Consider the following 115,343-nt stretch of genomic DNA (forward strand, 5'->3'; position numbering starts at 1 on the left):
TCGTATTATAAATATGTGTATTCGCAAATGGGGAGATACATTGCAAATTTCAAAAGTAGCATGTTTCTCCATTTTACCTTTATTTTTCTTAATTTCTTCTGTCCTCTCTTTTGCAGCACAACCAGCAACAAACTATGTTTCACGTATAGAAGAAAGAGCGGCAGATCAATATGCTTTAAATATGACGAAGGACGGGAAATCTGGTGTGAAAACTTTTCAATATTTATCAAAAACAAGTTTAAGCCAAGTAAATCCGCCTGCGTTAGTAAAATTTTTCTTATACACGCACCCACCAATTTTTGAAAGAATTCATACGTTTGAACAATATGAGAAACAAAGCAAAAAGGAGTAGCATGATAGCTACTTCTTTTTTTATAGGGATATAAGTTTGATATTGGGAATATTTATCATTGCTTTTTATTGCGATTTTGTAAATAATAAGCTATAAAATTCTAAAAATCTATATATAAAGGAATAAAGGTGGGAAAATGTATTTTTTACAAAATTTAAAAGTGAAATATAAATTATTAGCGCTTATTTCATTAGCAGTTTTAGGTATGGTAATTATGAGCAGTGTAGCAATTAGTTCTATTAATAAGATTAAGCACGATACAGAAGTTGTAGTAGATGATTATCAAAATTCTGCAATTTTATTAGAAGGAATGCTTCGTAAACAAAATTCACTAGAATATAATCTACTAGAATTAATTACGGTATCACAAAATGAAGTGGCAAATAAAGAGGGAATAATTAATAATATTGAAAAGGATCTTAAAAAATATGATTCTTTATTAAAAGAATATGATGATGGCGTTAATTTAAGTAAGCAAGAGGATGAACTATTTCAGAAGATGAAGAAATCTTTGCCAAGTTATAAAGATACATATAAAAAATTATTTGAAAAGGCGAAGGCAACAAATGAGCCACAAATGGTAAATGAATTTCAGAAGGAATTAAAGCCGAAGGGAATAGAGTTAGCTGGTTATGCAGTGGATCTAGAATCGTATGTTTCAAATTTAGCTGACCAAGTATTTAAAGATTCTCAAAAAATGATTGATCGTTCCGTTATTACCTTTATCATTCTTGTAGTAGTTACTACAATCGTTATATGTATAGTAAGTTATATTATTAGCAAGCTTATAGTTGCTCCTTTACAAACGGTTAGTCGTATGATGGAAAGAGCGAAAGAAGGAGATTTAACCGTACATGGTGATTATACTGCTAAAGATGAATTAGGTGTATTAGTAAGTAATTTTAACGAGATGATTGCAGGGCTAAGAACAAATATGCAAGAAGTAGAGAATAATATTCAGCTTTTATTTCAACATGCAGACGGAGTAGTATCTGCATCAGAAGTATCTAGTAGTGCAGCGAAGAAAATCACTATGGATATTGAAGAAGTTGCAAATGGTGCAGAAAGTCAAATGCAAGCAATGGAACAAACTGCGGGTGCGATGGAAGAGTTGACACAAGGAATGCAGAGTATAGTCAATACATCATCCTCTGTAAATGAATTATCTGCTCAATCAGCATTAGATGCAGAGAATGGTAACAAATTAATGAAACAAATGATTCAACAGATGGATACAATTCAAAATTCGGTACATAGCGGTGTGAAACAAGTAGAGACTATGAAAGAACAATCAGAAGAAATTGTTAAAATCATTGATGTAATGCAAGGTATTACCTCCCAGATTAACTTATTAGCATTAAACGCCGCAATTGAGGCTGCACGTGCTGGTGAAAGTGGTAGAGGATTTGCAATTGTGGCAGATGAAGTGCGGAAATTAGCAGAACAATCTAGTGATTCTGCAAAACAAATTGAGAATCTTATTACTCAAGTTATGGGAACAACGAACCATACGGTACATATGATGGGGAAAGTAGATAATGAGGTACAGGCAGGTACACAAGTAGTAATGCATACAGAAAAAGTATTTGGAACAATTACAGAAAAAGTACAGCAAGTATCTGAGCAAATTCAAACGGTATCTATGTCTACAGATGAAATTGCAGCGAGTAGTGAGGAAATCTCGGCTTCTGCAGAAGACATGGCTCAAATTTCTCAAAGATCATCTGACCGAACTGATAGGGTAAAAGAGTCTATTCAACAGCAAGAAAAATCTGTTCAAGAGATTTCGATTTCAATTGAACATATGCATAACGCAGCAGGAAAACTAAAACAAATAGTTGCCCAATTTACTCTTCAAAAGTAGTAGCATATTTGAGTGTTAATAAAGATAAAAAAATCATCCTCTTTTAAGAAAAAAGGATGATTTTTTTATCTCGTTATTTGCTGGGCAGTAAGACCCCCACCTCAAAATTCAGCGAAAAATGCTACCCCTGAAATATAAACCATGAATATAGTAGCCTATCTTCTTTAGGTGCCAATAAAGGGAAGTTGTAAAGTGAAAAGGAGTTTATAAAGAGATTGTAGAATGTTTTAGTATATAACACCTTAGATGTGACAACTTCCTTTTTGAAAAAGAAAGAAGGGAGTATAAAGCAGAAAGATAGTGGAAATATTTCTTCTAGAAGATTTACATTTTATCTTACATTCACCAAAAAATAATACTCCTGAAACAATGAAGTTCATTTTATTTGAATGAAATAGGGAGAGAGGACAATGAAGAAAAAAATATTGGGTGTAATGATGATTGCGACAATGGCAGGAGGTATATTTGCAGGGACGAATGTGACGCCTGTAAAAGCGGAAGAGTATCCACAAATGATTGTGTTTGAAGATGTTCCATACGGATTTTGGGCATATGATGCTATTATGGACTTAGCATATCATAAAATTATATTAGGGTATGGAAACGGGAAGTATGGTGTTGGCGATCTTATAACACGTGAACAAGTAGCTGGGACTATTTACAGAACACTTGAGATAAAAGAAGAAGGGCCAGTAGCGAATCCATATAAAGATGTTTCTGATAGTACAACAACTTTTAAAAAGGAAATTTTGGCGTTAACAAAACGTGGTGTTTTTTCAGGGGATGGCCAAGGGAATTTTAGGCCGAAAGCACCAATCTCTAGAGCGGAAATGGCTGTCATTTTAAAACGAGCATTTCATTTTGAAACGAAACAAAAACATACATTTAAAGATATTCCAAAAGGCCACTGGGCAGAAGATGCAATTAGTGCGTTACAATCTAATAATGTTGTGAGAGGAACTGGGAATGACATGTATGAATTAAATCGCCCTGTACCTAGAGAACAATATGCTCAGTTTATTAATAATGCGATTATTAATTATCATTTGAAAGAGGATTGGAAGTAGAGTGAAATATGAAAGCACAAATAGAAATATTTGTGCTTTTTGTTTGTTTAAAAAGAATTATTATTCGAATTTATGTATTTTTATGGTTATACACAAGCTTTATAATCAACCCGATGAAAAAGACATGATGTGTAATATGATTCACAAAACCGTCACGAAATGTGTCGAAAAATATATTGTCACTATACCATTTATTCTGTATATTTTTAAAAAAATATATACATATTGGGGAGATAATTTGATGAGCAAAAAATTATTAAAAACAGCTACAGCATTAACAATTATGGGTGGGGTGTTATTCTCAGCAGAGAGTAACAGTGTAAAAGCGGAAAGTGCACCGTTGCAAAAAACAAATACAATTGTATTTAAAGATGTACCACAAGGACATTGGGCATATGAGGCAATTCATGAATTAGCGGAACAAGAAATTATTTTGGGATATGGCGATGGAATATTCGGTTTTGGGGATAATGTAACACGTGAGCAAGTTGCAGCTTTAATTTACCGTGTGTTTGATATGGAAGAACAAGATGAATATGAAAACCCATATGGAGATATTGATGAAAATTCAACAAGCTTTATCGAGGAGATATTGGCTTTAACGGAAATGGGAATTTTCCAGGGAGACGAGAATGGAAACTTTAGACCGAAGGCGACGTTAACGCGTGCGGAAATGGCACAAGTTCTTACGAATGCTTTTGACTTACAGGCAAAGGGATCTCATAACTTTAATGATGTTTCAACAAATTCATGGGCAACGAATGCAATTAGTGCAGTACAAACAAATGGTATTACAATGGGAATCGGAGAAGGTAAATTCGGTCCGTCTATGAAGGTAACGAGAGAACAATACGCACAGTTTTTACATAGAGCAATATTGCATGATATGGAACAAGGGCAGTAATAAAGTTTAACTAGTCAAAGTGAAATTTAAAAATAATACAAAAAGGTCGTTGTTGTATAACAGCGGCCTTTTTTGTATGAAATAAAGCGCGAAAGAATGGCGTTTTGAAAAAAAAATGAAATGAATTTTCAAAAAAAACTTCCTTTTCTGAAGATTTGTTATATAATATAAAACATGAAATCAAATCTGTTATAAAACAGTTTAAGAAGGGGATGCTAATATGTCGACGCAAACTTCACGGGTTACACTCGTTGGAGAAATGTTACCAGCGTACAACGAAATATTGACACCTGAGGTGCTTAGTTTTTTGAAGGAACTACATGAGAATTTTAATGAGCGCCGCATAGAACTTTTACAAAAACGTGTAGAAAAACAAAAGAGAATTGATGCAGGGGAGTTTCCGAAGTTTCTAGAAGAAACAAAACACATACGTGAAGCGGATTGGACAATTGCCAAGCTGCCAAAAGACTTAGAGGATCGCCGCGTAGAGATTACTGGACCGGTAGATAGAAAGATGGTCATTAACGCTTTAAATTCAGGAGCGCATCTTTTTATGGCGGATTTTGAAGATTCGAATGCACCAACTTGGGAAAACGCAGTTGAAGGGCAAATCAATTTACGAGATGCAGTAAAGGGAACGATTTCACATGAAAATGATAAAGGGAAAGAATATAGATTAAATGAGAAAACAGCTGTACTCATTGTACGTCCAAGAGGATGGCATTTAGAGGAAAAGCATATGCAAGTTGATGGGAAAAATATGTCGGGTAGTTTAGTAGATTTCGGCTTGTATTTTTTCCATAATGCGAAAGCTCTTTTAGCAAAAGGGAGCGGCCCATACTTTTACTTACCGAAAATGGAAAGTTATTTAGAAGCGAGATTATGGAATGATGTATTCGTATTTGCTCAAAAATATATCGGCATTCCAAACGGAACGATTAAAGCAACTGTGTTACTAGAAACGATTCACGCTTCGTTTGAAATGGATGAAATTTTATATGAGCTAAAAGATCATTCTGCTGGCTTAAATTGCGGAAGATGGGATTATATTTTTAGCTTTTTAAAGAGTTTCCGTAATCATAATAAATTCTTACTACCAGATAGAGCACAAGTCACGATGACGGCGCCATTTATGCGTTCGTATTCTTTGAAAGTAATTCAAACATGTCACCGCCGTAATGCACCAGCAATTGGAGGAATGGCGGCACAAATTCCGATTAAAAATAATCCAGAAGCAAATGAAGCAGCTTTTGAAAAAGTGCGTGCTGATAAGGAACGCGAAGCTTTAGACGGTCATGACGGGACTTGGGTTGCCCACCCTGGACTTGTACCGGTTGCAATGGAAGTGTTTAATCACATTATGAAAACACCAAATCAAATTTTTAGAAAACGTGAAGAAATATGTGTAACAGAAAACGATTTACTAGAGGTACCGGTGGGAACGATTACAGAAGAGGGCCTTCGCATGAATATTAGCGTAGGTATTCAATATATTGCATCTTGGTTAAGCGGACGGGAAGCAGCACCCATTTATAACTTAATGGAAGATGCGGCAACAGCTGAAATTTCAAGAGCACAAGTATGGCAATGGATTCGTCATGAAGGTGGAAAACTAAATGATGGTCGTAATATTACGCTTGAATTAATGGAAGAGCTAAAAGAAGAAGAATTAGCAAAAATAGAAAGAGAGATTGGTAAGGAAGCCTTTAAGAAAGGGAGATTCCAAGAGGCGACAACGTTGTTTACAGATCTCGTTCGAAATGATGAATTCGTACCATTTTTAACATTACCGGGTTATGAAATTTTATAAAAAATGAAAAGGGGATGGAACAAATGAAAAACGAAAGAATCGAGAAGTTACAAGAAAGCTGGGAATTAGATGAGCGTTGGAAAGGGATCACACGTCCATATTCGGCAGAAGATGTAATTCGCCTGCGCGGGTCAATTGATATTGAACATACGTTAGCGCGTCGCGGTGCTGAGAAGCTTTGGACATCGCTTCATACAGAAGACTATATTAACGCACTTGGCGCATTAACAGGAAACCAAGCGATGCAACAAGTAAAAGCTGGGTTAAAAGCGATTTACTTAAGTGGTTGGCAAGTAGCAGCTGATGCAAACCTTTCTGGACATATGTATCCAGACCAAAGTTTATATCCAGCGAACAGCGTACCTGCTGTAGTAAAACGAATTAATCAAACGCTTCAACGTGCGGATCAAATTCAGCATATGGAAGGAAGCGATGATACAGACTATTTCGTACCGATTGTAGCAGATGCAGAAGCTGGATTTGGTGGGCAATTAAATGTATTCGAACTGATGAAAGGTATGATTGAAGCAGGTGCATCAGGTGTGCATTTTGAAGATCAATTATCTTCAGAGAAAAAATGTGGCCATTTAGGTGGAAAAGTACTACTACCAACGCAAACAGCAGTACGCAATTTAATTTCTGCACGCCTTGCAGCAGATGTAATGGGAGTGCCGACAATTATCGTTGCAAGAACAGATGCGGATGCAGCTGATTTAATTACGAGCGATATCGATCCTGTTGATAAAGCATTTATTACAGGAGAAAGAACACCAGAAGGGTTTTACCGTACGAATGCAGGTCTTGATCAAGCAATTGCGCGCGGTTTAGCGTATGCACCGTACGCAGACCTCGTTTGGTGTGAAACGTCAGAACCAAATTTAGAAGATGCAAAACGATTTGCGGACGCAATTCATAAGGAGCATCCAGGGAAGCTACTTGCATATAACTGCTCACCTTCATTCAACTGGAAACAAAAACTAGATGAAAAAACAATTGCAAGCTTCCAAAAGGAAATCGCATCTTACGGTTACAAGTTCCAATTCGTAACACTTGCTGGATTCCATTCATTAAATTACGGTATGTTTGAACTAGCACGTGGCTATAAAGAGCGCGGCATGGCAGCATACTCTGAACTACAACAAGCAGAATTCGCAGCTGAAAAACATGGCTACTCTGCAACACGTCATCAACGCGAAGTAGGAACAGGTTACTTTGATGAAGTAGCACAAGTGATTACGGGCGGAACTTCATCAACGACAGCGTTAAAAGGATCTACGGAAGAAGCACAGTTTACGAAATAAAAGGAAGGGGCACCTTTTTGAAGGGTGCCCCTTGTTATTTTCTAAACGATTCGAAAAGAGAGAGTGAGTTGTCGGCAAAAAACGATACTTCCTTTTCTTTATTACTAAATCAACTCCACTCAGCTCTATGATCGCGAATAAACTTCATATCTTTCTCGTAATGCTCTAGATGTCCTTCATCAATCATTCTTTGGAAATTCAAGTCGCCTTCTTGTGCTTTTCGTTTCATATATGTACATAACCCTTCTAATCGAAGCAACACCATTCCTAAGTAATCTTCATCCATATTTTTACCATAGGACTGAACGAACAATTTGACTCTCTCTTTAATACGATCTGCATGTTGCGGTGAATCATAATGAACGGCTTCACCGGATTCTGTATAATATACTCTACTTAAAGGCACACAAGTATAAAGTGTATAAGCGATATCCCATAGTCTTGGGCCAGGAGCAGCAACATCGAAATCAATAATCCCTACTGGCTTCTCATTATTAAAAATAATGTTATATATGGCAAAATCATTGTGACATAAAACCTCAATGTTATTTGGCGTGTGATCCATCGGTTTCCAATCATTTAATAACGGAAAATCACTTACAGCATCATGGTAAAGGCGGAGCATCTTTGCTATTTCTTTTAATACATTATTAGATCGCATATATTCTTTTAAAGGATAATTGCCAGCTTCTCCTTCAATAAAGGATAAAATCTCTCTATCCTTTTCATCTACACCTAAAAACTTTGGAGCATAATGAAATTCTTTGTTTTCTAAATGTTGCAATAACTTATGAATCTTTTCATTGCCTGGCTTTAACTCTCGCCGAACAGTATTTTCAGAACGATATACGCTTGAGACGTTTCCCCCTGTTAGCCTTTCTTCTTTAGCGTAGTTTGACATGTGAAAATTCCCCCTGTGATTAAAAAATCCAATTCCAAATAGTAAATAGACCAACAACGGCAGAAAAGAGAAGGGAAGCAAGCAATGCTAGACAGCCAAAAGGAACTAGCTTATCTTGCCATGTTTCTTTATACTCATAAATTAACTCCTCTGCTACTTTCTTCTGCACTGAAGATAAAGGTTGATCTTTATACAAACCTTTTATATGGTTAGAATCGCCTTTAAACTTTAAAGCACGTGCAATATGATGAGGATTATTTCCCATTGATTTTTCAAATAATAAACATGATTCATGCATAATGTCTGTTTTATGCTCCTCTAGATACCAGTAACGTCCAGCCATTTCTGGATATTGTAATGTATAATAAATATCTCCGAGTTGTTTTCGAAGATGTAATTCATTTGGGTATGTAAAGATGAGGCCATGCAATCTATCCCTTGCTTTTCCAAGATTATTATTTTCAATATCCTCTTCAATTCTTTTTAATGTTTTTCTAGGAATTTTATTGGTCATAAACTCCTCCTTATTTAGAATAGAGATAATTATATTTTATAAGAAATACTAAAAATTAGAAATTCTATTTTCGAAAAAGATTGTACATTTTATTTTAATGTGCTATGATGATGTCAGTTGAATAGTTAAATTAAGCAATCCATATGTTATCAAGTGCTGGAAACGAACGAGAAAAAGTATGTGAGAACTAGTTTATGTTTCGTATTTGATAATGTGTGGATTCTTTTTTTAGACAGGAAGACTAAAAAATTAAAAATTTGTATTTTCTTAGGAGGAAATAATCATGGCAGTAACAGGACAAGTAAAATGGTTTAACAACGAAAAAGGCTTCGGTTTCATCGAAGTTCCAGGCGAAAACGACGTATTCGTACACTTCTCTGCAATCGAAACTGAAGGTTTCAAATCTCTAGAAGAAGGCCAAAAAGTTAGCTTCGAAATCGAAGAAGGTAACCGTGGACCTCAAGCTAAAAACGTAATCAAACTATAATTTTATAGTTGATGATGGAAAAAAGGATGGCTAATGCCATCCTTTTTTTGTTGTGGGGAAAGTTTTTTCAGAGCCTGTTTTTATATCTAAATCTCTTTTTCTATGTTACAACGGGTGAAAAATTATCTGGAATGCGTATTAGTTTCTGTAGAAGAATTAGTTCAGCAAGAGTATTTGCTGCGTATGATAGTAAATAACTATAAATTTGTATTCTCTATTGAAATAGGGGAATCTTTTCCAGATAGACCTTGAGTAACATCTTTTTTGTTAGCATTGTTGTTGGAATTTTGTACGTTTTGAGATGATGTTTCTAACAGTTGTTCTTGTTCCTTACTAGGGGTATTCAGAGCATCTGAGGGGATGCTATTAACCTGCTGGCTTAATAGATTTTCTTTGTCCATAGTATACAGCTCCTTTTTGGAATTCGATAAAAAGCAATGTAATTATAAATAGCTACTTATATATATTGTGTTTTTGAATGACATTATATACAAAACTTATATTACAAAGTTAACTAATTAACGAATTGTTAGTGATGGATAAAGATGTACAAATTTGAAGTGTTTAATAAAAATTAAAAGCGGGTAACAAGTACCAATACTCTTTCTCATGTTTTATATAAGGACCATATTACAAATCAAAAAAGATGTAGAGAACCTTGGGAGAAAATATAGTTGTTTTTTAGGGAGAAGAATAAATAAAATGATACTACAAATGTAAAAAGGCATTCCATAAAGGAAGGCCTTTTATTGTTCTTGTCCTGATTCTTTCTTCTCACGTTTTTTACATTCTGGACATTTTGATTTACGAAACGGTTTAGCAAAGAATAGCAGAATGAAAAATAAACCGAATATAATACTAGCTGAGTTTTTCACGATAATGACGCTACTATTTTTCATTTGAATCGATGGTTGGATCTCTTTTTCTTCCATAATGGCCCTCCATATATTGGATTTACATTTTAATTATAGCAAAGTTAATTGTTTTCATGATGTGAAAATAGGAAGGGATAATAAATATTTATAGGTAGTATAAATGCTGTTTTTATAACTTTAAAATTAAATCATTACTATATCGTGATTTTTTTATTTAACAAATGTTTGATAAATGATAAAAAATTGTAAAAAAGCGGAACTTGTAAGCTATTTCCTTTTCATAGATGCTAAAATTATATATGCAGCTGCTAATATAAATGGAAAAAAGGAGATAATGGAGTATGGAAAGTAAAGTGGAACGCTATGTCGAAAATTATGTTGTAACGAAAAATACGATGGCCTTACTTCCTGTCGTTCTAAGTGAAAAGAAAATTGTTACGCGAGTCGTTGAAATGAATGATTCTTTTTTCGTATTTCAAAAACCTCTAGATATTATAGAAAGAAGTTGCCGCAAGCATGGCTCTAGTTTCTTAGGCAGAAAAGAAGGAACGAAAGAGTTAACTCATATTACACATAAAGCACCGATTGCGATTAGTCCAGCAGATCAACTTTATTTTTTCCCTACCTATTCTTACTCTAGAAAAGAGTGCGCTTGGTTGTCTCATTTTTATATTGAAAGTAATAAAGAATTAAAAGATGGAAATCTTATTATTAGATTTATAAATGGCTTTGCTGTGAAATTAGAAATATCAAAAACTAGTTTTGAAAATCAACAAAATCGTACAGCAAAATTACGTACTGAATATGAAGATCGTAGGAAAAAACAAGGGAGTCCTTGTTTTAAAGAGGTTGATAAAAAAGAGGAATCAACATTAAGACCCGCTTATGAGAGTGTGTATTTTGTGAAGGAAGGCGAAGTGTGAAAGGATGGGGGAATCCCCATTCTTTTTTGTTTATCCTGTTATTTGTGGGCAGTAAGACCCCCGCCTCAAAATTCAGCGAAAGCAAAGAAGTTAAGCGGGGGATCAACAAAATCCCCACTGATTAAAGTTTCACTTTATCAGTCTTTGTAGGTAAGGCGATATATTAGAAAAACCGAGTTGTAATTGTTATATTTAGAAAATCACCATTGTAATTTCATTTACTGAAAAAATCAAAAAAACAATCTAAATAACAAAACGAATGACACGTCCTGTCGAATATTGATAGATTATCATAGCTAAATAATGAAGGAATTCTTATGAAAGATATGGAAACTTTAATAAATACATCTCCATATGTCGTATCTACCATTTCCTCTTTCATATAAGCAATGATACAGTAGGGATAGTATTTAGAGTAAAGGGGTAAAGTGTAGAATGGATTTTCAGACAATCAAAGAGTATTTTTCACCAGAAAATATGGATCATATTGTTGAGAGTTATAAAGCGTTCGGACCACTTCTTGGTATTGGTTTACCGATGATAGAGGCGTTGATTCCAGCATTACCGCTTATCGTATTTGTACTGGCGAATGCTGTTGCATTTGGCTTTTGGCTCGGTTTTCTTTATTCATGGCTTGGATCAGTAATGGGTGCATTACTTGTCTTTTTCATCATCCGCCATTTTGGTCGCAGTCGTTTCTTTTCGTTTGTAAATAAGCATGAGAGAGTACGAAAAGCAATGGGGTGGATTGAAAGGAAAGGATTCGCACCGATTTTTGTTATATTTTGTTTTCCGTTTACACCGTCAGCGCTCATAAATGTTGTCGCTGGTTTATCCCGAATTAGTGTAAAACAGTTTGGTCTAGCGTTAGCATTCGGAAAACTTGTGATGATTTTTATTTTAACGTATATCGGTCATGATTTAATGTCATTTATTCATAATCCGGTGAAATCAGTTATTGTAGCGATTGGTATTTTTATTTTATGGTATGTCGGTAAGAAAATCGAAGTAAAGTTAGAACTACATTAAGAATAGTCTTCTTTGTAAAGGAAAGCTTCAGTATTAAAGGATAAGGGGAGAAGCAGATGAAGAAAACTTTGAAAAAAGAAGGCATGGAGTGGATACGAACAATTTTAATTGGTGTATTATTAGCTGTATTTTTTCGAACGTTTTTCTTTTCAACGTATGTTGTAGAGGGGAAGTCAATGATGCCGACATTGCAAGATGGCAATATGCTAGTTGTAAATAAGGTGAGTTATCAAGTTGGGGACTTGAACAGATTTGACGTTGTGGTATTTCATGCGAATAAAAAAGAGGACTATGTAAAGCGGATTATCGGTTTACCTGGAGATCATATTGAATATAAGCAGGATAAGTTATATATAAACGGTCAATTTATTGATGAGCCGTATTTAGAGAAGTATAAGAAAGAGATAAACGGAAGGCAACTAACAGGCGACTTTACATTAGAAGAGTTAACGAAAGAAAAACTGGTGCCACCTGGGTTTATTTTTGTAGTAGGTGATAACCGGCTCGGGAGCTGGGATAGTAGACACTTTGGCTTTGTAAAAGCTGATACAGTCGTCGGTAAAGTTGATTTGCGATATTGGCCAATTCAAGAGGTGCAAACGAATTTTTCAAAAGGTTGATATAATAGATAGAAGTATAGAAAAAGGCAAACAACTCAGTTTGTCTTTTTTCGTGTCCTATAATACAATTATAGTAGCAAACTAACGTTCGTTATGTAAGTGAAAGGTGGGGTTACATGTCACTTCGATTTGTGATTGGTAGAGCGGGAAGTGGAAAAAGTACACTTTGTTTACGCGAAGTGCAAGAAGAGTTAAAACAACGCCCGAGAGGGAAAACAATATTATATCTTGTGCCAGAACAGATGACATTCCAGACGCAGCAGGCGTTAATTGGAAGTGAGGATGTAAGAGGTTCTATTCGGGCACAAGTTTTTAGTTTTTCACGATTAGCGTGGAAGGTACTGCAAGAAGTTGGCGGAGCGAGTCGTCTTCATATTGATGAAGCTGGTGTACATATGTTACTCCGTAAAATTGTAGAGTCTCGTAAAGATGGATTATCGGTGTTCCAAAAAGCAGCGGAGCAAAACGGTTTCTTTGAACATCTTGGCAGTATGATTGCAGAGTTTAAACGTTACAATGTAACGCCATCTAACGTATATGAAATGTGGCAACAATTAGATGCGCATAGTAGCAGTGCCGAACAAAAGTTACTAGCGAATAAAGTGTATGATTTACAGCTATTATACGATGATTTTGAACGTGCTTTAATTGGAAAATACTTAGATTCAGAAGACTACCTGCAATTGCTAGTGGAAAAGCTTCCGCAGTCTGAATATGTAAATGGTGCGGAAATTTATATAGATGGATTTCATTCATTCTCCCCGCAAGAGTTAGAGATTGTAAGACAGCTTATGATTTGCGGAGCGAGAGTTACGATCACGTTAACGATAGATGAAAAAACGTTAGCGCAGCCAGTAAATGAACTCGATTTATTTTATGAAACGACGTTAACGTATGAAAAAATAAAACAAGTAGCGCGTGAAGAGAAAATAGAAATTGAAAAAACAATTCCACTTATGGAACAGCCGCGTTTTCATTCTCCGGCATTAGCGCATTTAGAAGCGCATTATGAAGCGCGTCCGAATGAAAAATTTAACGGTGAAGCGAGTGTAACGATTAGTACAGCTGCGAATTTACGAGCGGAGGTAGAAGGTGTTGCTCGTGAAATTCGTAAACTTGTTGCGGATGAAAAATATCGTTACCGAGATATTGCAGTGCTTCTTCGTAATGGGGAAAGTTATTACGATGTGATGCGAACGTTATTTACAGATTACAATATCCCGCACTTCATCGATGAAAAGCGCCCAATGTCACACCACCCATTGGTAGAATGTATTCGTTCTGCACTCGAGATTATTAGTGGGAATTGGCGTTATGATGCGGTGTTCCGCTGCGTGAAAACAGAGCTTTTATATCCATTAGACGTAAGAAAAGAAGCGATGCGTGAAGAAATGGATGAATTTGAAAATTACTGTTTAGCGTACGGTGTACAAGGAAAGAGATGGACTGCTGAAGATCCATGGATGTATCGCCGCTATCGTTCTCTTGATGATACGAACGGGATGATTACAGACAGTGAACGTGAAATGGAAGAGAAAATAAATAGGCTACGTGACGTTGTAAGAACACCTGTTATTCGCATGCAAAAAAGGTTAAAGCGTGCAGGAACAGTTATGCAAATGTGTGAAGCAGTTTACTTGTTTTTAGAAGAACTGGATGTTCCGAAAAAACTAGAAGAATTACGTATACGTGCAGAAGAAAGTGGAGATTTCTTATTTGCGACAGATCATGAACAAGTATGGGAAGAAGTAATGAGCCTTCTTGATACATTTGTAGAGATGCTTGGGGAAGAGAAAATGTCTCTTTCTATGTTTACTGACGTTATGTCGACTGGTCTTGAGGCACTTCAATTTGCTAACATTCCGCCGTCATTAGACCAAGTGTTAATTGCTAATATTGATCACTCCAGATTATCTGATGTGAGAGCAACGTTTATTATAGGTGTAAATGAGGGTGTCATTCCAGCAGCACCTATGGATGAAGGTATGCTTTCTGATGAGGAAAGAGAAGTTCTTGGTGCGGCAGGGATTGAATTAGCGCCAACGACGAGACAAACTTTGTTAGAAGAACAGTTCGTTATGTATCAAATGGTAACGAGAGCATCTGAGAAGTTATACATTTCATGCCCGCTTGCAGATGAAGAAGGAAAGACGTTACTTGCGTCTAGCTTTATTAAGAAAATAAAAAGAATGTTCCCTAATGTGAAAGATTCATTTATTACGAATGACGTAAATGATTTATCACGTTCAGAACAAATTTCATATGTAGCAACGCCAGAAGTAACGTTATCTTACGTTATGCAGCAACTACAAACGTGGAAGCGATACGGATTTGAAGGGAATTTAGACTTTTGGTGGGACGTATATAATTTCTACGTAACTTCAGATGAATGGAAACAAAAAAGTAGCCGCGTCTTATCAAGTTTATTCTATCGAAATCGTGCGAAGAAACTAAGTACAGCAGTAAGTAGAGATTTATACGGAGATATAATTAAAGGAAGCGTCTCTCGTATGGAACTATTTAATCGTTGTGCATACGCTCATTTTGCGCAGCACGGTTTATCGCTTAGAGAGCGTGATATTTTCAAGCTTGATGCGCCAGACATCGGCGAATTATTCCATGCGGCATTAAAGAAAATTGCGGACAAGTTATTGCGTGAAAACCGCACTTGGGCGGATTTATCCATAAAAGAGTGTGAGCATCTTTCTGTTTTAGTAATAGAAGAAATTGCGCCGTTATTACAACGACAAATTTTATTAAGTTCAAACCGTCATTTCTATTTAAAACAAAAACTACAACAAATCATTTTCCGTACGTCAATCATTCTTCGTGAACATGCGAAGTCAAGCGGATTCGTACCAGTTGATTTAGAGGTGCCGTTCGGTATGGGAGGTACAGGGTCACTTCCGCCGATGGAATTCTCATTACCAAATGGTGTAAAGATGGAAGTAGTCGGCCGTATTGACCGTGTTGATAAGGCAGAAGATGAAAACGGGACGTTCTTACGTATTATTGATTATAAATCAAGTTCAAAAGCGTTAGATTTAACGGAAGTGTATTACGGATTAGCACTTCAAATGTTAACGTATTTAGATGTTGTTACTTCGAATGCACAGACGTGGATGAAAAAAGGCCACGCAGCATCACCAGCTGGTGTATTGTATTTCCATATTCATAACCCAATCGTTGAGATGAAAGGTGACGCAACGGAAGCTGAAATTGAAAAAGAAATTTTAAAGAAATTTAAAATGAAAGGACTCGTATTAGGAGATGCTGACGTTGTTCGTTTAATGGATAACAAACTTTCAACAGGAAGCTCAGATATTATTTCTGCTGGCCTGAAAAAAGACGGTAGCTTTAGTGCGCGTTCAAGTATTGCAAGTGAGCAAGAGTTTAACGTACTGCAAAAATATGTACACCATACGTTTGAAAATATCGGAAAAGATATTACAGAAGGTGTTATCGATATTGCTCCTTATAAAATGGGGAATAAAGCGGCATGTACGTTCTGTAACTTCAAATCTGTTTGTCAATTTGATGAGTCACTTGAAGATAATCAGTTCCGATCGTTAAAAGATATGAAAGATAGCGAAGCGATGGAGAAAATAAGAGAGGAGGTTGGCGGAGAATGATAGAAAATTGGCCTAAAAAACCAGAAGGTAGTCAATGGACAGATGACCAGTGGAAAGCTGTTGTAGCGAACGGACGTGATATTTTAGTTGCGGCTGCAGCTGGATCAGGTAAAACAGCAGTATTAGTTGAACGTATTATTAAAAAGATTATTAATGAAGAGAACCCAGTCGATGTCGACCGCCTGCTCGTTGTAACATTTACGAATGCAGCAGCACAAGAGATGAAAAACCGAATCGGAGAAGCGTTAGAAAAGGTATTAATTGATGAACCAGGCTCTCAACACGTAAGAAAGCAGCTGAGCCTATTAAATAAAGCTTCCATTTCAACAATTCACTCATTCTGTTTACAAGTAATTAGAGGATATTACTACATGCTTGATGTTGATCCTCGTTTCCGTATTGCGAATCAAACAGAAAATGAATTGTTAAAAGAAGAAGTGCTAGATGACATATTAGAAGAAGAGTATGGCATCGAAGATAATACGATATTCTTTGAACTCGTTGATCGTTATACGAGTGACCGTAGTGATGATGACTTACAACGTATGATTTTAGCGCTTCATACAGAATCAAGAGCGCATCCAAATCCGGAAAAATGGCTTGATAAATTAGTAGAAGCATATGACGTAGAAGGAAAGACAATTGAGGATTTAGTATATGCTTCTTATTTATTAGAAGATGTGAAATTCCAGCTTGAAACAGCGGAACAGCATATTCGTAAGGCAACTGAACTCGCAATGCTTCCTGACGGTCCAGCGCCTCGCATTGAAACCCTGCAAGCAGATGTAGCTTTACTTGGAACGCTATCATCAGCTGCTCGTGAGTCGTGGACAAGTGTGTATGAAGCGATGCAAAACGTATCGTGGCAAACGTTAAAGCGTATTAAGAAAAGTGATTACAATGAAGATGTTGTAAAACAAGTAGACTCTCTTCGTAATAAAGCGAAAGATGAAGTGAAGAAATTACAAGAAGAGTTATTTAGCCGCAAACCTGAAAGTTTCTTACGAGATTTTCAAGATATGCACCCAGTATTAGAAAAGCTTGTTCAACTTGTAAAAGTATTTACAGAGCGTTTCCAAGCGATGAAGCGAGATAAAGGAATGGTCGATTTCACAGATTTAGAGCATTTCTGTTTACAAATTTTAAGTGAACAAAGTGAAAATGGTGAAATGAATCCGTCAGCAGTGGCGCTCCAATATCGTAATAAATTTGCTGAAGTATTAGTCGATGAATATCAAGACACGAACTTTGTACAGGAATCCATTATTAAATTCGTAACGAAAGATTCTGAGAGTGAAGGAAACTTGTTCATGGTTGGTGACGTAAAGCAGTCGATTTATCGTTTCCGACTAGCCGAGCCAGGCTTATTCCTAGGAAAGTATAAACGTTTCACACAAGAAGGATTGGGCGGCGGAATGAAGATTGACTTAGCGAAAAACTTCCGTAGTCGTCATGAAGTACTAGCAGGTACGAACTTTATTTTTAAACAAATTATGGGCGAAGAAGTTGGGGAAATTGACTACGATGCTGACGCTGAACTAAAGCTAGGTGCTACCTATCCAGAAGGTGAAGATGTAGCAGCAGAATTATTATGTATTCAGCAAACGGAAGAAGAAGTAATAGACGGTGAAGAAGGTGCAGAAGTCGAAAAAGCACAGCTTGAAGCTCGCCTTATGGCGCAGCGCATTAAAGCGATGGTTGATTCCGATTATGAAGTGTATGACCGTAAAAATGATAGTATGCGTCCGGTGCAATATCGCGATTTCGTTATTTTACTTCGCTCCATGCCGTGGGCCCCGCAAATTATGGAAGAGTTAAAATTACAAGGAATTCCAGTATACGCTGACCTCGCGACTGGTTATTTTGAAGCGACGGAAGTAAATATTATGATGAACGTATTCCGCGTTATTGATAATCCGATGCAAGATATTCCGCTTGCCGCTGTACTTCGTTCCCCAATCGTTGGATTGAGCGATGAAGAACTTGCAACGCTTCGTGCTCATGGAAAGAAAGGCTCGTTTTATGAAGTAATGAGCTCATTCTTAAAAAGGGCACCGCTTGAAGAGGAGCAAGAACTTCATGATAAATTAGAGTGGTTTTATAACTTACTGCAAGGATGGCGTGAATTCGCCCGTCAACAATCACTTTCTGATTTAATTTGGAAAGTGTACGGTGAGACAGGTTATTACGACTTCGTTGGCGGTTTACCAGCTGGAAAGCAAAGGCAGGCAAACTTACGCGTACTATATGACCGCGCAAGACAATATGAAGCAACATCATTTAGAGGATTATTCCGCTTCTTACGTTTTATTGAACGTATTTTAGAACGCGGTGATGATATGGGTACGGCGAGAGCCCTAGGTGAACAAGAAGACGTTGTTCGCATTATGACGATTCATAAAAGTAAAGGGCTAGAGTTCCCGGTCGTATTTGTAGCTGGACTCGGTCGTCGTTTTAATACACAAGACTTAATGAAACGTTTCTTATTGCATAAAGATTTCGGTTTCGGTTCGCAATTTATCGATCCGCGTAAACGAATTAAATATACAACATTATCACAGCTTGCGATTAAGCGTAAAATGAAAATGGAATTAATTGCGGAAGAAATGCGCGTACTATACGTAGCATTGACGCGTGCGAAAGAGAAGTTAATTTTAATCGGAACAGTTAAGGATGCAAATAAGGAAATGGAAAAATGGCTTGATGCGAGGGAACATAGTGAATGGTTATTACCAGATCACATACGTGCCGGAGCGTCTTGTTATTTAGACTGGATTGCACCTTCATTATATAGACACCGTGATAGTGAAATGCTTCTTGAATTAGGACAAGGAAGTATTCCAGATGAAATTTACGGATATGACACTAGCTGGAAAGTAGAAGTTGTGGACGGTAACACACTACTTGCACCAGAGCCAGTTCAAGAAGAGAAACAAGAATTGTTAGAAGCACTTCGTGAGAAAAAGGCTGTTCCCCTGCAAAGTGAACGGAAAGAAGAAGTGTACGACAGATTAATGTGGAAGTACGGATATGAGGATGCGACATCTCATCGTGCGAAGCAATCTGTTACAGAAATAAAGAGAAATTATCAATCTGAAGAAGGTAGCGATAACGCCTTTATTAAAAAACTACGTGCACCAATTAAAACACGCCCGCGCTTTATGGAGAAAAAAGGGTTAACGTACGCAGAGCGCGGAACAGCAGTCCATGCCGTTATGCAGCATGTTGATTTGAAGAAGCCGATTACGGTTGAAGTTCTTCAAGAGCAAATTGCTGGAATGGTAAATAAGGAATTATTAACATTCGAGCAGGCGGAAGAAATAGCGATTGAAAAAGTAATTTCATTCTTTGACAGTGACTTAGGTAAAAGGGTATTAGCGGCGAAAAGTGTTGAGCGTGAAGTACCATTTACGATGATGCTTGCAGCAGAAGAAGCATATCAAGATTGGCAAGGGAAGAGTGAAGAAACGATTCTTGTCCAAGGGGTTATCGACTGCATGATTGAAGAGGAAGATGGCATTACGTTAATCGACTTTAAAACAGATACGATTGAAGGGAAATTCCCAGGCGGATTCGAACAAGCGAAACCAATTTTAGAAGATCGATATAAAGTGCAGCTTTCGTTATATGCAAAAGCACTGGAGAAAAGCTTACAACATCCTGTAAAAGAGAAATGTTTATACTTCTTTGATGGGAATCACGTTGTAAATATTGAAGAATAGAGGGGCTTGAAAATGGTAACGGAAAAAACGTTAAGAACTTGTGAACAGGGACACGAGTACTATAAAAGTAGCGATTGTCCAACTTGCCCAGTCTGTGAGAAAGAGAGAAAACCAAAAGAAGGTTTTCTCTCTCTTCTTTCAGCGCCAGCAAGAAGGGCATTAGAGCACCGTGGAATTCAAACTGTAGAAGAACTCTCAAAATATAGTGAAAAAGAAATTTTAAAACTGCATGGTATGGGACCTGCGTCTTTGCCGAAGCTTAGGAAGGCTTTGGAGGAGAGTGGGTTATCATTTAAATAAAATGAAATAGTGCCTCTTCACTACTTACGTGTTTATACCACTATTTGTGGACAGTGAAGCTCTTGATTATTAAAATTTCATTTTAATAATTTTGAATTACATAAAAGAAAAAAGTAGGAGAATATCTCCTACTTTTTTTACGCTGTTCCAATCTGATCTTGATCTGCCACATCAGAATCAAATGTATTCGTTGCACTAACACCGTTAAACGTATTCACGACAAACCCAACATTGGAAGCTCCAGATCCGTTATAGGCTTTCGTGTTTTCTTTCGGAGATACGTTATAAAAATCTCCTAAGTTGAAAGAGCCGTTACTGTTTTGCACGACGAGATTTCCTACAACTGAAGGCATACCATCCACCTACTTTACTAAGCTTTTTAATTACTATATGAATTATTGTGCGGAAGGTTCATCCGTAATATATTGGCGGATTTGTATAATACGAGAGTTATTAAAACCATAATCAACATTTCCAATTTGAAAGCAACCAGAATTTAAAAGTGTCCGCAATTCAACGTTATTCACTTCAATAAAAGGGCATTCATTTACAATATTTAATTTTACATCTGTCGTTCGTTTTGGAATTGTAATGTGTTCATCTGTAAAGATTTCAAAAGCATCAAAGCGACCTTCTCCCCGTATATAAAAAGGAATTTCACGGTGGACGGCAATAGCTCTACTTTTTAATTCCATTTGGTTTGCATCTCCAACTTGAAATACGGCAGTAATCCCTAAAGAAATAATAGAAACATTTTGGACAATGGACACATGATGCAACATAATTTTTCAGTCTCCTTAACCTGGAGTAGGAGGGACATCTGTTACTAATGGTACAAATGGACCCTCTGTAACTGTTTCAAATGGTGTATCGAGAATAGAAGATAGAATGAGGAGATTTGCATCTCCAATTAAAAAGAGTGCGGACGACGATACACCGTTCATTTTAATCTGTCCGACTTTTAACTCACGGTTTACAACGTTAAGGTTCATACATACTTACTCCTTTCGGAAATTTCCCGGTATGTGCTGAATAAAGGAGAGAAAGGCTTTGTCAATATCTTGTTTCATTGCCTGAATAATGATATCTCGTAAATAATCTGGATCTGTTGAAATACCTTCATATGATTGCGCTTGTGATAAATAATAAGGGAGTCGATGCTCCATCTGTTTTTTTATGTCATCCACCATCATTTGTCGATACATTTCATCAAGCGGTGTTCTCTCTTCTTGTTCAAAATGGAGAATACGATTATATGCTTCTTCATCTAAGTATCGATGCATTTCTTGGAGGATACCTTGATAAAAGTCTGGGTTTGTTTCGGTTTCAGGGTTTACCTTCAATGTTTCTGTATCCACTTGAAAATCTTCAATTTGTTGTCCTTTTGCTGAAAATGGGTTTAAACCAATATTTAAAGTACCATTTAAATTTTCGACTTTTAATTGATCGAATTTGTATTCCACTTTTCCTACAGAAGAGGAGGGGCGATTTTTTAATTCGTTAAGCTCTTCTTGGAGTTGGCGCACTTGATCTTCTAAATTTAGGATGGCTGCTTGTTGTGTTTGAAGAGCTTGTTGAAGTTGGTGTAAGTAAGTATATATATCTTGATTCATTTGTGAAACCTCCTTTTCAATAGGGAGGGTAAAAATATTCCTGCTATATATTTATGACAAGGATGTCTTAAGAAGAACTAGTTGATGGTTTGATAGAAATAATTTGTCCTTTTGCCTGTAATGGGCGAAGCGGTTCCGTAAATCCGCCCGTATTTGAAAATTTAGATAGGGCTTTAATACTTCCGGCAGTACCAATTTGGAACACAGAAGAGGTTGTAATGCTATCAATTTTAATACTGTTGATGATGATACTTTGGTTTACATAAAAATTCAATGCAATTGCCTCCTTTAAGTTGAGCCAATTATCGCTTGATCGATTACATCTGAATCGTTGACAGTCGTTGCACTTTGATAATTGTAGACAGAAACATTATCTCCAACGTTGAAAGAGCCGGCCCCGGCGAAAGCACGTGAGTAACTAATAGGCCTAATCGCAAATACATCTCCAATATGAAAAATACCACTTGATCCAATATTGACGATACGAATATGTCCGACCATAGCTGGCATACAAAACACCCTTCGTTTTTAAAATTTTCTTTTCTACTATTGTATGGGCGTTTCCAATAAAATGTGTATTTTTTTGAAATAAAAGAAACACACGCATTATTGCGTGTGTGTTTTGAACGTTTGATTAGGGTGTAAATCCGTATGTACATGACAAATTACATTTAAGAGCCTGTCCAGTTCTTGGCTACAATCCACTGTTTTTTGAGAAGTCATTCCATAGCGTTCAGCAAAATAAATCATTTTTTCACGTTTTTTTTCAATCGCTTGCTCAAACATTGAAATCGGCTCCATCTCTAAATGAAATTTTTAGTATATATGTAGTACATATTATACAAAAACTTCATAAAAAAGAAATGCATTCGCTAAAAAAAGTAAAATTTCTACATTTTATGTCAAATGATAAAGGGGTAACGAATAGGGGATGAGAAGAATATTGTAAAAATTAGCGTGCATGAGAAGGTTTTTTTCTTGCGGATGCGAATACAATTAAAGGGTATGAGTTTTAGGATGGAGAGTGGAAATATTGCGTTTTGTAACGGCGAAGAAAGAAGAAAAGGTATTTGTAGGTATTGTAGATGAAGAAGAAGAAAAGGTATTACACTTAAGAGAAGCGCAAAGACAAAAAGGGGAAAAGGTTACAATCCCTATTACAATGTTAGAGTGTATTGAAAGAGGGACTGAATGCTTTGAGAAAGTATGTGAAATTGTAAATTGGGCAAAAGAGAACGGGGAAGCGGCGTATTATCCGTTAACAGAGGTGAAAATATTAGCGCCGATTCCAAGGCCAAGAAAGAATATTTTGTGCGTTGGAAAAAACTATCGTGAGCATGCGGTAGAAATGGGCGGAGTAGAGTCTATTCCAGAAAATATAATGATCTTTACGAAAGCGCCAACAACAGTTATTGGCATAAATGAGCAAATTAATGGTCACCCTCATGCAACGGACGAACTAGATTATGAAGGAGAATTAGCTATCATTATTGGTAAGCGAGGGAAGCAAATAAAAAAAGAAAAAGCGCTTGAGCATGTTTTTGGTTATACGATTATCAATGATGTAACAGCTCGAGACATTCAAAGAAAACATAAACAGTTTTTCCTTGGGAAAAGCTTCGATACATTTTGTCCGATGGGACCGTATTTAATTCATAAATCGGTGGTTAATGCGCCGAATGCATTACACATTGAAACGGTAGTAAATGGAGAAGTAAGGCAAACTTCTAACACAAATAAAATGATTTTTTCAATAGAAGAAATTATTTCAACGATAAGTAAAGGAATGACTTTAGAACCAGGTGATATTATCGCAACAGGAACGCCGGCTGGTGTCGGAAAAGGTTTTACACCACCGAAGTTTTTACATGCTGGTGATGAAGTGGTCATTACAGTAGAAGGAATTGGTACTTTACGAAATGTAGTGAAATAAAGAAAAGAGCTATCTTGTTAAAAGATAGCTCTTTTTTTATGGCCTTGGGTTATAGAGGTAATCGATAACGGCAAAAGTGTAAAGACCAATGAATGCAAGTGTACAAATGCCAAATAGTATAACCGTAAGTGCGCTTTTTTCTCGTCCAAAACCAATGATAGTAAGAATAACAGCAGTCCAAAATGATGCTTTCAGTAGTGTGAGTGTAGTAGGAGTTGAGTAATGAAGCCATGTTGTGGAAAGTAGGAAACCAAAGAATGTAACTAAAATAAAAGCTGTAGCTAAATAGTTAATATGTTTACCATATCTTAATAGCATGTCGCACCTCCTTTACGATTTTAAAATACAGAAAATTACAATTTCATCTTAATATAAATGAATATAAAAAGAAAGAGGTTGTCCCAACATGTCGGACAACCTCTCTATCATTACGATAATACAGCTTTAATTTTTTGGAATGCCCACTCTAAATCTTCTTCAGAGATTACTAGAGGTGGTGCGATACGAATTACATTTTCGTGTGTTTCTTTACATAATAGACCAGCTGCTTTTAGTTGTTCACAGTAAGGACGAGCTGGCTCGTTTAATTCGATACCGATGAATAAACCTTTACCACGAACTTCAGTGATCATTGGGTTATCAATCTCTTTTAATTGCCCAACTAATTTTTCACCTAATTGAAGAGAACGCTCTGTTAATTTTTCTTCTTCTAACACTTCAAGAGCCGCGATAGAAACAGCACATGCAAGTGGATTACCACCGAATGTAGAACCGTGAGAACCTGGCTCAAATACACCTAAAATGTCGCGGTTTGCTGCTACGCAAGAGATTGGGAACACACCGCCGCCAAGTGCTTTACCAAGTATGTACATGTCAGGAGTTACATTGTCCCAGTCACAAGCAAATACTTTACCAGTACGGCCTAAGCCAGTTTGGATTTCATCTGCTACAAATAAAACGTTTTCTTTTTTACATACTTCAAAAGCTTCTTTTAAGTAACCAGCTGGTGGGATATTAATTCCTGCTTCACCTTGAATTGGCTCTAAAATGAATGCTGCTGTGTTTGGTGTAATTGCGGCTTTTAATGCTTCTAAATCACCGTAAGGAATTACAACGATGCCAGGAAGCATTGGACCGAATCCACGCTTGTACTCTTCATTTGAAGACATAGAAACAGAACCCATTGTACGTCCGTGGAAGTTATCTTCACAAACGATGATTTCAGCATGGTTTGCTTCCACTTTCTTCACATCATAAGCCCAGCGACGAACTGTTTTAATTGCAGTTTCAACAGCTTCAGCACCTGTATTCATTGGAAGTACCATTTCTTTATTAGTTAGTTTCGCAACTTTTTCGTACCAAGGACCTAATTGATCGCTATGGAAAGCACGAGAAGTTAACGTAACACGATTAGCTTGGTCAATTAAAGCGTTAATAATTTTCGGGTGACGATGACCTTGGTTTACTGCAGAATATGCACTTAATAAGTCCATATAGCGGTTTCCTTCAGGATCTTCTACCCAAACACCTTCTGCTTTAGAAATAACGATTGGAAGTGGGTGATAGTTATTTGCTCCGTATGTGTCTGTAAGTTCGATAATATCCTTAGTTTGAATCATGATTGTTCCCCCTTTTGTTATTACAAGAAGTTTGTAAATACTCTAAATATTATAGCATTTAAATGTAAAAAAGCGAAACATTTCCTGAAAATAAATGAACATGTTATCATATAAAGTGAAAAAGTGTGAAAAGAGGAGGTAAGGGATACGATGGTACATATGCATATTACAGCATGGGCGTTAGGTTTAATTTTATTCTTCGTTGCGTATTCACTTTATTCAGCAGGAAGAAAAGGGAAAGGTGTACATATGGGGCTTCGCCTAATGTATATCATTATTATTGTGACAGGCTTCATGTTGTACATGAGTATTGTGAAGACAGCAACAGGTAGCATGCACATGTGGTATGGCTTAAAAATGTTAGCTGGTATTTTAGTTATCGGTGGAATGGAAATGGTTCTTGTGAAAATGAGCAAAAACAAACCAACAGGGGCGGTTTGGGGCTTATTTATTGTTGCGCTAGTAGCAGTATTTTACCTTGGGCTGAAATTACCGATTGGCTGGAAAGTATTCTAATAAAAAATAAAGCCACCTTATAATCTCAAAGACTTGGGAGATTATAAGGTGGTTTTTTACTTTATCCCGTAAACATCAGATTGGTGAAGGCTAATAATCAGTGGGCTCCCCCGCTGATTAAAGTTTCACTTTATGTCGCATCGATATGCAACTCTTCTCCATTTACTTTCGTAAAACGGAACATATTTTTATTTGACGTAGTGTGACGGACGAAATGGTGCTGCAGTGTACAGATCATTTCTTCGTTATCAAACAAAAGAATATTTACTCCTTCGCGTGACTCCTCTTGCGGTAAGAAAGATAAATAATTATGACAATACATGCAATCATATAAAGAGTAGTGAAGTGATTGCAATGATTCGGTTAATAATGTGAAGACAGAGTCAGGTAATTCCTCCAGCCATTCATTATAGCTAAGAAGTAACTTTTTTCGAATACGTATCATTTCACCATTTTGCAAATGGTGTTGCTCGTTGGCGATTTGTAATACATCTTGTTCATAGAAACGGGCTGGTAGCCAATTGTTATTATACAAAATTTCAAACCCATCTTCGGCAATATCTTCTAATAAAAACGCTTCATCATTTTCATCATCAAAGAATACCCACTCATTGTTTATATATTCTACATTACCGACTGTATGAGCACGGGGCTGATTATATAAAATATGTTTACGTTGTATCATACACGATTTCTCCTTTATGAAAAGTAGTTATTCCTGTTATAGACAGTTCGTGCATTCTTTATAACTAGACACATATAGACATAGGTGGGCATACAATAAAACACGTTTTACTGAGTGAAAATGCTATTCCATATGTGGATAGTAGGTTATCGTCAAGTTTTTCATTTTTTTGATCCGCACTCACAGGGTGGGGATTACTGCACGTTCAAGAAAAGAAATAAGATGGAAGGATGATTTATATGTGCGGGATTACAGGATGGGTGGATTATAAACGCTCATTAGAAGGAGAAAGAGATGTCGTTACGAAGATGGCTGAGACGTTAGCGAAACGGGGGCCGGATGATAATAAAGTTTGGATTAAAGGAAATGTCGCATTTGGGCATAAGCGGTTAATCGTTGTGGATCCTGAGGGCGGTAAACAGCCGATGACTTGTTTAAAAGATGAAACGAATTACGCCATTTGCTATAACGGTGAACTTTATAACACAGAAGACATTCGAAAGGAATTATTAAGAAGAGGATATACGTTCAAAGGTCATTCTGATACAGAAGTATTATTAGCTTCTTATATTGAATGGAAAGAAGAATGTGTCGATCATTTAAACGGTATATATGCGTTTGCAGTATGGGACGAACAGAAAGAACAAGTATTTATTGCGAGAGATCGATTAGGTGTAAAGCCACTTTTTTATAAATATGATAGCGGACGCTTACTATTTGGTTCGGAGTTAAAAGCGATATTGTCACATCCAGATGTGAAGGCGGAAGTAACGTTAGAAGGATTATCAGAAATATTCGGGCTCGGACCGTCAAGAACGCCTGGCCACGGTATTTATGCTGGTATAAAAGAATTGCGTCCAGGTCATGCGATGACATTTTCAAAGAACGGTTTGTGTATATGGAGATATTGGAATGTAGAAAGTAAAAAACATGAAGACTCTTTTGAAGAAACAGTAGAGAAAACGCGCTTTTTATTACAAGATGCTATTACAAGACAGCTTGTTTCTGATGTACCACTATGTACTTTTTTATCGGGTGGTGTAGATTCGAGCGCTATTACAGCTATTGCAGCGAAAGAATATGAGAGATCGGGAAAAGGGCAATTACACACGTATTCTATTGATTACGAAGATAATGACAAATACTTTAAAGCGAATGCATTCCAGCCAAATTCAGATGCTCCGTTTATTAATTTAATGACTGAGACATTTCAAACAACCCATCATCGCTGCGTCATTTCGAATGAAAAATTAGCAGAGTATTTAACTGAAGCAGTACTCGTTCGTGATTTGCCTGGTATGGCAGATATCGATTCGTCATTATTATGGTTTTGCCGAGAAATTAAACAAGATTTTGTCGTTGGCTTATCTGGAGAATGTGCAGATGAAATATTTGGTGGATATCCGTGGTTTTATAGAGAAGATGATTTACAATCGAGTGCATTTCCGTGGATGCGTTCTACAGAGGCACGTGAACAACTTCTAAAAAAAGAATGGAGAAATAAATTAAATTTACAACAATATGTACAAAGGCGCTATGAAGAGTCGATTCAAGAAGTTCCTATTTTAGAGGGAGAAAGTCCGCTAGAAGCAAAAAGACGCCAATTATTTTATTTAAATATGATATGGTTTATGACAACATTATTAGACAGAAAAGACCGCATGAGTATGGGAGCGAGCTTAGAAGTACGTGTTCCATTTGCAGATCATCGTCTTGTCGAATATGCGTGGAATATTCCTTGGGAAATGAAAATGTATAAAAACCGCGAAAAAGGTCTATTACGTAAAGCGTTAGAAGGTGTACTTCCACATGACATCTTATATAGAAAGAAGAGTCCTTATCCGAAAACGCACAATCCGCACTATACAAAAGCAGTAACAGTATGGCTTCAAAATCTATTAACGGATAAAGGTTCAATTTTACACGAACTGTTTGATAAAGAGCAGTTGAGCGGATTAATTCAGTCTGGCGGCAGTGCATTTCAAACACCATGGTTTGGTCAATTGATGACTGGGCCACAGCTTTTAGCTCATTTAGCACAAATTCACGTTTGGTTTAAAGAATATGGGGTAAATATTAAAGAATAAGAGAAAAGCGACTTACTTTATAAGTAAGTCGCTTTTTATTAAATAAATTGTCATATAAAATTCAGAATCATATTAGAAAAAATCCTTATTTAGAATAATTATCTTTACGTATTTATTATTAGTTGTTATAATTGGAAACAAATGTTCTTGAAAAAGATTCTCATTTATAAAATTGAGGTGTTATATAGATGAAAAAGAAAAAAATAGGTTTACTCGTAATGGCGTATGGAACACCAGAATCATTAGACGATGTAGAGGCGTATTATACACATATCCGTCACGGGCGTAAGCCATCAGAAGAAGCGCTTGAAGATTTAATTGGGCGCTATAAAGCGATTGGTGGAATTTCGCCGCTTGCAAAAATTACGAAAGAACAGGCGCATAAATTAACAGATTCAATGAATAATATATTTACAGAGTATGAATTTACTTGTTACTTAGGTTTAAAACATACTGCTCCGTTTATAGAAGATGCTGTAGAAGAAATGAAGCGTGATGGGATTGAGCAAACGATTAGTATCGTATTAGCGCCGCATTATTCTACATTTAGCATTAAAGCGTATAATGACCGTGCTATTCGTCTTTCAAAAGAAATCGGTGGTCCTGTTATTGAATCAATTGAACAATGGTATGATGAACCGAAGTTTATTTCGTATTGGGCAGACCAAATAAAAGAAACGTTTACAGAAATTGATGATAAAGAGAAAGCAGTCGTAATTTTTTCAGCGCATAGTTTGCCAGAAAAAATTATTGCAGCAGGAGACCCATATGTAGAACAACTAAAGCATACGGCAGATTTAATTGCAGAAGCTGCAAATATTCAAAACTATACAATCGGTTGGCAAAGTGCTGGGAATACTCCAGATCCGTGGATTGGTCCAGATGTGCAAGATTTAACGAAAGATTTATATGAAGAGCATGGGTACGAATCTTTCATATATTGCCCAGTTGGTTTTGTAGCGGAGCATTTAGAAGTTTTATATGACAACGATTATGAATGTAAAGTTGTAACGGATGAATTAAATGCCAAATATTTTAGACCAAATATGCCGAATGCGCAATCTGCATTTATCGACTGTTTGGCTGAAATTGTTTCCAAAAAAGTGAAGGAAATAGTTGACAAAGATCTAGTTTTGAATAATAATTAGTTTATAATAATTTTAAACAAATAATAATTACTACGAAAGAAAGAGGAGGATCCCCCTAGATGAATCCAAATAATCGCTTAACAACAAACCAAGGTGCTCCAGTTGGAGACAACCAAAATTCTCGTACAGCTGGTCGTCGTGGACCAGTATTATTAGAAGACTATCATTTAGTAGAAAAACTTGCACACTTTGATCGTGAACGTATTCCGGAGCGTGTTGTGCATGCACGTGGTGCAGGTGCTCACGGTGTATTCGTAACGAAAAATAGTATGAAGCAATATACGAAAGCTGCATTTTTACAAAATGAAGGAACTGAAACACCTGTATTTGTTCGTTTTTCAACGGTTATTCATGGTCAAGGTTCTCCTGAAACAGCACGTGACCCACGTGGGTTCGCTGTTAAATTTTATACAGAAGAAGGAAACTACGATATCGTAGGTAATCATTTACCAGTTTTCTTCATTCGTGATGCAATTAAATTCCCTGATATGGTACATTCTTTAAAACCAGCACCTGATACGAATATTCAAACGCCAGATCGTTACTGGGATTTCATGACGTTAAGTCCAGAATCTACACATATGATGACATGGGTATTTTCTGATTACGGTACACCAGCAAGTTATCGTGAAATGGAAGGTTTCGGTGTCCATTCATTTAAATGGATTAATGAAGAAGGTAAAATTGTTTATATTAAATACCACTGGAAACCACAGCAAGGTGTACGTAACTTAAATGCGAAAGAAGTGCAAGAGGTACAAGGGAAAGACTTCAATCATGCTACTCGTGACTTGTTCGACGCGATCGAAAAAGGAAATCACCCGAAATGGGATTTACACGTACAAGTTATGCAATTAGATGAAATGGATTCTTTAGACTTTGATCCACTAGATCCAACGAAAGTATGGCCAGAAGATCGCTTCCCGTTAATTGAAGTAGGGACAATGACGTTAAATCGTAATCCGAAAAACTTCTTTGCAGAAGTAGAACAAGTAGCGTTCTCTCCAAGTGCCACTGTAAATGGTATTGAGCCATCGGAAGATAAATTATTACAAGGTCGTTTATTCTCTTACCCAGATACACAGCGTTATCGTCTTGGTGCAAATTACTTACAAATTCCTGTAAACTGCCCATACGCAGCTGTTCATAATCAACAACGTGATGGTGCGATGCAAGTGAATCAAAACCCATCTACAATCAACTACGAACCGAGCCGTCATGCTGAAAATCCAGTTGAAGACCCAGCTTACCGCGATTCAACTATGAAAGTAGAAGGCTATGTATCTCGTGAAAAAATTGAGAAACCAAATGACTTCAAACAAGCAGGTGAGCGTTACCGTTCATTCTCTAAAGAAGAGCAAGATAACTTAATTGCAAACTTAACAAATGACTTGAAAGACGTAAATGAACGCACGAAATTACTAGCTGTTTGTAACTTCTTCCGTGCAGATCAAGAATACGGTATGCGTTTAGCGCAGGCATTAAATGTTGATATTACGCAATATGTAGGAAATGCTCCGAAATAAATCGGAAAAGACGACTGGGTTTCGGTCGTCTTTTTTATGTGTAAAGTTACACGCGGGTATTCTTCAGTTTCGTTATGTCGGAATTTGTTGGTAAATCGATATCTTGTGTCGAAACGTTGATATATTGAAAGGAACAATCAATATATTTGAAAAATCGTTGATATATCCAAAAAACCGTTAATATATTTCCAGTTATACTAGGTGGGGTATGTTGCCCGGTGCGCAAAAAAGAGATGCAATCTATTACTAATAGATTGCATCTCTTTTTTAGTTCACTCGCTCAGTATACTCATAAGCTTTCTCCCCATGCATCGAAATATCAAGTCCCATATGTTCCTCGTGCTCATCTACCCGGACAGGGAGGAAGAAGTTGATTGCTTTAATAATGGCATACGTCATTATAATTGTGAACGCATATGTTGCGCCGATCGCTACAAGTTGTTTCAACAGCAGCGAGGCGTTTCCGTAAAATAATCCGTTAGCGCCATCGCCGTTTACGGCAGTAGTTGCAAATAATCCTGTCGCAATACCGCCCCAAGTTCCACCGATGCCGTGACATCCGAATGCATCGAGTGTATCGTCGTATCCGAATTTTGTTTTTAAGAAAAAGACCGCTCCGAAGCATAATACGCCGCCAATTGCTCCGATAAGAAGAGCTGAGAAAGGTGTAACGAACCCGCAAGCTGGTGTAATAGCGACTAGACCGGAAACGGCGCCACAAGCAGCTCCCATCGCAGTCGGTTTTGATTGGAAGAACCACTCTGAAAGCATCCAAGTTAATGCTGAGGCAGCAGCGGCTATATTTGTATTAATAAATGCAGTTAAAGCTACGTCGTTTAAGGATAATGCGCTGCCGACGTTAAAACCGAACCAGCCAAACCATAATAAGCCTGCGCCTAACATTGTAAATGGCAAATGGTGAGGAGAAGAACCATTTATGTTTTTTCGTTTTCCGAGGAAAATAGCTAATACAAGACCAGCAACTCCGGAAGTGATGTGAACGACGTTTCCGCCAGCGAAGTCTAGTGCACCAAGTTCCCTTAGCCACCCGCCGACGCCCCATACCCAATGAGCGACAGGATTGTAAACAATCGTTGTCCATAAAAGGATAAAAATAAGAAAGGCAGAAAATCGCATTCTTTCAGCAAATGCCCCTGAAATTAAAGCTGGAGTTAAAATGGCGAACATGAGTTGAAACATCATGAATAAATTGTGAGGAATAGTAGATGAGTAGTCTGGATTTGGTGCGTAGGTAACTCCGTTTAGACCGAACCAATCAAGTGTACCGATAAGCCCGTGCCAATCTGGTCCGAATGATAAAGAATAGCCGATAACAATCCATTGAATCGAAACGATAGCCATTGCACTATAACTATGCATCGTTGTACTGAGTACATTTTTGCTGCGAACCATACCTCCATAAAAAAGTGCCAATCCTGGTGTCATCAACATGACCATTACTGTCGTCACAAACATAAAAACTGTATCTCCCATATTCATGAGCTCTCCTCCTATAATGTTAGAAAAAATAACATCGTTTTGTTATGTTTCATATCATATTCGAAAAAGAACTAAAAATCAACTAAAAATTCAGAAAAATATATACATGATGTTAGAAAATATAACATAGATTATTTTGTGAGGATTGAAATCGACATATGCGTTTCTCTCGGATAATTGGTATAATATTCTTACAATTAAAAACTTGGGGGATGCGTGTGGGAAAAATACGGACTAGGAAACTATTCATTTGTTTTTGCTTAGCTTTTGTTTTGTTTGTACCAATACATACTTTTGCAGACGAAAAAAGAGAGTGGAAAGATGAAGTTATATACTCCATTATGATTGATCGCTTCAATAATGGAGAACCGAAAAATGACAAACAATTAGAAGTTGGTAATTTAGAAGGGTATCAAGGCGGGGATATAAGAGGAATTATAAAAAGGTTGGATTACATAAAAGAAATGGGTTTTACTACCGTTATGCTTTCGCCGCTTTTTGAAAGTGGAAAGTACGATGGATTAGACGTGCGAAATTTTAAAAAGGTAAATGAACATTTCGGGACAGACAATGATGTGAAAGAACTTGTAAAAGAAGCTCATGCAAAAGGAATGAAAGTTGTATTTCAATTTCCGCTTGGAGAAAACGAACGACAGGTAATTGACGCAATGAAATGGTGGATAAAAGAAGTTGATTTAGACGGAAGTTATGTTATACATAGTGAAAAAAAGCCGCGTTCCTTTTGGGATAACGCGCAAAAAGATATGCAAGTGATAAAGAAAGATTTTCGTATTATGACAAAGGAGGATAGCGAATACAACGAAAAAATCGTAGAATCGTTTTCCGAAGCGGATGTATCGGTGAAATCGTTATACGATGTGAGTAAAAAAGAAGGGGAATTTGTTACGTTTTTAGATGATCAAGAAACAAAAAGATATGCGCGTATTGCAAAAGAAAATATGTATTATCCGCCATCACGTTTAAAACTGGCGCTTACTTATTTGTTAACATCACCTGGGATTCCGAATTTTTATTACGGAACGGAAATTGCATTAGATGGAGGAAGTGTACCCGATAATAGACGATTAATGGATTTTAAGTCAGACGAAAAATTTATGCAGCACATAACAAAACTAGGTGAAATTAGGCAGGCGAGACCGTCTTTACGACGCGGTACGTTTGAGCTTCTGTATGATAAGAGCGGGATGAGCATACTAAAACGAAAATATAAAGATGAAGTAACTTTAGTAGCAATTAATAATACGAAAGAAACACAAAAAGTCTCCTTACCTGCAAGTGCAATTGGTGAAAAACAAGAGTTAAGAGGATTGTTACAGGATGAAATTATAAGAGAGGAAAACGGAAAGTTTTATCTCGTTTTAAAACGTGAAGAATCAAACGTGTATAAAGTTAACGGAGAAACAGGTGTGAATTGGTTATTTATCTCCTTAATCGTTGGTGTGAATGTATTATTTATTGCGTTTCTAATTGCAGTTAAAAGGAAGCGTAGATGAGATGAGAAATTACTCGCTCTATGTTCATGTCTTCTTATTGTATTTGTAAGTTTGTTCGGCGGGGCAATAGTGTTATTCTGTTGATATGAAATTTCTTAAGAGAAACGACGTGAGAATGAAAACGTCCCTAGTGAGAGGAGGGCTAGGTTAGGAAGAGGATTTTCTTCCTAACCTGTTTTTTGTGTTAGCACCGATAGGGAAGAATCTTTGAAGCAATCAATAATTGCAACTATATTAATTTTACATTACATTAAAAGTTAGAGAATACTCTTATACTAATACAGTGCTAAATAGTAGGTGGGAAAATGGAGTTTTACGATTTGGGTATTACCATTAAAGAGCTTAGAATTAAAAAAAATATATCACAATCCGAATTATGTCATGGAATATGTTCGCAAAGTCAAATTAGCAAAATAGAAAAAGGTGTGATTTATCCATCTAGTATATTGTTATATCAATTATCAGAAAGACTTGGTATTGACCCAAATAATATATTTGCATTAACTCAAAACAAAAAATTAAAATATGTAGAAAATGTAAAATGCGTAATAAAAGATTGCTTAAAGCAAAAACAATACAAAGAACTTTATGAAATAGTGAAAAAAGAGAAAAACGAAAATAACTTCCAATCAACAGAAGATAAACAATTTTTAATATGGCATGAAGCGATTGCTATATTTATGGTGGATAAATCAATAAAAACTGCTTTAGATTTTTTAAATAATGCATTAAAATTAACTGTAACTAATTCTGATTTTTTATCAGAAAGAGAAATAGATATTATGCAGACAATTGCTATATTTCATGGGGAAAATAAAGAATATGAAAAAAGTATTAATATATTAAGAAGGTGTTTAACTAATTTTAATAAGTTAGATTTTCCTAGAGATAAAGAAATTAAATTGAAAATTATTTTTAATTTAGCAAAAATTTTAGGTCATGCAAATCAACATGAAGAGGCAGTAAAATACAATGATATGGGTATCAAACTAGCTATTAATCTAAATACTTTATATTTACTAGGTGAATTATACTATGGAAAAGCTTGGAATTTATTGAAACTTAAACAACCTAATGAAGAAGATATTGCAAATAACATGAAAAAAGCATTATTTATATTTGAACTAACAGAAAAAGAAAATCTGATAAAAATGGTTAAAGAAAAATATTTTGAAAACCAAACTGAAAAAAGTCACTCATAATTCATTTGGAAATCACTTGAAATATAATAAAACCTACAGGGGAAATCTCTGTAGGTTTTATACTTATAAACTTGCTTCTAAAATATTAGTGCTTAATATAAATTTTTGAATAAGAGTTTACTTAGCGCTTTAGCGTACTTTTTTATTTTGAAGCCTGCATCTTTATTAAAGATGTATGCTTCTGTTTAAATCCATCCGAATATTATTGGTTCAAGTCGGAGGAAGGTACTTTGGGGTGTCTTTTCTTTAGATCTTTATCATTAACTATTTAATGTTTTTTAAATGATTACATGACATATTTTTTTTGTACCAAGCTTTGTTGATACAGTTAGATTTATCCGTTAGTGTATTCGTATTATTAGAACATCCTACAGTATTTAGGGAGAATGTGGCTAATAAAAACCATAATATTAATTTCTTCAAAAAACCACTTCTAACTCTTTTTTAATTAACATTTTTGAGATCCTTACTAATTTTACATTACATTAAAGGTTGGGGAATATTCTTATACTCATAAATTGTTACGTTTTGGCGGGGAGAGGAATTATGAGTTACAGCGATTTTTAAGATGACTTTGGCCCAGGATGTGGTTATTAAGAAAAGTAATTCAAATTGAAGGGGAAACGTCTTAAGGCATATTTTTCTTATTTTCAATAAGGTCTGCTAAATACATGTATAAAACAAATTCTATAATAAGGCCTAGTTTGATCATGCGCTCACTTGTAAAGTATTCGTATGGTTAGACTCTGTTCACTTAGTGATTTTCACCGCATATACCATTTTTCTATGGTTTGTTCTCGGAATATTGTCTCTAAAAAACAAAAAACTCCCCTAATTAAGAGGAGTTTTCTTTTTAGCGGTAGTTAATGAACTGTACGTCGATTGGTAAATCAGCGCTACGAACAGCTGCGATTACTGCTTGTAAGTCATCACGGCTTTTCGCTGTAACACGTACTTGATCATCTTGTACTTGTGTTTTTACTTTTAATTTCATTTCTTTAATGATGTTGTTAATTTTTTTCGCGTTATCTTTATCGATACCTTGTTGAAGTGTTGCGCGTTGGCGAACAGTGTTGCCAGTTGCAGCTTCAACTTTTCCGTAATCTAAGTTCTTAATTGGAACGTTACGTTTTACAAGTTTAGAGATAAGAACGTCTTTTACTTGCTCTAATTTAAACTCGTCATCAGAAGTTAAAACAAGTACTTCTTTTTCTAATTTAATATCACTTTTACTTCCTTTAAAGTCATATCGGTTTTGGATTTCTTTTAATGCGATGTTAATTGCGTTTGTTACTTCAGGTAATTCTACTTTCGAAACGATGTCAAAAGAACTATCTTTTGCCATAGTTAGCACCTCCAAATAAATTTCTAATCTTGTTATGTACTGTACATACTAAAGTATAGCTGAAAACGAGTCTAGACTTAAGTGTTTTCGTACTTATATTCATGTAACCTTATTTTATTATAGTGAATTTTGGGCAGTTGGACAAATACAGGAAAAATCATGTTATAATTAACTTTTGTTTGGAATGATAAAAAAGATAATTTTATATATATAGAAGGGAATTAAAAAATATGTATTTGCAAATAGGATCGATTGAACAGGTAACTGTTTTACGCGAAACGGAAATTGGATATATGGTTGGGAATGAAGAAGAAGAAATTTTCCTACATAAAAACGAAGTAGCTGGAGAAATTGAAGAAGGCGATACGATTGACGTATTCTTATACCTTGATCACCAAAATCGTATTTCAGCAACAATGAAGGAGCCAATTATTACAACTTATGATTGGAACTGGGTAAAGGTTGTAGAAGTTATTCCTAGTTTAGGTGTGTTTGTTGATATTGGTGTGTCAAAAGATATACTAATTCCAGCTGATGAGTTCCCGATTTATATGCCAGTATGGCCAGAAGTAGGCGACGAATTATATTGTACGTTAAAATTAACGAATCGTGATCGTTTAATTGCTCTTCCAGCAAGAGATAGTGATATGCAAGAAATCGTTGTAGATGCGACACCATCTATGCGTAATAAAAACGTAAACGGACGTGTGTATCGTTCACTTCAAGTTGGTTCGTTCGTATTAACAGATGAGCATTTCCGTGCATTTTTACATCATACAGAAAGAAAAGAGCAAGTTCGCATCGGTCAGCGTGTAACGGGACGTATTATTGATGTAAAAGATGACGGTACAATTAACATTTCACTTCTTCCTCGTAAAGAAGAAGGAATGGAAGATGATGCTGCAGTAATTTATGCATATATGGAAGAACGAGGCGGAGCAATGCCGTTTTGGGATAAGAGCCATCCAGAAGATATTAAAGAACGCTTTAACATGAGTAAAGCTGCATTTAAGCGCGCACTTGGTAAGTTGATGAAAGAAGAAAAGGTTTACCAAGAAGAAGGCTGGACTTACTTTAAGAAATAAAGTAAATGAAAAAAGAACTATTCTTTCTCTGAATTTTTAAGAGAAGAGATAGTTCTTTTTTATTATAAAGTAGATAAAAAGTAAATAAAGTGTAATAAAACGTTTAATCTACAAATATTTTACTGTATTTATAAGGAAAAAAGAATATAAAATGGTAAATTGTCGGAAAATATACATTTTTAGAAAAAATGTCACAATATTGTCATTTTTATGTTGAACCCCCTCGGAAAATTCTTTAAATTGTTAATTGTAAGAATAAAACCGATGCGAATTAGGGGTGAATGTATGGAAAAGAAGCAAGTTAAGAAAAAATGGTATAGGTACTTCATACAGCTTATGGTAGTTGCATTAATTGTTACTTCTATACCGATGAATGGACTGGCGGAAACGGCACCGCCGTTTACACCGTCGCCAAATTCAGAACCAAGTCCACAAGTAGAACAGAAAGACGAGAAGGAATTACCAGCTCCACATCCAGATCAGATAAAACAAAAAAATGCCAATGCAAAAGCTAAGCCGACTGAAGTTGTAGAAGAACGGACGGAGACAGAAAAGGTTTTTGATAATCAAGATGGTACGTTTACTAAAAAAATATATACTGAACCAATTCATGCAGAAAAGAATGGGAAATTAGAAGAGGTTTCTACTAATTTAGTAGAATCACCAGATAAAAAAATCGTAACAGAAAATACAGCATTAAAGCCGAAGTTTGAGAAAGTAGTAAAGGATGGAAAGTATGTTCAATTCGAAGTGGATGGACATACGATTCAGTATGAATTGACAGGCGCACGTGGTGAAAAGGGTGAATTAAAACCGACAGCTGTTACAGCGTCGCATGAAGAGAATACAGTATGGTATAAAGGGATTTTTCCAAGTATTGATTTAAAAAGTACAACATTTAATGAAAATGTAAAGGAAGACTTTGTACTCCATCAATATACAGGGCATCACATTTTTTCATTCGAATTACAGACAGATTTACAGCCGAGTTTAAAAGAAGATGGTTCTATTATTTTTCAAAATGAAAAAAAGGAGAATGTATTTGTACTACCAAAGCCTTATATGGCTGACTCAAATATTAATCAAGAATCCGGAGAAGCTGTTACATCTCAAGATGTGAAATATGAGATAACTCCTGCTGGGGGGAAGAAATACAATTTAACAGTTACTGCAGATCCAAAATGGTTAGAATCAGCCGAACGTAAGTATCCTGTTTTTATAGATCCTTCGGTTACGGTAAGGGGATTTGAAAATGCGTATGCATCAAGTGCAGATCCTAATATTAATTATTCAGGCGGTAGTTTATGGGATGAAGGACAAAAGGCATATACGTTAAAAGTCGGTTATTTTAATGCAGGAACAGGCACAAATGATGCTTTTATTAAATCTGATATTTCTAATTTAAAAGGTGCAACAATTCAAAGTGCAACATTTCATACGTATGCTATATGGCATTATTACGGAGATAGCCCAAATGGTGTATGGCTTGATGAAGTAACGGGAAATTGGAATGTTTCTAATATTAATTGGAGTAATAAGCCAGGATCAAATAATATTGCTCAAGCAAATGTAGGTCGCGGGAAGTGGGCGCAATTTAATGTAACAAATACAGTAAAAGCGTGGGTAGATGGAACGAGACCGAATTACGGCTTCAAATTACATGCTAACGGAAATGGACAGACGCATTGGAAGAAGTTTGTCGCAGCTCAAAATGGTTCGAATGCGCCATATTTAGCGGTTAATTATTCATATGAAAAATTGAATAAACCGAGGGTACAAGCGTATTCGAATGGAACTGGAAGTGAAGCAGGGCATTTCAATATACAATGGGACGCAGTTCAAGGTGCAAAAGGATATAAAGTTGCCATTTTTAATGGATATGACTATGAATATATTCCTGTCGGAAATGTAACAAGTTGGAGTACGAAAGATAAGAAAATCTTCCCTACACAAGATGAAATAAATGCAGGGAAATTTGAGTTTCATAAAGATGGAAAGGGGACGGATTTTTCCGTAAGCCCTGGCCCAATGTACAAAAATGCTTATTTGGCAGGTAGCCCATATGGGGATTATAGTTCAGCTCGTGGGTACTGGATTCGAATCGTAGCGGAATATCCATACGGTGATAGTCCGTTGTCTGATGAAACAGTTTCCTATGTTCCGCTAGAACAAGTAAAGAGGCCAGCTGGATCAGCTTATACAAATGGGCCAGGTAGTAATACAGGATATGTATCAGTAAAGTGGGATCCTGTTCCAGAGGCAAGTGGTTATAAAGTATGGATTTATAACGGGAAAGACTATGAAGCATTTGATGTTGGTAATACAACAACATGGACAACGCAAGGACAAAATATTTGGCCGACAGAAGCGGAAATTTCTAGTGGGAAATATCAACTTCATCATGACCAAAAAGGAAATGAGCTTTCGCTAGATCCATCTCCAGTCTACCGCAATTCTGGTGGTATATATGGTGGTTCCAAAAACTATTGGTTCCGAGTAACAGCGTATAGTAAAGCGGGGCATGCAGAAAGTGAAATTTCACAAGAGTTTACACCAACTTTTTCGAATGACGTTTCTTGGCTTGGCACGAAAGATTATTGGGCAGCAGTGAATGTAATTGGTGGAAAGGTTACTGCTATTAATGGGAATTTTGTTATGGATGAGACGGATTTTAATCTGTCTGGAAAAGGCCCGAATGTATCTATTGATCGAACGTATAATAGTCAAGATACCGGAACTGGTTTATTCGGGAAAGGCTGGCATAGTTCATTAGAAGAAGTGATGAAAGAAGAATCTTCTGGAAATATTTTATATACAACGAGAGACAAATCCACATTACTATTTACTAAAACAGGTGATAATCAATATCAAGCACCTAATGGTGTTCATTTAGAAGTAAAGAAAATAGCTGATGGATTTGAATTAAAAGATAAAGATCAATCCGTTATAACATTTTCAAAGCAAGGAAAAGTACAACAAGAGAAAGATAGCTTTGGAAATGTTGTGAAGTATGAATATGATACAAATCAAAGGCCGATTAAGATTACAGATGCATCAGGACGTACTATTACTATTACGTATACAGGGAAATTTGTTTCTCAATTTATAGGGCCAGAAAATAGCACTGTAACGTTCGAATACGAAAATGATCAGTTAGTAGGATCTACGACACCAGAAGGAAAGAAGTATCGTTATGGCTATGAGAATGGAAAACTACGTTATACGTTTGATCCGAAACATACGGAAACAAAACCATATAAAACGACATATACGTATGAAAATAATAAATTAGTAAAGGTAACAGACCCGCTAGGAAAGGAATCTGTATTATCTTATAACGATGCAGCTAAAGAGGTAACGTTGACGGATGCTAAAGCTCGTAAAACGGTGCATAGCTATAATCAAGCTGGTAATCCAGCAAAAATAGTTGTAGATGCAGAGCATTTAAAGTTAACGACAACATATGAATATAAAGCGAATCACTTGGAGAAAACGACAACGCCTAAAAATCAAGTGGAAACAGTCACATATGATAACAATGGTAATGTGACTTCTGTAACAGATCCAACAGGGACTGAAAAGTTTGAATATAATAAAAATAATGATGTTATTAAAGCGACAGATGTAGAAGATCGGAAAACTACTATAGCGTATCAACAAGCAAATGCAGCTGTTTCAGAAACAAATCATGCCTCCGAAACAGCTGAAGTAAAACAGTATGATAAATTTGGGAATGTCATTCAAACGAGTAAAAATATTGGTGTAGGAGGAAACCTTCTAAAAAATCCAAGCTTTGAAATGGACACATTACAAAATTGGACAATGGTGAATAAAGATAGTAAGGGCTCTATGACAAAGGATGAGGAAGGAGCACCGGGAGGGCTTGGTGGCTCAGGTTCATTGAAGTTAACTGCGCAAATAACTGGTGCTAGTTCTTGGGGATATACAGCAATAGCACAGGAAGTAGAAGTAGAACCTAGTACGAACTATACATTAACGGGTATGGTGAAAACTACACTGAAAAATGCAGATGCCTATTTTAATGTCATGTTCTTAGATGAAAATGGAAATCCGACTGGTGGAACGGATTGGTCCGACAATCGCTCAAATAATTTAAAATCAGAAAATGGATGGTCGAATCGTCAATTGACGTTTAAAACGACAGATAAGGCAAGTAAAGCAAAAATACATTTAGTCATTGAACATGAAAGAGAATCTGTAAGTGGAGCAGCTTGGTTTGATAAGTTGCAGCTTGAAAAAGGAGATGTATCATCTAGTTTTAATCCAATTGTAAATAGTAGTTTTGAAGAGTATTCGGAAACTGGATCTGTTCCGAATTGGACTAGAAATTGTCCAGAAAATTGTAATCGAAAAGATATAGCAACAGAAGGATTTCATGGTGGTTCTTCTATTGTATTAGAAAACTTACAATATAATCAGAAGGACATTAGTTACCAAAGTCGTATTGTACTAAATCAAAAACAAGCACAAAACTTAACTTTAACTGCTATGTCAAAATCCGAGAAAGTAGAGAATAGTGCAGGAGAGAAATTATCGAAAGATTATGCAGTACGAGCAGATGTAACGTATCAAGATGGTAGTACTGCCAATTTTACAGCTATGTTTCCGAATGGAACGAATGATTGGAATCGTAGTGCGGTATTCATTCCAGCGACAAAGCCGATTAAACATATCGATACTTATTTGTTATTTAGAAATGAAAACAAAGGAAAAGTATGGTTTGATGATATTCGGTTATTAGAAGGGAATGTGCTTGTCAAAAATGAATATGACAACGATGGAAATGTAACAGCTTCGTATGATGAAGAAGGAAATAAAATAGCCTTTTCTTATGATGGAGTCGGAAATAAAAAGTCAGAAACCGATGAGAGAGGGAATACAAAATCTTTCGATTACAATAAAGATAATCAACTTAAAAAAGTGACATTAAAAAATGGAACTTCTGTTGGTTATAATTATGATCATAATGGCAATACAACTGAAAAATCTATAATGTTTGGTGGGAAAACACAAACACACAAATATGAGTATGATGTAGATAATAAAATTACAACGTATATCGATGCGTTAAATCGTCGCATTGAATATGAATATGATGCAAATGCAAATAAGACAAAAACGAAAATGCCAAATGGCTCACTGATTGAATGGAGTTATGATACAGCGGATCGCATTATGGGTGAAAAGCGAAATGGAAAAGATGCCTTTACATTCGAACGCGATGCTAATGGACAAGAAACGAAAGTGAAAGATCATGTAAATGGGGTTGAAAAAAGCAAAACATATGATACAGCAGATCGGATCACGAGTATAACGGATAGCCGAGGTGGGAAAATTGATTGGGCATATCATGATAAAGCAAATAGCAAAACCGAAAAGTTAAAAGAACAGTCAATTACACACGGTGGGTATAACAGTAAAATAAAATATGAATATAATGCTTTAGATCAAAACACATCTGTTTGGGATGAAATGTGGGCACATTATAATTTCCATTATGATGAGAACGGCCACGTACGTACGTATATCGCACCGAATGATGCTAGTGCAACGTATAATTATGACCAAACAGGGAAACTATCGGATTTAGCTATTGCAACACCAAAGCAAATGCTACTATTAGAGAAATATGAGTATGACAAAACAGGAAACCGTACGAAGATTAAACATGAAAGTCTTGATGGGAAAATAACGGAAACAAATTATGTTTATGATCCAATTAATCAATTATTAAAAGAATCTACACCAAATGGAACAGTTAGAGACTACATGTATGATGGATTTGGCAATCGTACGAGTGTGAAAGTAACAGAGAATGGAAAAGAAACGAAATCAGTAATCGCAACATTTAACGAAGGAAATCAACTTCTAAAATTCGGAAACGAATCGTTAACGTATGACGCAAATGGTAACCGTACATCTGATGGGAAATACACATACACATGGAACGAAGCAGACCAACTTGTTGCTGTAACGAAAAAAGGGGAAGGCAAACCGTTCGCAACATATAAATACGACAACGAAAACCGTCGTATTGAAAAGAACGTAAACGGACAAGTAACCCGTTACTTCTACGATGGTGACAGCATCAACCCGCTATATGAAACAGACGGGAACGGAAAAGTCCTCCGACAATACGTTTACAACAAAGACGGCGTCCGCCTAGCAATGAAAATACAAGATCAATCGGTATACTACCATTACAACCCGCGCGGTGACGTAATAGCAATGACCGACAAAGATGGACAAATAGTCGCAAGCTATGAATATGATGCATGGGGTAACGTCTTAAAGAGCGAAGCAAAAGGAATCGCAGCAGACAACCCATTCGGATATGCGGGATACATGTATGATAAAGAGATTGGTATGTATTACTTGATCGCGAGATACTATAACCCAGACCATGGTGTGTTCTTATCGGTGGATCCAGATCCGGGTGATAGTGATGATCCAGTGACGCAGAATGGGTATACGTATGGTGATAATAATCCGGTGATGATGGTGGATCCGGATGGGCATTGGGCATATCGCTTTTGGGGGACGACGCCGATGCCGTATCATAATAATCGGACAGCATATGCACATGTTAAGGGAGTTAAGTCTGGGTTGGTTGCGGTAAGAGATAGTTATGCAGGATTTGTTGGAATGGGAAATGGATTGAATAAGGCATTTACTTTTGGTGTCGGCTGGGCTTTTGGATGGAAAACATCTAAAAATAACTCAAAAAAGAAAATTGCAAACTTATCTCCTGGACAGCGTGTTGCAAAACAGCAAATCATAAAAAATACAGTGAAATCAGCGGCTAAAGGAGCGTTTTTTGTTGGTAGTAAAGCTGTTGGAGGAATAGGGCTTATCCCGGACTTGGTAGTTTATGTAGATGGATATTATAAAGGATATAAAAAAGGATATACGGAGTATAGAACGAAAAAAACTAATTCTAAGAAAAGGAGGAAGTAGATTAGTAATATGGAGATGACACAGATATTTATTGGTGTATATAATGTTGTTTTAATTTTAGTTGTATTAGCGATTATGTTAAAAAAGAAACAATATAAAGTGGTAACGGTGTTAGTAGTGAGTCTAATATATATATTCATAGCAACCTTTACTCCATATAGATCGTTCTTTAGTAATACAATGAATGTATTAATAGTGATCTCTTTGATGATTAGTGGAATATTAGCTAGTATGTTTGAAAAAGAAAAATAAAGTAAAGTTGATTCAGTGTATCTCAAAATTTAAACAGGTAGTTTAATTTTGGGATACACTTTTTTATTTAAAATAACACCTTCCTGCTACTACAATTTTTGATTTGGGACGAAATTTGAGTAGTTGTTTAGAGAGTCGAAATGATGCTAGATTACATTCAATAGCATTAGATAGTTTATGTAATCCACTATGTCATTTAGAGGGGGCATACCTAGCTGCTTTTTATCATGCAAATAGAGAAGTTGTAGCAACGTATGAATATGATTCGTGGGGTAACGTACTAAAGAGCGACGTAAAAGGTATCGCAGCGGACAATCCATTTGGATATGCGGGATACATGTATGATAAAGAAATTGGCATGTATTATCTAATTGCGCGTTACTATAACCCAGAGCATGGTGTGTTCTTATCGGTGGATCCTGATCCGGGTGATGAAGATGACCCAATTACCATGAATGGGTATACGTATGGTGATAATAATCCGGTGATGATGGTGGATCCGGATGGGTATTGGGCATATCGTCCTTGGGGAACGACACAATTGTGGGTTTATGATAAGAGAACGGCTTATGCCAATGATAGAGCAGTACGAGCCGGAATAAAAGGTTGGGCATGGGCAGAGAGCTATAGTTTTAATCTTATGGGTGGAGGGAATTTTGTTAGTAAATTGGGACCATTTATAACGGGAGCATCTAAAGGGTGGAAACAATCTAAAACAAAATCAAAGGTAAAGGCATCTCAAGTAAAAGTTGGAAATCGAAAAGGGATGCAAAGTGTGTTGAAAGGTGCAGGTAAACAAGCAATAAAGGCTGCTATAGTAAGAGGTAGTAAAGCTGTAGGAGTATATGGGTTTGCTGCGGACGCAGGCATCTTCTTGTATGAATATCAAAAAGAGTATAAAAAAGCCTATATAAATTATAGGCCTAAGAAGAAAAAAAGAAGATAGGAGATGGTTTTTATTGAAGGTGGAGCAATTATTACATGGAGTATAGGGATAGGTTGGATTTTATATTTGTCAATAATGTTCTTAAAATCAAGAGAATACATTCCGTTTACTATTACAGTAATATGGCTCGTATATAATAGTTATAATCTTCACTCCATATTTTAACTTTTTAAGTTGGGGTATTAAAATTTTGATTTTATTCTTTTTTGCGCTGGCTGTTTGTTGCTCATTTGTGTTTTATAAAACTAGGTGATTTCTTTTATTAATAGAAATTGTGTAGTTGATTGGAAGTACGATGATAGTAAGTAGGGACATAACTTTATGTCCTTACTTATATAGGACGAGATAGATCAACTTGTTGCTTTAACGAGAAAAGGTGAAAAGAACGTAAACGGACAAGTAACCCGTTACTTCTACGACGGTGACAGCATTAACCCGCTATACGAAACAGACGGGAACGGAAAAGTCCTCCGACAATACGTTTACAACAAAGACGGCGTCCGCCTAGCAATGAAAATACAAGATCAATCGGTATACTACCATTACAACCCGCGCGGTGACGTAATAGCAATGACCGACAAGGACGGACAAATAGTCGCAAGCTATGAATACGATGCATGGGGGAACGTCTTAAAGAGTGAAGTAAAAGGAATCGCAGCGGACAATCCATTTGGATATGCGGGATACATGTATGATAAAGAAATTGGGATGTATTACTTGATTGCAAGATACTATAACCCAGAGCATGGTGTGTTCTTATCGGTGGATCCAGATCCGGGTGATGAAAACGATCCGATTACAATGAATGGGTATACGTATGGTGATAATAATCCGGTGATGATGGTGGATCCGGATGGGTATAAGGCAAAAAAAGTTGTAAGTGGATATAAATATTGGAAAAAAGGTAAGCATGAATATTACCAAAGAAGTTATAAGCAAACTAAATTTAATTATTATTCAGGACAAATTGCGAGAGCAGTTGTCAGTTTTAATGCTGGTAATGTAGTTAAGAACATTGGTTTAAAATATATAAAAGCTCCAAGTCGACAGAAGAGTTTAGAGATAGTAGGGGGCTATTATGTTGGGGAAAAATTTATAAAGCCAGTCCCAGAACCGGGTACTAAAATTACTTTAACTTATAGAAAAAAATTGAATTCTAAACAGTGGTATTTAAAATATGACGAAGGTAAATCAAAAGGGAAATGGAAGAAAGCCAAATGGTAAAAGTGAATAATATGCTTAAAAGGTTCAGAATTATTGATTTGCTATTTATATATATAGTAGCTTATGTTTTAGTAGATCAGCCTTCGGATTTGAAAAAGATAGTCTTCTTTCTTGCTGGCATTACCATATTTATACTAGAGAAAGTTATGCTGTCTTCAAAAAAATTCAATCAATATTTAAAAAATGTCAGGGAAGGATTTATATCTGATGTACTGATAGGAGTGTTGTTTTTTTGGTATATCTTTAATGTTCTTAATATAGCTACTTTACTTGTTTTATTAATAATTTGTATTTTGAAATTCAAGGAAGATATTGATGTGCTTTTGCGTAAGTAAATAGTTTTCTCTTGAATTTATTATTGGCCTATGGATTAACACGAATGGAAACAGAGCAAATTGAAACATTAATAGATTATAAAATTAAGGGAAGAGGCGAGAAAATGTCTTCTTCCTTTTCTATACACATGGAATGAAGCAGATGGCTCTGTTGCAAAGTTTTTTACAGATAGAAAGTTAGGGTGGGGCATATACGTTTACAACAAAGACGGTGTCCGCCTAGCAATGACCGACAAAGATGGACAAATAGTCGCAAGCTATGAATATGACGCATGGGGTAACGTCTTAAAGAGCGAAGCAAAAGGAATCGCAGCAGACAATCCGTTTGGATATGCAGGATACATGTATGATAAAGAAATTGGCATGTATTACTTGATTGCGAGATACTATAATCCGGAGCATGGTGTGTTCTTATCGGTGGATCCAGATCCGGGTGATAGTGATGATCCAGTGACGCAGAATGGGTATACGTATGGTGATAATAATCCGGTGATGATGGTGGATCCGGATGGGCATTGGGCATATCGCTTTTGGGGTACGACGCCGATGCCGTATCATAATAATCGGACAGCATATGCACATGTTAAGGGAGTTAAGTCTGGGTTGATTGCGGTAAGAGATAGTTATGCAGGATTTGTTGGGTTTGGAAATGTAATGAATAAGTTGCTAACTTTTGGTGTGGGGGCAAATTATGGATGGAAAACATCTAAAAATAACTCGAAAAAGAAAATTGCAAACTTATCTCCTGGACAGCGTGTTGCAAAACAGCAAATCATAAAAAATACAGTGAAATCAGCGGTTAAAGGAGCATTTTTTGTTGGCAGTAAAGCTGTTGGGGGAATAGGGCTGATCACGGACTTGGTAGTTTATGTAGATGGATATTATAAAGGATATAAAAAAGGGTATACGGAGTATAGACCGAAAAAAACTAATTCTAAGAAAAGAAGGAGATAGATTAGTAAAATGGAGACGACACATATAATAATTGGTATATATAATGTTGTTTTTATTATAGCTGCATCGGTGTTTATGTTAAAAAGGAAAAACTATCGAGCTGTAATAGTGTTAGTAGTATGTCTCATATATACAATTCTAGTAAGTTTTACTTCATATATGTCGTTCTTTGGTTACACAATTAACACGTTAATTGTAATTTTTCTGGGTATTATTTTCTTCTTAGCTAGTATTTTTGAAAAAGAAAAATAAAGTAAAGTTGATTCAGTGTATCTCAAAATTTAAACAGTTAGTTTAATTTTGGGATACATTTTTTTATTTAAAATTACTTATTCTTCTATGACGGTAATAGAAGCAATCCATGAGGAAAAGGGAGTTATGATAATGCAAGATAATGTACTAGAAAAATTAATAAAACGACTTTCCGTATTATCCACTGAAAATGAACGTGAACTATTAGCGGTGGATTTAAATGATATATATGAGAGTAGTAAAAGTTTTGAAAAATTGCTTGAAAATATTATGAACTCACAACAGTCTAAAGAAGACTTAATAGATGCGCTAATTGAAGTGGAGATAGAATTAGATCACATCAATTGGCATTACAAAAGCTTGAAGAAAAAGTTGGGAATATTGATGGAAGATTAAAAAGCACAACCTTATGTAAAAAGATAAGGTTGTGCTTTTTTAATTTCCTTGCGGTGAAACAAGAGTAAATGTATCTTTCAAATCACTATCATTTATTTTAATATTTGCCTTCTTTAATTCCTCTTGTAACAATTTTTTGCTGAATACAGGATCAGCAGTACGTTCTTCCTCTAAGTTTTTGCGAATAGAGTTTTTTACCTCATCGTAAGGTTTTAAATCTTTTTTATCAGTTAATTTAATAACGTGATAACCGTTTGATGATTTTACGGGATTGCTAATTTGTCCAACATTTAGTTTGTAGGCAGCGGTTTCGAATTCAGGAGCCATTGTACCTGAATTGAAGTATCCAAGGTCTCCACCTTTATCTTTTGATAGCAGATCTTGTGATTCTTGTTTTGCTAATTCTTCAAATGAAGCACCAGCATCTAGTTTACTCTTTATTTCTTTCGCTTCATTTTCGTCACTTACTAAAATGTGACTCGCTTTAATTTCTGGCTTATAGTGGTCTTTTACGTCTTTTTCTGTAATGCTTTTCTTAATCGCTTCATTCATAGCAAGTTTGAACTTAATTTGATTTTTGAAATCCTCTTCATCTTTTAAACCATAATTTTCTAATACTTTTTTGAATTGATCTCCATATTGTTTTTTTACTTTTTCTACTTCTTTATTTACCTCTTCATCAGGTACTTTATATTTTTTTGTGATGACGTCTTGTGCCATCATTTCGTATAGCATGTCTTTTCCGTAACGATCTTTCAATTGTTTTTCGAAGTTATCCTTTGTAATGGTGGAGTCTGTTGCTGTAGCGACTGTAGCTGAGCCATTCTTTTGTCCGCAAGCAGATAGCATCAATATACTTATTAGTGCAGTAATAATGAAAATATGTTTCCCTCTCATGCCAACACCTCATCCGAATATGTTATCGCTATTGTAGAATATAGAAGTGAACATGAAGTGAATTTTTAATGTTTTTTCCTTTAAAATGTAAAAAAGTACATCAACATAATTGTTGATGTACGATGGAATCAAAGGTGATCGGTCTTTTTAGAGTATGCACGTTTACCTTGCTGAATATTTTTTTGCTCTTGCTCATTTTTTTGTGTGCGTTTTGCGTTATTATCACGTGCTTTTTTGTCGTTATCACTCGTATGTGGCATATGTATCAACTCCATTTCTAAACGTTGTACGTTTATCATTTCCTTTTTCGTAAAGACTATGTATAGCGGTGCATTTATGAAGGGTAAAGGTGGATTCGAAATGGATTTGAAGTTGAATTATACTGAACTTATAAAGAAGTTAATCGTTGTAATCATCGCAGGTTTATTAAACGCGATTGGGATGAATTTATTTTTAACGCCAGCAAAAGTGTATGCGAGCGGCTTTGCTGGATTGTCTCAATTATTATCACAAATATTAGGTGATTTTTTATCGATTCACATATCTACGGGAGTATTGTTTAGCTTATTTAATATTCCTGTCGTTATTTTAGCGTGGAAAAAGGTTGGAAAGGCCTTCACCTTTTTTAGTTTTCTTTGTGTTATATTTATGACTCTGTTTCTAGAAATCATCCCTGTTAGAGCGGTTTCGAATGATATCATATTAAATGCGATTTTTGGCGGGATTATTTCGGCAATTGGAGTAGGGATTGCTTTAAAGTGGGGTGCTTCTACAGGTGGATTAGATATTATCGCCATGATCTTATCAAAAATAAAAGATAAGCCTGTCGGTACATACTTTTTCTTTTTTAATGCAATTATCATTATCGCTGCTGGCTATGTATATGGATGGGAAAAAGCGTTATATACGCTAGTGACTTTATATGTATCAACGAGAATTATTGATGCAATTCATACTCGTCATGTAAAGATTACAGCATTAATTGTTACGAAGAATGGGGCAGACGTAAGAAAGGCGATTCACTCGCGATTAGTAAGAGGGATTACAACGATACCAGCAACAGGTGCTTATACAAATGAAAATAAAGAAATGTTAATGATGGTTATTACCCGTTATGAGTTATACGAATTAGAGAGGATTATTAAACAAGTGGACCCAGGTGCATTTACAAATATACTGCAAACAGTTGGGGTATTCGGATTGTTTCGGAAAGATTAAAGAGGACCAAAGTTGGTCCTCTTTTTTAATGTAAATTCGTAATGTTTTGCAATTGCTCTTGCATTTCACGGAGCTGAACTTTTTCAGCAGTTGAAGAGTTTGCGTAAGCGGATTGCAAAGCATTTTTTGCTCTATACACGAGATCTTGTTGCTCAGTACCGCTTGAACAAGATACGGCATTTTCAACAGCATCTCTAGCTTGTTGGAATAGTAAGTTCCCCATTTAAACCCCTCCAAAAGAAGAGTTACTTCTTGCTTTTTCTGCCTCAGCTAATGTACCTCTGTACGGGAATCTTGCATCATGCTTCATAACAGCATCGGCTCCTTGTTGGATAAAACGTTTTGATTTGTTCTTTTTACCCATTCGAAAAACCCCCTTTATTTAGCTGAAAACAATCGACGCAATGTCTCATGCGTCTACTTATAGTATGGACATTTGGCAGGAAACTATAAGTAGGGAATTTTTAGATTACAACCCAAGAACCTCTTCTAAATATAAAGCAATACCATCTTCTTCGTTCGTTAACGTCGTATGGTTTGCGAGTGATTTTAATTCAGGGATGGCATTTCCCATTGCGATGCCGTGACCAGCAAATTCAATCATTTCAAAATCATTATCTTCATCACCGAAAGCGATAATTCGCTCTTGTGGAATGTTGTAATGACTAGAAATTTTTTGTAATCCAACTGCTTTATTTAATCCGCTTTTCACAATTTCAATAATCGGCCAAGGTGCGCCCCATTTTCTATGGTCAATTACTTCCGCATGCATATCGGTTAAATGTTGACGAATTGCAGTAGAATGCTCGTCATGTGCGTCAATTAATAAGCAAGTTGGATGATCGTTTAAAATATTTAATAAGTCTCCCGTAAAAATCTTAGGAGAGCCGAATTCGAAAATATGTTTTTTATCTTCATCAATTTCACGAACATACACATCGTCCATTACTTCCGCGTATATATTTTTTACGCCAAAATCAAAGCAAGCTCGGACAATTTCTTGCGCTGTTGCTAGCTCAAGAGGAGAGTGATGTGTTCCCCAGTTTGAATCAAGAGGATGATGTACGTAAGCGCCGTTAAAGTTTACGATAGGTGTGTTAAGATCAAGTTCTTTATAGTAATCATAACTAGCACGGAATGGACGTCCTGTTGAAATAACAACAATATGTCCCTGTTCCTTTGCTTTTGCAATTGTATGTTTCGTTCGAGTGGAAATTATTTTGTTGTCTGTTAATAAAGTGCCGTCTAAGTCTAATGCGATTAAATGTTGTTTGTTCATAATTTCACCTCTTATAATAATTTTTTTGTATCTATCTGTATTTCCGTTTTTAATATGCAGAAATAAGAGGTTAGACTCGGTGAAATCACCATAGATGGAAATTTCACTATATATCCATCTTACGTCTCAAAGTGCTGTGGTGTCTACTATTTATCGTTGGAAATTAAGAAAAGTCAATATCTTTTTAGAAAGTTCAAACAATGTTTCTTTCATTATGTACAAATTGTGAAAAGGGTTACATTGCTCGTGTGATGAGGCATATAATGAACATGTAATCTTCTCGTATATGTTTGACTCTCCTTTGAAACTAGCCTAGAGTAGGTTGGTTTCTTTTTTTTTCTACAGGTAGGAAAGAAATCCCTGCTTACGCTTGTGTCATTCATATATATGTACAAGAATGAGATGTAGTACTGTTTCCTAAACATGACAGAAAAGCTTTCTTTTAAAATGGATATACTAATGAGGCAAGACGTCATGGAAGGAGAATGAAGATGGGACAAAATCGCAGGTTTCGTTCTGGACAAAAAGCGCCGAATGATGGCATTTACGTAGAAATTGGTGAAACGGGAAGTATGGTGAAAGATCCGCAAATGGTGAAATTAACTGCCGGTGAAAAGTTTCCGGATAACACGAATCATAACCGCCAGTGGACATATAAAAGAAAACCGTAACAGAAGCCGCAATCATTATTGCGGCTTTTTTGTCGTTACACATTGTAATTTCATTTACCGTATTTTTTAGCAGTATAATGAATGCTCTCTTTTTCTTTTTCAAATAATAAGTTTGAAAATACATAGGCAAAATTATTGTATAAAAAAGTCAGTTGGCGTATAATCAAATCAAAGGTCAAAGAAAGTCAAACTTTTGGAGGGCTGTAAAGATGGACTTAAATCAAATGACAACAAAAACACAAGAGGCGATTATGAGTGCCCAATCTTTAGCGGTATCTCATCATCACCAAGAGGTGGATACTGTTCATCTATTACTTGCATTATTAGAAGAGCAAGATGGATTAGCAGTACGTATATTTCAAAAAATGAATGTTGATATAGAAGCATTAAAGCAAGGTGCTGAAAGTTTAATTAAAAAGAAACCTTCTGTAACGGGGAGCGGTGCAGAAGTTGGGAAATTGTATGTAACGAGCGCTCTGCAACAACTTCTTGTAAGAGCAGGAAAAGAAGCAGAAAAACTGCAGGATGATTACATTTCAGTAGAACATGTATTGCTTGCTTTTTCTGAAGAAAAAGGCGATATAAATCAATTATTTACAAGATTGCATATTACGAAAGATAACTTATTACAGTCTTTAATGACAGTTCGGGGGAATCAAAGAGTGACGAGCCAAAATCCAGAAGCAACTTATGAAGCGTTAGAAAAATATGGTCGTGATTTAGTGGCGGAAGTGAGAGCAGGGAAAATTGATCCTGTAATCGGCCGTGATAGTGAAATACGACGTGTAATCCGTATTCTTTCACGTAAAACGAAAAACAATCCTGTTTTAATTGGGGAGCCAGGTGTTGGTAAAACAGCAATCGTTGAAGGGCTAGCACAGCGTATCGTGAAAAAGGATGTACCTGAAGGATTGAAAGATAGAACGATTTTTGCGTTAGATATGAGTGCACTCGTAGCTGGTGCGAAATTCCGTGGTGAGTTCGAAGAGCGTCTGCAAGCTGTATTAAATGAAATTAAAAAGAGTGAAGGACGCATTTTATTATTCATTGATGAACTTCATACAATAGTTGGAGCTGGTAAAACAGAGGGAGCCATGGATGCAGGAAATATGTTAAAACCGATGCTTGCGCGCGGTGAACTGCATTGTATCGGGGCGACGACGCTCGATGAATATCGCAAATATATTGAGAAAGATCCAGCGCTAGAAAGACGTTTCCAACAAGTATTAGCAGAAGAACCAACTGTTGAAGATACAATTTCCATTTTACGTGGATTAAAAGAACGCTTTGAAATTTATCACGGTGTAAATATTCATGACCGTGCGATTGTAGCAGCGTCAGTTTTATCAGATCGATATATTTCAGATCGCTTCTTACCTGATAAAGCAATTGACCTTGTTGATGAAGCGTGTGCAACAATTCGTACAGAAATTGATTCTATGCCAACAGAATTAGATGAAGTAACGCGCCGCATTATGCAGCTGGAAATTGAAGAAGCGGCTCTTGGGAAAGAAACGGATCGTGGTAGCCAAGAGCGTCTAAAAACATTGCAACGTGAATTATCGGATTTAAAAGAAGTTGCAAGTGGCATGAGAGCGAAATGGGAGAAAGAAAAAGAAGACATTCACAAAGTTCGTGACTTACGTGAACATTTAGAACGTTTGCGTCGTGAATTAGAAGAAGCAGAAGGCAATTACGATTTAAATAAAGCAGCCGAACTTCGTCACGGGAAAATTCCCGCAATTGAAAAAGAGTTAAAAGAAGCGGAAGAAATGGGCGCGCATAATAAACAAGAAAATCGTTTATTACGTGAGGAAGTAAGTGAAGAAGAAATTGCAGATATTGTTTCACGCTGGACTGGTATTCCTGTTGCGAAACTCGTGGAAGGTGAACGCGAGAAATTATTACGCTTAGAGCAAATCTTATCAGAGCGTGTCATCGGACAAGAGGAAGCAGTAAGCTTAGTGTCAGACGCAGTTCTTCGTGCTCGCGCTGGTATTAAAGATCCGAACCGCCCGATTGGTTCTTTCATCTTCTTAGGACCAACAGGTGTTGGTAAAACAGAACTTGCAAAAACGTTAGCCCAGTCTTTATTCGATAGTGAAGAGCAAATGATTCGCATTGACATGTCTGAGTATATGGAAAAACACGCCGTGTCTCGCTTAATTGGTGCACCTCCTGGATATGTAGGATATGAAGAAGGCGGTCAATTAACAGAAGCGGTAAGACGTAAACCATATTCCGTTGTTTTATTAGATGAAATTGAAAAAGCACATCCAGAAGTATTCAACATTTTATTACAAATGTTAGATGATGGACGCATTACAGATTCACAGGGCCGTACAGTGGACTTTAAAAATACAGTTATTATTATGACTTCAAATATTGGATCTGCTCATTTACTAGATGGATTAGAAGAAGATGGTTCCATTAAAGAGGAATCAAGAGACCTTGTAATGGGGCAATTAAGAGGACATTTCCGCCCTGAATTTTTAAACCGTGTGGATGAAATTATTTTATTCAAACCTCTTACAACGAATGAAATTAAAGGCATTGTTGATAAAATTGTAAAAGAACTACAAGGTCGTCTAGCTGACCGTCACATTACAGTAGAATTAACAGATGCAGCAAAAGAATTTGTTGTGGAAGCAGGTTTCGACCCAATGTACGGAGCTCGTCCATTAAAACGATACGTACAGCGTCAAGTGGAAACGAAATTAGCACGAGAATTAATTGCAGGAACAATTACTGATAATAGTCACGTAGTTGTTGATGTAGAAAATAACGAGTTAGTCGTTCATGTGAAATAAAAATAAAAAAGAGTTCGGATAAAATCCGGACTCTTTTTTTAGTGTTGTTCTACTGGCTCGTTTGGAATTGCAGCTGAAATTGCTAGTACTAACACAGCAAGAACAACTGAGAAAATAGACGCTTGGTTAAAGTCGTATGTACCGCCAGTCATAGAGCCGATTACATAGCTCATCATATGTACAAGTAAGAACGACCAAATTAATGCCCAAATGAAACGCATATTTTACACCTCTATTCGTTCAATCTGTCCTTATTGTAACACAATTGAAAAAAGAATATAGAAAAATATTTGTAGATTTTTCAACGCAAATTTGCATTCCGTTCATACATTATAAAAGAGTGGTTTTATATGTTTAGAAAATAAGGCGGGGGAAAAATGAGTATTACGGAACGTTTTTTTTACTTAGAAAAAGAACCATGTGTCATTTATTTACCGGAGAAGCCAAATGGATTTTCTGTTATGCTCCTCGGTGATTATAACTACTTTATTGAGAATGGTACAAGTTTATGGACACAGCATGCGGGTAGATCTTATTTTTTACATGGCCTTATTGAGCAAGGCTACACAGTCTTTTCTTCTAATTTATACGGAAGACATTGGGGAAACGACCAATCTGTTCGTCTAGCGAAACGTTTATATGACGTTGTGTTGAGAAAAGAGACATTGAATGCGAAAATGCACATTATGGCAGATGGTATGGGAGCACTTGTAGCACTCGAAATGATGAACAAATACCCTGAGTGTATACGCTCTGTCATTATGTTAAATCCGTGTTTAGATTTACCAGAATATGTGGAGTTTGAGAAAGAGCATAAGTTTTTTTACAAGAGACTCGTGAAGGAATTAAGTTTGGCGTATGATGCCAAAGAAGAAGAATTAGAATCAAAAATAAATAAGAAATCATTTACGCTTCTTCCATCTTGTGTACCTGTTAAAATTTTCGTATCAACACAAGAAAAAAGAGGAAGAAAACAGCAGTTGCGTAGATATGAGAAAATGAGGCAACTAAATCAATGTGATACTTCTGTCTTGTTCCATCTGCAAGATGTGAAATATAAAATGGTTAGGCAAACGACCGATTTCTTTAAAAAATATGAAGAAGAATTATGAAGCTCCCATATACATAAATGAGGAGCTATTTGTTTCAGAGGGAAAGGGTTGGTGGTATGGAACGCGTGCTAATTGTAGGTGCACTTACGTTTGTAGGTTATCACCTTGTAAATAAAATGATTGCAGAAGAAGTGGAAGTATATGGTCTTGATTTTGATGAATTCGATAGTATGACGAAAATTAATGAAGAGAAGTTATTATTAATTGGGCGAAATGCATTATTTACGTATTATTCGATAAGAGATGAAGATGGATGGAGATCGGTTGAGGAAGAGAGATTCGATACTGTTTACTTTTGCTTATATGAGCCAAATCAGCAAAGTGGATTTCGGAATGAAAGAGTCATATTACAATATTTAAAGCGAATTATAAGAATGTGTGAAGAACAAAAAGTGAAGTTAAATTTAATTTCTTCTATTGAAGTAGGCAGTACAGATGAATCCGAAAATAAGCGACTATTTTTGAAAGTAGAAGAAGGATTGAAAAAAGGGAATTTACAATATAGTGTATTTCGAGTTCCAACATTATATGGACCGTGGCAACCGTCCTTTATGATGTTTCATCAGCTTATTTTATCAGAATTAGGTGAAAAAGAGTGCCGTTGTACGATTGAGGAAAAGGGGAATGATTTACTTTACGTTGAAGATGTATGTGAATACTTATGGGAAAATGGAACGAACGGGGCGCATCTTGGTATATACAATTTACTTAGTGGTAAACAGTCATTATGGGAAAAAGGTATGAATCTTTTACGCGCGGATGATAAAGTAAATAAAAATAATAACGAAGTAAGAGATGAGGCTATCGAGGTAATTTCAATAAAAAGAAATACTCCGTTAGAATACGGTTTAAATAAGCAACTGGCACACATGAAAAAATATAAAGAGTTATACGAAGGGTAGTACGCGTGTTACACTATTGTATGTGAAAGTTTTAATGGAGAGGAAGAGCATAATATGAACGAAAAAAGCATGCAGTTTTTACAAATCGCAATGAAGCATTTACCGGAAGCAAAGGCAATTTTAGATGATAATGGAATTGCACTTGATATGGAGAAGGCACAGCCAGTGTTAGAGTTGTTAATGAAAGTTATGAACGAGGCCTATGAGCTCGGGAAAGCAGATAAAGAATAAAAAGAATAAAAAGCATCTTTTTAAGATGGAAGAGAGGCCCGAACCGTGGATAGAAGCGGTCAGGGCCTTTTTTATTCTCGCCTGGGGGGAAACCAGAGATATGAAGAGGATAAAGGAAAAGTAGTGAGGAGAACTCTCTAGTTTAGAAGGAAAGCAGATAAAGAATAAAAAAGCATCTTTTTAGATGAAAGAGAGGATCGAACTGTAAATAGAAGCGGTTTGAGTCTTTTTATATTTGAGAGGTATGTTTCCGTTTCTTTTAATGAAAAATAACGTGAATAATGCGTTAGCTTTCTGTTTTATGCGAAATATATTCTAGACAAAAATACATTTATGTTTTAAAATTAGTACCAAGTCATAATAATTGATATAAAACGGAGGGCTGCGATGTGAACGTGGGCATTTTAGGGATCGGAAGATATGTGCCAGAAAAAGTAGTCACAAATCACGATTTAGAGAAAATAATGGAAACATCCGATGAATGGATTCGTACGAGAACGGGAATTGCAGAAAGACGCATTGCCGATGATACAATAGATACTTCATATATGGCCGTAGAGGCTTCTAAAAAAGCACTTGAAGATGCAGGAATTAGCGGAGAGGATATCGATCTTATTTTAGTAGCAACAGTAACACCAGATCGTGCTTTTCCAGCAGTTGCTTGTGTAATTCAAGAAGCAATAGGAGCGAAACATGCAGCCGCAATGGATTTAAGTGCAGCATGTGCTGGTTTTATGTACGGAATGATTACAGCGCAGCAATTTATTCAAACAGGAACGTATAAAAATGTATTAGTAGTTGGTAGTGATAAACTATCTAAAATTGTAGACTGGAACGATCGAAATACAGCAGTACTATTTGGAGACGGAGCCGGTGCTGTCGTAATGGGAGCTGTTTCAGAAGGTAAAGGCGTTCTATCTTTTGAATTAGGAGCAGACGGAAGTGGCGGCAAGCACCTTTATCAAGACGAGTATGTTATGATGAATGGCAGAGAAGTGTTTAAATTTGCCGTTCGTCAACTTGGTGATTCTTGTCTTCGCGTTTTAGATAAAGCTGGTCTTACGAAAGAAGATGTGGATTTCTTAGTACCGCATCAAGCAAACATTCGTATTATGGAATCTGCAAGAGAGAGGTTAAATTTACCACAAGAAAAAATGAGTATGACGATTGAGAAGTTCGGTAATACATCAGCTTCTTCAATTCCGATTGCAATGGTAGAGGAATTGCAAAACGGACGTATTCAAGACGGTGATTTAATTATACTTGTTGGTTTTGGCGGCGGATTAACATGGGGAGCAGTTGCTCTTCGTTGGGGTAAATAAGGACTGAGAGAAAAAAAAGGAGTGTATTTTGTATGGAAAAAAAGAGGGTCGTAATTACAGGACTAGGAGCTGTTACACCGGTCGGAACAGATGTTGAAACAGCGTGGGAAAACATTAAAAAGGGTGTATCTGGAATCGGGCGACTTACAAGAATTGATCCAGAACTATTTCCAGCAAAAGTAGCAGCGGAAATTAACGACTTTGAAGTCGAGAAATATATTGATAAAAAAGAAGCGCGCCGTATGGATCGCTTTACACAATATGCAGTGGCAGCAGCGAAAATGGCAGTTGCAGATGCAAAACTTGAAATTACAGAAGAAAACGGACCTCGAATTGGTGTATGGATTGGATCTGGTATTGGCGGTATGGAAACATACGAAGAACAATTTAAGATTTTTACTGAGAAAGGCCCACGCCGCGTGAGCCCATTCTTCGTGCCGATGATGATTCCAGATATGGCAGCAGGTCAAGTATCAATCGCAACAGGAGCAAAAGGAATTAACACTTGTTCTGTAACGGCTTGTGCATCTGGTGCAAACTCAATTGGTGATGCATTTAAAGCAATTCAGCGTGGTGATGCTGATGCAATGATTACAGGCGGAGCAGAAGCGCCGCTAACAAGTATGGCATTCGCAGGATTTAGCTCAGCGAAAGCATTAACATTTAATGAAGACCCAGCAACGGCTTGCCGTCCATTTGATAAAAACCGTAGCGGTTTCGTAATGGGTGAAGGCTCAGGTATTCTAATTCTTGAAGAATTAGAGCACGCATTAGCACGCGGTGCTCACATTTACGCGGAAATTGCTGGTTATGGTGCAACTGGAGATGCATTCCATATTACAATGCCTGCTCCTGGTGGGGAAGGCGGAGTGCGTGCAATGCGTCAAGCTTTAGCTGATGCAGGCCTACAGCCAGAAGATATTGATTACATTAATGCGCACGGTACAAGTACTGATGCGAATGAAAAATATGAAACGATGGCAATTAAAGAAACTTTCGGCGAGCACGCGTATAAAGTAGCAATTAGCTCAACGAAATCAATGACAGGTCACTTATTAGGAGCAGCTGGTGCTGTTGAAGCGATTTTCTCTATTAAATCAATTACAGACGGAGTAATTCCTCCAACAATTAACTATGAGACACCAGATCCAGAATGTGACTTAGATTACGTCCCAAATCAAGCGAGACACCAAGAAGTAAATGCAGTATTAAGTAACTCATTAGGATTTGGTGGTCATAACGCAGTGTTAGTATTTAAATCGTATAAATAATCGATGAAATAAGGAGTTTTTTCGCAATAGATTGCGAAAAAACTCCTTATTTATTTTTACGCCTTTTTCTCCTGTAGCATATACATAAGAAAAAGGAGGGATAAAGATGGGGATTGTTGAAACAGCTGAATGGTTACATTTATATTATGGACGGCCAGAAAAACTTTGTGAGAAATTTACGAAGTATATTCCGTTGCCAAAAGAAAGGTTGTATCGCTTTTTAATTTCAAAAGGGATGTATCGCCCGATCATGCGCGGAGAAAAGGAAATTAAAGAATTAGAGGAAAAGGAAATTTGGAAAGAATTGAGCCTGGAGTATGATAAACTGAAAAATTGGTTAAAAGGTCCAGATGTCCCTGTCTTTATTTTATTATCAGATTCCTATAATCGAACTGTACAAGAAGAGTATAACGGTAGGGCTGGATTATCTATGCGTCATGTTATTTTCTTATTCGTATGTGGGCGGAATTCGGTAGAAGAATTAAAAGTGTTATTGGCGCATGAATATCATCACATATGCAGGTTACATCAAATTGAGACGAAAGAAACAGAATATACATTACTTGATACGATGATTATGGAAGGGCTAGCGGAACAAGCAGTAACAGAAAGGTATACAGAAAAAAACAATGCACCGTGGACGGCGTATCTTTCAAAAGAAGAGGCTGTTTATTATTGGAAAAATGTTGTACATGAAAGAATAAGTATAAAACGAGGAACAAGGGAACATGACATCTTATTAAATGGCTTTCACTCTTATCCGAAGATGCTTGGCTATGCGCTTGGATTTCATATTGTCAAAGATTGTGTAACTTTGGAAGGAGAAGATACACTTTCTTTATTATCTATAGATGCAAAAGAAATATTGAATAAAGCAAATACATTTCATATATAAAAAAACAGGAATTCTATTTCCTGTTTTTTTAGTATTAATAGAAGAAAAAATAATAATTAGAATATATTTCCTCAAGTGGAATAAAGTTAAGCAAAAATGAACATAATGATTGGTACAAACAGTAGTGAAGTGAGGGGTAGTGAATGTTATATCTACATGATGTATGGGTAAATTGGTTTGAAGGTGAAGAGAATGGGTATAACGTTTGTCATTTTTACGAATGGCGGAAAGATGATACGATTGAGCTATTAGATCAAGTGCCATTATTAAAAGTAGATGCCACATTATATCATTACATCGAGAACGAATTGTTAGAGCTTCCGCAAAAAATGCTGGAAGACGTACATCATAAGGCTTATATTCGTAAAAATCATGAACGTTTGCAGCAAGAGTATTGCTTTGTTGTTACAGATGGGAAAGGCATTATTGCCATTGACACAATTGGTTACAATGTACCAATTCGCAAAAGTAGACTTATACCACGCCAAGAGCAGATGGTATATGAGATGGTAGAAAACGTACAAGCAGAAAAGTATGAGTTCCAAGTAGAAGAAACAGAAAAAGAACATCATATTTTATCACCATCGCCTTTCATTATGAATGGCTTGACTCGTAAAGAAAGACAGCTAAAACAATTATTATTTATGGCGTTAGATCAATTACATACAACGAAAAACACAGCAGAAATTCGCTATTGGTTCACAGAGTGGGATCCATCAGCATATGGAATGGTTCAACATATGGAATTTGAAGATATTTGGGCTAAGCTGTATGATGAAGCGAAAGCTGGCTGGTCTGATAAGCACGAACAATTATGTGAGCGTCTCGTAAAAGGACAGCCATTTTTTGAAAAGTTATGGGAAATGGAAAATGAGCAAAAGGTAAATTAAAAAACCGCCAATTGGCGGTTTTTTAATTTTGTAGAAATCTAGTTCCAGCGGCAAGAATGTTCGGTGGCTTCGCGCCTTCACATTCTAAACGAGCCGCCTCCGCTTTTTGTAGAAATCCAGCTCCGGCAGCGAGCTCTTCGTGTCTAAGAACCTTCCGCATAAGAAGACAAAAAGCGTCTTCTATGCGAAAGAACCTTATCCAGTCAGAGCTGAACGAGCTGCCTCCGCTTTATATGTAATCTAGCTCCGGCTCCTAACCCTTCGCGTCTAAGAACCTTCCCCACAAGAAGGTAAAAAGCACCTTCTGTGGGAAAGAACCTTAGCCGTCAGGGCTAAGCAGTCGCCTCCGCTTTATATGTTACCTACGTTTTCTGCTTAGTCCCATTGCGTTTTCTACTTTGCGTAGTTGTTTGAATGCAACGCGGTTTGCTTTTTCTGCACCTTTGTCTAGGATTTCGTCTAGTTCTGGTGAGTTGATTAGTTCGTTATATTTGTCTTGGATTGGACGAATAGCTTCTACGACTACTTGCGCTAGGTCGCCTTTGAAGTCGCCGTATCCTTTTCCTTCGTACATTGCTTCGATTTCTTCAACTGTTTTTCCAGAGAATGAAGAGTAGATTGTTAATAAATTAGAGATACCAGGTTTGTTTTCCTTATCAAATTTCACAATACCTTCAGAGTCAGTTACAGCACTCTTAATTTTCTTTTCAATTGTTTTTGGCTCATCAAGCATACTAATCATTGATTTTGGATTCGGATCAGATTTACTCATTTTTTTCGTAGGCTCTGTTAATGACATAACGCGAGCTCCTACTTTTGGAATGCGAATTTCAGGCATTGTGAAGATTTCGCGGTAACGTTTGTTGAAACGCTCTGCTAAGTCACGTGTTAATTCGATATGTTGCTTTTGGTCATCACCAACCGGCACGATTTCAGTGTTGTAAAGTAAAATATCAGCAGCCATTAATGGTGGATACGTAAGTAATCCAGCTGGAACTGAATCTCTACCAGAAGCTTTATCTTTATATTGCGTCATACGTTCTAATTCTCCAACGTAAGCAACAGATTGCATGATCCATCCTAGTTGAGCGTGTGCTGGTACTTCTGATTGTACAAATAAAGTAGCTTTTTCAGGATCGATGCCGCATGCTACATAAAGTGCAGCAAGACTGCGGATGTTTTTACGAAGCCCGACGGGATCTTGAGGTACTGTAATCGCATGTTGGTTTACAATACAGAAATAACAGTCGTGTTCATTTTGAAGCTCTGTAAACTGCTTCATTGCTCCTAAATAGTTTCCAAGTGTAATCGTTCCACTTGGTTGAATACCAGAAAAGATAACTGACATAAGTAATTCCTCCTAAAATAGAATGCGTGATGTGGGGAAGAGAAGGCAAACAAAAAAGCCCATTCATCCCAAAAAACTATAGGGACGAATGGACCGTGGTACCACCCTAATTATTTCACTACTGTGAAATCTCTCTAATCCATAATAACGTTTGGATATAACGCCAAAGCCTACTACTTTCGGTTCGGTTTGGTGCTCAAAAGCCCATTCCATACTGTACAATTACTTGTTCACACCAACCACAAGCTCTCTGAAATTGCCTCAATATGTACTCTTCTTTATCATCGCATACATATAAATTTATTTATTGTTACTTGAGCTCTTTTAATATGAAAGAACTAAAGTTTTATAACAAAATGTTTTGCTGATTATTATATCATATGGGATAGTGTTTGCAAACTACATCAAAATAGTAAAGCTAATGAGTGTCGAGAACAACCCAAGGAAGATACCTGTAATACAAATTGGATATGTCCATTTGAATGAATATGTTTTATAAATACGTTCTTTCTTATCTGTAGGTTCCTCGACTTCTTCAATTAAAGAGTCAATCTTTTTGTTCGTACCAAATACTCTTTGGAATGCGTAAATGGTTACATTGAAAAAACCATTTTGAAATATGTATAAAAAACCGCCGATAAGAATAAAAAACAGTGCAATATAAAACAAAATGTTGACAAAGTTCAACAAAAATTGAGATGAAATGAGGAATGCACCAATACTAGAAGCAATCATCGCTATAAAAATTAGTATACAAGTATGAAAAAAAACTTTATTCAAAATATTCCCCTCCGTCAAAATATTACTAGAATTATTATACTATAAAAGCTATAATAAGTACTAGGATTAATTTTTTGAAAATTATACGCAATTAAAGGTCTGATTTTAAGATGATGGTAGCAATGTTAATGTATCCCTTTACGAAAAATTAAAAATATAAATATTTTATTAAAAATTTTAACAAAAAAACAAAAAACTATATTCACAATTGTTATATTATATGTATAATGAAAATTGTAGAAACTTGGAGATTATTCTTTCAATTCTACTTTTTAACAAGTGAGGGTACAGGAAGTGCAATTAGGGGAGGCAACACAACATGAAGAAAAAGATACCGTTATTACTTGCATCAACTTTAACTGCAAGTATGTTGCTTAGCGCGTGTAGCTACCAAAAAGATGACGCAAAAGCAAAAGGGAAAGAGAACGCTACGAGTAGTAGTAACGGAAAACAGATTCTTAATTTAACAGAGTTATCTGAAATTCCGTCAATGGATGCATCATTGGCATCTGATTCTTCATCTTCTACAGCATTAAATAATACGATGGAAGGTTTATATCGTATTGGCAAAGATCAAAAGAGAATGCCTGGAGTTGCAGAAGATGTCGAAAAGCTAGATGATGGGAAGAAATACATATTTAAATTAAGAAAAGATGCGAAATGGTCGAATGGGGAACCTGTAACAGCTAAAGATTTTGTGTATTCATGGAAAAGAGCAGTAAATCCAGATACAAAAGCAACGTATTCGTACATTATGTTCGATATTAAAAATGCAGAGAAAATTCATAAAAAAGAATTACCTGCTGACCAATTAGGTGTAAAAGCGATTGATGATTATACATTAGAAGTAGAATTAGACAATCCCGTTCCTTACTTTATCGATTTAACAGTTTATCCAGTATTTTACCCACTAAATGAAAACTTTGTAAAAGCACAAGGGGATAAATTTGGTTTAGAGGCAAATACAACATTATATAACGGTCCATTCGTTATGAGTGATTGGAAACATGAACAAAGTTTCCAATTCAAGAAGAATCCTTCATATTGGGATAATAAAACGGTTAAAATCGAAGAAATTAACTTTAATATTGTAAAAAATACAGCAACTGATGTAAATTTATATGAGACAAACGCGATTGATCGAGCGGCTTTAACGTCTGAATTTGTTGATAAGTTTAGAAAAAGCCCAGAGTTCCAAACAAGAAAAGAAGCAGGGGTTGCTTACTTAAGATTTAATCAAAGTAATCAGTACTTAAGTAATAAAAACTTAAGAAAAGCAATTTCAATGTCCTTTGACCGTGATAACATTGCAAAAGTTATTTTAAATAACGGTGCAATTGGAGCTTACGGATTTGTTGGAAAAGATTTCGCTGAAGGTCCGAATAAAAAAGATTTCCGAGCTGAAAATGGAAAGCTAGTTGAAACAAATCCAAAAGAAGCGAAAAAGCTTTGGGAAACAGCGAAGAAAGAGCTTGGAACTGATAAAATCGAACTAGAATTCTTAAACTTTGATAATGAAGATGCTAAAAAAGTTGGGGAATTCTTAAAAGGTGAGATGGAAAAGAACTTACCAGGTTTATCAATTAAAATTAAACAGCAACCATTCGCACAAAAAAATAAATTAGAAGATTCTCAGCAATATGATATTGCGTTTGGTATTTGGGGACCAGATTTCCCAGATCCAATCTCATATTTAGATATGTTTGTTACGAATGGTTCTCAAAATAAAACAGGGTATTCTAATCAGAAATATGATGAGTTAATCCTAAAAGCTAAAACAGATACAAAAGATTTACAAGCTCGCTGGGACAACCTTCTAGAAGTAGAGAAGATGTTAATTAAAGAGGATGCAGTTATCACTCCAATCTTCCAAAAAGGTTCAGCGTATGTAGTAAAAGGTGCCGTAAAAGATATTATCCCAATTAACTATGGTGGTAAATTAACTTACAAATGGGCATCTGTTGAACAAAAATAATCTTTTTTTCCATCGTTTACAAGGGTATATGCCTATGATGGGCATATGCTCTTATTTTAAAAAAATAAAAGTAAGAATATTTTAAACTATCTTATTGCTTTTGAGAAAAACGGGGAGGTGCTTGATATGGGACGTTATGTATTAAAACGTTTCGTGTACATGGCTTTGACATTATTTTTAATTACTACACTGACTTTCTTTTTGATGAAATTACTTCCGGGTTCTCCGCTTAAAAACCAGGAGAAGCTATCACCGGCACAAAAAGAAATCATTCTTGAAAAATACGGATTGAATGATCCGGTACCAGTTCAATACGCACGTTACTTAGGTAACCTAGCAAAAGGTGATTTAGGGGTATCATTCCAATATGATAACCGCCCAGTAACAGACATGATTGTGGATCGTATTGGACCATCAGCCCAATTAGGTTTACAAGCGATTATATTAGGAACATTTATCGGTTTAATTTTAGGTATTGTTGCCGCACTTCGTAATAATACGTGGGTAGATTATAGTGCAACAGTTATTTCGGTACTCGGAATGTCGGTACCATCATTCGTATTCGCCGCATTACTGCAATATTTCGTAGGGGTAAAACTTGGCTGGTTCCCAGTAGCATTCTGGAAAGGACCAGAGTTTACTGTAATGCCTACAATTGCATTATCGATGGGAGTTATCGCAACAATCGCACGTTTCTCTCGTGCAGAATTAATTGAAGTTATGCAAGCCGATTACATTTTAACAGCGAAAGCGAAAGGAATTAGCCAAGGCGTTATTATTGTCAAACATGCACTTCGTAATGCGTTAATTCCAGTTGTAACAATTTTAGGACCAATGGTTGCGGCATTAATTACAGGAACACTTGTTATCGAGCAAATTTATGCTGTACCAGGACTTGGGGAACAATTCGTTAAATCGATTACTTTAAATGACTATACAGTTATTATGGGAACTACGATTTTCTATAGTGCAATCTTCATTTTAGTTATTTTCATTGTCGATATTTTATACGGAATTATTGATCCTCGTATTCGTTTAGCGGGAGGGAAAAAATGATGAAAGATGTACAAAAATTATCTCCAGATTTATTTCAACAAGCCAATCAAAATAATGTTGATAATGAAGTCATTGCCCGTCCAAGCCTAACGTTTTGGCAAGATGTAAGAAGACGTTTATTCCAACATAAAGGTGCGATGCTTGGCCTTGTATTATTAGTTATCATTGCACTATTAGCGATTTTTGGACCGATGGTAAGTAAACACTCGTATAAAGAGCAAGATTTAGGTCGAGCGAAATTACCACCAAAAATTCCAGTTATTGAAAATGTTCATTGGTTACCATTTGACGGTACAGATCAATATGGTGTTGACCAATATGAAAAACGTGATATTAAAGAGTACTTCTGGTTTGGTACAGATGATCTTGGCCGTGACTTATGGACAAGAACATGGGAAGGTACACGCGTATCATTATATATCGCTCTTTTAGCAGCAGCAATTGACTTAGTAATTGGGGTTGCATACGGAGGTATTTCAGCATTCTACGGCGGTAGAGTAGATAACATTATGCAACGTATTATGGAGATTATTAACGGTATTCCATACTTAATCATCGTTATTTTAATGGTAATCATTATGGGATCTGGTATTTGGTCAATTACACTCGCGATGGCGATTACAGGTTGGATAGGGATGTCGCGTATTGTTCGTGGACAAATCTTAAAGTTAAAAAACCAAGAATATGTATTAGCATCTCGTACATTAGGTGCAACAAATACACAATTAATTGTGAAACATTTAATTCCAAACGTAATGGGACCTATTATCGTAATGACAATGTTTACAATTCCATCAGCGGTGTTTGGTGAAGCGTTCTTAAGTTTCATCGGTTTAGGAATTCAGCCGCCATTTGCGTCACTAGGTTCTCTTGTAAATGATGGTTATAAATCTATTCAAACGTATCCGCATATGATGTTCATCCCTGCGGTTGTCATCAGTATATTAATTTTAGCGTTTAACTTAATGGCAGACGGATTACGCGACGCGTTAGATCCAAAAATGCGTAAGTAAAAGAGGGGAGAGGCAAAGATGAAAACATTGTTAGAGGTAAAAGATTTACAAGTCTCCTTTGATACACATGCAGGTGAAGTACAAGCTGTACGCGGCGTTACTTTTGATTTGAAAAAAGGAGAAACATTGGCGATTGTAGGAGAATCTGGTTCAGGGAAATCAGTTACTTCTAAAGCGTTAATGGGATTAATTCCGAATCCTCCTGGACGCATTAAAAATGGTGAAATCGTATTTGAAGGTCGTGACTTAACGAAATTAACAGAAAAAGAAATGCAGCAAGTACGCGGTAAAGATATCGCGATGATTTTCCAAGATCCAATGACATCATTAAACCCAACGATGACAATTGGAAATCAAATTATGGAAGGTCTAATTAAACACCAAGGGATGAGTAAAGCAGATGCACGTAAAGTTGCTTTAGAATTAATTGACCTTGTAGGTATTCCAAATCCAGAAGCTCGTTTAAAACAATATCCTCACCAATTCTCAGGTGGTATGAGACAGCGTGTAGTTATTGCGATGGCGTTAGCTTGTAACCCGAAATTATTAATTGCCGATGAGCCGACAACAGCGCTAGACGTTACGATTCAGGCGCAAATTTTAGAACTTATGAAAGACATTCAGCAAAAAACAGAAGCAGCAATCATTTTCATTACGCATGACTTAGGTGTAGTAGCAAACGTTGCGGACCGAGTGGCAGTTATGTACGCTGGTAAAGTTGTTGAAATTGGAACTGTAGATGAAATTTTCTACAATCCGAAACATCCATATACTTGGGGTTTAATCGCATCTATGCCAAGTTTAGATGGTTCAGAAGAAGAGTTATATGCAATCCCTGGAACGCCTCCAGATTTATTGAAGCCGCCAAAGGGAGATGCTTTTGCACCACGTAACCCACAGGCACTGAAAATTGATTTTGAAATGGACCCACCTTTATTTAAAGTAAGTGATACGCACTATGCGGCAACTTGGTTACTTCACGAGCAAGCTCCAGAAGTAAAACCGCCAGCAGTCGTTGAAAAACGCATTCTTCAAATGAAAGCAGGTGAACAACATGACTAAACAACGTGAGAAATTAATTGAAGTAAAAAATGTAAAGCAGCACTTCGACGTGAGTGGTGGTGTTGTCAAAGCGGTTAATGATATTTCATTTGATATTTACCGCGGAGAAACATTTGGTCTTGTAGGAGAATCAGGTTGTGGTAAATCGACAACTGGAAGAACGATTATTCGTTTATATGATGCAACTGCTGGTGAAGTATTGTTCGATGGTGAAAACGTACATGGTAAGAAATCACGCGCAGAACTGAAGAAATTCAACCGTAAAATGCAAATGATTTTCCAAGATCCATACGCATCATTAAATCCTCGTATGACAGTAGGGGATATTATCGCAGAAGGTATTGATATTCACGGATTAGCGAAAAGTAAAAAAGAGCGCATGGACCGTGTTCATGAACTATTAAACACAGTTGGTTTAAATAAAGAGCACGCAAACCGTTTCCCACACGAATTCTCAGGTGGACAACGTCAGCGTATCGGTATCGCTCGAGCACTTGCTGTAGACCCAGAATTTATCATTGCCGATGAGCCGATCTCAGCACTTGACGTATCGATTCAGGCGCAAGTTGTAAACTTACTGAAAAAGTTACAAAAAGAAAAAGGTTTAACATACTTATTCATCGCCCATGATTTATCAATGGTAAAATACATTAGTGATCGTATTGGTGTAATGTACCGTGGCCAAATCGTTGAGTTAACAACAAGTGATGAATTATATGCGAATCCAATTCATCCATATACGAAATCACTATTATCAGCGATTCCACTTCCAGATCCAGATTATGAGCGCAATCGTAAACGTATCGTATATGATCCATCACAGCATAATTATGGTAGTGAAGCACCAACAATGCGTGAAATTCGCCCGGGACATTTCGTACTATGTTCGGAAGCGGAGTACAAGAAATATAAAGAGATTTATCAATAAGAAAAAGAGCCATTCTTCTGTTATGGAAGGATGGCTCTTTTTCTACTATATAAAAGAATTGTATACATTTGTCGGTCAGTCGATATATTTAAAGAATCGCCGATATAAATCTCATGTATCATTAGTGATATCCATATGCAAAATTACTGAACTTGAACAGAGACATTCTCCTCTTGTTCTTCAGGTTTAACAAGTGCATAACGCTCCCATGCTCTACTTTTCCAGCGGAAGAACATAATAATGGCACGTGTCCATTCGTCGATGGCGATTGCTAGCCAAATACCAACGAGCCCCATATCTAAATGAAAGGCGAAAAAGTAACCTAGTGGTAAACTCATTAACACCATAGAGAATGCACCGATTAAAACAGGATATTTTGCATCACCAGCTGCACGAAGCGAATTAATGATGACGATATTCATCGTACGTCCCGTTTCAAGTAGTACACTTAGTAAAAGAACACTTGCGCCTAACCCGATAATGTACGGATTATCTGTAAACAGTCCCATTAATTGTGTACGGAATGTAATAACGAGAGCGACCATACATAAAGTTACACCAATCGCCCATTTTACACTTTTCCACAAGCGTTCGTATGCTTCATCTTTTTCGCCACCACCAACGAGGCGGCCAATAATAATGGCTGTTCCCATACCAATTGCAATAGCGAATAAATAAGTGAACATAGAAATGTTCGTAGCGTATTGTCTAGCCGCTAACGATTCCGTTCCTAAATATGTTGCATAGTATAAGAAGACAATTTGACAAGCTTGATACATAACTTGCTCAAAAGCAGATGGAATCCCGATTTTTAAAATTTTCCCGATATATTCTTTTGATAAGGTGAAATAATATTGTAATTTCACACGATATTCCATAACGCGGTATAGTAACCAGAAGAAAACAATAAGCGCTATAAGTCGGCTGACAGCAGAAGAAATGGCAGCCCCTTGTACACCGAGCTCAGGAAAACCAAATTTCCCGAAAATGAGTACGTAGTTTCCAGCGATATGAATCATATTCATTCCGAGTGAAATAAACATCGCTTGCTTTGTAAAACCGTGTACACGGATAATTGCGGCTAATGAGTTAATAATAGCTTGTAGGAAGATGGCTCCTCCGACGATAGATAAGTAGTTTTGCGCATACGTTAGTACATCGCCTTGTAAGTTCATTGCGAGCATCATATGTTTCGAAAATAAAAGAAAACCAGTGCTTATAACGAGCCCAACTATTAAATTTAATGTGACGGCTAATGCTGATATTTTAGATGCTTCCATAAAGCGTTTGGAACCGAGGTATTGAGATACGACGATAGCTGCGCCGTTCCCGATGACTTCTAGTACCAAAATAGCGATATGGAGGTATTGATTCGCTGCACCAACCCCAGATACAGCATCGTCTGATAATGCACTTAACATGAAAGTATCAGCGATCCCCATTAACATAAAAAGAAAAACTTCTAGAAAAATAGGCCATGTTAATAAGAATAAACTTAATTTCTCAGTAGGCCCGTTTTTTGCCTGAATTGCTGCCATGTCCGTCCCCTCTTTACCGATATCTATTTTTAGCAAAATGTATCGTAACATACTTTCTTAACCTTTGCACTCATTTTAGCCTACATATTTTTATTATGAAGAGAGTGCTATTTTATGATAAAAATAAAAGGATAATTATACATAAAGTATTATGAGATATAAAATTCATTTTCCTCTGATAATTTAGAAAAGTATAAAAAATATTGTTTTTAACACTTTAGTAAGAATAATCAGCAATATGAAACGTTTACAAAGATTTATTTTTTAACAGGAAATTTTAATGAAATAGAAATATAAATATACAAAAAATATATTTGTGTGTATAATATGAATTATTAGAACATATATATATTTCTTTCTGTTTGAAAATGAAAGGGCTAACATTTTTATGGAGGGTGGAAGTATGAAAAAAAAGATGCCAGTTTTTGTAGTATCAACAGTAGCAATGAGCATGATGTTAGGGGCATGTAGCTACCAAAAAGATGAACCGCAAGCGAACGCAAAAGGGGATAGCGGGAAAAGCGGTGCGAAGCAAGTTATTAACTTAATTGAAACGCAAGAAATTCCAACGATGGATCCAGCGTTATCAGCTGATGCAGTTTCTTCAAGAGTAATGGGTAATACGATGGAAGGCTTATACAGTTTAGGAAAAGATGATAAGCTAGTTCCTGGTGTAGCGAAGGAATTCCAAAAATCAGAAGATGGTAAAAAATATACATTTAAATTACGTGAAGACGCAAAATGGTCAAATGGTGATCCTGTGACGGCAAAAGATTTCGTATACGCATGGCAAAGAGCGATTAACCCAGATACAGCTGCGAAATCAGCGTACATTATGTATGATATAAAAAATGCAGAGAAAATTAATAAAAAAGAGATGAGTCCGGATCAATTAGGGGTAAAGGCGATTGATGATTATACATTAGAAGTGGAATTAGATAATTCAATTCCATACCTTGTAGATTTAATGGTATATCCAATCTTCTATCCTGTGAATGAAAAGTTTGTGAAAGAGCAAGGTACGAAGTTTGGTTTGGAAGCGAATACAACGCTTTATAACGGACCATTTACATTAAGTGATTGGCAACATGAACGTAGCTTTAAAATGACAAAGAGCGCGTCATATTGGGACAATAAAGAAGTGAAGATTGAAGAAGTAAACTTTAATATTGTAAAAGATACATCTACGCCAATTAACTTATATGAAACAAATGCAATTGATCGAGCGTCGTTATTAGCGGAGTTTATTGATAAATATAAAGGAAAACCAGATTTCCAAACAGTAGAAGATACATCTGTATTCTTCCTTCGTTTAAATCAAAAAGATCCAGCTTTAGCAAATAAAAATATTCGTAAAGCAATTTCACTTGCTTTTGACCGTAAGCCATTCGTGGATACATTATTAAATAACGGTTCTAAGCCAGCAACAGGATTAATTCCTGATAACTTCATTAAAGGGCCAGATAAAAAAGATTTCCGTGCTGTAAACGGGGATATTGTAAAACCAAACGTGAAAGAAGCGAAGAAATATTGGGAAGCTGGTAAAAAAGAACTTGGTAAAAATGAAATCGAATTAGAATTATTAAATGAAGATGTAGAGTTATCAAAGAAAACTGGTGAATATTTAAAAGGTGAATTAGAAAAGAATTTACCAGGTTTAACAGTAAAAATTAAACAACAACCATTCGCACAAAAACTAAAATTAGAAGATGCGGGCGATTATGTCATGTCATTCTCTGGATGGAGTGCGGACTTCCCAGATCCAATTACATATCTTGATATGTTTGTAACAGATGGGTCACAAAATAAGATGAAGTACTCTAATCCAAAATACGATGAAATCATTATGAAGGCGAAAAAAGATGGAAGCGATGTAAATGCTCGTTGGAAGAACTTATTAGAAGCAGAAAAAATGTTACTTGATGATGCTGCGATCGTTCCAGTATATCAACGTGGTAGAGCATATTTACAAAGAGATTCAATTAAAAATATGTATAACCATAAATATGGCGGCGATTTAAGCTTTAAATGGGCGTCAGTAGAGAAGTAAGAAAAAAAGCAGGTGATCGCCTGCTTTTTTTTAATACGTTCGTTTCTTATAAATGCCTTTTCCGCCAACTTGGTTCCAGCCAGATTGTACATCCAAACTTTTGTTAACAAACTTCATTTTTTCTTTTCCACCAAAGAGCTTTTCGCCGATGCTATTTGTAATGACACCAATCAATGCTGTTATTCCGATGATGAGGGCAGCAACCGTAATAAAATCAATAAAAAAAGCAATCATTTGAAAACTCCCCCTTTGCCTGTCTGTATGTTTATTGTATGAGATAAAAAATGAAAAAGAAAGAAATGTCAGAAAAATATTTAATTTACTTTAGAAATCGTGTAGACAGGAGGGAGGATATTTGTTAAAATGAGAACAAACGTTCCTTTTTATTCTCATTTGTATAGTCTTACATTTCTTAATTGATTTATCAAGAAAAAGTAAGAAAACGTTCTCTTTTTCATAGGGAAGATTATAGATAAATAACTATATATTATATGAAAAATCTATGAGAAGTGAGTAGTAAAAGGATTGAAAGTTATTGTTAAAGTACAGCTGAAGTGAGCGTAATCATGTTACATAGCAGTGAAATGCAAGGAAGAGTTTTCTCAACTAGCAGGAAATTTACTGTATATTTCTTGCAAAATCTATTGTATAATGATTATAGAAGTTACTTATTAAAAGTAATTGTTGTTTATTATAAGTTGTTGCTTACATGAAATGCGATTTTTGTACTTTTCAATAAGACAAGTTATCGCGAAAAATTGCTGAAGTTAGAAATTAAAACTGTATTTAGTACAGAATTTGTACTCTTTAAGGAGAGTGAGCTTTGTATGGTAACATTATATAGTTCTCCAAGCTGTACGTCTTGTAGAAAGGCGAAATTATGGCTAGAGGAAAATCATATTCCCTATACAGAACGTAATATTTTCTCAGATCCATTAACGATTGAGGAAATTAAAGAGATTTTACGTATGACAGAAAGCGGAACGGATGAGATTATTTCTACTCGTTCGAAAGTTTTCCAAGAATTGAATGTAAACTTAGAGTCTTTACCACTTCAAGATTTATATAAGATGATTCGTGACTATCCAGGGATTTTACGTCGTCCAATTATGATTGACGAGAAACGCCTTCAAGTTGGTTACAACGAAGACGAAATTCGTCGTTTCTTACCACGTACAGTAAGAACGTTCCAATTACGTGAAGCACAACGTCTTGTAAATTAATTATAATAATATGAAAACCTTCTACCTATTATATAGTAGAAGGTTTTTTTTAATGTTTCACATTGCGTAATCGAACTTGTTGTACGATAAAGCCGATGCATAAAATAGTGAAAATGAACAAATAAGGAATGCTTGTAGTGAAACTTGGATTGTTATGAAAAAAGGTTGCAAGTCTGTCTTCATGTGTAACCATTTTTCCTGCAGTATAGGCAAGAATCGCTGCACCGCAATAAATGAGGAATGGAAATCGTTCCATAAGTATTAAAATAAGTTTGCTGCCCCAAATAATAATCGGGATAGAAATGAGTAAGCCGATTATGACGAGTAAAAATCTCCCGTGAGCTGCACCTGCAATGGCAATAACATTATCAAACCCCATAACGAGATCCGCGAAAACAATTGTCCGCACAGCTTGAAATAAAGTTGTTTTTCCTTGAATAGAAGAAAGATCGTTGCTATTATCGGTTAATAAATTGACTGCAATTAATGTAAGTAAAACCCCGCCAATCAATTGTAGAAATGGAATGTCGAGTAAATAGACAGCTAGTATAGTAAGGATGATTCTTAGTACAATCGCTAAAAGAGTACCGATCAAAATAGCCTTATTTCGTTTCGATTCAGGTAAATTTCGGCTAGCTAGTGCGATGACGATTGCATTGTCACCACCTAATACAACATCGATACCGACAATCATTAGTACGGATGTTAAAAACTCTAAGTCCATTCGTCTGCCTCCATTTATGATGTTTTAATAAGCGAACTATATGTATGTGATGAAGAAAGTTGTTGTTAAATAATCTCTTCTAATAGAAGTTTCACTTTATTACAGTGTACGGGGGAATGTGGAAATGTATGTCCAAATTTTTTGTAAGTAAGAAATCGCTATAATAATATATTTATGTAGTTTATCGAGTAAAGATAGGCATATAACTATTTTTGTAAAATAAATCGATTTTATTTCCATTCTGGAGAATCTTATCATAAAATGAGAGTACAAGAATCTATTGATTTGTCATATGAGTGGGGGATCCCTTCATAACAATTCTAAGCAGGAAGGGAGAGTTGTATTTTGGATATTGAAAGAATTAATGATCATACGATGAAATTTTTTATTACGTACATTGATATAGAGGATAGAGGATTTAATCGTGAAGAAATTTGGTATGATCGCGAACGAAGTGAAGAGCTCTTTTGGGAGATGATGGACGAAGCTCGTGATCATGACGATTTCTTTATTGATGGACCGTTATGGATTCAAGTGCAAGCAGTCGATAAAGGGATTGAAGTACTTGTCACGAAAGCAGAGCTTTCAAAGGACGGACAAAAGCTGGAACTACCGATAGGGGTAGACAAAATTATAGATATTCCTCTAGATGAAGGCATCGAATCATTATTCCAACAAGAATTAGTCGAAGAGGTAGAAGAACAAACAGGAACAAACTTTAATGAAGATGGTACGTTTGGCTTTTTAATTAAATTTAATGATTTTGAAGATGTCATTTCATTAAGTCATCGTCTTATCTTTGAAGATATAAAAGATGAGCTGTATTCATTTGAGGACCGCTATTATGTATATGTGGAATTCGATGAAGTGCTACATGATGAAGAAGAAATCGATCGTATTTTAAGTATTATTTTAGAATATGGAGAAGAATCAACTTTAACAATTCATCGTGTAAGTGAGTATGGAAAACAAATTGTGAAAGAGCATGCGCTTGAAACGATTCGCAATAATTTTCCTGCTAAAACGTAGGCCGATTTCTGTAGTATGAAATCGGCTTTTTATATGAAGAATAGGAAAGCTTTCTTAGTTAGGAGGTAAGAGATGAAAAATACGTTAAAGCTGATTTTCTTTATACTGCTATTGTTCGCATTATTTGTTTCGTTACGTATGTTTATTGATGTAGCATTTTATTCAGATGTGATTGGGATAAAAGATGTTTCGATTTTAGGTATTATTAGTATTTTATTTACAGTATCTGCGTTTTTAATTGGTTGCGTTATTTTCTTAGAAAATCGACATCCATCTAAAACACTTACATGGTTAATTGTTTTAGGAATTTTTCCGGTATTTGGTTTCTTTGCTTATTTATTATTCGGACAAAATTTTCGAAGAAAAAGAATGTTCCAAAAGAAGGCGTTACTTGATGAACAGGCGTTTTTACAATATAAAGGGCATGAAGATTACGAAGAACGAATTTTACGCAATCATAAGCATCAAGAACTGTTATTTCGTTTAGCGGATCGATTAGGAGCTTTAAATATTTCATTTCAAACTGAAACGAGGACATTAACAAATGGAGATGAAACGTTTCGGGCTATTTTAAATGGGTTAAAACGAGCGAAACATCACATTCATATGGAATATTACATTGTGCGTGATGATAAATTAGGAACAGAAATTAAAGATATTTTAATACAAAAATCGAAAGAAGGCGTTGTTGTTCGCTTTTTATATGATGCGGTTGGAAGTTTTAAGTTATCGAAATCGTATATTGAAGAATTAAACGATGCAGGTGTAGAAATGATTCCATTCTTTCCTGTGCGCTTTCCGATTTTAAACGATAAGATTAATTATCGAAATCATAGGAAAATTGTTGTGATTGATGGGAACGAAGGATTTGTAGGCGGATTAAATATCGGTGATGAGTATTTAGGGAAAAATAAATATTTTGGCTTTTGGCGAGATACGCATTTGTATTTACGTGGTGAAGCGGTTCAAAGTTTACAACTTATTTTCCTTCAAGACTGGTTTTATATGACTGGAGAGGCTGTGCTAGCCCCTGAATATTTACAAGCAAAAGCAGTTGAGGGTGATCATTGGGGAGGAGTGCAGCTAGTTGCAGGTGGCCCCGATAATAAGTGGGAAACGATTAAGCATTTATATTTCGCAATGATCGCTTCTGCTCGGAAATCTATTTGGATTGCAACGCCGTATTTTATTCCGGATGATGATATTTTATCCGCATTAAAGGTTGCTGCACTTGCTGGTATTGATGTTCGTTTATTAATGCCGAGTAAACCGGATAAGCGTACTGTCTTTTACGCATCGAGATCGTACTTCCCAGAGCTTTTAGATGCAGGAGTAAAGATATATGAATACGAAAAAGGTTTTCTTCATAGTAAAATTGTCATCGTTGATTCTGATTTAGCTTCAATTGGGACAGCTAATATGGATATGAGAAGTTTTCATTTGAATTTTGAAGTAAATGCCTTTTTATATGATACAGATAGCATTCGAAAACTTGTTCAAGACTTTAAAGATGATTTAGAAGAATCAAGTGAAATTCATGGTGATCATTTTCATAAAAGACGTCTTCATAGACGAATTGTTGAATCAACGTACCGATTATTATCACCTTTATTATAAAAAGAGATGTCCGAAATTGGGACATCTCTTTTTTAAAAGGAATTTGTAACAAATTGTAGAATATAAGGAGCTGAAAGGGTGTGATTACGATATTTATCGCTAAAAGAGAAAACGGTGAAAAAATTCATTTACTCTATAATTGTAATGAAGAGCTTTTGCGCCGTATGCGTCAACAAGAACGATTCTTTTGTGTAGCTTGCGGAAAGGAAGTGCAAATGAAATTAGGGAAACAAAAAAGTTGGCATTTTGCTCATAAAAAAGTGGATTCATGTCTTGCCTTTTATGAAGCGGAATCAAAGTATCATATGCATGGTAAAGAATTGTTATATAGATGGTTCAAACGTCAAAACTTTCAGGTGGATATAGAGTACTACCTCCCAGAAATTAAGCAACGACCAGATGTTTTTGTAGAGAGGGCGGGTAGAAAAATTGCAATTGAATACCAATGTGCAAACCTCGCTATAGAGCAGCTGTACAAAAGAACATATTCGTATTGGCAAGCTGGTATACAGGTCATTTGGATCGTTGGTGGAAATCAATTGAAAAAGCAATCTGCATATTGGATGAAATTTTCCTCACTTATGGCTTTCTCCTTACAATCTTATCCTCAGCCACTTCTTATTTTCTTCTGTCCGAAACAAAAATCATTTATGAAATGTGCATTTGTCACTCCCTTTTCTACAAATGTTTTTTTCTCACATACTATATATTTACCAACTGATGCGACTACTTTTGAAATGCTTTTTTCTCCTGTTCCTTTCGGGAAAGAAAGATTGGGTGAAGAGTGGAAGCAGAGAAAGAAAAACTTTCGCCAAAATGCCTTACCGATTTGGAATTATAATTATAAGTCATTATTACGCCTCTTATATCAATTTAAATGTACCCCAGCGAGCTTTCCTTCTGAAATTGGTGTTCCACTCCCTTCTGCATTTGCTTTTCAAACAAACCCATTTATATGGCAAGCTTTTCTATATATGAAGTGTATAGGGGAGCTTGCAGTGGGAGAGTGTATTTCTCTTCAATACGTGTGTAGTTATGTAAAAAGGTATACGAAAAGGCGGATACTTCCGTACTTTTCGCAGCACATATGGAAAATGGCAGTTACTGAATATATGACATTTTTATGCTATATAGGTGTTTTACGTAAAGTGGGAACTTATACGTACCGAAAAATAAGGGATGCCGTGATGTTAAAAACAGAGGAGGAAATTATGAAACATGATGAGATTTGCTTAATACATGCGCTATCTTTATTTGAGGCAAATTTTAACATGAGAGGAGGAAAAGCGGATATAATAAAGAATGATTGTGAAGGAATTACATAAGAAAAAACGAATTGTACTTAAGTAGAGATATTTAAAGGAGGGCTTAAAGAATGTCTGAACAAAACAAAGCGAAAGCATTACCAGATCGCAACGAGATTGAAGAAGCAAGTACGTGGCGATTAGAAGATATTTTCCAAACGGATGCAGAATGGGAAAAAGAATTCCAAGCTATTAAAGAGCTATTACCGAAGTTAACTGAATTTAAAGGGAAACTTGGTGACTCTGCGGACAATTTACTTGAGGCATTGCAATATGAAGATGAAATATCAATGCGATTAGGTAAGTTATATACATATGCTCATATGCGTTACGATCAAGATACAACAAACTCTGTATATCAAGCATTAAATGATCGTGCAACAAATTTATATTCACAAGTATCTAGTAGCACAGCGTATATTGTGCCTGAAATTTTATCGATTTCAGAAGATACATTGCAAACATTCTTGAAGGAAAATAGAGATTTAAGTGTATATGAACATGCATTAGAAGAAATTACACGTCAACGCCCGCACGTATTATCAGAAGCTGAGGAAGCTTTATTAGCAGAAGCATCTGAAGTAATGAGTTCATCAAGCAATACATTTGGTATGTTGAATAACGCGGATTTAAAATTCCCATCTATTAAAGGGGAAGACGGAGAAGAAATAGAAATTACACATGGCCGTTACATTCAGTTTTTAGAAAGTGATGATCCTCGTGTTCGCAAAGATGCATTTAAAGCTGTATATGAAACGTACGGAAAATTTAAAAACACATTCGCAAGTACGTTAAGCGGAGCAGTAAAACGTAATAATTTCAATGCGCGTGTTCGTAAATATGATTCTGCTCGCCAAGCTGCACTGAGCAATAATAATATTCCAGAAGCAGTATACGATCAACTCGTTGAAACAGTAAATGACAACTTACATTTATTACACCGTTACATCGATATTCGTAAGCGTGCACTAGGACTTGATGAGCTTCATATGTATGATTTATATACACCACTTGTACCAGAAGTGAAAATGAATGTGAAATACGAAGAAGCGCAAGACCTTTTATTAAAATCTTTAAACGTACTTGGTGATGAATATGTTGATATTTTGAAAGAGGCATATGAAAATCGCTGGGTAGATGTGTATGAGAATAAAGGAAAACGAAGCGGGGCATATTCATCTGGTGCATATGGAACAAATCCGTATATTTTAATGAACTGGCATGATAATGTAAATAATTTATTTACACTTGCTCATGAGTTTGGTCATTCGGTGCATAGTTACTATACAAGAAAAACACAACCGCACGTATATGGTGATTATTCCATCTTCGTAGCAGAAGTGGCATCTACTTGTAATGAAGCGCTTCTAAATGATTATTTATTAAAAACGACAGAAGATAAGAAAGAGCGTCTATATTTATTAAATCATTATTTAGAAGGGTTCCGTGGTACTGTATTCCGTCAAACGATGTTTGCAGAGTTTGAACATATTATTCATAAGAAAGTACAAGAAGGACATGCTGTTACGCCAGACATGTTAACGGAAATTTACTACGATTTAAATAAAAAATATTTCGGTGACGCTTTAGTAATCGACGAAGAAATTGGTTTAGAATGGTCTCGTATTCCACACTTCTACTACAACTATTACGTATATCAATACGCAACAGGATTTAGTGCAGCGACAGCTCTATCTAAACAGATTTTAGAAGAAGGACAACCAGCAGTAGAACGTTATATTAATGAGTTCTTAAAAGCAGGAAGCTCTGATTATCCAATTGAAGTGCTGAAAAAAGCAGGAGTAGATATGGCATCTCCTGAACCAGTAAAAGAGGCGCTACAAGTATTTGAAGAGAAATTAAATGAATTAGAAGCATTATTATTTGAAGAAAAGTAATGAAAAAAGACGAGGGATTGTATCCTCGTCTTTTTGTTGAATAGATTCAATGTCGATATTTGTCGGAGAGAAAGGTGAATTTCTTTGTTTTTCTAACTGAAAGGATAGTTTTACGACTGATTTTTAAAATTAAAACCCTTTGAATCGTTTTTTATAATTGAAATAAGAGAGAGTGATAACGATGATTCCGAATAAAAGAGGTAAGGCAATAATTTTAGGAAAAGCTTGTAGTAGAGAGAGGATGTACAAGAAAAAAGAAACGATGACAGCTAGAAAGAGAAGAGCAATATAAGATTTTTTCATAAATAAACCCCCTAAATGACCTTTTTTATAGCTTATTCAAAAATGAAAACGTTTAGAATGTGACAAAAGTGTGAAATTCGACAAAAGGGGTTGTCATCTGACGTCGAATCTTGTAATATAATAAGCGTGAACGAATTCACATACAAACATATACCCCTTTGTTTGAACGTGAAAATTTCTCCCATCCCCTTTAATATTTTTATAAGCCGTAAAGAAGAAGACCTGGTGTTTACACCAGGTCTTTTTCTTTTGCTATCCATTTCCAATAACGTTCGCATTTTACTTCTATCATTTGTACTTTTCGTTTTAGTTGTAATTTTTTTAGTTCGCGTTCAATTTCTTGTTGCGGACAATCATAAATAAATGCTACTTCTTTTGAAGATATAAATTGTGTTGCTTCTAGTAACACTTCTAAAGGTGGTAATGGTTCTGGCTCAATTTCACATTTTACAAGTTCTTTCAATAATTGTACGTATACATCGTAGGAATAATTTCCAGCGATTTTAATACCTTCTTCATCTGAGTTCGCATGAAAAAAGACGAGGGAAGGTATTTCTGTAATATGCATTTCATTCGTGAATTTCAAGTCACATTGGAAAGCTTTTTTTGCACTAGCAGAATGTAGATCTTTTTTAAATTCTTCTACATCAATATTGCTATCTTTCGCACATGCAAGTAATAGTTCGCAGTCAGGGTTTGATACATTTTCAAGGAAAATGTATTCTTGGAGTTTTCGCAAAAACTTCGAACCTGCTTTTCGGCCTTGCAACTCCGCTGCCTTAATTGCCATCGAAACTAAATATGGTGTTGACGATGCTTCTTGCATATGTACCTTTCCATCACATGAAAAACCTTGTAAACTGGTTGTCTTTTCCCACACAAATCGAATATTAGCAGGTTTATTCCATTTGTGTGAGGAAGCGTTCGTTCCATCCACTTTTCCTGTTACGATATGACGAATAGAGAAGTATTTCCCGTATTCAAGCCATAGTTTAATAATAAAAGGCTCAATTTCCCAGCAATCTTTACAAAGTGGATCAATAAATAAATATGCTTCTACAGACTTATGCTCGCATGCGGAAGGAGATGGCATATTTATATGCTTTGCTTCCTGCTTATCCATTACACTTCACCTGTTTCGTTTGGAGTATTAACCATATGCTGAGCGGTTAATGCTAAACGTTCAAAAACAAACTCTCTTATATGACCATGAACTCCAGTATCATCCATTGCTTGCTCCATACATGATAGCCAAGCCTCTGCTCGTTTTGGAGTAATCTCAAACGGAAGATGGCGTGCTCTTAACATAGGATGACCATGTTCTTCAGTGTACAAATTAGGACCACCTAAATATTGTGTTAAAAATTGCTTCTGCTTCCTAGCGGTTTCTGTTAAATCTTCCGGGAAGATGGGAGATAAGTCAGGGTGTTTACTGACATAGGAATAAAATGTATCTACTAATATTGCAATGCATTGTTCACCGCCAATTGCTTCAAATGGTGTCATCGGTTGCTTGCTCATCCTTTATGAACTCCTTTTTCCATGAAATGTATATCTATTGTAGCAATGGAATGTTCGAGAGGGCAAATAAACAGCTTTCTCAAAGATTCTTTGCTTATTCTACGGGTGTAAACTTTTTTAGTGAGATGTATCCACTAGTGAAACATATTCACTAGTGGAATTTTCACTTTAGCGTGCTTTTTTTTGTTTGGCAAGGAAAAAGCGTTTTACTTTGTTATTTGTATGGCGAACAGGTATGTTATGTTGCGTTAATAAATGAATAAATGCAGCTTTTCCTGTTTCTTCATCTTGCACTTCAAATTCAATTTCATAATCATCGTGATTGTAATAGAAACTATGATCAAAGACAAGCGTTCCGCCTTTAAATAATGTTTCTGCTCTTTCTGTTGTTAAACTACCCATATATGTTAAAGCAGAAACAGGAATTTGTAATTTGTGTAATTGATCTACTACTGCTCCTTGAATGATTGTGTTTGTTTCCATCATCATTTTTGCTTCGTCTTCTGTTACGACTTGATGCGTTTCTAATAAACCGATTTCTGCAGGTTGTTTCAACGTTAACGTATAAGTTTCTCCTTTATGACGAATACGAAGTGCAGAGCCAGCTTCTTTTAACGAGAAGTCAGGTGTTTCAAAGTAGTGATTCACTTGTTTTGTAAATGCTTCAATAGAAAACGATTTACATAATGTATCGAATTCTTCTTTTGTAACGATATTTTTGAATTCAATTTCAATTTCTTGTGTCATTGTATAATCTCCTTTTGAAAAATAATTCTTTACACATTATCGCTTTTTCATAAATTTGGTTCAATGTTTTATTTGTTTGCGTCCATGTTATGATACAATAATACTGTTAAGTAAGACAGGAAGTTGAGATGGAGGAGTTAGAGCATGCAAAATAAAATCCAAGTTAAGAGCGTAGAAAAGAGAGAGAATGCTCTTATTTTTTGTGCGGAAAATAGTGAAATAGAGGTAAAGGAGTTAAGTGCGCGTAATCACGTACTTGTAGACTCAGACAATTTATCATTTTTATATATCTTAGAAAATGAATCATCTTTCATTTATGTAAGTATTCCGCACACATGCTGGGAAGCAATGCATGAAGCGATGAATAACGATGTGGTTATGTTCGTTCGCGTGAATGACATTGAAATGGAATTAGAAGGATTAAAAGAAGAAGTAGAATATTTAGTTGAAAATATTGAAGGTAATGCAAATTACGGAGAAGAATTAGTAACTGCTGTAGAAAAAGTATTTCTATAAGCAAATGGATTGATTTTGGTGGTGGTTGAAATGAATCGAAATTGGGAAGAATTTTTAGCACCTTACCACCAAGCGGTGGCAGAGCTAAAAGTGAAACTAAAAGGAATGCGTACTCAATTTGCAATGTTAACAGAGCATTCTCCAATTGAGTTTGTAACAGGAAGGGTAAAGTCGGTTGCAAGTATTATTGATAAAGCGGAGAAGAGAAATGTACCGCTAGACCGATTGAGAGAAGATATGCAGGATATTGCTGGGCTTAGAATGATGTGTCAATTTGTTGATGAGATTAAGCCTGTTGTAGAATATCTTCGAAAACGAAATGACTTTGAAATCGTGGAAGAACGTGATTATGTCACGCAAAAGAAAGATAGCGGTTATCGTTCTTATCATGTTGTCATTAGTTATCCTGTTCAAACGATTCAAGGTGAACAAAAAGTATTGGTAGAAATCCAAATACGCACGCTAGCAATGAACTTTTGGGCAACAATTGAGCATTCTTTAAATTATAAATATAGTGGACGTTTTCCTGAAGATATTAAAATACGATTGCAACGTGCAGCTGAAGCGGCGTTTTTATTAGATGAAGAAATGTCTTCTATTCGTCTTGAAATTCAAGAAGCGCAAAAGGCTTTTTCAAGAAAGCAAGAAACGAAAGATTCCGAATCATAAACTAAAGGGTGTTGGGCGATGAAATTTACAATTATGTCAAAGGGAGATCAATCATCAGATACACTGGCAAGCACGATGAAAGAGTACTTGCTAGATTTTGGATTTATAATGGATGAAAAGGAACCCGATATTGTAATTTCTGTTGGGGGAGATGGAACGCTTTTATATGCGTTTCATCGTTATTATAATCGATTGGATGAAACAGCATTTGTTGGTGTACATACAGGACATCTAGGTTTCTATGCAGATTGGTTACCAACAGAAGTAGAGAAATTAGTAATTGCGATTGCGAAAACACCATTCCAAGTGGTGGAATATCCGCTTTTAGAAGTTATTATTCGCTATGTGAATGGAAGTAAAGAGTCACAGTATTTAGCGATGAATGAGGCGACTGTAAAAAGTGCAGAAGGTACATTAGTAACAGAAGTAGAAATACGCGGAGAATATTTTGAAACATTCCGCGGAGATGGCCTTTGTATCTCTACTCCTTCAGGAAGTACCGCGTATAATAAAGCGCTTGGCGGAGCAATTATTCACCCATCTATTGAAGCGATTCAAATTGCAGAAATGGCGTCCATTAACAATCGTGTATTTCGTACTGTAGGATCGCCACTCGTATTGCCGAAGCATCATACATGTGTGTTAAAGCCAGCTGCAGGAATGAACTTACAAATTACAGTGGATCATTTAACGATGGTTCATCAAGATGTGAAATCAATCCAGTATCGCGTCGCAAACGAGAAAGTACGATTTGTTCGTTTCCGCCCATTCCCGTTCTGGAAACGAGTTCGTGACTCGTTTGTTGCAGATAAATAGAAAGGGTTATATATTTGAACAGATTTACATTGAAATGGGATATAGGGCCGGCTGAAGAGGGAACTTTAGTTAGGGAATTTTTGAAAACGAAAGGTATTTCTAAAGCCGCTTTAACGGATATAAAGTTTCATGGCGGAGCAATTGAAGTAAATGGTCAACATGCGAGTGTTCGTCATCAGTTGCGTGCTGGTGAAGAATTACGTGTCTTTTTTCCAGTGGAGGAAAGAAGTGAAGGGATGATGGCAGAAGATATTCCTTTATGCATTATATATGAAGATGACGCGGTTCTTATCATTAATAAAGAGGCGAATATGTCAACGATTCCGTCTAGAGAACATCCGGCAGGAAGTGTTGCCAATGCGCTGTTATCTCATTATGATAAGCAGCATCTTGCAAGTACAGTGCACATCGTAACACGTTTAGATCGTGATACTTCGGGGCTTATGCTTATTGCAAAAAATCGTTTCGTGCATCACCTTTTATCGAAGCAGCATCAACAAAAAGCTGTGAAACGAACGTATGAAGCAATTGTTTACGGAAAGATTGTAGAACGAGAAGGAATGATTGATGCACCAATTGGTCGAAAATCTGATAGCATTATTGAGCGAATGGTTTGTGAGGATGGACAAAGGGCAGTTACTCATTTTAAAGTAATTGATAGTACATATCATAAGACACATGTAGCGCTTGAGCTTGAGACAGGAAGAACGCATCAAATTCGTGTGCATATGGCTCATATAGGACATCCATTACTTGGTGATAGCTTATATGGAGGGAGAAGGGATGAAATGAAACGGCAAGCACTTCATAGTAAATCTTTGACGTTTTATCATCCTATTTTAGAGAAAGAGATGTCTTTCACTATAAAGCTTCCAAGCGATATGCAAGAAGTGTTGCGGCATACTTAAAAAGGGAACAAAATTCTTATATTATAAAGAATTTTGTTCCCTTTTTTCTTAGCGGAATAATATTAAAATTTGGTTTTCACCCGTACGCTTTATAACGAAAAATCCACTTTCGGCTTTTGTAGCAATGCCATTGTCATTTGGAAGACAAAATCCATGTGCTTCGCAAGTTCCGTCATCACGTACTAACATTTGTCCAATTAATCCGACAGGAAGCCACTCGGCGCGATCTTTTCTTGCTACATATTTGCGAGTTGGATCCCATTCTGTATTTAAAAGAGGTTGTATTTCTTCGGTTTCCGTCCATACATATTGGCGTTTTCCAAAGTTATCTGTTTTATAACGTTTTTCCCAACTTAAAGCCCCGCTATTTCCTATAAGGGCAGGGGTTGCACTAGATATTCCTAAAATGAACGAGTCGTGTGAAGTAGCTATCCGAATTTTTTCTTCGCTACTAAATGTAACGAAATAACCGACATCAATAGGTTTATGATCTTCGGTTTCAAACATTTGTGCAAAATCCGTTCCACTTGCATTGTAAGACGCACCCTCAATGTACATTTCTCCATTATGGGCAAGCCATTTAGCCCCGATATTATGGTCGGTGTCGCTTACACCATTTGCAATAAACCAAGAATAAGCTTCTTCTGCAGTGCCGAAGCGCCCCATAATATGGCTACCTGCAAAATGAGCTGTTGATGTATGATGACCTTCCGCATGAGAAGAGGATCCGTTAGCGATAGTTGCGGTTCCTTCTGCGTGTGCTGCTTCGCCTAAAGCAATCGTCTGTTTACCCTCTGCATGAGAATAAGCTCCGCCTGCTGTCGTTTCACTTCCCTCACTATGCGAACTATGTCCAGTTGCTTTTGAGTTTGATCCCTCTGCATGAGAGAAAGAACCTTTTGCGTGTGTTAATAAGCCTTCCGCATGTGCTGCCATGCCCTCCGCATGAGAGTGAAGCCCTTCCGCATATGCATATCGGCCGCCCCTTTTAACTTTTGTATTTTCAGGTGTAGGTGTCTCAATTATGAGTGGTTTTTCAGTTTGTATATCATTCGATGAAGCCAATGCCTCTTTTATTTTTTTTACTTTGTTTATAATAGCAGCTGGAATTTCTGGTTCCACTTTTTTATTTATTGCTACAGAAATATTTTCTTCCGTCTTTTCTTCTGTTTGATTAGAATGTATTACCTGTTCATCTTGATTTGAGAGCTGTTTATTTTTTTGTTGCATCTTTATTTTTCTGCGATCGATTATGCGGCTCATCACAGCATTTTCTAAAGAGACATATGTTGGTTTTACTTTGCTTTTTTTTGATGACTCTTGTTCTTCCAGTTCTTCTATCGCTGCAGCCCGAATACTACACCAGTTGTTAATTCCGTACATGGGCAGATATAAAGGGGGAAATTTTCTTTTTTGTTTAGAAGATTTTTTCTTCATTCTGTCACCTCCTGCGACATTATATGTAGTGTAATTAAAAAAAGATGCACTTTATTGCATCTTTTTTTAATTACTTTACCTAGTTTTATATGAGATCTGCCTAAATAATACGGTAATCTTTCGCTAAGTAAGGTAGTTATGAAATTGGACGGAATTTCTCAGCGACAAAAGGTAAAGAAGAAGGAACAGAGATAGTCTCCATTTCAGGATAACGTAATCCGGTTAATTTGCCACCAAATACAGCACCAGTATCAATATTGACTGTCTGATTGACGAATCGAGGTTCTGCTACTGGTGTATGTCCATATACAATCCAAGCTTGCCCCTTGTACTCTTGCGCCCAATCGCGACGGACAGGTGAGCCATCGGCATGCTTTTCTCCTGTAATATCGCCATATAATACAAAGGTTTGTACTTTTTTATCTCGTCTTCCTATGTAATCTTGCCGAATCCCAGCGTGACATACGATTACTCTTTTTTCATCTAGTATGTGGTAGAGGGGTGATTGTTCATAAAGAGTGATAAACTTTTCTTTTATAATGATTTGCTTATGAGAAGGAAGTGCCTCATATTCAGCAACAGTTGTTTCAAGTCCGTGAGCGACTGTTACATTACGCCCAAGGAAAAATCGATATAGTTTATTACAGTGATTTCCAGGAGCGTAATAAGCTTCTTTTTTATGTATGACAAGTTCCCATACAATTTCAATCATACGTAATGAATGAGGACCACGGTCTGTAATATCGCCAACGAATGCAAGTTTACGTTGGTCAGGGTGAACCGGTAGACCGCTACTCCAGTTATATCCTAGCTTCTCTGTTAAATTTTGAAACTCTTGGAAGCATCCATGAATATCTCCTATAATGTCATATTTCATATTTAAACCTCCATCGTATTTTTCATTAGTATATCTAAAAAAGGATAGAGATAAAAATATAGCGTTTTTGTGTTGTTCATTTAAACATAAAGATTTTCGTTCTTGAGCGAACATTTAAAATGAATCCAATCGCAATCATGTATGTAAGCAGTGAACTTCCTCCGTAACTCATAAGAGGTAATGTTATCCCTGTAATGGGGAGTAATCCGATTGTCATCCCGATATTTTGGAATACTTGGAAAGTAAACATTCCGATTGTACCAGCGCAAATGTAACTACCGAAAGGGTCATTACTTTCTAAAGCAATATGAATCATTCGAAAAATGAGTAAGAAAAAAGAGAAATAATGACACTTGCGCCTAGAAATCCAAATTGTTCAGCGACATTAGTGAAAATAAAATCTGTATGTGGTTCTGGAAAATATACTTGTCCATTTTCCCACCCTTTTCCTTGCATTTCTCCGGATCCAGTCGCTAAGAATGCTTGTCTTAATTGATAGCCTTGTGCATCATATTTGTAAGGTGCTAACCATCCGTAGAAGCGATTTAATTGATATTCTTTTAAAATGTGTGCTTTAAAGAAATCTGTGTGAGTAAAAAAAATATATATTAATGTAGATCCAGCAACGAAAGTACCTGAAACTAATCCAAAAATAAAACGCCATCGTATGCCAGAAACTAGTATCATTGCTGCAAGCATCGCTGAAATGACCATTGTGTTTCCTAAATCTGGTTCTTTTGCAATAAGTAGTAGTGGTGGCAAGCTTGTCGCAAATATTTTTCCAAGTAGTAAAAAATCATCATGTATCGTTTGGGAAAAATATTTCTCATTATGATTTGCTATAATTCGTCCAATGACGATAATTAAAAACAATTTCATAATTTCAGAAGGCTGAAAATTTCCGATGCCTGGGAGCCTGTACCAAGCGGTAGCGCCTTTAATTGTAACGGCACCTGGTACTTGAAGTTCTAGCCCAATAAGTAGTACCATTGCAAAGCTGTACAAATACCAAGCAATTTTTTGATAACGATCGAAGTCGATAATCATAATAACACCAATGGCTATAAATCCAATGAAATACCATTGGATTTGCTTTAGTACAAAATTGACGTTTTGTAAAAATGGCGGTAAAGAGGCTTGCGCACTTGCAATAGCACAACAACTAACAATCCCAATGGCAAATAAAATAAATAGTAATACGTAGTCTATTTGATATTGAGAATTTGGATCTTTCAATGTAGGTATTCCTTTCTACTGCTCTTTATAGTAATGGATTTTATCCCGCATTAATGGGCAGTAAGACCCCCACCTCAAAATTCAGCGAAAGCGAAGAAGTTAGGTGGGGGATCAACTGGCCGTAAAAGCCCGATTGGTGAGAGCTGATTAAAGTTTCACTTTATAGTATGAGAAAGAATGTATGAACTATACGAATGATTCACATATAGTCCATACACTTTTAATTTTGCAGAGTAGTTTAATTGTTTAGCTCTTTAATAATTATATCCAAACAATGAGAGAGACGTACATGTGCGTCAGGAAAAATATCTAGTTGATGAAGATAGTATTTTAAGGAACTTTTACACCATTGGTAAGCACTAAGTAGAGCTGCTCTATAGTCCGTAGTATTTTGTAAAAAGCCATATTCTTTTGCTGTTATAACAAGGTGTGTGAAATCTTCACAACCTTGAAGGAGCTTATTGTGTATTTGTTGTCCAGCATGGTAGCGAAATTGACTTAAAGGCTCAGAAATGTATATTGCATTTCCTTTAGAAAGTAAAGAAATCCATGAGGCCATATCAACACTACAAGAATATTGTCGCTCTTTAAGGGTGCCAAAAGGTTCAGTGAGCAATTCCTTTCGGAACAAAGTAGTTGTAGGCTCACCGATAATGTTGTGTCCGCCCTTTAACATCCAATTACCTAAAAATATCCCGTTTAATGGGGTGTCTTCACTATATAACCTTTGTGTTGGATGGGAATCACCTATTAGATTTCCATGATCATCAATGCGTACTCGATAAGAAGTAACAAGAGCAAGATTTTTATTGGGATCTTGCTCAAAATAGGTCATCATTTTTTGTATTTTATGCTTATAAAACACGTCATCGTCCATTAAAAAATTTATATACTCACCATTTGATTTTTCTATGAGCATAAGGTCATTGTGAAATTGTCCTAGAGTAGGGGTATTTCGAATGTATGTTATATTTTTATAATTTGGTAAGTATTGTTCACGTATTAAAGTTGCTGTTTCATCATTTGTACTATCATCTCCGATGATGATTTCAATATTTGAATAAGTTTGTGCCAATGCACTTTCTAGAGCAATTTTGAAATAATGAGGCCGATTATAAGTAGGAATAAGGATGGAAACGAGAGGTGGATTTTTTTCATTCATCATACATAACTTCCTTTCAGAAGCTTTTTTTTGTAAGAACAATATCTTGGTAACTTGTATATTCATGTCTGCCGCACCATAAACCGTAATGCGGCTTATTGATTATTTCTAGGCCGTATTTATTCAATAGATTGCAAATATCTGTCTCAGGATAAGCAACTGCGAAATTCGGAATATCTTTATTTACAACGTAGCAATTTTCGATTCGATGATAAAAACCTAATGTACTTTGTCCTGCATTTAAATAATAGGACGATTCAGGGTTTATAAGAAAGAATGTAATGAAACATCTCCCGTCTTTTTTTAATACACGTACAATTTCAGATACGTAATGTTCTAATTCTTTTGGGAGAAGATGTGTAAATACAGAAGTTAAAAAGATAAAATCGAATGTTCCGTCTTCATAGGGAAAACGATATTGAGAGGCATCTTCTTTTCCTTCCGGATTATAGAATTGATTGTATATGTCAACATGTTCAAAGTGAAAATTATTACGCATAGTTGAAATGTTATTTTGACACCAAGTAATTCCATCTTTAAACAAATCAAATCCATAATACGCTCCATCATCATTTAAGTAATTCATTAATGGTACAGCCATTCGGCCGACACCGCAGCCTACATCTAATACTTTTTCATTTGATTTTAAAGCGCCAATTTGAATAAAATGCTTTAGGAACTCTTTTCCAACCTTTTTGAAGTCGCCACCTACATATTGGACGAGTTCAGGAGGGGGGAGTAAAGTCATTTCTTTGTTAAATTCGCTCATGAGTATACCCCTTTCTTATGTGAGAATATGCAGTAACTCTATTAATGAAATTTTCAATTTGTAGTGAGAGAACACAGGAAAACAATTATTATATGTAGGGAGATTCCGAAAAAGAATACTTAATTGGATCAGAAGTAAGAGAAGAATGAGTGAAAATGGAATCTCCTATAGATTAAATCTTTTTTATTCTTTTCTCCAATAAACGCCAAATACATCAATTTTAGTAATAGGGGCTTTTAAATTCCGTTGATTTCTAAAGTCTGTCACAGCCTCAGCGCATGGTGGTAGCCCGTAGTCATCGATAATTATATAGCCACCTTTAGAAACTTTATCATATAAGTTCACGAGACCATCCATGGTGGATTCATACATATCACCATCAAGCCGTGCAATTGCTATTTTTTCAATTGGTGCTGTTGGTAAAGTATCTTTAAACCAACCTTTTAAAAATTTCACTTGATCATTTAGTAAATCATATTTTTTGAAATTCTCTTGTACTTGTTCTAAAGAGACGCGTAAGTAATCGAATGTGTGTAAATAATCACCGTAATCTTTTGGATATTGCTCTAGATTCGGTGCTGGCAAACCTTCAAATGAATCTGCAACCCACACATTACGATCCGTAATGTTGTTTGCTTGTAAAAAACCATTCATAAAAATGCATGATCCTCCGCGCCATACACCTGTTTCAATAAAATCACCTTCTATATTTTCACGAACAACGGTTTCCATCGCCTCTTGTAATTGGTTCATACGTTCTCGACCAATCATGCTATGTGCTGCTCTTGGCCAATCCATTCCATCATGACGTTCACTTTTTGAGACATTTGGTTTTACAATTTTTAAGTTATGGTTTTCGGCATATTGCTTAATGAATAAAGGGAGGGGGACTGTAACTGGTTCGAATTCTAGTTCTTTCGAAATATGTAGAGATGCGGGTAAGTATGCCTCATATTCTAACCATATTTCAAATAAAATTGTCTTCTTTAGCAATTCGAGATAAAGCTGAATAGCAGATTTACTTTCCATATTTGTGCCTCCTGCAAAATGTCATACAACAATATGATTATGTAGGTACCGAATGTTTCATGATTGAATTTGAAATTGAAAAAAGCAGTAAAACTGATATCAGTTTTACTGCTAAGTAAAAATTAAGCAACCTTTTCAATAATAATGGATGCACTCGTGCCAAGAGCTAATGATAGCCCAAGCCCTGTAACAATTACTTCAACTAATGATGGAGTTGTCGTAATTTGCGTAATTGCTTGAATAACGATAGGTGCTCCGAGTGAGATTAAACTCGATCCAGTACCTGGTACAGGTACTCCATTCACTTGGATTGTAAGACCTCCTAATAGACTTGCAGTTGCAGTGTTAGCGATAACAGTGATTTTATAGAATCCAGTTTCACTAATTACGAAAGTATCAGCATCTAATTGAGAAATTGCTGTACCAAACTGAGATCCAACAGTATTAAATGGTACTGGATCATTAATTCCTAAATCTAAAGAAATCCCACCGGAGTTAAATGCGTATAGTCCTGCTGGAAGTCCTAGTCCTGATGGTCCAGTCGGTCCAGTCGGTCCAGTAGCCCCAGTCGGTCCAGTAGCTCCAGTGTCACCAGTCGGCCCCGTAGGTCCAGTAGCCCCAGTGTCACCAGTCGGCCCCGTAGGTCCAGTAGCCCCAGTGTCACCAGTCGGCCCCGTAGGTCCAGTAGCCCCAGTGTCACCAGTCGGCCCCGTAGGTCCAGTAGCCCCAGTGTCACCAGTCGGCCCCGTAGGTCCAGTAGTCCCAGTGTCACCAGTCGGTCCAGTCGGCCCCGTAGGTCCAGTCGGCCCAGTCGGCCCCGTAGGTCCAGTCGGTCCAGTTGGCCCGGTAGGTACAGTCGGCCCCGTAGGTCCAGTCGGCCCAGTCGGCCCGGTCGGCCCAGTCGGAAGGGTAAACGGTGGTATCGGTGGTAATGTAGGTCCTACAAGATTAGGGTCAAATGCACTAGCTGATAAAGATTCATCGGGATTTAATCCATTTGAATAATTATTATTTGACATAAATTCACCTCCATAAAGCGTTCATTATATAGTAGATGCAAAACCGAAAGAAAATGACACGGACATTTGAATTATTGAAAAGAAATCTTAAACTACTTGAACAATTTAAAAAAATGGAAAGTTTAGTATATGTATAACATATGATTGATTTGGAAGAGGGTGATTATGTTGAACAAGCAAGGAATTACAATTAGTTTATGTATGATTGTTCGAGATGAGGAGGAGACAATAGCCCGTTGTTTAGACACAGTTGAAAAAATTGTGGATGAAATTATAGTGGTTGATACAGGCTCCGTCGATCGAACGAAAGAAATCGTAGAGAAATACACTTCTAACATATATGATTTCCAGTGGATTGATGATTTTGCAGCAGCAAGAAATTTTTCTTTTTCAAAAGCGACGCAAGAGTATATATTGTGGCTAGATGCAGATGACGTATTATTAGAAGATGCTCAAGAAGCATTGAAACTTTTAAAAAGAGAATTAGATCCTAAAATTGATGCTGTTTCGATGCCTTATCATCTTGCAATGGATTCTAACGGGAAACCTTTATATTGTACAAAAAGAAATCGACTTGTAAAGCGTGAAAAACAATTTCAATGGTTTGGAAAGGTTCATGAGTATTTAGCTATTTCTGGTGAGGTTTTTAGTAGTAATGTTGCTATTACACATAAAAAAGAAAAAAAAGTAACAGATCGTAATTTGAAAATTTTTCAAAATACTGTAGCTGCAGGTGAAGAATTGAGTCCGAGAGATTTATTTTATTACGCAAATGAATCTACGGATAACCAAAAATATGATGATGCAGTTCTTCTATATGAAACATTTCTTAATCAAGACGAAGGATGGTATGAAGAAAAAATTTATGCATGTGGTAAGCTAGGAGATTGCTATGCGAAGCTCGGAATGTGGGAGAAGGCAATCGAATCTTGTGTGAAGTCGTTTCGGTATGACGTCCCTAGAGGAGAGAATTGTACAAGAATAGGATATATATATATGGAACAAGAAAAATATAATGAAGCGATATTTTGGTTTAAACTTGCAACGGAAGTACCAATGGCAACGGAAAGTCCTTTCCATAGTCCAGCTAGCTACACATGGCTACCCTATTTACAAATGTGTATTTGTTATAGCAGGTTAGGAGAGCAGGATAAAGCGTATTATTACAATGAATTAGCAGCTTCTTATGTTCCGAATAATGCTGCAATTGAATATAACCGTAAATATTTTCGGGGGGTTTTTGATAAACCATATAAAGTGTAATGGGTTTCGTTTTTTAGAAATGATGTATCTTTATTCTAACTCTAATAGATTGGTTATATATTAGAGTATCGGTAACGTAACCAATATAGATAAAAGATTTTATACTGCTATTTGTGGGCTAATAATCATTGGGGGATGAACAAAATCTGCACTTTATAGAATTCATATGAGATTTATATTTCTAATTCAATTTGCATAAGGAGTGTGTGAAATGAATCGCGAAAAAAGTTCTTTATATGAAGAAAAATCCGAGCATTATTATAATGCAGCGAATCCGAATTTATTAAAGCATATAAAAAAGGAATGGAAAGAAGTTCTTGATATTGGTTGCTCGAGCGGTGCATTGGGAGCGGCTATTAAAGAAAATGGTACACGTGTATCAGGAATTGAGGCATTTCCAGAGGCGGCAGAAAAAGCGAAAGAAAGACTAGATCATGTTATTTTAGGGGATATAGAAAAAATAGATCTTCCTTATGAGGAGGGACAATTTGATTGCATCCTATTTGGAGATGTATTAGAGCATTTATTTGATCCGTGGGCTGTGATAGAAAAAGTAAAGCCATATATAAAGAAAAATGGTGTGATTTTAGCAAGTATACCAAACGTTGCTCATATTTCAGTATTAGCTCCCTTACTTGCCGGAAATTGGACGTATACAGAATATGGTTTATTAGATAAAACACATATTCGTTTCTTTACATTTAATGAAATGCTAAGAATGTTTTTAAAAGCAGGATATGTTATTAGTAAAGTAGATCGTGTATATGTTGATCATAAAATGTATGAGCCGCTTATTGAGGAGTTATATGGAATTTGTAAAAAATATCGTCTTGGAAGTGGCTTCATGGCTGAGACAGTTGTATTTCAGTATATTATTGAAGCTGAAAAATCACAATTATGAGTACTGCAGACAAAACAATATTATTTGTTACATGTATAAATGATCGGAAATTGTATGCAAACTGCGTTCGACATATATTGCAATTGTTAGTACCGCCAGGGTATATTGTACAATTTATGCCGATTCGAAATGCGAAAAGTATGACGAGTGGATACAATCAAGCCATTTCGCATCCAGCGAAGTATAAAGTGTATTTACATCAAGATGTTTTTATTATAAATAGGGCTTTTTTATACGGATTACTTCAATTATTTGAGGAACATGAACACCTTGGTATGATTGGGATGGTTGGAGCGCAATATGTTCCTCCGACTGGTGTATGGAACGAAGGGCGTGGAATTGTAGGAAAGGTCATTGGTTATATGAATGATTTGTTTTATATGGCAAGTTTAGAACAACCGTATCATGAATCAAAAACATTTATTCCTGTAGAATGTATTGATGGTTTATTAATGGCCACACAATATGATGTTCCGTGGCGAGAAGACTTATTTGACGGATTTGATTTTTATGATGTATCTCAATCATTTGAATTTAGAAAAGCAGGATATACAGTTGGTGTACCTGTACAGCGTGATGCTTGGTGTATCCATTATCATTTTGATGTGAATATGACGAACTATGAAAAATATCGGAAAATATTTGTGGAACAATATATGTCAGATGTAAATAAGGAAGAATAAAAGGGGGGACAAAAATGAAAGATCATACAATATTAGTCGTTATCTGTGTAAATAATGAGGAGCTTTTCAAACAATGTGAGAGCCAAATAAGAAACATTTTTGTTCCCCCAGGTTATGTCGTGCAAATTTTTCCGATACGAGATGCACAAAGTATGGCAAGTGCATACAACCGAGCCCTTTCATATCCAGCGAAATACAAAGTGTATATACATCAAGATACATATCTTATTAATCGAGACATGTTTTCTACACTTATATCTCTTTTTAAAGAAAATGAAAAGCTTGGTTTAATAGGAGTCGCTGGGGCTCAGTTTTTACCGAATAACGGGATATGGTGGGAAGGAAAAAATTTAGTAGGGAAAGTGATTGAGTATAGAAGACAGAATTATCAATTATTAAATTTAGATCAGGTTTTTTATGGTAATCAACCATTTTTGTCAGTTCAGGCAATTGATGGCTTATTCATGGCAACGCAGTATGATATTCCGTGGCGAGAAGATTTGTTTCAAGGGTTTCACTTTTATGATGTGTCACAGTCTTTAGAGTTTCAAAGGGCTGGTTATTTAATTGGTATCCCAAATCAAGCAAATTTATGGTGTATTCATTACAACGGGGATGAGTTTGATGCGGATACATATGAGAAGTACCGGAAAGTGTTTGTAGAACATTACAAAGATATATTATCTCCATCATAAAGGAGAGATGCAAAGTGAAAGGAATTATTTTAGCAGGTGGCACTGGATCGAGATTATATCCAATAACGAAAGTAACGAATAAACATTTACTTCCTGTTGGTCGGTATCCAATGATTTATCATGCGGTATATAAGCTAAAACAATGCGATATTACAGATATTATGATTATTACAGGTAAAGAGCATATGGGGGATGTTGTTAGCTTTTTAGGGAGTGGTCATGAATTTGGGGTTTCCTTTACGTATCGTGTGCAAGATAAAGCGGGCGGGATCGCACAGGCGTTAGGGCTTTGTGAAGATTTCGTCGGGAATGATCGTATGGTAGTTATATTGGGGGATAATATTTTTTCAGATGATATTCTTCCGTATGTTGAAGAGTTTGCAAATCAAGAAGAAGGTGCGAAAGTGCTATTGCAATCTGTAGAAGATCCCGAAAGATTTGGCGTAGCACATATTCAAAACCGAAAAATAGTTGAAATTGAAGAAAAGCCGAAAGAGCCGAAAAGTTCTTATGCGGTTACGGGAATTTATTTGTATGATTCGAAAGTCTTTTCTTATATTAAAGAATTAAAACCTTCTGCGCGGGGAGAACTTGAAATTACAGATATAAATAATTGGTATTTAAAACGAGGGGTACTTACTTATAATGAAATGAGCGGTTGGTGGACTGATGCGGGAACTCATGCTTCGCTTCAAAAGGCGAATACGTTAGCGCGTGATATTAATTTTGGGAAACAGTTTAACGGAGAATAGGTGAGAATATGAAAGTTGTAGAAACAAATTTTACCGATGCAAAATTGTTAGAACCGAGGTTGTTTGGAGACGAGCGTGGCTTTTTTTCAGAGAGTTATAATAAGCAGGTGCTAGAAACATTAGGGATAACGTATTCATTTGTACAGGATAACGTATCTTATTCGGCTAAGGCAGGAACGATTCGGGGACTACACTTTCAAAAAAAACCGAAAGCACAAACGAAACTCATTCAAGTTATGCAAGGGGCAATTTATGATGTTATCGTTGATTTACGAAAAAAATCACCAACATTTAAACAATGGAAAGGATATATTTTAAGTGCAGATAACCATCGGCAATTACTAGTGCCAAAAGGGTTTGCGCATGGATTTTGCACGCTTGTTCCGCATACTATCGTTATGTATAAAGTAGATGAATATTATAGCGCAGAGCATGACTCAGGATTACTTTGGAAAGATAAAGATTTAGCAATTCCTTGGCCAGTAACCGATCCTATATTGTCCGATAAGGATCAGATATTACCATTATTAGAGGAATATGAAGATAGTTTTTAAGTAGGAGCGTTGTTTATGAATATATTAGTAACAGGTGGGGCTGGATTTATTGGAAGTAATTTCGTTCATTACATGCTACAAAGTTATGAAACATATAAAATTATTAATTACGATGCATTAACATATAGCGGGAATTTAAATAACGTAAAATCTCTTCTGGATCACCCGAATTACTCTTTTGTAAAGGGAGAAATTCAAAATGGAGAGCTATTAGAACACGTTATAAAAGAGCGGGACGTACAAGTGATTGTAAATTTTGCAGCTGAATCACATGTGGACCGTAGTATTGAAAATCCGATTCCTTTTTATGATACAAATGTAATTGGGACGGTCACTTTATTAGAACTAGTTAAAAAATATTCGCATATAAAACTTGTGCAAGTATCAACGGATGAAGTGTATGGCTCTTTAGGAAAAACAGGGAAGTTCACAGAGAAAACGCCGTTAGCTCCAAATAGTCCATATTCTTCAAGTAAGGCGAGCGCGGACATGATAGCTCTATCTTACTATAAAACATATCAATTACCGGTTATAGTAACGCGTTGTTCTAACAATTATGGACCGTACCAGTATCCTGAAAAATTAATTCCATTAATGGTTACGAATGCACTAGAAGGAAAAAAACTACCGTTATATGGTGATGGTTTAAATGTAAGAGATTGGTTACATGTAACGGATCATTGCAGTGCGATTGACGTTGTTTTGCATAAGGGACGTGTCGGAGAAGTATATAATATAGGTGGAAATAATGAAAAAACAAATGTAGAAGTTGTGGAACAAATTATTACTCTTTTAGGAAAAACAAAAAAAGACATTGAATATGTTACAGATCGTTTAGGGCACGATCGTCGTTATGCGATTGATGCAGAGAAAATGAAGAATGAATTTGATTGGGAACCGAAATATACGTTTGAACAAGGATTACAAGAGACGGTGAAATGGTATGAAAAGAATAAGGAATGGTGGAAACCACTAAAAGATTAGTAAGGGGCATGTTAAATGAAAGAGAGGGTTATCATAACAGGAGCAAACGGTCAATTAGGAAAGCAACTATTTGAAGAGTTAGACTCTGAAGAATATGATATATATCCATTTGATAAAAAGTTATTAGATGTGACAAATATATCCCGAATACAACAAGTGGTACAAGAAATAAAACCACATATAATTATTCATTGTGCTGCCTATACGAAAGTAGATCATGCGGAGAAAGAACAGGATCTTGCATATAGAATAAATGCAATCGGAGCTCGAAATGTAGCGGTTGCTTCACAATTAGTAGGGGCGAAGCTAGTTTATATTAGTACTGATTATGTATTTCAAGGCGCCAGACCAGATGGATACGACGAATTTCATAGTCCAGCGCCGATAAATATATATGGGGCCTCTAAGTATGCGGGGGAGCAGTTCGTCAAAGAGTTACATAATAAATATTTTATCGTTCGCACATCGTGGCTATATGGTAAATATGGGAATAATTTCGTGAAAACGATGATGCGATTAGGAAAAGAAAGAGATGAAATATCTGTTGTAGCGGATCAAGTTGGCTCTCCTACGTATGTGGCGGATTTGAATATGGTTATTAATAAGCTCATTCATACTTCTTTATACGGTACATACCATGTATCAAACAGAGGCTCATGCTCTTGGTTTGAATTTGCACAAAAGATATTTTCGTACGCCAATATGAAAGTGAATGTATTACCTGTTTCAACGGAAGAATTCGGGGCTGCGGCTGCGAGGCCCAAATATTCTATTTTTCAACATAACATGCTAAGATTAAATGGTTTTTCACAAATGCCGTCTTGGGAAGAAGGATTAGAGCGGTTTTTTATAGAAACCAAAAGTCATTAACAAATTTCTGTTAATGACTTTTTTGTTTGCCTTTAAGCGGTTTTATGGTACTATAATTATAGTATCAGGTACTAATAACAAGTATAAGTATTTCTGGGAGGATATATCATGGAACTATTACAAGGGAAAACATTTGTTGTTATGGGCGTTGCGAACCAAAGAAGTATTGCATGGGGAATAGCTCGCTCTTTGCATAATGCAGGTGCAAAATTAATATTCACATATGCAGGAGAACGTTTAGAAAGAAACGTTCGTGAATTAGCGGACACATTAGAAGGACAAGAATCACTTGTATTACCTTGTGATGTAACGAATGATGAGGAACTTACAGCTTGCTTTGAAACAATTAAACAAGAAGTAGGTACTATTCACGGTGTAGCACATTGTATTGCTTTTGCAAATCGCGATGACTTAAAAGGTGAATTTGTAGATACTTCTCGCGATGGATTTTTACTTGCACAAAATATTAGTGCATTCTCTTTAACAGCTGTAGCAAGAGAAGCAAAAAAAGTAATGACAGAAGGCGGAAATATTTTAACGTTAACATACCTTGGCGGCGAGCGCGTTGTGAAAAATTATAACGTTATGGGTGTTGCGAAAGCTTCATTAGAAGCGAGCGTGAAATATTTAGCGAACGATTTAGGTCAACACGGTATTCGTGTTAACGCTATTTCTGCAGGACCAATTCGTACGTTATCTGCAAAAGGTGTAGGCGATTTCAACTCAATCTTAAGAGAAATTGAGGAGCGCGCACCACTTCGTCGTACAACAACGCAAGAAGAAGTTGGCGATACAGCAGTATTCCTATTCAGTGATTTAGCTCGCGGTGTAACAGGAGAAAACATTCACGTTGATTCAGGGTATCATATCCTAGGATAAATATAATATTAAATTTTAAAGGACAATCTCTAAATGATGAGATTGTCCTTTTTATTTGTTCTGAGAAAGAACGATTTTTAACGAAAGTTCTTATCAGGTGATGAATATAACTATAATAGTACACGATTTATTTAGCTACGTATGGAAGTGGGAGGGACGAGTGTGAAGAATAAAAATAAAAGTTCAACAGTTGGAAAACCGTTGTTATATATCACGCAAGTAAGTTTAGAACTTGCTGCACCGAAAATAAAAAGGATTATTCTGACAAACTTTGAAAATGAAGATCAAAAAGAGCAAAGTAATAAACAAGAAAATATTGTAAGCAGTGCTGTGGAAGAGGTAATAGAGCAAGAACAACAAGAAGAGCAGCAAGTGGAAGAAAAAGTAGAAAAAATAGAAGAAAAAGAAGAACACGCAGAACAAGAAGAGGAAGAACTAGAACCAGTAAGAACTGTCCCGTATAATAAATCATTTAAGGATATGAATAATGATGAAAAAATTCATTTTTTACTAAACCGCCCTCATTACATTCCGAAAGTAAGGTGCAGAATAAAAACAGTTACAGTCTCATATGTTGGATCGATTATATCGTATCGGAATGGCATTGTATCTATTATGCCTCAAAATAGTATGAGAGATATTAGGTTGTCTATAGATGATATCCAATCGATTAGTATGGCCGGTTTTTAAATATGTAAAGGTGGTAGAAAGCTTCTACCACCCCAATAGTTTTTTAGTTTACTTAACGATAGAAACGTCGCGTAAGCATTGAATCGCACAGAAACAGCTTAAATCAACAGTAATACAAGTAGTTGTAGATATTAATCTTGCATTTGGTACAGCTAAAAACGTACAAATTGGATCGTCACCAGGTGGTACCGGAGAACTGTCACCTAAAACTACAGTTAATACACGTAGTACAGCACAGCTATCGTCATCTACACTTTCCACACGGAAAATTGGAGATCGGCAGCTAGTAAGGCTTGCAGATGGTGCGAATGCTTCAAAAGGTTCTCCAGTTTTTGTGTATAAAATAAAAGGGCGTGTATTAGCTACTGATGCAGTATTGTGTGCACCTAAGAATGGGATTTCACAACCAGATCCACATGTTGTTGTAGAACAATCTTGTAATTCATTGATGAATTTTACAACGTCAACTACACAATGAGAAGAGCCATGGTGTTTATTTTCGTTACAACTCATTAATGTCACTCCTTATCTTCTTGTTTGTATTTACATTAATAAGATATTGGAGTCGAGGAGATTTGGTCACAATCTCAAGACCTTTTTTTTTAAATAGGCGAAAGAGGATAAGGGAAGGTGGAATCATGCTGTTTACAAGCTGGCTTTTATTTTTTATTTTTGCGTTAGCTGCTTTTAGGCTCACTCGTTTAATTGTTTATGATAAAATTACAGCCTTTTTGCGAAGACCATTTATTGATGAATTAGAGATTACGGAGCCGGATGGAAGTGTATCAACGTTTACAAAAGTGAAAGGTAAAGGATTAAGAAAGTGGATTGGCGAATTGTTAAGCTGTTATTGGTGTACAGGTGTATGGGTTAGTGCTTTTTTATTAGTCTTATATAATTGGATTCCTATCGTTGCAGAACCGTTACTTGCATTATTAGCCATTGCAGGAGCAGCAGCAATCATTGAAACGATTACAGGATATTTTATGGGAGAATAATATATTTTCATAATAAGAGAAAAAGCGGAGTTTAAAAGAATGAGGGAACGGAAATAAAGAGTTGTTCATATAGTAAATAGACAGAATTGACAGTAGAGGAGATGTTTGCTGTGAGCAATAATCCAAGGCAAAATTCATATGACCTGCAGCAGTGGTATCATATACAGCAACAACACCAAGCACAACAACAGGCATATCAAGAACAATTACAACAACAAGGATTTGTGAAGAAAAAGGGATGCAATTGTGGGAAAAAGAAGAACACAATAAAACAATATGAAGAATGAAACACTCATGCTACTGTGAGTGTTTTTTATTATATATAAAAAGCGGTATTTCTGTATTAGAAATACCGCTTTTTACTAGCTAATTTGTGCAACTGTTAATGCTGCAGCACGAATGTCTACAGTTCCAATTAACTGAACTGGCACAATTTGAATTAAGTCACCAGGATTTAAGTTAATAAGAATAACACCGCTGGATACGTCTACTTCACCAGTACCAATAACGTTAGAACGAACTGCTGTACCTGATCCAGGAATAATGTTAGCTGGTGTATTTAATGATAAGAAGAAACGACCAGCTTCTGGTGCAACAGGTGAGTTATCAAGACTAATTGTTAATGTATAACTGATTTGATAAATACCAGCTCGTAGAATTCGAATGCCATCTCCGACACTTACTGTATCATTTATTACAGGAACAGTAATATTTGGGTTTGGACTTACGCTAGGTAATAATAGTGGTGTAAATAGTGAAGCAAACTGAGGTGCAGACGCGTTGAAAGCAAAACCAAAGGCAGGTAGTGTACTAGCTGGCTTCGCCTCGCAATCGATTTTAGTAAATTCGCAATCAGAAGAGAACATGTTTTTCACTCCTTTATCTGTTTCTACTTTCAGTTAATGAAAAGGACAGGTTCTATGTTCTAGACAAGTTCCCAATTTTAAGAAATTTACATAAGAATACTCTTTAAGCATGGATTGGGTGGCAGAATTATCTGCCACCCAATCCATGCTTAACTCATTATTTAGTTTTAAATAGAAACATCGCGTAAGCATTGAATAGCGCAGAAGCAACTTAAATCAACAGTAATGCAAGTGGAGGTTGATATTAGTCTTGCATTTGGTACAGCTAAAAACGTACAGATTGGGTCGTCACCAGGTGGTACAGCGGTACCATCACCTAAAACTACAGTTAATACACGCAATACAGCACAGTCATCATCATCTATACTTTCTACGCGGAAAATGGGAGATCTGCAGCTAGTAAGGCTTGAAGATGGTGCAAATGCTTCAAAAGGTTCTCCAGTTTTTGTGTATAAAATAAAAGGACGTGTATTCGCTACTGATGCATTGTTATGTGCACCTAAAAATGGAACTTCGCAACCAGATCCACATGTTGTCGTTGCACATTCTTGTAGTTCATGTATAAAACGAACAACATTCGATACACAGTTGAAATCACACTCATGTTGATGATCTTCATTACAATTGCAGCTCATTATGTTCACTCCTTCTCGTGAGTTCTGACATACACTATTACAATATGAGTGGAATATGGCTGATATTACGTTAATTCTCACGATAAAAACAAGGAATTTATATAGGAGGGATGTACATAACGTGATATAAAAAAAAGACATCCTTATTTAGTGGATGTCTTTTCAGGTAAATCTTTTCGCACAGTATATAAAAAACGAGATATATCTAATTTCTTTCCTCTGAAAAATTGCGGAGAAGAAATATAAAGTTCTTCTTTCGCACGTGTAATGGCGACATACAGTAATCGGCGTTCTTCTTCTAACGCTTCAGAAGTTTCCGTAACACGATCATTTGCATCTTTTAAAGAAGAAGTGTGGGGCAGGATTCCATCACTCGCTCCAAGTAAAAAGACACATGGAAATTCAAGGCCTTTTGCGTTATGGATTGACATAAGTGAAACGGCATCTTTTTGCGGCATTGTTTTTAATGCTTCCATTTCTTTTTGACCTTGAATCGCCTCGTCGATAAATTGTAAATAAGCTGGAATATCGGTGAAACGAGTTGCAGACTCCATTAATTCTTCCAACATTTCTTCTTGTATGTCTTTATGCATCGTAAAGGAAGAACGATCGTTACTTTGTAAGTATTCTAAATATTTTCCTTTACCATGAATGATTTCTTTTAATGCTTTTTTCGGTTCTAATTCTTTAATAAACTTAATAAAATCGATGCGCTCATTTACCTTTTTCACTTGAAAAGGTTTTAAGCTTGGGTTTAATAGTAAGAAATGAAGAAGAGAAGGGAAGCGACCCTCACCATATTTCCATTGTTCACGTTCAATAAATGAAATACAATCATCACGTCCGATATACATCGTCGGCAATATGTTTGAAAGTGATTCTAGTCGAAACGGCTCAATCACGAGTCTTAAATGATCTAATACAGGCTTGATTAAAGAATGTTCATAAAATGATTGGCTCGCCCCGTGTTTAATAAACGGGACTTTATGAATGGTAAGCTGATCAAGTAACGAACGACTTACAGAATGTGTGCGATACAGTAAACAAAAATCTTTATAGTTTCGGTCACCGCTATCTACTTTTTCTTGAATGAGCTGCAAAATTTGATTTGCTTCATCAAGAGTCGTAGCAGGTCTTGCATAAAAAGGTTGTACACCTTCTTCACGAACGGAGTATAGCTCTTTATCAAAACGTTCTTGATTTAATTTTATAACTTCATTTCCAAGCCCGACGATAAAGGGATTGGATCGATAATTCGTATTTAGTGCAATGATTGTTGTGTTATCAAATTCTTTTGGAAAAGATAAAATAATTTGGTGACTTGCCCCTCGCCAGCCATAAATTGCTTGATCATCATCACCTGCGATGAACAAATTATTTCTTGGCGTGGCTAACAATTTTACAATTTCATATTGTGCATAGGATGTATCTTGAAACTCATCTACTTCAATGTAGTGAAAACGTTGTTGTAATTGAGTTAGTAAAGGAGCATTATTTTCTAACATGTAATATGTTTCCAATAAGATGTCATCGAAATCAATATAATTGTATCGTTGTTTTACCTCTTCAAAACGTTCATATACTTCTTTAAATTCTTGTTCCACTGGTGTTTTCGCTTTTACATCTTTCGGACGATTTAATTTGTTTTTCTCAAGTGAAATCATCGCGAGCATCGTTTCCGCATCATAATCGTCTTTTAAACGCAATTCTTTTAAGATTTTCTTTATCATAATTTGTTTATGTTTTTCATTTGCTAAAATTTGCTGATTATAACCTTGACTACGAAGTAATTTTAAGAAAACAGAGTGGAATGTACCAGCAACAACGTAGCTACTTGCTGCATGATTCATACCTGGTAACTTCGCAACACGACTTCGGATTTCTTCAGCTGCTTTTTGTGTAAATGTAAGTAATAAAATATTTCGTGGATGAACTTGTTTTACATTTACTAAATAACCAACGCGAGTTGTTAAAACCGATGTTTTCCCGCTTCCAGCACCAGCTAGTGTAAGAACAGGACCTTCTGTTGTGCGCACGGCTTCTAATTGTTTTTCGTTTAAAAAAACATTTTGTTGTTCAAGAGCGCGGAAATAAGCCGCGTCTACATCTTCTTCCATAATTAAATGGGTAGATGTTTTCGGAATATGATATGTCGCACGCGGAATATCAGCGTGTGTTAACGATTTTTGTGAAAATTTTTCTTGTGTCATATGTTCACCTTCAAAACTATAGCATCAACATTTAACTTTAGCGGAAGAAAAAGAAAATAGCAATGTAAAAAAACAGGAGGGGTCACCTCCTGTTTTCAAATTACAATTTTTTTATCATTACAACGTGCGGGATATTTGCTTCCATAAATACATCAGAACTTGTTACATATCCAAGTTTTTTATAGAAATTTTCAGCATGTGTTTGAGCGTGAAGTTTCAATTTTGGTAGCGAATTTTCTTTTGCATACGCTTCAAGAGAATCCATAACAATTTTTCCAATCCCTTTTTTGCGATGGGAATTTAGCACGCAAATGCGTTCCATTTTTCCTATACCATCAAGGATGCGAAAACGTCCAGCACCAACTGGAACATCATTGTCATATATAACAACGTGTGTTGAAGTTTCTTCAAACTCATCGTACTCTTCTTCAGCAGAGACACGTTGTTCATTTACAAACACTTGTTTACGTACAGAGAATGCATCTCTTAGTTGTTCGTCCGTTTGTACAATCTGTGCGTGCAAATTAGTTGTTCCCCTTTCCAAGACGGAATGTTTCGTGTACAGTCCATGTTCCATTTTCTAATTGATATAGAAGATGGAAACGATCAATTGGTTGTTCGTAATAGAAATCTTTCATACGTAATCGGCCCAACACATCAGCATGCTCTGCATCTGATAAGCCTTGTCCGATTGTTAAATGAGGTACGAAAGCATATTCGCGTTCTTGCGTGAATAACCCGCTATGCATTTCTTCATTTAAGAAAGTAAGTTCAGGTGTTTTTTCTACTTTAAAGTAAAGGACGTTATTAACAGGTGCGAAAGAACCAACTTTCCCAACATGAAGGGTGAAAGGGTTCGTTTTACTTGCGATTGTATGTAACTCGTTTACAATCGACTCTAATTGTTCATCTTGCGCCTCAAAGGGTGTTTTCAATGTAATATGTGGCGGAACTAATGCGTAGTGCGGGTCATAACGTTTACGCAATCCGTTCGCTTTATCTTGAATCATTTTAGATGGAAAAATTACAATGCCTAATTTCATGTTCCAATTCCTCCCTTTGTAAGTCTAGTTAGATTTTGAGATAAATAAATCTCTTTATCTATTATATCAAATTATTCTGAATACTGCTCTCTATTATTTCATTGATAGAATATGAGAGAAGGCTTTCGTTAAATCAGTCTGCCAATATTTCCAAGTATGATTGCCTTCAAATTCCTCGTAATGCGTGATGAAGTTTCTATCTGTAAGAAGCGTATTTAACTCACGGTTCGGCCCTACGAAATCAGATACTTGTCCATCAGTACGCTTTACAGCCGTTTCTTCTGTACCGATGACGTGATACAGTTCTAACGCCTGTGGATCTTTGAATTCTTTTGCTAAGTTCATCACTGTCTCATCCACAAATGGTGATTGCATAACGACTTTACCGAATGTATGCGGATACATAAGTGCAGTCATAAAGGAAACTGTTCCGCCAAGAGAATCACCAATTAAAACACGACCTTTTCCCATTTGATACGTTGGATAATTTTCATCAATATATGGTGCAAGTTCATGAGCAAGGAAACGAATATATGCAGCATTTTTCACTTCATTTGGGAAATATTTTTCTTTACGATCATGTACATTTTTATATGGAATACCGACAATAATTGTACGGTCAATTTCTTCGGTTTCACGAAGGCGCTCAATTACACGGTGCGCTTTACCGAGCTGAAAATAATCTCTACCATCTTGTGCAATTACAACTGTATGTTTGTGCAGTGGTGTGTAATTTACTGGTAAATAAACGAGAAGTGTAACATCTTCTTGAAGTGATGCGCTATAAAATGAAATTTCTTCAATTCTCCCTATTGTTTGACTCATGTAGATCCCCCTAAATAAAAATTTACTGTAACGATTGTAAGAGCGACGCTTGTAGTGAAAAGGAAAGAAATATTCACTAATTGGTGCCTTAATTTCTATTTTACCATAATGGTACGAAGAATCTAAAAAATTAGTATTTAAGTTACGAAAGAAAACGGATATAATGAAGTGGGATTTTTGACAGGTGAGAGGGGAGACAGGATTTGAAACAAGAAAAATCAATCGCACTACCATTGGCTATTTCTATAATTGCCATTTCCTTTGCAGCAGTTTTTGTAAAGATGTCCTCAGCACCATCTTCAATATTAAGTATGTACCGCTTATGGATTATCGTACTTATTATGCTGCCTATCGTATGGAAAAAAGAGAGGAATTTAATAGGATTCAAATGAAAGATTGGGGCTTTTTAATTGGATCTGGTTTCTTTTTAGCACTTCATTTTCTTTTATGGTTTGAATCTTTAAAGCATACAACAGTTGCTAGTTCAACAATTATTTTGGCGCTTCAACCAATCGTATCTTTAGTTGGAGGTTTTTTTCTATTTAAAGAAAGAACAACATATTCAGCCATTGCAACGATGGGAATCGCTATTTTAGGAGTAATGTGCATTGGTTGGGGAGATTTAGGTTTAAGTAAGCAAGCAATTTATGGTGACATATTATCCTTTCTAAGTGTAATAGCGGTTGTCGGTTATTTATTTATCGGGCAAACGACAGTGAAGAAAGTATCGCACTGGATTTATAGCTTTACAGTCTTTGCGTTCGCAGGTCTTTTTATGGGGATTTATAATGTCATATTACAAGTTCCCTTTACAGGTTATACGAGGTGGGATTGGACTGTTTTTCTTTTACTTGCAATTGTGCCAACAGTGTCACATGTAATTAATAACTGGCTATTAAATTATGTAAATGCAACGACAATTTCAATGAGTATTTTAGGAGAACCTGTTGGAGCATCTATACTTGCGTTCTTCTTACTTGGAGAAAAATTAAATGCAATGCAAATTATCGGTAGCATGCTCGTATTGTTTGGTGTATCTGTTTTCTTACTGCAGCAACAAAAACGTACAGCAAAAAATGTCGTAAACGAGCCGGTGTATACACAGGAATTATAGTGTTAGGGGAGAAAAGAGAAGTTGTGATACTTCTCTTTTTGTTTTATAGAAATACGGGTGTAGAAGGGGGAGGAAAATGGAATTTCCATCAAAAAAAGATGTATGGTTACATCCAATTTTTTTTATTGTTGTAGGCGCCTGTTTTGCTCCTATATTTGCAGGGAGAGAATATTTCCTTTTGCTTTTTACAATTCCATTAGCAATGTTGTTTAGTTGGAGTTGATTTTTGGCAAAATATATTGCCGGGAAAGAAACAATTACGATTAGATCGGGTCTCGTTACAAAACGTATATTTATACGAGATATAAAACAAATTTCAAATACGAAAAATCCAATAGTAGCTCATGCATTATCATTTGAACGACTTGAAATTGTTTACGATACACATAAAAACAGAAATTATTTCTCCAAGAAATAAAGAACAATTTATTAACCTTGTAAAAAGTAAAAACTCAAATATTGAAACAAAGTAAAAGAGTGGCTACGAAGCCACTCTTTTACTTTGGGTTTGTCATATAAGGTTGTACGTGAATGACACATAGGTCACGGAATTTGCCTTCAGCAGTTGTGACAATTACGACTGCTTTACCTGCACTTTTTCCAGTAATCGTCACGGTGTCACCTTTTGGATATATGGTGATGATATCAGAATTCATATTTGACCAAATAAGCTCTTTATTCGTTGCTTGTATTGGCAAAGTAGAAGCTCCTAACACAATGTTTTGTCCCGTTTTTATTTTTAATTTATGTTTTTCCATATGAACACCGATGACTGAAATAACAGAAGGAGCAATTGAAATTTTAGGCGGATTAGGTTGCATGTTTAAACAAGACGCAGAAGTATTTGTGATAGGTGAAAATTTTCGTGTTTGTTGTTGCTGGAAAGCTGCTAACATGTTGGAGTCCCCTTTCTGTATAAGTGCTGATACTCATACTATAAAGGAGTAGTGTTATGTTAAATTTAACGAAACATAAAGAATTTGTTAAATTTGATAAGAAGATTGTCGAACTGTAAAAAATCTCTGCTGTTACGATAACAGCAGAGATTTTTTTATAAATTATGACGATGTTGTTTTTCGAAATCCTCAAATTGCTCTTCAACTTCTTTTGAAGGTTGTGTTAGTAAACTAACAATTACGATGGCTAGTAAACTAATAGCGAAACCTGGAATCATTTCATATAAGAAATCTTTTAAGAATTTGAATTGAGTCCAGATAATAACAGTAGCGGCACCAGAAATCATACCAGCAAGCGCGCCCCATTTCGTCATACGCTTCCAATATAAGCTTAATAAAATAGCAGGTCCGAATGAAGAACCAAAACCAGCCCAAGCGTATCCAACAAGAGCTAAAATCGTATCATTTTGTTTAAACGCTAAAGCGCACCCAACTAATGCAATAACAAGTACAGCCATACGACCGACAAATACAAGTTCTTTATCAGATGCAGAACGTTTGAAGAATGTACGATATAAGTCTTCCGTTACGGCACTAGAAGTAACGAGTAACTGAGATGAGATTGTACTCATAATCGCTGCTAAAATTGCGGCTAATAAAAATCCAGTAATAAGTGGGTGGAATAAAATTTTCCCAAGTTCAAGGAAAATTGTTTCTGGGTTAGATAATGTTAACTCTTGTTGTGAATAGTAAGCAATACCAATAAGACCAGTAAACATAGCTCCGACAACAGAGAAAATCATCCAGCTCATACCAATTCTTCGTGCGCTTTTAAGTTCTTTTACAGAAGCGATTGCCATAAAGCGTACGATAATATGAGGTTGTCCGACATAACCAAGGCCCCATGCGAATAGAGAAATCATTCCTAAAGTAGAGGCACCTTTAAAAATATCTAGACGTGTTGGATCTACAGATCGAATTGTATCAAATGCAGGTCCAAGTCCGTTCGAATTCATAATTGTTACGATAGGAACAAGAATAAGAGCAACTACCATAATGATTCCTTGCACGAAGTCTGTCCAACTTACTGCTAAGAAACCACCAAATAATGTGTAAGCTACAACAACGCCTGCTACAATGAATAATCCAACATGATAGTTCATGCCAAATGAATTTTCAAATAATACAGCGCCTGAAACTAATCCTGAAGCTACATAGAAAGTAAAGAAAATCATAATAACAAGTCCAGATACTAAACGTAGCATATGAGATTTGTCGTGGAAACGGTGTTCCAAAAATTCTGGGATAGTAATAGAGTTATTTGCAATTTCTGAGTAGGTACGTAAGCGAGGAGCGACATAAAGCCAGTTTGCGTATGCGCCTAGTGTTAGGCCGATCGCAATCCAACTACTACTTAATCCAACGCTAAACATTGCACCGGGTAATCCCATTAAAAGCCAACCACTCATATCGGATGCTCCAGCACTTAATGCTGTTACTGCGGGGCCTAGTGTACGCCCGCCAAGCATATAATCTGTTAAGTTGGACGTTCGTTTGTAGGCGAAATAGCCAATTACTAACATCCCGAGCATGTAGATAGAGATCGAAGTTAAAGTTAACATCTGCGTACTCATGTAGTTCCCCTTCCTTTTGTCATGTCTTTTGATGCGTTATGCATATTTATAATCTATCATGATTATTCTGAAAAATCCATATAGAAATACGAATTTTCAGAAATGTAAGCGTTTTTTGATGTCATTTTACTTTTTTAATATATAATATTCATACAAAAAACCTTATTTTTAATAGAGTATTTATTATATTTACATAAAAAGAGGTTGTTTTGTCAATATAATATTGAAAGGAAAGAAAAATAAAATTTTTAAAAAAGTATTGACTTGTGAAAAAAGTCAGGTCTATAATGAGTGCAACTTAAAAAAATGCAAGCGTTGATGAAGAAGAGTACACATGATGAACATGTCAGAGAGCTGATGGTTGGTGCGAATCAGTATGGAATTGATGTGGAATGGGCTTCGGAGCTTCCAAACCGAAACGAAAGAAGTAGGCTTTGGCGACATGATCTCATCGATACAAGAGACACGTATTGTTTTTGATACGGTAAAGTGCGTTACATTTGTAACGAATTAAGGTGGCACCACGGGAGTACCCGTCCTTTCTATAGGATGAGTACTCCCTTTTTGTGTATAAAAAATTAAATAAATGAAATCGTTTAAGTAAGAAGAGTACGTATATTGGAGACGTTACAGAGAGCCGGGAATAGGTGGGAGCCCGGTACGGTGCCATATACGGAATGGGCTTACGAGAGGTATGCTGAACAATTGTTTTCAGTAGGCAACCCGGGTTCCGCCGTTACAAGGATAAGGTATAAATTTTGTACCTGAACAAAGCGGGATGCTTTTGCATCCAACACGAGGTGGTACCGCGGTATATTTATCGTCCTCTACATATTTTCGATATGTAGGGGACTTTTTTATTTTTCAGAGTGAGGTGAAGGACATGATGACGAAAGAAGAATTTATAAAACAAAAAAGAGAGAGAAAGACATTTTTAGTAATTACTGAAGAAGAAGGAGATAGCATTACGCCAATTTCTTTATATAGACGTATGAAAGGAAAGAAGAAATTTTTATTAGAAAGTTCACAGCTTCATCAAGATAAAGGGCGTTATTCTTACTTAGGATGTAATCCTTATGGAGAAGTAAAAAGCGTTGGTACGGAAGTAGAACGAACGATTTTCGGCCGGGCAGAAAAGTTGCAAAGTAACGTACTACAAGTGTTAGAAGAAATAATCGCATCATCACAAGTAGACAGCCCATTTCCATTTTGCGGAGGAGCAGTTGGTTATATTGGATATGATGTCATTCGGCAGTATGAAAACATTGGAGCGGATTTACACGACCCATTAAATATTCCGGAAGTACACCTCTTACTATATCGTGAGTTTATCGTTTACGATCATTTACGCCAAAGGTTGTCGTTTGTATATGTATGCAGGGAAGATG

At 36.1% G+C, this 115,343-nt stretch carries 111 protein-coding genes, 6 pseudogenes and 3 other annotated features (2 of these 120 running past the window's edge); of the genes and pseudogenes, 70 read left to right on the plus strand and 47 right to left on the minus strand.

Annotation, left to right across the window (positions count from 1 at the left end; genetic code table 11):
• The 7 genes and pseudogenes from ACUL40_RS25695 to aceA all read left to right on the plus strand — a co-directional run.
• On the plus strand, window positions 1-352 hold the final stretch of the coding sequence (locus ACUL40_RS25695; RefSeq protein ID WP_001233329.1) for a M48 family metallopeptidase. Its footprint begins 917 nt before the window's first position; the window shows 352 of its 1,269 coding nt (coding positions 918-1,269); its start codon lies beyond the left edge, outside the window; its stop codon occupies window positions 350-352.
• A 136-nt stretch (window positions 353-488) separates the two neighbouring features.
• Window positions 489-1,268, plus strand: a pseudogene (locus ACUL40_RS25700) (MCP four helix bundle domain-containing protein); the annotation flags it as partial.
• A gap of 156 nt (window positions 1,269-1,424) precedes the next feature.
• On the plus strand, window positions 1,425-2,216 hold the full coding sequence (locus tag ACUL40_RS25705; protein ID WP_406566137.1) for a methyl-accepting chemotaxis protein: 792 nt from the start codon (window positions 1,425-1,427) through the stop codon (window positions 2,214-2,216).
• Between the two features lie 410 nt (window positions 2,217-2,626).
• A complete protein-coding gene (locus ACUL40_RS25710) occupies window positions 2,627-3,283 on the plus strand; it encodes an S-layer homology domain-containing protein (protein WP_000727102.1) in 657 nt (218 codons plus the stop codon).
• Window positions 3,284-3,419: 136 nt separating this feature from the next.
• Window positions 3,420-4,187 (plus strand): S-layer homology domain-containing protein, encoded by a 768-nt coding sequence (locus ACUL40_RS25715; protein WP_445422691.1) that lies wholly within the window; start codon window positions 3,420-3,422, stop codon window positions 4,185-4,187.
• Window positions 4,188-4,407: 220 nt separating this feature from the next.
• The gene (gene aceB / locus ACUL40_RS25720) at window positions 4,408-5,997 is read left to right on the plus strand and encodes a malate synthase A (protein ID WP_445423155.1); all 1,590 of its coding nucleotides are present in this window, start codon (window positions 4,408-4,410) and stop codon (window positions 5,995-5,997) included.
• Window positions 5,998-6,020: 23 nt separating this feature from the next.
• Window positions 6,021-7,298, plus strand: coding sequence for an isocitrate lyase (gene aceA, locus ACUL40_RS25725; protein ID WP_000787346.1), 1,278 nt, complete (start codon window positions 6,021-6,023; stop codon window positions 7,296-7,298).
• Between the two features lie 109 nt (window positions 7,299-7,407).
• Here the strand turns inward: aceA and ACUL40_RS25730 are convergent, their stop codons facing one another.
• Window positions 7,408-8,199, minus strand: coding sequence for a phosphotransferase (locus ACUL40_RS25730; protein WP_086404536.1), 792 nt, complete (start codon window positions 8,197-8,199; stop codon window positions 7,408-7,410).
• A gap of 19 nt (window positions 8,200-8,218) precedes the next feature.
• Window positions 8,219-8,713 carry a DUF6584 family protein gene (locus ACUL40_RS25735; RefSeq protein WP_445422690.1) on the minus strand — a complete coding sequence of 165 codons (495 nt, stop codon included), beginning with the start codon at window positions 8,711-8,713 and terminating at the stop codon, window positions 8,219-8,221.
• Between the two features lie 283 nt (window positions 8,714-8,996).
• Between ACUL40_RS25735 and cspA the strand changes: the two genes are divergently transcribed.
• A complete protein-coding gene (cspA, locus tag ACUL40_RS25740; protein WP_000301522.1) occupies window positions 8,997-9,200 on the plus strand; it encodes an RNA chaperone/antiterminator CspA in 204 nt (67 codons plus the stop codon).
• A 197-nt stretch (window positions 9,201-9,397) separates the two neighbouring features.
• On the opposite strand, the gene ACUL40_RS25745 is transcribed toward cspA, so the two are convergent.
• Together ACUL40_RS25745 and ACUL40_RS25750 are read right to left on the minus strand one after the other, a co-directional pair.
• Window positions 9,398-9,601: a hypothetical protein gene (locus tag ACUL40_RS25745; protein WP_000356912.1), complete on the minus strand. Its 204-nt coding sequence runs from the start codon at window positions 9,599-9,601 to the stop codon at window positions 9,398-9,400.
• Between the two features lie 345 nt (window positions 9,602-9,946).
• Window positions 9,947-10,132 carry a hypothetical protein gene (locus ACUL40_RS25750; RefSeq protein ID WP_000391368.1) on the minus strand — a complete coding sequence of 62 codons (186 nt, stop codon included), beginning with the start codon at window positions 10,130-10,132 and terminating at the stop codon, window positions 9,947-9,949.
• Window positions 10,133-10,416: 284 nt separating this feature from the next.
• Here ACUL40_RS25750 and ACUL40_RS25755 point away from each other — a divergent pair, with 284 nt between their 5' ends.
• From ACUL40_RS25755 to ACUL40_RS25780, 6 genes are all read left to right on the plus strand, one after another.
• Complete coding sequence (locus ACUL40_RS25755; RefSeq protein ID WP_065381911.1) at window positions 10,417-10,998, plus strand: competence protein ComK; 582 nt, start codon at window positions 10,417-10,419, stop codon at window positions 10,996-10,998.
• A gap of 435 nt (window positions 10,999-11,433) precedes the next feature.
• The gene (locus ACUL40_RS25760; protein WP_000347517.1) at window positions 11,434-12,027 is read left to right on the plus strand and encodes a TVP38/TMEM64 family protein; all 594 of its coding nucleotides are present in this window, start codon (window positions 11,434-11,436) and stop codon (window positions 12,025-12,027) included.
• 56 nt (window positions 12,028-12,083) lie between these two features.
• Entirely contained in the window at window positions 12,084-12,647 is a 564-nt protein-coding gene (gene lepB / locus ACUL40_RS25765) for a signal peptidase I (protein ID WP_000751919.1), read from the plus strand.
• Between the two features lie 116 nt (window positions 12,648-12,763).
• A complete protein-coding gene (gene addB, locus ACUL40_RS25770) occupies window positions 12,764-16,279 on the plus strand; it encodes a helicase-exonuclease AddAB subunit AddB (protein WP_000058589.1) in 3,516 nt (1,171 codons plus the stop codon).
• Complete coding sequence (gene addA, locus ACUL40_RS25775) at window positions 16,276-20,001, plus strand: helicase-exonuclease AddAB subunit AddA (RefSeq protein ID WP_445422689.1); 3,726 nt, start codon at window positions 16,276-16,278, stop codon at window positions 19,999-20,001. The genes addB and addA overlap by 4 nt, the downstream gene beginning before the upstream one ends.
• Window positions 20,002-20,013: 12 nt before the next feature.
• Complete coding sequence (locus tag ACUL40_RS25780; protein ID WP_000255728.1) at window positions 20,014-20,301, plus strand: RNA polymerase alpha subunit C-terminal domain-containing protein; 288 nt, start codon at window positions 20,014-20,016, stop codon at window positions 20,299-20,301.
• A 137-nt stretch (window positions 20,302-20,438) separates the two neighbouring features.
• Here ACUL40_RS25780 and gerPF read toward each other — a convergent pair whose 3' ends face one another.
• The 7 genes from gerPF to ACUL40_RS25815 form a co-directional block, all read right to left on the minus strand.
• Window positions 20,439-20,654 (minus strand): spore germination protein GerPF, encoded by a 216-nt coding sequence (gene gerPF / locus ACUL40_RS25785; RefSeq protein ID WP_001141566.1) that lies wholly within the window; start codon window positions 20,652-20,654, stop codon window positions 20,439-20,441.
• Between the two features lie 42 nt (window positions 20,655-20,696).
• A complete protein-coding gene (locus ACUL40_RS25790) occupies window positions 20,697-21,083 on the minus strand; it encodes a spore germination protein GerPE (RefSeq protein ID WP_000902324.1) in 387 nt (128 codons plus the stop codon).
• A gap of 15 nt (window positions 21,084-21,098) precedes the next feature.
• Entirely contained in the window at window positions 21,099-21,293 is a 195-nt protein-coding gene (gerPD, locus tag ACUL40_RS25795) for a spore germination protein GerPD (protein ID WP_001052807.1), read from the minus strand.
• 6 nt (window positions 21,294-21,299) lie between these two features.
• A complete protein-coding gene (gene gerPC, locus ACUL40_RS25800) occupies window positions 21,300-21,914 on the minus strand; it encodes a spore germination protein GerPC (RefSeq protein ID WP_001070760.1) in 615 nt (204 codons plus the stop codon).
• Window positions 21,915-21,981: 67 nt separating this feature from the next.
• Window positions 21,982-22,188, minus strand: a complete 207-nt coding sequence (gene gerPB / locus ACUL40_RS25805) for a spore germination protein GerPB (protein WP_001012508.1) — start codon at window positions 22,186-22,188, stop codon at window positions 21,982-21,984.
• A gap of 14 nt (window positions 22,189-22,202) precedes the next feature.
• Entirely contained in the window at window positions 22,203-22,424 is a 222-nt protein-coding gene (gene gerPA / locus ACUL40_RS25810; RefSeq protein WP_001111187.1) for a spore germination protein GerPA, read from the minus strand.
• Between the two features lie 96 nt (window positions 22,425-22,520).
• Window positions 22,521-22,700, minus strand: a complete 180-nt coding sequence (locus ACUL40_RS25815) for an aspartyl-phosphate phosphatase Spo0E family protein (protein ID WP_000462841.1) — start codon at window positions 22,698-22,700, stop codon at window positions 22,521-22,523.
• 247 nt (window positions 22,701-22,947) lie between these two features.
• Here ACUL40_RS25815 and ACUL40_RS25820 point away from each other — a divergent pair, with 247 nt between their 5' ends.
• Window positions 22,948-23,847 carry a fumarylacetoacetate hydrolase family protein gene (locus tag ACUL40_RS25820; RefSeq protein ID WP_001213071.1) on the plus strand — a complete coding sequence of 300 codons (900 nt, stop codon included), beginning with the start codon at window positions 22,948-22,950 and terminating at the stop codon, window positions 23,845-23,847.
• 36 nt (window positions 23,848-23,883) lie between these two features.
• Here the strand turns inward: ACUL40_RS25820 and ACUL40_RS25825 are convergent, their stop codons facing one another.
• A complete protein-coding gene (locus tag ACUL40_RS25825) occupies window positions 23,884-24,165 on the minus strand; it encodes a hypothetical protein (RefSeq protein WP_000926857.1) in 282 nt (93 codons plus the stop codon).
• 110 nt (window positions 24,166-24,275) lie between these two features.
• A complete protein-coding gene (gene rocD, locus ACUL40_RS25830) occupies window positions 24,276-25,466 on the minus strand; it encodes an ornithine aminotransferase (protein ID WP_074047558.1) in 1,191 nt (396 codons plus the stop codon).
• Window positions 25,467-25,616: 150 nt separating this feature from the next.
• Here rocD and ACUL40_RS25835 point away from each other — a divergent pair, with 150 nt between their 5' ends.
• A complete protein-coding gene (locus ACUL40_RS25835; protein WP_000233494.1) occupies window positions 25,617-25,982 on the plus strand; it encodes a YisL family protein in 366 nt (121 codons plus the stop codon).
• 130 nt (window positions 25,983-26,112) lie between these two features.
• Here ACUL40_RS25835 and ACUL40_RS25840 read toward each other — a convergent pair whose 3' ends face one another.
• Window positions 26,113-26,667: a DUF2777 domain-containing protein gene (locus ACUL40_RS25840; protein WP_000616046.1), complete on the minus strand. Its 555-nt coding sequence runs from the start codon at window positions 26,665-26,667 to the stop codon at window positions 26,113-26,115.
• A gap of 239 nt (window positions 26,668-26,906) precedes the next feature.
• On the opposite strand from ACUL40_RS25840, the gene asnB reads away from it, so the two are divergent.
• The 3 genes from asnB to katB all read left to right on the plus strand — a co-directional run bounded on the left by asnB (window position 26,907) and on the right by katB (window position 31,428).
• Entirely contained in the window at window positions 26,907-28,754 is a 1,848-nt protein-coding gene (gene asnB, locus ACUL40_RS25845; RefSeq protein WP_000334000.1) for an asparagine synthase (glutamine-hydrolyzing), read from the plus strand.
• A 188-nt stretch (window positions 28,755-28,942) separates the two neighbouring features.
• Complete coding sequence (gene hemH / locus ACUL40_RS25850; RefSeq protein WP_000727377.1) at window positions 28,943-29,902, plus strand: ferrochelatase; 960 nt, start codon at window positions 28,943-28,945, stop codon at window positions 29,900-29,902.
• A gap of 59 nt (window positions 29,903-29,961) precedes the next feature.
• Window positions 29,962-31,428: a catalase KatB gene (gene katB, locus ACUL40_RS25855; protein ID WP_001069177.1), complete on the plus strand. Its 1,467-nt coding sequence runs from the start codon at window positions 29,962-29,964 to the stop codon at window positions 31,426-31,428.
• 267 nt (window positions 31,429-31,695) lie between these two features.
• Here katB and ACUL40_RS25860 read toward each other — a convergent pair whose 3' ends face one another.
• The gene (locus ACUL40_RS25860; RefSeq protein ID WP_001055855.1) at window positions 31,696-32,928 is read right to left on the minus strand and encodes an ammonium transporter; all 1,233 of its coding nucleotides are present in this window, start codon (window positions 32,926-32,928) and stop codon (window positions 31,696-31,698) included.
• 158 nt (window positions 32,929-33,086) lie between these two features.
• On the opposite strand from ACUL40_RS25860, the gene ACUL40_RS25865 reads away from it, so the two are divergent.
• The gene (locus ACUL40_RS25865) at window positions 33,087-34,442 is read left to right on the plus strand and encodes an alpha-amylase family glycosyl hydrolase (RefSeq protein ID WP_065211711.1); all 1,356 of its coding nucleotides are present in this window, start codon (window positions 33,087-33,089) and stop codon (window positions 34,440-34,442) included.
• A gap of 305 nt (window positions 34,443-34,747) precedes the next feature.
• On the plus strand, window positions 34,748-35,644 hold the full coding sequence (locus ACUL40_RS25870; protein ID WP_069358004.1) for a helix-turn-helix domain-containing protein: 897 nt from the start codon (window positions 34,748-34,750) through the stop codon (window positions 35,642-35,644).
• A gap of 853 nt (window positions 35,645-36,497) precedes the next feature.
• Here ACUL40_RS25870 and ACUL40_RS25875 read toward each other — a convergent pair.
• Complete coding sequence (locus tag ACUL40_RS25875) at window positions 36,498-36,989, minus strand: YajQ family cyclic di-GMP-binding protein (protein WP_001040149.1); 492 nt, start codon at window positions 36,987-36,989, stop codon at window positions 36,498-36,500.
• A gap of 230 nt (window positions 36,990-37,219) precedes the next feature.
• Here ACUL40_RS25875 and ACUL40_RS25880 point away from each other — a divergent pair, with 230 nt between their 5' ends.
• The 9 genes and pseudogenes from ACUL40_RS25880 (at window position 37,220) to ACUL40_RS25920 (ending at window position 49,411) form a co-directional block, all read left to right on the plus strand.
• A complete protein-coding gene (locus tag ACUL40_RS25880) occupies window positions 37,220-38,074 on the plus strand; it encodes a CvfB family protein (RefSeq protein WP_000281265.1) in 855 nt (284 codons plus the stop codon).
• A gap of 285 nt (window positions 38,075-38,359) precedes the next feature.
• Window positions 38,360-45,052 (plus strand): DNRLRE domain-containing protein, encoded by a 6,693-nt coding sequence (locus ACUL40_RS25885; RefSeq protein ID WP_445422688.1) that lies wholly within the window; start codon window positions 38,360-38,362, stop codon window positions 45,050-45,052.
• 9 nt (window positions 45,053-45,061) lie between these two features.
• A complete protein-coding gene (locus ACUL40_RS25890; protein ID WP_000426143.1) occupies window positions 45,062-45,304 on the plus strand; it encodes a hypothetical protein in 243 nt (80 codons plus the stop codon).
• A 232-nt stretch (window positions 45,305-45,536) separates the two neighbouring features.
• Window positions 45,537-46,250, plus strand: a pseudogene (locus tag ACUL40_RS25895) (RHS repeat-associated core domain-containing protein); the annotation flags it as partial.
• A 339-nt stretch (window positions 46,251-46,589) separates the two neighbouring features.
• Window positions 46,590-47,171, plus strand: a pseudogene (locus ACUL40_RS25900) (RHS repeat-associated core domain-containing protein); the annotation flags it as partial.
• A gap of 296 nt (window positions 47,172-47,467) precedes the next feature.
• A complete protein-coding gene (locus ACUL40_RS25905) occupies window positions 47,468-47,809 on the plus strand; it encodes a hypothetical protein (protein WP_000241493.1) in 342 nt (113 codons plus the stop codon).
• Between the two features lie 225 nt (window positions 47,810-48,034).
• Window positions 48,035-48,763, plus strand: coding sequence for an RHS repeat-associated core domain-containing protein (locus ACUL40_RS25910; protein WP_445422687.1), 729 nt, complete (start codon window positions 48,035-48,037; stop codon window positions 48,761-48,763).
• 9 nt (window positions 48,764-48,772) lie between these two features.
• Window positions 48,773-49,015 carry a hypothetical protein gene (locus ACUL40_RS25915; RefSeq protein ID WP_000450402.1) on the plus strand — a complete coding sequence of 81 codons (243 nt, stop codon included), beginning with the start codon at window positions 48,773-48,775 and terminating at the stop codon, window positions 49,013-49,015.
• 132 nt (window positions 49,016-49,147) lie between these two features.
• Window positions 49,148-49,411, plus strand: coding sequence for a hypothetical protein (locus ACUL40_RS25920; protein WP_001153797.1), 264 nt, complete (start codon window positions 49,148-49,150; stop codon window positions 49,409-49,411).
• Window positions 49,412-49,450: 39 nt separating this feature from the next.
• Here the strand turns inward: ACUL40_RS25920 and prsA are convergent, their stop codons facing one another.
• The gene (gene prsA, locus ACUL40_RS25925) at window positions 49,451-50,308 is read right to left on the minus strand and encodes a peptidylprolyl isomerase PrsA (protein WP_025687955.1); all 858 of its coding nucleotides are present in this window, start codon (window positions 50,306-50,308) and stop codon (window positions 49,451-49,453) included.
• Between the two features lie 128 nt (window positions 50,309-50,436).
• Window positions 50,437-50,568 carry a DUF3941 domain-containing protein gene (locus tag ACUL40_RS25930; protein ID WP_001120851.1) on the minus strand — a complete coding sequence of 44 codons (132 nt, stop codon included), beginning with the start codon at window positions 50,566-50,568 and terminating at the stop codon, window positions 50,437-50,439.
• A 100-nt stretch (window positions 50,569-50,668) separates the two neighbouring features.
• On the opposite strand from ACUL40_RS25930, the gene ACUL40_RS25935 reads away from it, so the two are divergent.
• Window positions 50,669-51,526, plus strand: a complete 858-nt coding sequence (locus ACUL40_RS25935; protein ID WP_000364431.1) for a YitT family protein — start codon at window positions 50,669-50,671, stop codon at window positions 51,524-51,526.
• Window positions 51,527-51,551: 25 nt separating this feature from the next.
• Here the strand turns inward: ACUL40_RS25935 and ACUL40_RS25940 are convergent, their stop codons facing one another.
• The 3 genes from ACUL40_RS25940 to ACUL40_RS25950 all read right to left on the minus strand — a co-directional run bounded on the left by ACUL40_RS25940 (window position 51,552) and on the right by ACUL40_RS25950 (window position 52,805).
• Entirely contained in the window at window positions 51,552-51,749 is a 198-nt protein-coding gene (locus ACUL40_RS25940; RefSeq protein WP_000527407.1) for a DUF3813 domain-containing protein, read from the minus strand.
• A complete protein-coding gene (locus tag ACUL40_RS25945; RefSeq protein ID WP_000516816.1) occupies window positions 51,750-51,890 on the minus strand; it encodes a hypothetical protein in 141 nt (46 codons plus the stop codon). It abuts the gene before it with no gap.
• Between the two features lie 105 nt (window positions 51,891-51,995).
• Complete coding sequence (locus ACUL40_RS25950) at window positions 51,996-52,805, minus strand: Cof-type HAD-IIB family hydrolase (protein ID WP_001041232.1); 810 nt, start codon at window positions 52,803-52,805, stop codon at window positions 51,996-51,998.
• 491 nt (window positions 52,806-53,296) lie between these two features.
• Between ACUL40_RS25950 and ACUL40_RS25955 the strand changes: the two genes are divergently transcribed.
• Both ACUL40_RS25955 and clpB read left to right on the plus strand, forming a co-directional pair.
• Complete coding sequence (locus ACUL40_RS25955) at window positions 53,297-53,476, plus strand: YjzC family protein (protein ID WP_000531421.1); 180 nt, start codon at window positions 53,297-53,299, stop codon at window positions 53,474-53,476.
• Between the two features lie 209 nt (window positions 53,477-53,685).
• The gene (gene clpB / locus ACUL40_RS25960) at window positions 53,686-56,286 is read left to right on the plus strand and encodes an ATP-dependent chaperone ClpB (protein WP_000365401.1); all 2,601 of its coding nucleotides are present in this window, start codon (window positions 53,686-53,688) and stop codon (window positions 56,284-56,286) included.
• A gap of 38 nt (window positions 56,287-56,324) precedes the next feature.
• On the opposite strand, the gene ACUL40_RS25965 is transcribed toward clpB, so the two are convergent.
• Entirely contained in the window at window positions 56,325-56,507 is a 183-nt protein-coding gene (locus tag ACUL40_RS25965; RefSeq protein WP_001211116.1) for a YjzD family protein, read from the minus strand.
• 156 nt (window positions 56,508-56,663) lie between these two features.
• On the opposite strand from ACUL40_RS25965, the gene ACUL40_RS25970 reads away from it, so the two are divergent.
• The 7 genes from ACUL40_RS25970 to ACUL40_RS26000 all read left to right on the plus strand — a co-directional run bounded on the left by ACUL40_RS25970 (window position 56,664) and on the right by ACUL40_RS26000 (window position 62,909).
• Entirely contained in the window at window positions 56,664-57,398 is a 735-nt protein-coding gene (locus tag ACUL40_RS25970; protein ID WP_000028712.1) for a hydrolase, read from the plus strand.
• A 29-nt stretch (window positions 57,399-57,427) separates the two neighbouring features.
• Window positions 57,428-58,300 carry an NAD-dependent epimerase/dehydratase family protein gene (locus ACUL40_RS25975; protein ID WP_002164601.1) on the plus strand — a complete coding sequence of 291 codons (873 nt, stop codon included), beginning with the start codon at window positions 57,428-57,430 and terminating at the stop codon, window positions 58,298-58,300.
• Between the two features lie 54 nt (window positions 58,301-58,354).
• Window positions 58,355-58,531 carry a ComZ family protein gene (locus tag ACUL40_RS25980; protein WP_001986215.1) on the plus strand — a complete coding sequence of 59 codons (177 nt, stop codon included), beginning with the start codon at window positions 58,355-58,357 and terminating at the stop codon, window positions 58,529-58,531.
• A 389-nt stretch (window positions 58,532-58,920) separates the two neighbouring features.
• Entirely contained in the window at window positions 58,921-59,853 is a 933-nt protein-coding gene (fabH, locus tag ACUL40_RS25985) for a beta-ketoacyl-ACP synthase III (RefSeq protein ID WP_001100547.1), read from the plus strand.
• Between the two features lie 32 nt (window positions 59,854-59,885).
• The gene (gene fabF / locus ACUL40_RS25990; protein WP_000412656.1) at window positions 59,886-61,124 is read left to right on the plus strand and encodes a beta-ketoacyl-ACP synthase II; all 1,239 of its coding nucleotides are present in this window, start codon (window positions 59,886-59,888) and stop codon (window positions 61,122-61,124) included.
• A 106-nt stretch (window positions 61,125-61,230) separates the two neighbouring features.
• Entirely contained in the window at window positions 61,231-62,019 is a 789-nt protein-coding gene (locus tag ACUL40_RS25995; protein ID WP_000513277.1) for a DUF2268 domain-containing protein, read from the plus strand.
• Between the two features lie 143 nt (window positions 62,020-62,162).
• Window positions 62,163-62,909, plus strand: a complete 747-nt coding sequence (locus ACUL40_RS26000; protein ID WP_050252206.1) for a YjbA family protein — start codon at window positions 62,163-62,165, stop codon at window positions 62,907-62,909.
• A 358-nt stretch (window positions 62,910-63,267) separates the two neighbouring features.
• Here ACUL40_RS26000 and trpS read toward each other — a convergent pair whose 3' ends face one another.
• Together trpS and ACUL40_RS26010 are read right to left on the minus strand one after the other, a co-directional pair.
• Window positions 63,268-64,257, minus strand: a complete 990-nt coding sequence (gene trpS / locus ACUL40_RS26005; protein ID WP_000110982.1) for a tryptophan--tRNA ligase — start codon at window positions 64,255-64,257, stop codon at window positions 63,268-63,270.
• 77 nt (window positions 64,258-64,334) lie between these two features.
• Window positions 64,335-64,551: a binding site (T-box leader), on the minus strand.
• A gap of 105 nt (window positions 64,552-64,656) precedes the next feature.
• On the minus strand, window positions 64,657-65,037 hold the full coding sequence (locus ACUL40_RS26010; RefSeq protein ID WP_001044997.1) for a DUF3899 domain-containing protein: 381 nt from the start codon (window positions 65,035-65,037) through the stop codon (window positions 64,657-64,659).
• Window positions 65,038-65,356: 319 nt separating this feature from the next.
• Between ACUL40_RS26010 and ACUL40_RS26015 the strand changes: the two genes are divergently transcribed.
• The 5 genes from ACUL40_RS26015 to ACUL40_RS26035 all read left to right on the plus strand — a co-directional run bounded on the left by ACUL40_RS26015 (window position 65,357) and on the right by ACUL40_RS26035 (window position 71,071).
• Entirely contained in the window at window positions 65,357-67,012 is a 1,656-nt protein-coding gene (locus ACUL40_RS26015) for a peptide ABC transporter substrate-binding protein (protein ID WP_000727217.1), read from the plus strand.
• Between the two features lie 126 nt (window positions 67,013-67,138).
• Window positions 67,139-68,068, plus strand: coding sequence for an oligopeptide ABC transporter permease (opp3b, locus tag ACUL40_RS26020; RefSeq protein WP_000534167.1), 930 nt, complete (start codon window positions 67,139-67,141; stop codon window positions 68,066-68,068).
• Window positions 68,065-69,081 (plus strand): oligopeptide ABC transporter permease, encoded by a 1,017-nt coding sequence (gene opp3C / locus ACUL40_RS26025; RefSeq protein ID WP_000974106.1) that lies wholly within the window; start codon window positions 68,065-68,067, stop codon window positions 69,079-69,081. Before opp3b ends, opp3C begins: the two co-directional genes overlap by 4 nt.
• 18 nt (window positions 69,082-69,099) lie before the next feature.
• Window positions 69,100-70,143, plus strand: coding sequence for an ABC transporter ATP-binding protein (locus ACUL40_RS26030; protein WP_000854346.1), 1,044 nt, complete (start codon window positions 69,100-69,102; stop codon window positions 70,141-70,143).
• Window positions 70,136-71,071: an ABC transporter ATP-binding protein gene (locus ACUL40_RS26035; protein WP_000166348.1), complete on the plus strand. Its 936-nt coding sequence runs from the start codon at window positions 70,136-70,138 to the stop codon at window positions 71,069-71,071. The genes ACUL40_RS26030 and ACUL40_RS26035 overlap by 8 nt, the downstream gene beginning before the upstream one ends.
• 143 nt (window positions 71,072-71,214) lie before the next feature.
• Here ACUL40_RS26035 and ACUL40_RS26040 read toward each other — a convergent pair whose 3' ends face one another.
• A complete protein-coding gene (locus ACUL40_RS26040; protein WP_002182545.1) occupies window positions 71,215-72,660 on the minus strand; it encodes an MATE family efflux transporter in 1,446 nt (481 codons plus the stop codon).
• A gap of 352 nt (window positions 72,661-73,012) precedes the next feature.
• On the opposite strand from ACUL40_RS26040, the gene ACUL40_RS26045 reads away from it, so the two are divergent.
• The gene (locus ACUL40_RS26045) at window positions 73,013-74,659 is read left to right on the plus strand and encodes a peptide ABC transporter substrate-binding protein (RefSeq protein WP_000728609.1); all 1,647 of its coding nucleotides are present in this window, start codon (window positions 73,013-73,015) and stop codon (window positions 74,657-74,659) included.
• A gap of 30 nt (window positions 74,660-74,689) precedes the next feature.
• Here ACUL40_RS26045 and ACUL40_RS26050 read toward each other — a convergent pair whose 3' ends face one another.
• Entirely contained in the window at window positions 74,690-74,893 is a 204-nt protein-coding gene (locus ACUL40_RS26050) for a hypothetical protein (RefSeq protein WP_000559971.1), read from the minus strand.
• A gap of 593 nt (window positions 74,894-75,486) precedes the next feature.
• Between ACUL40_RS26050 and spx the strand changes: the two genes are divergently transcribed.
• The gene (gene spx / locus ACUL40_RS26055) at window positions 75,487-75,882 is read left to right on the plus strand and encodes a transcriptional regulator Spx (RefSeq protein ID WP_000258267.1); all 396 of its coding nucleotides are present in this window, start codon (window positions 75,487-75,489) and stop codon (window positions 75,880-75,882) included.
• Window positions 75,883-75,931: 49 nt separating this feature from the next.
• Here spx and ACUL40_RS26060 read toward each other — a convergent pair whose 3' ends face one another.
• On the minus strand, window positions 75,932-76,606 hold the full coding sequence (locus ACUL40_RS26060; RefSeq protein WP_000362607.1) for a TerC family protein: 675 nt from the start codon (window positions 76,604-76,606) through the stop codon (window positions 75,932-75,934).
• A gap of 345 nt (window positions 76,607-76,951) precedes the next feature.
• On the opposite strand from ACUL40_RS26060, the gene mecA reads away from it, so the two are divergent.
• From mecA to pepF, 4 genes are all read left to right on the plus strand, one after another.
• Complete coding sequence (gene mecA, locus ACUL40_RS26065) at window positions 76,952-77,635, plus strand: adaptor protein MecA (RefSeq protein WP_000350713.1); 684 nt, start codon at window positions 76,952-76,954, stop codon at window positions 77,633-77,635.
• 72 nt (window positions 77,636-77,707) lie between these two features.
• Window positions 77,708-79,252 (plus strand): cardiolipin synthase, encoded by a 1,545-nt coding sequence (locus tag ACUL40_RS26070; protein ID WP_000799194.1) that lies wholly within the window; start codon window positions 77,708-77,710, stop codon window positions 79,250-79,252.
• An 80-nt stretch (window positions 79,253-79,332) separates the two neighbouring features.
• Window positions 79,333-80,577 carry a competence protein CoiA gene (locus tag ACUL40_RS26075; protein ID WP_431139303.1) on the plus strand — a complete coding sequence of 415 codons (1,245 nt, stop codon included), beginning with the start codon at window positions 79,333-79,335 and terminating at the stop codon, window positions 80,575-80,577.
• Window positions 80,578-80,627: 50 nt separating this feature from the next.
• A complete protein-coding gene (gene pepF, locus ACUL40_RS26080; RefSeq protein ID WP_000003348.1) occupies window positions 80,628-82,454 on the plus strand; it encodes an oligoendopeptidase F in 1,827 nt (608 codons plus the stop codon).
• Window positions 82,455-82,583: 129 nt separating this feature from the next.
• Here the strand turns inward: pepF and ACUL40_RS26085 are convergent, their stop codons facing one another.
• The 4 genes from ACUL40_RS26085 to ACUL40_RS26100 form a co-directional block, all read right to left on the minus strand.
• Window positions 82,584-82,757, minus strand: a complete 174-nt coding sequence (locus ACUL40_RS26085; protein WP_000750355.1) for a hypothetical protein — start codon at window positions 82,755-82,757, stop codon at window positions 82,584-82,586.
• Window positions 82,758-82,986: 229 nt separating this feature from the next.
• Window positions 82,987-83,880 carry a ClpXP adapter SpxH family protein gene (locus ACUL40_RS26090; protein ID WP_000360645.1) on the minus strand — a complete coding sequence of 298 codons (894 nt, stop codon included), beginning with the start codon at window positions 83,878-83,880 and terminating at the stop codon, window positions 82,987-82,989.
• A complete protein-coding gene (locus ACUL40_RS26095; RefSeq protein ID WP_000043386.1) occupies window positions 83,880-84,278 on the minus strand; it encodes a globin domain-containing protein in 399 nt (132 codons plus the stop codon). The genes ACUL40_RS26090 and ACUL40_RS26095 overlap by 1 nt, the downstream gene beginning before the upstream one ends.
• Window positions 84,279-84,446: 168 nt before the next feature.
• Window positions 84,447-85,025, minus strand: coding sequence for a CYTH domain-containing protein (locus ACUL40_RS26100; protein ID WP_000191121.1), 579 nt, complete (start codon window positions 85,023-85,025; stop codon window positions 84,447-84,449).
• 144 nt (window positions 85,026-85,169) lie between these two features.
• Between ACUL40_RS26100 and ACUL40_RS26105 the strand changes: the two genes are divergently transcribed.
• From ACUL40_RS26105 to ACUL40_RS26120, 4 genes are read left to right on the plus strand one after another with little or no spacing between them, the layout of a single operon-like run.
• Window positions 85,170-85,541 (plus strand): UPF0738 family protein, encoded by a 372-nt coding sequence (locus ACUL40_RS26105; RefSeq protein WP_001180003.1) that lies wholly within the window; start codon window positions 85,170-85,172, stop codon window positions 85,539-85,541.
• A 30-nt stretch (window positions 85,542-85,571) separates the two neighbouring features.
• Window positions 85,572-86,210 carry a GTP pyrophosphokinase gene (locus ACUL40_RS26110; RefSeq protein WP_001081482.1) on the plus strand — a complete coding sequence of 213 codons (639 nt, stop codon included), beginning with the start codon at window positions 85,572-85,574 and terminating at the stop codon, window positions 86,208-86,210.
• 18 nt (window positions 86,211-86,228) lie between these two features.
• Window positions 86,229-87,026: an NAD kinase gene (locus ACUL40_RS26115; RefSeq protein ID WP_000673190.1), complete on the plus strand. Its 798-nt coding sequence runs from the start codon at window positions 86,229-86,231 to the stop codon at window positions 87,024-87,026.
• Between the two features lie 14 nt (window positions 87,027-87,040).
• On the plus strand, window positions 87,041-87,934 hold the full coding sequence (locus ACUL40_RS26120) for an RluA family pseudouridine synthase (RefSeq protein ID WP_445422685.1): 894 nt from the start codon (window positions 87,041-87,043) through the stop codon (window positions 87,932-87,934).
• Window positions 87,935-87,982: 48 nt separating this feature from the next.
• Here the strand turns inward: ACUL40_RS26120 and ACUL40_RS26125 are convergent, their stop codons facing one another.
• The 7 genes and pseudogenes from ACUL40_RS26125 to ACUL40_RS26155 form a co-directional block, all read right to left on the minus strand.
• Window positions 87,983-89,371: a peptidase G2 autoproteolytic cleavage domain-containing protein gene (locus ACUL40_RS26125; protein WP_000730518.1), complete on the minus strand. Its 1,389-nt coding sequence runs from the start codon at window positions 89,369-89,371 to the stop codon at window positions 87,983-87,985.
• Between the two features lie 136 nt (window positions 89,372-89,507).
• Entirely contained in the window at window positions 89,508-90,248 is a 741-nt protein-coding gene (gene prpE / locus ACUL40_RS26130; protein WP_033695708.1) for a bis(5'-nucleosyl)-tetraphosphatase PrpE, read from the minus strand.
• 76 nt (window positions 90,249-90,324) lie between these two features.
• Window positions 90,325-91,484 (minus strand): annotated as a pseudogene (locus ACUL40_RS26135) (FtsW/RodA/SpoVE family cell cycle protein).
• Window positions 91,485-91,722: 238 nt separating this feature from the next.
• Window positions 91,723-92,649 (minus strand): glycosyltransferase family 2 protein, encoded by a 927-nt coding sequence (locus tag ACUL40_RS26140; protein ID WP_000980807.1) that lies wholly within the window; start codon window positions 92,647-92,649, stop codon window positions 91,723-91,725.
• Window positions 92,650-92,662: 13 nt separating this feature from the next.
• A complete protein-coding gene (locus ACUL40_RS26145) occupies window positions 92,663-93,415 on the minus strand; it encodes a class I SAM-dependent methyltransferase (RefSeq protein ID WP_001288765.1) in 753 nt (250 codons plus the stop codon).
• Window positions 93,416-93,598: 183 nt separating this feature from the next.
• Window positions 93,599-94,444, minus strand: a complete 846-nt coding sequence (locus ACUL40_RS26150; RefSeq protein WP_445422684.1) for a TylF/MycF family methyltransferase — start codon at window positions 94,442-94,444, stop codon at window positions 93,599-93,601.
• Between the two features lie 122 nt (window positions 94,445-94,566).
• Window positions 94,567-95,463, minus strand: coding sequence for a BclA C-terminal domain-containing protein (locus ACUL40_RS26155; protein ID WP_445423156.1), 897 nt, complete (start codon window positions 95,461-95,463; stop codon window positions 94,567-94,569).
• A 165-nt stretch (window positions 95,464-95,628) separates the two neighbouring features.
• On the opposite strand from ACUL40_RS26155, the gene ACUL40_RS26160 reads away from it, so the two are divergent.
• The 10 genes from ACUL40_RS26160 to ACUL40_RS26205 all read left to right on the plus strand — a co-directional run bounded on the left by ACUL40_RS26160 (window position 95,629) and on the right by ACUL40_RS26205 (window position 103,734).
• Entirely contained in the window at window positions 95,629-96,726 is a 1,098-nt protein-coding gene (locus tag ACUL40_RS26160) for a glycosyltransferase (protein ID WP_050228929.1), read from the plus strand.
• A gap of 211 nt (window positions 96,727-96,937) precedes the next feature.
• Complete coding sequence (locus ACUL40_RS26165; RefSeq protein WP_050228927.1) at window positions 96,938-97,627, plus strand: class I SAM-dependent methyltransferase; 690 nt, start codon at window positions 96,938-96,940, stop codon at window positions 97,625-97,627.
• Window positions 97,624-98,310 (plus strand): glycosyltransferase family protein, encoded by a 687-nt coding sequence (locus ACUL40_RS26170; protein ID WP_025709871.1) that lies wholly within the window; start codon window positions 97,624-97,626, stop codon window positions 98,308-98,310. Before ACUL40_RS26165 ends, ACUL40_RS26170 begins: the two co-directional genes overlap by 4 nt.
• Window positions 98,311-98,324: 14 nt before the next feature.
• Window positions 98,325-99,005: a glycosyltransferase family protein gene (locus tag ACUL40_RS26175; RefSeq protein ID WP_060634678.1), complete on the plus strand. Its 681-nt coding sequence runs from the start codon at window positions 98,325-98,327 to the stop codon at window positions 99,003-99,005.
• A gap of 14 nt (window positions 99,006-99,019) precedes the next feature.
• Window positions 99,020-99,757 carry a sugar phosphate nucleotidyltransferase gene (locus ACUL40_RS26180; protein ID WP_000676156.1) on the plus strand — a complete coding sequence of 246 codons (738 nt, stop codon included), beginning with the start codon at window positions 99,020-99,022 and terminating at the stop codon, window positions 99,755-99,757.
• Between the two features lie 8 nt (window positions 99,758-99,765).
• Window positions 99,766-100,311 (plus strand): dTDP-4-dehydrorhamnose 3,5-epimerase, encoded by a 546-nt coding sequence (gene rfbC / locus ACUL40_RS26185; RefSeq protein WP_000869416.1) that lies wholly within the window; start codon window positions 99,766-99,768, stop codon window positions 100,309-100,311.
• Window positions 100,312-100,326: 15 nt separating this feature from the next.
• On the plus strand, window positions 100,327-101,295 hold the full coding sequence (gene rfbB / locus ACUL40_RS26190; RefSeq protein WP_001024160.1) for a dTDP-glucose 4,6-dehydratase: 969 nt from the start codon (window positions 100,327-100,329) through the stop codon (window positions 101,293-101,295).
• Window positions 101,296-101,310: 15 nt separating this feature from the next.
• Window positions 101,311-102,165, plus strand: a complete 855-nt coding sequence (gene rfbD / locus ACUL40_RS26195) for a dTDP-4-dehydrorhamnose reductase (RefSeq protein WP_000664653.1) — start codon at window positions 101,311-101,313, stop codon at window positions 102,163-102,165.
• Between the two features lie 108 nt (window positions 102,166-102,273).
• The gene (fabI, locus tag ACUL40_RS26200) at window positions 102,274-103,044 is read left to right on the plus strand and encodes an enoyl-ACP reductase FabI (protein ID WP_000421886.1); all 771 of its coding nucleotides are present in this window, start codon (window positions 102,274-102,276) and stop codon (window positions 103,042-103,044) included.
• Window positions 103,045-103,185: 141 nt separating this feature from the next.
• Window positions 103,186-103,734, plus strand: a complete 549-nt coding sequence (locus ACUL40_RS26205; protein WP_167316553.1) for a spore coat CotO family protein — start codon at window positions 103,186-103,188, stop codon at window positions 103,732-103,734.
• A gap of 48 nt (window positions 103,735-103,782) precedes the next feature.
• On the opposite strand, the gene exsY is transcribed toward ACUL40_RS26205, so the two are convergent.
• Window positions 103,783-104,247 (minus strand): exosporium assembly protein ExsY, encoded by a 465-nt coding sequence (gene exsY / locus ACUL40_RS26210; protein WP_001277740.1) that lies wholly within the window; start codon window positions 104,245-104,247, stop codon window positions 103,783-103,785.
• Between the two features lie 125 nt (window positions 104,248-104,372).
• Between exsY and ACUL40_RS26215 the strand changes: the two genes are divergently transcribed.
• Window positions 104,373-104,732, plus strand: a complete 360-nt coding sequence (locus ACUL40_RS26215; protein WP_000899662.1) for a DUF1360 domain-containing protein — start codon at window positions 104,373-104,375, stop codon at window positions 104,730-104,732.
• 101 nt (window positions 104,733-104,833) lie between these two features.
• Window positions 104,834-105,019: a hypothetical protein gene (locus ACUL40_RS26220; RefSeq protein WP_029948404.1), complete on the plus strand. Its 186-nt coding sequence runs from the start codon at window positions 104,834-104,836 to the stop codon at window positions 105,017-105,019.
• A 75-nt stretch (window positions 105,020-105,094) separates the two neighbouring features.
• Here ACUL40_RS26220 and exsF read toward each other — a convergent pair whose 3' ends face one another.
• The 6 genes from exsF to ACUL40_RS26250 form a co-directional block, all read right to left on the minus strand.
• A complete protein-coding gene (gene exsF, locus ACUL40_RS26225) occupies window positions 105,095-105,598 on the minus strand; it encodes an exosporium protein ExsF (protein WP_000492939.1) in 504 nt (167 codons plus the stop codon).
• Between the two features lie 167 nt (window positions 105,599-105,765).
• A complete protein-coding gene (gene cotY, locus ACUL40_RS26230) occupies window positions 105,766-106,233 on the minus strand; it encodes a spore coat protein CotY (protein ID WP_001277719.1) in 468 nt (155 codons plus the stop codon).
• Window positions 106,234-106,376: 143 nt separating this feature from the next.
• Complete coding sequence (locus ACUL40_RS26235) at window positions 106,377-108,443, minus strand: ATP-dependent helicase (RefSeq protein WP_000191200.1); 2,067 nt, start codon at window positions 108,441-108,443, stop codon at window positions 106,377-106,379.
• Window positions 108,444-108,543: 100 nt separating this feature from the next.
• Entirely contained in the window at window positions 108,544-108,966 is a 423-nt protein-coding gene (locus ACUL40_RS26240) for a GNAT family N-acetyltransferase (protein ID WP_000543297.1), read from the minus strand.
• Between the two features lies 1 nt (window position 108,967).
• Window positions 108,968-109,486, minus strand: coding sequence for a YjcG family protein (locus tag ACUL40_RS26245; RefSeq protein WP_000765863.1), 519 nt, complete (start codon window positions 109,484-109,486; stop codon window positions 108,968-108,970).
• A gap of 93 nt (window positions 109,487-109,579) precedes the next feature.
• Entirely contained in the window at window positions 109,580-110,311 is a 732-nt protein-coding gene (locus ACUL40_RS26250) for an alpha/beta hydrolase (RefSeq protein ID WP_445422682.1), read from the minus strand.
• 203 nt (window positions 110,312-110,514) lie between these two features.
• Here ACUL40_RS26250 and ACUL40_RS26255 point away from each other — a divergent pair.
• Together ACUL40_RS26255 and ACUL40_RS26260 are read left to right on the plus strand one after the other, a co-directional pair.
• Window positions 110,515-111,425 (plus strand): annotated as a pseudogene (locus tag ACUL40_RS26255) (DMT family transporter).
• A 76-nt stretch (window positions 111,426-111,501) separates the two neighbouring features.
• A pseudogene (locus ACUL40_RS26260) lies at window positions 111,502-111,898 on the plus strand (PH domain-containing protein).
• Window positions 111,899-111,922: 24 nt separating this feature from the next.
• Here ACUL40_RS26260 and ACUL40_RS26265 read toward each other — a convergent pair.
• Complete coding sequence (locus ACUL40_RS26265; RefSeq protein WP_000878732.1) at window positions 111,923-112,321, minus strand: Ig-like domain-containing protein; 399 nt, start codon at window positions 112,319-112,321, stop codon at window positions 111,923-111,925.
• Window positions 112,322-112,476: 155 nt separating this feature from the next.
• On the minus strand, window positions 112,477-113,955 hold the full coding sequence (putP, locus tag ACUL40_RS26270) for a sodium/proline symporter PutP (protein ID WP_000107208.1): 1,479 nt from the start codon (window positions 113,953-113,955) through the stop codon (window positions 112,477-112,479).
• Between the two features lie 306 nt (window positions 113,956-114,261).
• Window positions 114,262-114,499, plus strand: a binding site (T-box leader).
• 42 nt (window positions 114,500-114,541) lie between these two features.
• Window positions 114,542-114,786, plus strand: a binding site (T-box leader).
• Window positions 114,787-114,838: 52 nt separating this feature from the next.
• Between putP and trpE the strand changes: the two genes are divergently transcribed.
• Window positions 114,839-115,343 carry the start of an anthranilate synthase component I gene (gene trpE / locus ACUL40_RS26275; protein ID WP_229174925.1) on the plus strand. The gene runs 914 nt beyond the window's last position, so the window shows 505 of its 1,419 coding nt (coding positions 1-505); its start codon is at window positions 114,839-114,841; its stop codon lies off the right edge, out of view.

The sequence above is a fragment of the Bacillus sp. KNSH39 genome (assembly GCF_052656585.1).

Coding starts and splice junctions, on each gene's coding strand:
- ACUL40_RS25705 (WP_406566137.1), top strand. CDS start 1,425: ATGCAAGCAATGGAACAAACTGCGGGTGCGATGGAAGAGTTGACACAA.
- ACUL40_RS25710 (WP_000727102.1), top strand. CDS start 2,627: ATGAAGAAAAAAATATTGGGTGTAATGATGATTGCGACAATGGCAGGA.
- ACUL40_RS25715 (WP_445422691.1), top strand. CDS start 3,420: ATGATTCACAAAACCGTCACGAAATGTGTCGAAAAATATATTGTCACT.
- aceB (WP_445423155.1), top strand. CDS start 4,408: ATGTCGACGCAAACTTCACGGGTTACACTCGTTGGAGAAATGTTACCA.
- aceA (WP_000787346.1), top strand. CDS start 6,021: ATGAAAAACGAAAGAATCGAGAAGTTACAAGAAAGCTGGGAATTAGAT.
- ACUL40_RS25730 (WP_086404536.1), bottom strand. CDS start 8,199: ATGTCAAACTACGCTAAAGAAGAAAGGCTAACAGGGGGAAACGTCTCA.
- ACUL40_RS25735 (WP_445422690.1), bottom strand. CDS start 8,713: ATGACCAATAAAATTCCTAGAAAAACATTAAAAAGAATTGAAGAGGAT.
- cspA (WP_000301522.1), top strand. CDS start 8,997: ATGGCAGTAACAGGACAAGTAAAATGGTTTAACAACGAAAAAGGCTTC.
- ACUL40_RS25745 (WP_000356912.1), bottom strand. CDS start 9,601: ATGGACAAAGAAAATCTATTAAGCCAGCAGGTTAATAGCATCCCCTCA.
- ACUL40_RS25750 (WP_000391368.1), bottom strand. CDS start 10,132: ATGGAAGAAAAAGAGATCCAACCATCGATTCAAATGAAAAATAGTAGC.
- ACUL40_RS25755 (WP_065381911.1), top strand. CDS start 10,417: ATGGAAAGTAAAGTGGAACGCTATGTCGAAAATTATGTTGTAACGAAA.
- ACUL40_RS25760 (WP_000347517.1), top strand. CDS start 11,434: ATGGATTTTCAGACAATCAAAGAGTATTTTTCACCAGAAAATATGGAT.
- lepB (WP_000751919.1), top strand. CDS start 12,084: ATGAAGAAAACTTTGAAAAAAGAAGGCATGGAGTGGATACGAACAATT.
- addB (WP_000058589.1), top strand. CDS start 12,764: ATGTCACTTCGATTTGTGATTGGTAGAGCGGGAAGTGGAAAAAGTACA.
- addA (WP_445422689.1), top strand. CDS start 16,276: ATGATAGAAAATTGGCCTAAAAAACCAGAAGGTAGTCAATGGACAGAT.
- ACUL40_RS25780 (WP_000255728.1), top strand. CDS start 20,014: ATGGTAACGGAAAAAACGTTAAGAACTTGTGAACAGGGACACGAGTAC.
- gerPF (WP_001141566.1), bottom strand. CDS start 20,654: ATGCCTTCAGTTGTAGGAAATCTCGTCGTGCAAAACAGTAACGGCTCT.
- ACUL40_RS25790 (WP_000902324.1), bottom strand. CDS start 21,083: ATGTTGCATCATGTGTCCATTGTCCAAAATGTTTCTATTATTTCTTTA.
- gerPD (WP_001052807.1), bottom strand. CDS start 21,293: ATGAACCTTAACGTTGTAAACCGTGAGTTAAAAGTCGGACAGATTAAA.
- gerPC (WP_001070760.1), bottom strand. CDS start 21,914: ATGAATCAAGATATATATACTTACTTACACCAACTTCAACAAGCTCTT.
- gerPA (WP_001111187.1), bottom strand. CDS start 22,424: ATGCCAGCTATGGTCGGACATATTCGTATCGTCAATATTGGATCAAGT.
- ACUL40_RS25815 (WP_000462841.1), bottom strand. CDS start 22,700: ATGTTTGAGCAAGCGATTGAAAAAAAACGTGAAAAAATGATTTATTTT.
- ACUL40_RS25825 (WP_000926857.1), bottom strand. CDS start 24,165: ATGCTATTAAGATATGGTAAACATATTAACTATTTAGCTACAGCTTTT.
- rocD (WP_074047558.1), bottom strand. CDS start 25,466: ATGATTCAAACTAAGGATATTATCGAACTTACAGACACATACGGAGCA.
- ACUL40_RS25835 (WP_000233494.1), top strand. CDS start 25,617: ATGGTACATATGCATATTACAGCATGGGCGTTAGGTTTAATTTTATTC.
- ACUL40_RS25840 (WP_000616046.1), bottom strand. CDS start 26,667: ATGATACAACGTAAACATATTTTATATAATCAGCCCCGTGCTCATACA.
- asnB (WP_000334000.1), top strand. CDS start 26,907: ATGTGCGGGATTACAGGATGGGTGGATTATAAACGCTCATTAGAAGGA.
- hemH (WP_000727377.1), top strand. CDS start 28,943: ATGAAAAAGAAAAAAATAGGTTTACTCGTAATGGCGTATGGAACACCA.
- katB (WP_001069177.1), top strand. CDS start 29,962: ATGAATCCAAATAATCGCTTAACAACAAACCAAGGTGCTCCAGTTGGA.
- ACUL40_RS25860 (WP_001055855.1), bottom strand. CDS start 32,928: ATGAATATGGGAGATACAGTTTTTATGTTTGTGACGACAGTAATGGTC.
- ACUL40_RS25865 (WP_065211711.1), top strand. CDS start 33,087: ATGCGTTTCTCTCGGATAATTGGTATAATATTCTTACAATTAAAAACT.
- ACUL40_RS25870 (WP_069358004.1), top strand. CDS start 34,748: ATGGAGTTTTACGATTTGGGTATTACCATTAAAGAGCTTAGAATTAAA.
- ACUL40_RS25875 (WP_001040149.1), bottom strand. CDS start 36,989: ATGGCAAAAGATAGTTCTTTTGACATCGTTTCGAAAGTAGAATTACCT.
- ACUL40_RS25880 (WP_000281265.1), top strand. CDS start 37,220: ATGTATTTGCAAATAGGATCGATTGAACAGGTAACTGTTTTACGCGAA.
- ACUL40_RS25885 (WP_445422688.1), top strand. CDS start 38,360: ATGGAAAAGAAGCAAGTTAAGAAAAAATGGTATAGGTACTTCATACAG.
- ACUL40_RS25890 (WP_000426143.1), top strand. CDS start 45,062: ATGGAGATGACACAGATATTTATTGGTGTATATAATGTTGTTTTAATT.
- ACUL40_RS25905 (WP_000241493.1), top strand. CDS start 47,468: ATGGTAAAAGTGAATAATATGCTTAAAAGGTTCAGAATTATTGATTTG.
- ACUL40_RS25910 (WP_445422687.1), top strand. CDS start 48,035: ATGACCGACAAAGATGGACAAATAGTCGCAAGCTATGAATATGACGCA.
- ACUL40_RS25915 (WP_000450402.1), top strand. CDS start 48,773: ATGGAGACGACACATATAATAATTGGTATATATAATGTTGTTTTTATT.
- ACUL40_RS25920 (WP_001153797.1), top strand. CDS start 49,148: ATGCAAGATAATGTACTAGAAAAATTAATAAAACGACTTTCCGTATTA.
- prsA (WP_025687955.1), bottom strand. CDS start 50,308: ATGAGAGGGAAACATATTTTCATTATTACTGCACTAATAAGTATATTG.
- ACUL40_RS25930 (WP_001120851.1), bottom strand. CDS start 50,568: ATGCCACATACGAGTGATAACGACAAAAAAGCACGTGATAATAACGCA.
- ACUL40_RS25935 (WP_000364431.1), top strand. CDS start 50,669: ATGGATTTGAAGTTGAATTATACTGAACTTATAAAGAAGTTAATCGTT.
- ACUL40_RS25940 (WP_000527407.1), bottom strand. CDS start 51,749: ATGGGGAACTTACTATTCCAACAAGCTAGAGATGCTGTTGAAAATGCC.
- ACUL40_RS25945 (WP_000516816.1), bottom strand. CDS start 51,890: ATGGGTAAAAAGAACAAATCAAAACGTTTTATCCAACAAGGAGCCGAT.
- ACUL40_RS25950 (WP_001041232.1), bottom strand. CDS start 52,805: ATGAACAAACAACATTTAATCGCATTAGACTTAGACGGCACTTTATTA.
- ACUL40_RS25955 (WP_000531421.1), top strand. CDS start 53,297: ATGGGACAAAATCGCAGGTTTCGTTCTGGACAAAAAGCGCCGAATGAT.
- clpB (WP_000365401.1), top strand. CDS start 53,686: ATGGACTTAAATCAAATGACAACAAAAACACAAGAGGCGATTATGAGT.
- ACUL40_RS25965 (WP_001211116.1), bottom strand. CDS start 56,507: ATGCGTTTCATTTGGGCATTAATTTGGTCGTTCTTACTTGTACATATG.
- ACUL40_RS25970 (WP_000028712.1), top strand. CDS start 56,664: ATGAGTATTACGGAACGTTTTTTTTACTTAGAAAAAGAACCATGTGTC.
- ACUL40_RS25980 (WP_001986215.1), top strand. CDS start 58,355: ATGAACGAAAAAAGCATGCAGTTTTTACAAATCGCAATGAAGCATTTA.
- fabF (WP_000412656.1), top strand. CDS start 59,886: ATGGAAAAAAAGAGGGTCGTAATTACAGGACTAGGAGCTGTTACACCG.
- ACUL40_RS25995 (WP_000513277.1), top strand. CDS start 61,231: ATGGGGATTGTTGAAACAGCTGAATGGTTACATTTATATTATGGACGG.
- ACUL40_RS26000 (WP_050252206.1), top strand. CDS start 62,163: ATGTTATATCTACATGATGTATGGGTAAATTGGTTTGAAGGTGAAGAG.
- trpS (WP_000110982.1), bottom strand. CDS start 64,257: ATGTCAGTTATCTTTTCTGGTATTCAACCAAGTGGAACGATTACACTT.
- ACUL40_RS26015 (WP_000727217.1), top strand. CDS start 65,357: ATGAAGAAAAAGATACCGTTATTACTTGCATCAACTTTAACTGCAAGT.
- opp3b (WP_000534167.1), top strand. CDS start 67,139: ATGGGACGTTATGTATTAAAACGTTTCGTGTACATGGCTTTGACATTA.
- opp3C (WP_000974106.1), top strand. CDS start 68,065: ATGATGAAAGATGTACAAAAATTATCTCCAGATTTATTTCAACAAGCC.
- ACUL40_RS26030 (WP_000854346.1), top strand. CDS start 69,100: ATGAAAACATTGTTAGAGGTAAAAGATTTACAAGTCTCCTTTGATACA.
- ACUL40_RS26035 (WP_000166348.1), top strand. CDS start 70,136: ATGACTAAACAACGTGAGAAATTAATTGAAGTAAAAAATGTAAAGCAG.
- ACUL40_RS26040 (WP_002182545.1), bottom strand. CDS start 72,660: ATGTTACGATACATTTTGCTAAAAATAGATATCGGTAAAGAGGGGACG.
- ACUL40_RS26045 (WP_000728609.1), top strand. CDS start 73,013: ATGAAAAAAAAGATGCCAGTTTTTGTAGTATCAACAGTAGCAATGAGC.
- ACUL40_RS26050 (WP_000559971.1), bottom strand. CDS start 74,893: ATGATTGCTTTTTTTATTGATTTTATTACGGTTGCTGCCCTCATCATC.
- spx (WP_000258267.1), top strand. CDS start 75,487: ATGGTAACATTATATAGTTCTCCAAGCTGTACGTCTTGTAGAAAGGCG.
- ACUL40_RS26060 (WP_000362607.1), bottom strand. CDS start 76,606: ATGGACTTAGAGTTTTTAACATCCGTACTAATGATTGTCGGTATCGAT.
- ACUL40_RS26070 (WP_000799194.1), top strand. CDS start 77,708: ATGAAAAATACGTTAAAGCTGATTTTCTTTATACTGCTATTGTTCGCA.
- pepF (WP_000003348.1), top strand. CDS start 80,628: ATGTCTGAACAAAACAAAGCGAAAGCATTACCAGATCGCAACGAGATT.
- ACUL40_RS26085 (WP_000750355.1), bottom strand. CDS start 82,757: ATGAAAAAATCTTATATTGCTCTTCTCTTTCTAGCTGTCATCGTTTCT.
- ACUL40_RS26090 (WP_000360645.1), bottom strand. CDS start 83,880: ATGGATAAGCAGGAAGCAAAGCATATAAATATGCCATCTCCTTCCGCA.
- ACUL40_RS26095 (WP_000043386.1), bottom strand. CDS start 84,278: ATGAGCAAGCAACCGATGACACCATTTGAAGCAATTGGCGGTGAACAA.
- ACUL40_RS26100 (WP_000191121.1), bottom strand. CDS start 85,025: ATGACACAAGAAATTGAAATTGAATTCAAAAATATCGTTACAAAAGAA.
- ACUL40_RS26105 (WP_001180003.1), top strand. CDS start 85,170: ATGCAAAATAAAATCCAAGTTAAGAGCGTAGAAAAGAGAGAGAATGCT.
- ACUL40_RS26110 (WP_001081482.1), top strand. CDS start 85,572: ATGAATCGAAATTGGGAAGAATTTTTAGCACCTTACCACCAAGCGGTG.
- ACUL40_RS26115 (WP_000673190.1), top strand. CDS start 86,229: ATGAAATTTACAATTATGTCAAAGGGAGATCAATCATCAGATACACTG.
- ACUL40_RS26125 (WP_000730518.1), bottom strand. CDS start 89,371: ATGAAGAAAAAATCTTCTAAACAAAAAAGAAAATTTCCCCCTTTATAT.
- prpE (WP_033695708.1), bottom strand. CDS start 90,248: ATGAAATATGACATTATAGGAGATATTCATGGATGCTTCCAAGAGTTT.
- ACUL40_RS26140 (WP_000980807.1), bottom strand. CDS start 92,649: ATGATGAATGAAAAAAATCCACCTCTCGTTTCCATCCTTATTCCTACT.
- ACUL40_RS26145 (WP_001288765.1), bottom strand. CDS start 93,415: ATGAGCGAATTTAACAAAGAAATGACTTTACTCCCCCCTCCTGAACTC.
- ACUL40_RS26150 (WP_445422684.1), bottom strand. CDS start 94,444: ATGGAAAGTAAATCTGCTATTCAGCTTTATCTCGAATTGCTAAAGAAG.
- ACUL40_RS26155 (WP_445423156.1), bottom strand. CDS start 95,463: ATGTCAAATAATAATTATTCAAATGGATTAAATCCCGATGAATCTTTA.
- ACUL40_RS26160 (WP_050228929.1), top strand. CDS start 95,629: ATGTTGAACAAGCAAGGAATTACAATTAGTTTATGTATGATTGTTCGA.
- ACUL40_RS26165 (WP_050228927.1), top strand. CDS start 96,938: ATGAATCGCGAAAAAAGTTCTTTATATGAAGAAAAATCCGAGCATTAT.
- ACUL40_RS26170 (WP_025709871.1), top strand. CDS start 97,624: ATGAGTACTGCAGACAAAACAATATTATTTGTTACATGTATAAATGAT.
- ACUL40_RS26175 (WP_060634678.1), top strand. CDS start 98,325: ATGAAAGATCATACAATATTAGTCGTTATCTGTGTAAATAATGAGGAG.
- rfbC (WP_000869416.1), top strand. CDS start 99,766: ATGAAAGTTGTAGAAACAAATTTTACCGATGCAAAATTGTTAGAACCG.
- rfbB (WP_001024160.1), top strand. CDS start 100,327: ATGAATATATTAGTAACAGGTGGGGCTGGATTTATTGGAAGTAATTTC.
- rfbD (WP_000664653.1), top strand. CDS start 101,311: ATGAAAGAGAGGGTTATCATAACAGGAGCAAACGGTCAATTAGGAAAG.
- fabI (WP_000421886.1), top strand. CDS start 102,274: ATGGAACTATTACAAGGGAAAACATTTGTTGTTATGGGCGTTGCGAAC.
- ACUL40_RS26205 (WP_167316553.1), top strand. CDS start 103,186: ATGGAAGTGGGAGGGACGAGTGTGAAGAATAAAAATAAAAGTTCAACA.
- exsY (WP_001277740.1), bottom strand. CDS start 104,247: ATGAGTTGTAACGAAAATAAACACCATGGCTCTTCTCATTGTGTAGTT.
- ACUL40_RS26215 (WP_000899662.1), top strand. CDS start 104,373: ATGCTGTTTACAAGCTGGCTTTTATTTTTTATTTTTGCGTTAGCTGCT.
- ACUL40_RS26220 (WP_029948404.1), top strand. CDS start 104,834: ATGTTTGCTGTGAGCAATAATCCAAGGCAAAATTCATATGACCTGCAG.
- exsF (WP_000492939.1), bottom strand. CDS start 105,598: ATGTTCTCTTCTGATTGCGAATTTACTAAAATCGATTGCGAGGCGAAG.
- cotY (WP_001277719.1), bottom strand. CDS start 106,233: ATGAGCTGCAATTGTAATGAAGATCATCAACATGAGTGTGATTTCAAC.
- ACUL40_RS26235 (WP_000191200.1), bottom strand. CDS start 108,443: ATGACACAAGAAAAATTTTCACAAAAATCGTTAACACACGCTGATATT.
- ACUL40_RS26245 (WP_000765863.1), bottom strand. CDS start 109,486: ATGAAATTAGGCATTGTAATTTTTCCATCTAAAATGATTCAAGATAAA.
- ACUL40_RS26250 (WP_445422682.1), bottom strand. CDS start 110,311: ATGAGTCAAACAATAGGGAGAATTGAAGAAATTTCATTTTATAGCGCA.
- ACUL40_RS26265 (WP_000878732.1), bottom strand. CDS start 112,321: ATGTTAGCAGCTTTCCAGCAACAACAAACACGAAAATTTTCACCTATC.
- putP (WP_000107208.1), bottom strand. CDS start 113,955: ATGAGTACGCAGATGTTAACTTTAACTTCGATCTCTATCTACATGCTC.